This is a genomic window from Streptomyces sp. NBC_01176, from assembly GCF_045039825.1.
GTDB lineage: Bacteria > Actinomycetota > Actinomycetes > Streptomycetales > Streptomycetaceae > Streptomyces.
Window position 1 is genome coordinate 403,316 of record NZ_CP108601.1, and the last position, 99,085, is coordinate 502,400.

A 99,085-nucleotide genomic window follows, 5' to 3' on the forward strand; every position below is an offset into this window, starting at 1 on the left:
GTCAGGCACCTCACGCTGGTCCACGCGCAGCGCACCACCCGCCTCATCCACGAACACTGAGCGAATCAAAGCCATACGGCGGCCTCCAGCGGCAGAAACAGCAACACGAACGGCACCCCAGGCGAATTCCGGCTGCACACAGCGGCACGCTTTCACATGCCAATGAAACTATGGGATTGCAACGCGGCTACCAGGTCATGCGGGGCCCGAAAGTTCATCCGTCCGCCCGCGCGACTCCGGTCGTGTCAGCGGCGACATGCGCAGGCCAGGCCATTACCACCGCAGGCCTCCTGCAGGCTTTCTGCTTATACTCCGTGGACAGCTTGCGGTCATGCCCGCCTCACGGGCGTACTACGACCGCACGCGGGCCCGGTGAACCTCTCACCTGGAGGTTCTGGCCCGGCATGCCCGCGGTGTCACCGCGCACGTTCTCGCGGCGTTTTTCCGAAGAGACAGGCTATGCGCCGATGCAGTGAGCGTTGCGCGCTCACTGCATCGGCTTTGCCCGTGGCTACTGGAGTACGCAGCGCTGAGTGTCGATCAGACCGCCACCGACGTCGGTCTTGGTACCGCTCAGAACCTGCGGCTCGAATGTGTCACATTTGCTTTCCGTTCCGAGCGTACGTGGCTCTGGCTGGAAAGATACGAAGTTTACCTGTATGAGTCCTGATCGCGCAGGCCTGTCGCTCCGGTATCGGGATTCGTGCTGAATGCGTCGAGAATCGAATTTCTAACCTTGGCGTCCGTGCCGCCTCGACCTGCGGGACAAACCTGACGTCTAAAACCATAAGGAGATCTTCCCAGACCTGTTGCCGGACCGGTCCGGGGTAGGTGATGCGAGCGGAGCGAGTGGGCGCAGCGGGGGCATTCGCGGAAAAAATCTGCCACCCCGTATCGCTCGAATCCACCCACTCGCCACGGCAATAGGATATCAACAGCACGGTTCGAAATACATACGACAATCGATTGTGCCTGGGGGTAAATTTCATGAGCAGACCGGAAACTGAAGGCGACGGGCTGGCTTATTTTCCGGCGCACCATTCAGAACGCTATCGGCAAGGCCGGAAAGGATCCGAAGGCGCCCTGTGGAACCGACAGCTGCCACGGCAGGAGACAGTTCCGTATTCCGCACCGACCGCATCACGGGCTTGTCACTGCGTGGGCGCTACTGGGGAGAGTTGCTGTCCTGGGGCGGCGACTTGCGGGGGCGGCCGCGGGGTTTGGGGGCGGGCCAGTGCTCGGTGAGCACGGCGAGGAAGCCGTCAGGGTCGGCGTCCAGGGCGCGGAGGCAGGCGGTTATGAAGGCTTGCATCTCCTTGCCCCGGTCGGAGAGCGCGGTTGAAGCGCGCGCTTTGAGGTCCGCTGGCGGGCGCACGGTGAGACCCGGCTCTCTGTGTCTGCTGACCATACGAACACCCTCCCATAAATGGCTTGCCACTTTCACGGCACTTGCTAATTGAAAAGTGACCAGCCATTTATGGGATGTGGAGGAACTGCCTTTGAGGTTCAGTGGACGCAGCAACCCCGCCCGGTACCAGGCCACCCTCGTGTGCGCGGTGCTCCGCACAGGCGGCGGCCGTAGCGCCTCCGACACCGTCCTCGACCAGACCGCCATCACGGCGGGACTGCGTCCCCCGTCGCTCGCCACGTCACGAGAGGCGGTGCGGTCCGCCCTAGTGAAACCGCCGCCCACTTCGGCGACATCACCCAACTCACACACCACTCCACGCACCAACTACCCACCCCCGGATCGACCTCAGGCCATCGCGCTCCGGGTGTCCGCCAGTCGGCGGCGTGCCGCGCGGGCAGCGGGGAGGGCGGACAAGGCCGTCGCGCCCAGGACCGCGGCCGTGCCGAACAGGAGCAGCAGCGCGGGCGGCGGGCCCTGTGCGATGCCCGCACCGATACCGCTCGACCTGCCCTGTGCGTTGATCAACCAGTGGGCGAGCGGGGCGCCGAAGACCGTAGCCGTGAGGGCCGCGGCCAGGGTCGTGCAGCCGGTGGCCGTGAGGGTGACAGCGGTGATCTGACGAGGTGACAGGCCGATGGCCTTGAGGGCGAGCAGATCGCGTTCACCCTCGCGTACCGTGCCGCCGATGGCCGTGAGCAGTTCGACCAGACCGATCAGGGCGAGCACGGCGATGACGCCGACCGCTACTCCGCGCAGCGGCGAGAGCCCGTCCGCCGGATTGGGCACGGTGTGCACGTCCAGCCGGCCGTCTCCGGCGGCGGTCAGCCGGCGGGCGGCATGATCCGGGTCGGCGCCTGGGCGCAGCCGGACCTGGTACAGGGTGCCGGTCAGCCGCGGATCGTTCTCGCGCAGGGTGTCGAGGGACGTGGAGATGACCCGGCCGGCGTTCTCCGTCTCGATGCTGCGGCCCACGATGTGCAGGATCTGCGGCTGGTTGCCGACGGTCATCCGCACCCAGTCGCCGATGCGCACGTCGAGCAGGTCGAGCAGGCCCTGGCCGGCCACCGCCTCGTCGCTGGCGCGCGGGGGGCGGCCCTCGGCCAGGGCGTACGGGTAGGGGTCCCGGCGGGTGCCGAAGCCGCGCAGGGCGATCGTGGCCGTCTGCCCCGGGACCAGCGCGGCCACCTCGACGCCCGGGTACGCGGCGGCGACCTGTGGGTCACGGGCCAGCAGGGCGCGGGTCTCCCCGTCGTCCAGGCCCGCGTCGGCATGGACGGTGAGCGCGGCCGGGAGCCCCATCCGCCCGGGTTCGCTGTGGAAGCGGCTGATGGTGGTCCACGCGCTCATCGCCACGACGATGAGCAGCAGGGGCAGTGCCAGCCTGGCCACGGCGGTCAGTGAACGCGCGCGCCGGGCGAACGCCGCGTGCCAGCCCAGTACCAGCGCGGGCGGCACCCGCATGCCCAGCGCACGCCGGGCCGGCGCCGAGAGCCGCCCGCGCGGCGCGCGCTGGGCGGTGCCGCCGCCCCGGACCGACGGGAGCGGCGTCGGCACTGGAGGCACGCGCCCCGCTCGCCAGGCGGCCAGTGCGGTCGTCGCGGCGATGAACAGCACCGCGGCGGCCGGGATGGCGGCGAGTGCCACCGTGTGGCTGGGCAGGCCCTGCCAGAGGCCGATGGCGTCCCCGAGCCGGCCGGGAAGCCGGCTGCCCAGGGCCCGCGTCAGCGCGGCCGCGGTCACGGCACCCAGGAGCGCGTACGCGATGTGCTGGAGGAGGAAGACGCGGACCAGCTGGCCCGGGGTGAAGCCGATCGCCTTCAGGATCGAGATGTCCCGCAGATGGCCGCGGATCCGGGTGGTGATCGCCCCGTGGACGGCGAGTCCGGCGGCTATCAGGGCGCCCAGTCCGAACAGGCCGAGTACCTGGCCGAGCAGCCGGTTGTCGCCCTGCGCCTCGGCGCGCGCCTGCTGCCAGGTGGCGACCTCGCCGATCGCGCCGGCGCCCAGGACGGTCACGGCGCGCTGCACGGCGTAGTCCGTGTCGTCGGGGTTGGTCAGGCGCAGGCCGACGACCTGGCCGTTCGGGGCGCGTACGGCGGACGGCGGGGTCCAGACCAGGCCCGACTGCTCGTCCGGGTCGTAGCGCGGTTCGGCGCTGTCGGCGATGCCGAGCACGGTCACCGTGCGGCTGGTGCCGAGCAGGGTGAGCGTGTCGCCGGGCTCGGCGAGCAGGGCGCGGGCGAGATGGCTCTCCAGGACCACGCCGTCGGGGTTGGCCGGGTCGAGCCAGCGGCCGGAGACCAGGAGCGGGCGGCCGGCGGTGAGGTGCTGGGGGGTGGCGCGCAGTTCCACGGCGGTGCGGGTGCCGTGGGAGGTGACGGTCATGGCCTCGGTGGCGTACGGGCCCGCGACGGACTCCACGCCGCCCAGCCCGGCGAGCTTTCCCACCTGCGCGGACCTGGCGGTGTGCAGCCACACATGCGCGCCGCGGGTCTGCTCGAAGACGCGCTGCCAGGGGTTGGTCGCGTAACCGAACAGAGCTGTCGCCAGCAGCAGTGACAGCACGATCCCGGCCGTGGCGAGTCCCAGGAACAGCGCCTCACCGCGGTGTGTGCGCAGATCGGAGTGCGCCCAGCGCAACGTGGCCCGCATACGGCTCAGCCCCTCGCATGGACGTGGTGCGTCCGCATGTCAGTCCGTCAGTTCCAGCACGCCGGATATCCCGTTACCGCGGGAAGGCGTTGCGCCGAGTTCCGCGTCGTCGGCTATCTGGCCGTCGAAGAAGCTGATCACGCGGTCCGCGGCGCTGGCCAGCCGGGCGTCATGGGTGACCAGCAGGATCGTCTGGCCGCGGCCGTGGAAGCGGGACAGCAGCCGCACCACCTCACGGGTGCCCTTGCTGTCCAGGCTGCCCGCGGGTTCGTCGGCCAGCAGGAGCGGAGGGTGGTTCACCAGTGCCCGGGCCAGCGCTACCCGTTGCTGCTCGCCGCCGGACAGCTCGCCCGGCAGGCTGCGTTCCTTGCCGTTAAGGCCCAGTTCGGCCAAGAGTTTGACGCGTTCGGCGCGCGCCTGGCTCTGGGCCACCCCGGCGAGCAGAGCCGGCAGCTCCACGTTGTCGGCGACCGACAGGTTCGACACCAGGTTGAAGAACTGGAAGACGATCCCGATCCGCTTCCTGCGCTCGACGGCCCAGCGGGCCTCGCTCCAAGTGTCGGCGCATGTGCCGTCCAGCCAGACGCTGCCGGAGTCCGGCCGCTGCAGTCCGCCCAGCAGATGAAGCAGCGTCGACTTGCCGGCCCCGGACGGACCGGTGACGGCGACGAACTCGCCCGGCCGCAGGGCGAGGTCCACGCCGCGCACGGCCCGGGCCGGGGCGCCCTCGCCGTGGTGGGTCTTGACCAGGCCCTCGGCGCGCAGCACGGGAGCGGGACCCTGCGTCATTCCAGCTCCTCCAGTTCTTCCTGGCATCGTTCCAGCCAGTCGAGGTCGGCCTGCAGGTGCAGCATCGCGCCCTCGATCAGCAGATGTGCGATCGGGTTGTCGCGGTTCTCGGCGGCGGCCAGCTTCGACAGGCTGCGCATGGTGGTCAGGTACTGCCGCCGCTGTCGGTTGATCAGGGCGATCTGGTCGGCGAGTCCGGTCCGCGGAGCGAGCGCCAGCTTCATGAAGAACTCGTCCCGCACCCGGGGCTCGTCCTCGGGTTTCTCGAACCAGGCGCGGAGTTCGTCCTGCCCGGCTTCGGTGAGGTGGTAGACCTTCTTGTTGGGGCGGCTGGACTGCTCGACGTCCCGGCCCTCGATCAGTCCCTGCTTCTCCAGGCGGCCGAGCGTGACGTAGACCTGGCCGATGTTCGGCTGAGGGTACGCGGAGCCCAGCAGTTGCTCAAGGTCCTGCTTCATCTCGTAGCCGTGGGCCGGACCGCGCGCGAGGAGTGCCAGGAGGGGCAAGCGCACCTGTGCAGTCCTCCTGTCTACCGAATGTGCTCCACACCCTAGTATCGCTGATACCTAACCGGTATACATGGCCTTCGACTCGGAGTGAGGACGCTCCGCGCGGGTGCACAGGGAGGAACCTATGCGGTGGCTGCGTGCCGCGGGTAGGGGGTTCCTGGTTCTGGCGGTGGTCCTGACCGGATACGTGGCCTCCGGCGCGCACGCCGGCGAGGGTACCGGTGGGGGACGAGGCCCGCTGACCCTGGCCACCGCGGGGGACCTCACGGGCTATCTCGGCCCGCTCCTGGAGGGCTGGAACCGCACCCACCCCGGCGAGAAGGTCACCCTCGTCGAACTTCCCGACTCCGCCGACGAGACCCACGCGCAGATGGTCACCGACCTGCGCGGCGGCGACCGCGGCCGGTTCGACGTCCTCAACATCGACGTCGCGTGGACCTCTGAGTTCGCGGCGAGGGACTGGATCCGGCAGCTGCCCCGGGACCGCTTCCCGCTCGGCACGTTCCTGCCCGGGGTCGTCGACACGGCGACCTACGCGGGGCGGCTGTACTCCGTCCCCTACGTCACCAACGCCGGCATGCTCCTGTACCGCGCGGACATCCTCGCCAAGGAGGGCGTGCGCCCCCCGCGCACCTGGGCGGAGCTGGAACGCGACGCGAGAACCATCGCGCCGAAGTACGGACTCGGCGGCTACGCGGGCCAGTTCCTGCCCTACGAGGGGCTCACCGTCAACGCCGCCGAGGCCGTCTACTCGGCCGGCGGCACCATCCTCGGCGACGAGGGTGCCCGGGTCACCGTCGACTCCGCTGCGGCCCGCGAGGGCATCGGGTTCCTCGGTCGCGGGGTGCGGGAGGGCTGGATCCCCAAAGCCGCCCTGACCTACACGGAGGAGGAGTCCAAGCAGGCCTTTCAGGACGGCCACCTGCTCTTCCTTCGCAACTGGCCGTACGCGTATGTCGGCGCCTCGGCCAAGGGCTCGCCGGTCGCCGGCAAGGTCGGCGCGGTGCCGCTGCCCGGGCTCGACGGGCCGGGGACCAGTGTCCTCGGCGGCTCCAACCTGGCCGTCACCGCGCACGCGCGGCATCCCGACTCGGCCGCACGGCTGATCGCGTACCTCACCAGCGCGCCCGTGCAGCGCCAGGTCCTCACCCGCGGCGCGCTGCCGCCGGTGCGCGCCGGGCTGTACGACGATCCCGAGCTGATCCGGGAGTTCCCCTATCTGCCGACCCTGCGCGCCAGCGTGCAGACGGCCCGGCCGCGCCCCAAGAGCCCGCGCTACGACCAGGTCAGCCTGGTGGTGCAGGCTGTCGTGCACGACGCGATGACCGGGCACGAGACGCCCGCGGCGGCGGTGCGCCGGCTGGCTCGGGAGCTGGCCGCCCTCTCTGACCGCTAGATACCTGTTAAGTACTGCATAGCCTCTCCTGCGCCCTCAAGCGGCCTAAATATGCCCTTATAACTCCCAACTTGGCGGCAGTCTCTGTCTTGCTCATTGACACCACCTCGACATGCATACTTAACATGCATGCATAACAGCTGGACTCCGCAGCTGTCCTTCACAGAGACAGGTCAATGGGTTGAACAGGCACCCTTGGTGGCGTGACGCGGTGATCTACCAGGTGTACGTCCGCAGCTTTCTGGACAGCACCGGCGACGGCATCGGCGATCTGGCCGGCGTCCGGGCCGGGCTGCCGTACCTGAAGAAGCTCGGTGTCGACGGGATCTGGCTGAGCCCCTTCTACCCCTCCCCGCAGCACGACCACGGCTACGACGTGGCCGGCTACTGCGACGTGGACCCGATCTTCGGCGACCTGGCCGAGTTCGACCTGCTGACGGCGGCCGCCCGACGGCTCGGCATCAAGGTGCTGCTCGACATCGTCCCCAACCACTGCTCCAACGAACACCCCTGGTTCCAGCAGGCCCTCTCCGCCGCACCCGGCAGTCGGGCCCGCAGCCGCTTTCACTTCGCCGACGGCCGGGGCCCCGACGGCTCCGAGCCGCCGAACAACTGGCACTCCATGTTCGGCGGCCCCGCCTGGGCCCGGGTGGCCGAGCCGGACGGCCGGCCCGGCCAGTGGTACCTGCACATGTTCGCTCCCGAGCAGCCCGACTGGAACTGGCGCACCCCGGAGGTCGCCGCCGAGTTCGACCAGGTGCTCCGCTTCTGGCTCGACAGGGGCGTCGACGGCTTCCGTATCGACGTCGCCGCGGGCCTCTTCAAACACCCCGAGCTGCCGGACTCCCCGGACCCGGAGGCCGACGCCCGCACCCGCGACTCGGTCAACCCCCTCGCCTGGAACCAGCCCGAGGTGCACGACGTCTGGCGGCACTGGCGCGCGGTGTGCGAGGAGTACACGGCACGCGACGGCCGCGAGCGCCTCCTCGTCGGCGAGGTGTCGGTGCCGACCGCCCGCGAGCACGCTCTGTACGTCCGGCCGGACGAACTCCACCAGGCGTTCTTCTTCGACCTGCTGAGCGCGCCGTGGAACGCCGACGCCTTCCGCAAGGTCATCGGCGAGGCCATGCAGGACATCGCCGGCACCGGCTCCACGGTCACCTGGGTCCTCAACAACCACGACCAGGTCCGCACGGTCACCCGCTACGGCGAACCCACTCCCGAAGGCAGCGGACTCGGTGCCGCCCGGGCCCGCGCCGCGGCCCTGCTGATGCTGGCGCTGCCCGGAGCCGCCTACATCTACCAGGGCGAGGAACTGGGTCTGCCCGAGGTCGTGGACCTGCCCGACGACGTGCTGACCGACCCGATCTTCCGGCGCACCGGCAGCCGGGCCCGGATCCGCGACGGCTGCCGGGTCCCGCTCCCGTGGTCGGGGCAGGCCTCCCCGTTCGGCTTCAGCTCCGGTGCCGAAGGGGCGCGGCCCTGGCTGCCGCAGCCCGACTACTTCGCCGAGTACGCCACCGACCGTGCCCTGGCCGACACCCGCTCCTTCTGGCACCTGTACCGTGACGGCCTCCAACTGCGCTCCCAACTGCCCCAGTTGGGGGAGGGGCCGTTGGAGTGGCTGGACACCCCGCCCGGCGTGCTCGGCTTCGTCCGGGGCGACGGCCTGGTCTGCGCCGTCAACTTCGGTACGGCACCCACCCCCGCACCCGTCTCCGGCACCGCCCTGCTCGCCAGCGGCCCCTGCCCCGCCGGAGTACTGCCCGGCTCCACCGCTGCCTGGTGGATGAATTACGTCTGAACGCCCACATGTCCTGAAGAACCGTCATTTTTCTCGCTCCCCGAAGGAACATCAACGATGATGCGACGACGCACCACCCTGCTCACCGGATGCACCGCCTTCGTCCTCGCGCTCGGCGCCACCGCCTGCGGAGGCGGCAGCAGCCCGGTCTCGTCCGGCGGTGGCGGCAAGGCGCTCAGCGGCCAGACCGTCACCGTGGCCGGTGTCTGGTCCGGGGACGAGCTGAAGAGCTTCCAGAAGGTCCTCGACGCGTTCAGCGCGAAGACCGGCGCCAAGACCCAGTTCGTGTCCACCGGCGACAACGTCTCCACCGTCATCGGCAGCAAGATCGAGGGCGGCAACGCTCCCGACGTCGTCATGGTCCCGCAGGTCGGCGTGCTCCAGCAGTTCGCCAAGAGCGGCTGGCTGAAGCCGCTCTCCCAGGCCACCCAGCAGTCCGTGGACAGCAACTTCGCGCCGGTCTGGAAGAACTACGGCAGTGTTGGCGGCACCCTCTACGGCCTCTACTTCAAGGCCGCCGACAAGTCCACCGTCTGGTACAGCCCCGACGCCCTCGACCAGGCCGGCGTCAAGCCGCCCACGAGCTGGGCCGAGCTGCTGAAGGACGGGCACACCCTCTCCGACTCGGGGCTCGCGGCCTTCTCCATAGGCGGTGAGGACGGCTGGACCCTCACCGACTGGTTCGAGAACATCTACCTCTCCCAGGCCGGCCCCGAGAAGTACGACGCCCTTGCCGCCCACAAACTCAAGTGGACCGACACGTCCGTGGTCAAGGCGCTCGGCACGCTCGGCACCCTCTTCAAGGACAAGCAGCTGATCGCAGGCGGCCAGAAGGAGGCCCTCAACACCGACTTCCCGGGCTCCGTGCAGAAGGTCTTCGGGCCCAAGCCCGAGGCCGCAATGGTGTACGAGGGCGACTTCGTCGCCGGGGTCGCCCACGACCAGTTCAAGAAGACGATCGGCAAGGACGCGACATTCTTCCCCTTCCCGGCCGTCGACGGCGGGAAGCCGCCCGTGGTCAGCGGCGGTGACGCGGCGGTCGTCCTGAAGGCCAGCAAGAACGCCACGGCCGGCATGCAGCTGCTGGAGTACCTGGCCACGCCGGAGGCCGCGGCCGTGTGGGCGAAGGAGGGCGGCTTCCTGTCCCCGAACAAGAACCTGGACCCGTCCTCCTACAGCGACGATGTCACCCGCGCCATCGCCAAGTCCCTGGTCGGCGGCGGCGACTCGGTCCGCTTCGACATGTCCGACCAGGCACCCGCGGCCTTCGGCGGCACCAAGGGCGCCGGCGAGTGGAAGATCCTCCAGGACTTCCTCGCCGACCCGTCCGACCCGAAGGCGGGTGCCGCGCAGCTGGAGATCGCCGCGGCCAAGGCGTACAAGGGCTGACGGCCGTGACCGCGACTCTGGTGAAAAGCACCAGCCCGCCCCTTCTGTCCGGGCAGGCCGCAAGGGCCCGGCGGACCCGCCGCCGCGGCCGGATCATCGCCCTGCTCTTCGTCTTCCCGGCGCTGCTTCTGCTGGGCGCGCTGGTCGTCTACCCGGTGCTGTTCTCGATCGGACGCAGCTTTTTCGACGCGTCGGGTACCCGGTTCGTGGGCGGCGGCAACTACACCGAGATGTTCCGCGACCCGGCGACCCTCAAGGCCATCCGGAACACCGTGATCTGGGTGTTGGTGGCCCCCACCCTGCTCACCGGGCTCGGCCTGATCCTCGCCGTGCTGGTGGAGAAGGTGCGCTGGGCGACCGCCTTCAAGCTGCTGCTGTTCCTGCCGATGGCGGTGTCCTTCCTGGCCGCAGGCATCATCTTCCGGCTCGCCTACGACGAGGATCCGCACAAGGGCGTACTCAACGCGGCCGTGGTCACCGTGCACAACGCGTTCAAGGGCACCGCCGACTATCCCACCGCCCGGGCCCGCACCGGCCAGGACCTCACGGCCGGGAAGGACGGCTCGTACCGCACGGCCGTGAACCTCGGGCTGGGCAACACGGTGACGCTCGGGCTGGTCGGCGTCGCACCGAAGGACCTGCCGGGCGGTGCACGGGCCGCCTACCCGGCGGCACAACGCCGGGCCGCAGCCGGTGAACTGCGCGGGGTGGTCTACCTGGACTTCACCCCGGGCGGCGGCGGCAGTCCGGGCGTGGTCGACCGTACGGAGAGCGGGCTGCCGCGGATGAAGGTCGAGGCGGTGCGCGCCGACGGCAAGCCGGCCGCGAGCGCCACCACCGCGGCCGACGGCTCCTTCCGCTTCACGGGACTGGCGGCCGGCTCCTACGGGGTCGAACTGCCCGCCTCGAATTTCGCGCAGCCCTACCAGGGCGTCTCCTGGCTCGGACCCGCCCTCGTCACGCCCGCCATCATCGGGGCCTACCTGTGGATCTGGACCGGGTTCGCGATGGTGCTGATCGGAGCCGGCCTGGCGGCCCTGCCCCGGGACGCACTGGAGGCCGCCCGGATGGACGGCGCGAACGAGTGGCAGATCTTCCGGCGCATCACCGTTCCGCTGCTGGCGCCGGTGCTCACCGTGGTGTTCGTGACCCTCGTCATCAACGTGATGAAGGTCTTCGACCTCGTCTACATCATCGCGCCCGGGCCGGTACAGGAGGACGCGACCGTCCTCGCCACCCAGATGTGGCTGGTGTCCTTCGGCGGCGGCAACAACCAGGGGCTCGGCAGCGCGCTCGGCGTACTGCTCCTGGTCCTGGTCATCCCGGCCATGGCCTTCAATGTCCGGCGCTTCCGGAGGAGTCAGCGATGAACGCGATCAGGCGCGGCCTGGGCAACGCCGTGGTGCAGGCCTTCCTCGTGGTGATCGGGCTGGTCTGGCTCACCCCCCTTGCAGGGCTGCTGCTGTCCTCGCTGCGGTCCCCGCAGGACTCGGCGAGCAGCGGCTGGTGGACGGCGCTCGCCAGCCCCGGGCAGCTGTCCTTCGACAACTACTCGGCCCTGCTAAAGAACTCGGGCATGATCCAGGCATTCTGGAACACCGTACTGATCTCAGTACCGGCGACCACGCTCGTCGTCGTCGTGGCCGCACTGGCCGGCTACGCCTTCGCCTGGCTCGACTTCCCCGGTCGCGAACCCGTGTTCCTTGTCGTGGTCGCGCTGCTGGTGGTCCCCGTGCAGATCGGTCTGCTGCCGGTCGCCAAACTCTTCGGTGAACTGGGGCTGTTCGGCACGATTCCCGGCGTGGTGCTGTTCCATGTGGCCTACGGACTGCCGTTCGCGGTGTTCCTGCTGCGGAACTACTTCGCCGAGATGCCCAAGGAGATGCTGGAGGCCGCCCGGATGGACGGCGGCAGCGAGTGGCGGATCTTCACCCGGCTGGTGCTGCCGGTGGGGCGGCCGGCGATCGCCAGCCTCGCCATCTTCCAGTTCCTGTGGGTCTGGAACGACATGCTGGTGGCCCTGCTGTTCGCGGACAGCTCCTCGCAGCCGCTGACCGTCGAACTCCAGTCACAGATTCGTCAGTTCGGCAGCAACATCGACGTACTGGCACCGGGCGCGTTCCTGTCGCTGGTGGTCCCCGTGGCGGTGTTCTTCGCCTTCCAGCGGCACTTCGTGCAGGGCGTGATGGCGGGGTCGGTGAAATAGTCCGGGTCTGTGGGGCGTGTGCGTACGCCCCACAGACCCCAGGGCGTCCGGTGGCACGGGGAAATCCTGGCGAATGCCACGATCAAAGCCGTTGATGTACTCCGGGCCCCTACCATCCATGAACCGCTCTAAGGTGCAGCGGATGCCGAGTGCGGGGTCGGTACGCCCGGAGGAACTGCGCACCGTCACAGGCAAGAACGCCGGGACTCTGCTGCGTCGATTGATCTTCGAGGGAATTCTGGCTCAGGTGAGCTGATAGCGTCGTGCCCGGATCGTCGCCTTCAGCAATGAATGATGCATGTCCATACTGAGCCTCTTTCGGGCCTTCCCCCGGATCAGGCTGCCCCCAGCTTCATCGCCCTGCTGCGACAGGGACGACGGTGAACTGACACCACCCCCCCCAGGTAATCCCTTCATCATCCCTTCGACAGGGGGACACAGTCATGCCGGGCCCGGAGGCCGGCGGCCCTCTTGGGATGGGCCCCGCGGACGCAGCCTCGTCACCTCCAGTACCGTTGGTGGTACCGCACGCGGTACCGTTTCGCTATGCCTGCACTCAATGTTGAATTCACCGAAGCAGAGATGACGCGACTGCGCGAGAGGGCCACCCTGGCCGGCCGGAGCCTGAAGCAGCACGCGCACGATGTCATCGTGGAGGAGGCCGACCGGATCGCCTTTGTGGAGGGGGCGGTCGCGGAAGCGGCCCGGGTGCTGCCCGGAGTCGGGGCCCGCTTCCCCGCAGGACAGCGGTGAGCCCGGTCATCCGCGTCGACGTCGGCTGGGTTCTGCAGCTCCAGTCGGCGATCGCCCCTCTGAACGTACCGATCGCGGACTGGGGAGCCCTCGCCTTCATGGCCGACCGGCACAAGTTCGAACGGGAGCGGGGCGCCTTGTACTACGAGGAGACCGCCGCCAGAGCCGCGACCTTCCTGCACACCGCACTGCTGCTTCGCCCCTTCGGCGATTACAACCTGGTCATCGGCTGGGCTTGTACCAGTCAGTACATGAACATGTCCGGCGGCCCCCTCCAGGTCAAGGACGATGACCTGTTCGATCTTGCCCAGGCAGTCCGCGCGCAGGAAGCCGATCTGCGCGGCGTCGCGCAGCGTCTGGAGTCCTGGCGCGTTTCATGACACGCCGGTCAGCCCGCCTCCGACCCTGACGGCCCCTACGAGGACCGGTTGTCGGCAGATCGGTTCGAGAAGCCGCTTCGCATAGTGAATCAACTCTTTGACCTTCCGTTCCTCCGGGCAAGATCTCACGACAGCCGGCACCGATGTCCAGATGGCATCTCGTCTGCCCGAACCAGTGCTGGTCGGTATCGCAGCGCTCGCTGTCCGCAGCCGGTAGGCGGTCGCTGTGCGCGCGAAGCTCGACACGCTTGCATCACCGCGCTGAACTCAACGTGCTGGGGTTGACGGAGAATCCGCCGGCGGGGCCAGCCGGAAGAGATCGGCGTCAGCTGTTAGGGCCGAGCCAGGGGTGGAAGTCGGTGTCTACGTCGCCCGGGGCGCCTTCGGCCGGTGGTGACACTCCGCACGCAGGCACCGCCCCGCCCCGGCCCCTCCCCCGGCGACGTCGAACGGTTCGGCAGCCCCAGATAGCCGCCGCTGCCGTCTGTCCACAGCTATTCGACCAAGCGAGCGCCACCCGATCGCATCTCGGCTCCTCCCGCACGGCCGGCGGGCCAGCAGGACGCTCACCTGCTGTGGTCGGACTCGTCGGGCTCATGGTCGTGTGCGCCCACCAAGGCCGACCACGCCCCGCACGCAGCCGCCCAAGCAAATGGGGAGCAGCTCAGGCGCCACTCCACTGATGCGCGCGGCCGCTGAGCCACTCAATCCACCGCTAGTCGTTCAGCATGCTGTCGGGATCCTGGATGCCCGCGCCATCGAGGAACACCACCAGATCGTGATCGCTGTAGGCGGTGCCGAGGATCTCGTCCCGGCCCTGGGAGTGGACGGAGACCCTCCGGCCTGCAGTGCGGGAGGGCGGGTGTACGACGATCGGCGCGCTGCTCACGCTTCCAGCTTGCCCCAGGCAGGCTCGCCCTGCGAGCCCGCTGTGCCGGTCAGGGCTGCCGCTGAGAAAAACATCCAATACCACCAGCATTGCTTGTCCGAATAACCCTCTGCTTTCCTGACCGCCTTCCGGACAGTTCGCTTCATGAAAGTCCGAGACCAGGGCAGCGGCTCCCCTATTGCAGTCGACCGTCCCCGCCCGCGTCGTCCGGCCACAGTCGAACGACGGATGGCTCTCCCTCTCTCTCGTGCCAGTCTCGGTCGGTGTCGCCCCGGAACGGGTGGCCGCGGGCACCGGCGTGACTGGTGACCGCGATGCGCCTCGAAGGAGAGCCCGATGAACCTCAAGACCGTCTTTCGCCCCATTCACACGTCCGCCGCCGTGCTGGGCTCCGCCGCGGGCGTGGCCGCCCTCACACTGGCGGTGACGACTCCGGCAGGCGCGGCCCAGGCCGAGCACCATCCTGCGTCGAAGAAGCCCACCATCGTTCTGGTCCACGGTGCCTTCGCGGACTCCTCGAGCTGGAACGGCGTCATCGAGCGCCTGCAGCACGACGGCTATCCGGTGGTCGCTCCGGCCAACCCGCTGCGAGGCCTGGCGAGTGACGCCGACTACCTGGGCAGTTTCCTCAAGAGCGTCCACGGGCCGGTCGTACTGGTGGGCCACTCTTACGGCGGCGCCGTGATCACCCAGGCCGCTGCCGGTGACCCGGAGGTCAAGGCACTGGTCTACATCGCCGCCTTTGCCCCCCAGGTGGGCGAATCCGCGCTGGAGCTGTCCAACAAGTTCCCCGGCAGCACCCTCGGCGCGACTCTGAACTCGGTGTCCTTCCCCCTGTCCGGCGGTGGCACCGGCACCGACCTCTACATCAAGGCCGACAAGTTCCACGACCAGTTCGCCGCCGACGTCCCCACGTCGGTCACCGACCTGATGGCCGCCACCCAGCGGCCCGTCACCGCCTCCGCCCTCGATGAGAAGGCCACCGAGGCCGCCTGGAAGACCATCCCCTCCTGGGACCTGATCACCACTCAGGACAAAAACATCCCGCCGGCCTCTCAGCGCTTCATGGCCCAGCGCGCCCACGCCCACACCGTCGAGGTCAATGCCTCCCACGCCGTCGCCGTCTCACGGCCGACCGCGGTCACCCGCCTGATCGAACAGGCCTCCCACGTCACCACCCGCTGACACGTACCAGCCACCACGAGGTGACCGCGCGTCCCGGGTGGATGGGGCCTCCCCCAAGGCCGGGTAGTTAGCGTTTTCGCAGGTCACGCAAGCCAGTTGAAGGACTTCCGACGCAGAGCAACGGAGCTCGTTGGTATAGGCAGTCGACCAAGACAGCTTGTCCCGAAGGAGCTCCGTTGCCCCGTCATTGTGTCCTGCCGTCTCCGCTGACGGCCATCACCCGAACGGTCACCGTGGCCGGGGGCCGGTTCGCTCCAGGGCATCTGGGGGAACTGACGGCGGTCGTGCCGTTTGAGCTGGTGGATGCGGTCCTTGCGGAGACGAGGACGGTGCAGCAGCGGCTGCGTGATCTTCCGTCGCGGGTCGGGGTCTACTTCTTGCTGGCGATGTGCCTGTTCCCTGAGGTCGGCTATCGCCTCGTCTGGGACAAGCTGACCGCGGGTCTGTCCGGGATGCCAGTGGTCTGTCCGTCGGCGAAGGCGTTGCGTGACCTGCGCCGGCGGATCGGCAGCGCGCCGGTGCGGGCGTTGTTCGAGGTGCTGGCCGGGTTGCTGGCCCGGCCGACGACGCCAGGTGTGCGTTTCGGTTCGTACCGGACGGTGTCGTTCGACGGCTGCAGTTCGCTGAGGGTGCCCGATTCCGAGCGGAACCGGGCCTGGCTGGGCAGGACTTCGCATCATGGCTATCCGACGCTGGAGTTGATGACGCTGGTCGAGACCGGCACCCGGGCTCTGGTCGGCGCGGTGTTCGGCCCCACCGCCGAGGGCGAGACCAGCTACGCCAGCCGGCTCCTGCGTCTGTTGCGGCCGGACATGCTGGTGCTGTGGGACAAGGGATTCGACAGCAACGCCTTCCTCGCTCAGGTCACCGACACCGGCGCCCAGGTCCTGGGCCGGCTCCGCAGCAACCGGCGCACGCCGGTCCTCACCCACCTCGCTGACGGCTCCTATCTGTCGGTGATCGGCACCGTGAAAGTGCGGATCATTGACGCACAGATCGCCGTGACCTGCGCGGACGGCACGTCCTTCACCGGGTCCTACCGACTGGTTACCACCCTGACCGACGCCCGCCGTTACCCCGCCACCGCGCTGGTGGGTCTCTATCACCAGCGGTGGGAACACGAATCCGCGTACTACGCGCTCCGCCACACGATCATGAACGGCAGCAACCTCCGCTCGGGCGACCCGGCCGGCATCGAGCAGGAGATGTGGGCCTTGCTCACGCTCTACCAGGCCCTACGCACCGTGGTGGTCGGTGCCGCCGAGTCCCTCCCCGGCACCGACCCGGACCGCTGCTGTTTCAGCATCACGCTCCACACCGCCCGCGACCACCTCGTTACTGACCTCTTCGAGGTGTTGTCGGAGGGGGTGACGGGTGGTGATCCCTGCGGTAGGCCGGTGATATGCGGTATGCGCAGGGTGGCGGGTTGACCGCCGAGGGGCAGCAGGCTCGGGAGCGGGTCCGTTTCGAGGCTGGTGAGCGGTTCGTGCGGGGCGAGAAGAACGCGGTGATCGCGAAGGATCTGCGGGTCAGTGCGCGGTCGGTGGAGCGGTGGCGGCGCGTCTGGCGGGCGGGCGGTATGGAGGCTCTGGCGACGTCGGGGCCTGCGAAGGTGCCGAAGGTATCTGATGAGCGGTTCGCCGAACTGGAGCGGGAGTTGGCGCGGGGGCCGGCCGTGCATGGCTGGGAGGACCAGCACTGGACGCTGGGACGGATCCGGGCGTTGATCTGGTGGAAGTTCGGGGTGGACTGCTCGTCAGCGGCGGTGTGGCGGCTGCTGCACCGTCACGGCTGGTCCTGGCAGTCGCCTGCCCGGCGGGCTGTGGAGCGGGACGACGACGCGGTGGGGTTGTGGAAGAAGGACGTGTGGCCGCACGTGGAATGACTGCGGCGGCGCTCGGGGCGTACGTGGTGTTCGAGGACGAGGCAGGGTTCTCGATGACACCGTCCCTCGCCCGCACCTGGAGCCGGCGGGGGCACACGCCGGTGGTGCGGGTGCGAGGACGCTCTTGGCGCCGCTTCTCGATCGCGGCCCTGTGCTGCTATAAGCCCGGCGAGACATCGCGTCTGATCTTCCGGCCCTATCGTCACCGCAAGCATCCCGGTTCAGGGCGCAAGAGCTTCGCCTGGAGCGACTACCGCGACCTGGTCGTGCGTGCTCACCTGCAACTCGGCGCCCCGATCGTCTTGATCTGGGACAATCTCAACACCCACCGGGCCGCCGGAATGCGGCAGTACGCTGCCGAACACGACTGGCTCACCATCGTGCAACTTCCCTCCTATGCACCGGATCTGAACCCGGTGGAAGGCGTGTGGTCACTGCTGCGACGCGGTCCGTTGGCCAACGTCGCCTTCACGGACGACGCGCATCTCGAACGCGTCTTACGCCGCGGACTGCGTCGCATCCAGCGTCATCCCGAACTCATCGACGGGTGCCTCGCCGGCACCGGCTTCAGCCTCATCCACCACCTGTCCCTCCCCTCGTAGCGTGGAGTCCTTGATTGCAGGGGAAGTTGGGGTTCATGGGGTCCAAGCAACGGACGTACACGCCTGAGTTTCGTGAGGGTGCTGTACGCATTGTGATCGAGACGGGCAGGCCGATCCCGGAGGTCGCCGAGGAGCTCGGTGTGCATTCCGGCACGCTGCACAGCTGGGTGTCGCGGTGGCGGCGCAACGGGTCGGCGTCGTCCGACCAGCCTGCCGAGCACGCACCGGGCGGGCGGCTGCGCGAAGCCGAGCGGGCCGAGCTGGAGCGGCTGCGGCGGGATGCGGCGGAGAAGAACAAGCGGATCCGCGAGCTGGAGATGGAGCGTGATGTCCTCAAGCGATGCATGGTCCTCTGGGTGAAGTGACCGAAACGGACCCGGCCGCCCTGGCCGCGTTCATCGGTAACCAGAGGACCGAGCACCACGTCCCGCACCGCCTGGCCTGCCGGGTTCTGGGAGTGTCGGAGTCCTGGTTCTACAAGTGGCGCGGCAAGCCCACCACCGCTCGTGAAGTGCGGCGAGGACAGCTGGCCGACGCGATCCGGCAGATCTTCGAGAACTCCGGCGGCACCTACGGTTCTCCGAAGGTCTGGCTCCTCCTGATCCGCGCCGGCTGGCGCGTCTCGGTGAACACCGTCGCGCGTCTCATGGCCGAACTCGGCCTGGCCGGACGGAGGATCCGCCGACGGGGCGGGCTGACCCGCCCCGGGAAACGGCCCGCGTTCGCGGACTTTGTCCGCCGCGACTTCACCGCCGACGCTCCAGACCAGGTGTGGTGCGGCGACATGACAGAGATCGCCACCGGTGAGGGCAAGCTGTATCTGGCCACCGTCATCGACCTGTTCTCGCGCCGCCTGCTCGGTTACGCGATGGGTGCACGTCACGACGCAGAACTCGTCGTTGCGTCCTTGAACATGGCCGCGGCCACCCGTGGCGGCGACGTCAAGGGCGTCATCTTCCACAGCGACAGGGGCAGCGAATATGTGTCCCGGCGCTTCCGCTGGGCCTGCCGGCGTCTGGGCGTGACGCAGTCCATGGGCCGGGTCGGCTCGTGTTTCGACAACGCCGTCAGCGAGGCGTTCAACAGCGTACTCAAGGTCGAGTACGTCCACCGGCACACCTTCGCCACCCGCACCGAGGCCCGCCTGAGAATCGCGACCTGGATCACCGGCTTCTACAACACGCACCGACTGCACAGCGTGTGCGGTTACCGGAGTCCGATCGACTACGAACACGACCACCGAGCCAACTCCGCCTTGGAGCTGGCCGCTTAGAAGATCTCCACAGTCCGAGGGGATTGACACTTGAGGTAAACCTCCGTGGTGACCACGCTGGAGTGCCCCAGCAGGTCCCGCAGGATCAGCAGCGGATCGGCCTTCAGCAGGTAGAGCGCGAGCCCGGACGCATCTCCGGTCGCCGCGGCGAGCTGGGCGGCCTGCCGGTAGTGGCCCTCCACCAGCTTCTCCAGAGTCGCCATAGCGAAGGTGTGCCGGCACAGGTGCGGCGCGACGTCGGGAAACCGCGGCTCGAAGCGCACACGGATCCGGCGGGCCGTGCGGCGAAACAGCGTGCCCCAGTCCACAAACGGCCGCCCGTCGTAGCTCAGCGCCAGCAGCAGCGACCCGCCCTCCGAGCCGACCAGCCGCAGCCGCTCCTCCGGCCGAAGTGCCGCCCAGCGTGTGCGCCGGCCGTTGACCCGGCCGCCGTAGAAGTCCGCCTCCTCCACCACCAGCGGTCTCCTCGGCCGCCACGACCCTTGCGACATCTCCCTGTCCAGAGCGATGTAGGAGTGCACCGCCGCCAGCGAGGCGTAGTCGATCCACGTCGTGCGGAACTTCCGCCCCTTGGCCGCCAGCTCCGGGACCACCCACGGGATCGGCACCTCGGTCGGCTCAGCAGGCAGCGGCGGAACCTCATGAACCAGCAGGTGAGTGAACTCCCGGCTCCGCATCCCGGTGCCCAGCACCAGACCACCCATCGCCGCGTTCCGGCCCGGGAACCGGCCGCGGAACGTCGCGTCCTCCAGCCCATCCGGGCCCAGCCCGGCCAAGCCGTAGCGGAAAAGACCGGCGAAATCCGACTCCAGATACTGCACCTTCACGTGCGGCTTCGGCCGCCGCAGCCGGGCCTGGTTGTGCCGGGTCTCCACCAGACGGCCCTGCACCATCCGCTTGCCCGTGGCCACTGTGAACGGCACCGCCGCGGCCAGGCCCTCGCTCTCAGCCCAGTCGTAGAACCGGCTCAACGCCGTGACCTGCAACTCCCACGACGAGAACTCCAACCGCTCGTCCAACGGCCCCGACAACCGGCGGTCCGCGTACGTAGCGAGCGCGGCCACCAGCTCCTGCCGCGTACCGAACACCGCGACACTGTGCCGGCGCAGATGCGTAAGCCAGTCCCGGGCCGCCAACGCGTACGCCCGCCACGAATTCGGCGACGGCGCCCCGCTCGACGGCAGCGTACGAAGCCAGGCGTTCACCGCCCGCGTCGCCCGCGGACCACCCTCGTCCTCGAACAGGAAGTCGTCGTCGAACAGCACCGGCATCCGCTCAGGGATCAACGGCTCGCCATCGAGTCCCCAGGACTGCCAGCCCTCGGCAGAGAAGAAGTGCACCAACACGCGGCGGGACGGTACGTCCGCGACACGACCCTCATCAACTGCTAACCCCACGTCCAATCAACGGGAGTTGAGGAATGTGAGACACGCCAAGAAAGCAGCGACAAAGGTGATCCAGGCCTCCGGCATTGTCACCGCGGACACCGATCGGGACACTCTCCTCGGGACGATCGGCCGTCGGATCCTGACCGGCCTGCTCCCGCCCCGCCGGCAACGGGTCAGCACCCGCAAGGTCAAGTCACCGATGTCCCGCTACAGCGAGCGACGCGAAGACGGCCGCCCCGACACCAACCGCACCGTCACCCACCTCAACGTCACTGTCCTCGAACCCCTGGATCACTCACCCGCACTTCCCTCGGCCTCCCGGGACGACCGGCACGCCGCCCCAGCCGCGCGGCGCCGACACCGCATCCTGGCCCTGCTCCAGGAAGACCCCACGCGTCTTTGGCAGCCCCGTGACATCGCCGCCCACTTCGGCGATGTCACTCTGGAGACCATGTACAGACAACTGAATCGGTGGGCCGCCAGCGGCCTCATCCACAAACTCGGCCCCGGCCTCTACGCCGCAACACCGTGGTCTCCAGCCCCACTTGCGTGACCTGCGAACACGCTAACTACCCGGCCTTGGGGGAAGGCCCGATGCCCCAGTGAGGCGTGCCCCGGAGTGTGGACACAGGGGCTCATGCCGTGATTGAGAGTTTAGCTGCTCGCAGATGCTGCTGTTCGAACTCCGCCGGTGAGAGGTAGTTGAGGGCACTGTGGCGTCTGCGGGCGTTGTAGTAGGTCAGCCACTGGAAGATTTCCAGCCTCGCCTGACGCATCGTCGAGAACAGCCTCTGGTGCATCGTCTCCCTCTTGAGCCCTGCCAGAACGACTCGGCGAGGGCGTTGTCGTAACTCGAGCCGACCCGGCCCATGCTCCCTGCGGATCCCGAAACCGTCGCAGACCTGTGCGAACGCGGCAGCGGTGTACTGCGAGCCTCTGTCCGCATGAAAGATCACGCCGTCCACGTGGCCGCCGCGGACCGCCACCGCCATCTTGAGGGCGTCGATGACCAGCTCGGCCCGCATATGGGTGGCCATCGAGTAGCCGAGCACCCGGCGTGAGTAGATGTTCAGGACGCAGGCGAGATACAGCCACGACCCGCCGACCTGCACATACGTGATGTCACCGCACCACTTCTTCGTCCAGCTGCCTGGCGGAGAAGTCACGTTGGACGAGGTCCGGGGCAGGCGGTGCGAGGCGGTCCGGGACCGTGGTGCGTTTACGGCGCCGCAGATGGAGGTCCTCCAGGGCGTGCTTGCGCATGAGCCGCTCGACGCGCTTGCGGTTCACCGTGTGTCCGAAGCCCCGCAGCTCAGCATGGACACGCCGCACTCCGTACGTTCCCTTGTGGCCGGTGTGGATCTCGCGGATTTCCGCGGCCAGGGCATCGTCGGCGGCCTGCCGCACCTCGCGGGCCTTCGCGTCGGCGATCCACCGGTAGAAGCCCGAGTGCGAGACCTGAAGCACCCGGCATATCCGCTGCACGCCGAAGTCGGCCCGGTTGTCGGAGATGAAGCCCCAGCGGAGGGTCATGCCCTCATCTCCTTCGCGCAATACTGGGCCGCCCGGCGCAGGATCTCCCGCTCGAGTTCCCACTCCTTCTCCGCCCTGCGTAGCCGGCCGTTCTCCGCCCGCAGCCGGGCCAGTTCCTCATCCCTGCCCTCGGCGACCGGCTCGTCGCGGTTGCCGCGGCCCGCCTGCTCATCGGCCTGGCGCACCCAACTGCGCAGCGTCTCGCCGGTCACCCCAACATCCGCCGCCACCGCCGCATACGTGCGCTTCCCACCCGCCGCACGGTACAGCGCGACGGCATCGTTCCTGAACCCCGCCGGATACGGAGACTTCCGTCCCACCAGAACACCCTTCCTCGGATCTGCAAGATCCATTGTCAGAGTGTCCACACCACCGGGGTCGCCTCACCTTGGGCGCTGCCCGGCTCTATCGGACACAGGGATGGGCGTCGCTGCCCGACCGGGCACCGTCGGACCCGCACCTGCTGCCAGTGTCGCGCATCACACGTGTGAACCCGTCGGCGGGACACGCCCGGCCGCTGAAGTACTGGATCATGTCCTGTACATAGCCGAGGAGGTAGTGATGACGGAGACTGTTCCGGCGGTCAGCATGGCGACCGCCAACATGGGCGTCCTGATACCGCTGAGCGTTCACTTCGACGACCTGGACCCGATGGGGATGCTGCACAACACCCGTTACCAGGCGCTGGTCGAGCGGGCATGGGTCGCCTTCTGGCGGAAGCACGGCTTGATCAGCGAGAAAGGCCCTGAGGGAGACAGCTTCAACGTCGTCAAGGCGTTCACTATCACCTACAACCGTCCCATCGTGATGTTCGGCGAGTACGCCGTGCACCTGTGGATCGAACGCATGGGCGCCACGTCGGCGACCGCGGGCTACCGAGTGTGCTCCGCGGACGGCGAGACGACCTACGCGTACGGCAGCCGTACCGCCGTCCGTCTCGACCCCACCACGCTGTCGCCCACACCGTGGTCCGAGAAGGTCCGGAAGACCGCTCGCCTCCTGCAGGGGCCGCAGGACAGCCGCTGAGTGGATCTCCGCCGGGGAACGGCTCACGGCCCGGCGCCGCCCGTCCTCCGGCGGGCCGTGTCCCCGTGGCCGCGTGAGCCCGAAGAAGAACCGTCCGGGCCGGTGCGGGCGGGCGCGGGGAGCGGGTGCTGCTGGTCTGGGACGCGCCTCCGGTGGCCAGCCGGTGCAACACGACTGGTGGGGACCGACCGAGTAGGCGAACTGGGCATCGAGCGTGCCGTAGTTCAGGATGCTGCCGCCGTAACCGGTCCTGCCTAGCATGTGCTTGTCGGTGGTGGTCACGTAGTCCAGGTAGGCCAGCCGCGCGTTCGGGGCCCACCAGGCCGGCGTGGGGCTCTGTTCCCCGGCTGGGCTCATCTCGTGACCGGTCACCCAGGACGCGAGGCTGCCGCCCCAGCCTGAGTACGAGAAGATCGGCACCAGGCGGAGGCCCGCCGCGGCGGCGTTGGCCAGCTCCTGGTCCAGCTCCGAGAAGTCGAAGGTGCCCCGGGCCGGCTCGATGACGTCCCACGGCAGGTTGATCTCGGCGGTGTCGGAGCCCTTGTCCCGAAGCTCTGCGAAGTCCGCCTGGGACCACGGCGTGCCGTTGTCGTCCCAGAACAGCTGCGTGGCCCAGAGCGTCCCGGACGAGCCGGCGGCGGCCTGAGCTGCACGCACCGGTGACTGCTGCTGTGCTTTGGCACCCGCGGCCACAGCGCCGGAGGCCGACATCACGGCGAGCCTGTCGACCTCAGCTTGACGATGGGCCGCGTGGTGCTGCGTGCCATGAGGTGCCCCTTTTACGTGCACCCGAGTCGATTGACCCCGAGCATGTCATGAGAGATATACAACGGCATTCCGCCGACTCTGCATTCCCGGCGCTGGCGGACACCTCACCGCGCGACGAGCGCCGCCCTGTCCCGGGCGGCCCGCACCGCCGCCGAGAGGCTTGCGATGTCGTAGGCCCCGTGATGCCTGCGCCCGTTCACGAAGAAGGTCGGCGTCCCCGCCACCTGGCTGAGGTCCGCCGACTCCACGTCCTCGGCGATGCGCGCCAGGACCCTGGGATGCCGCAGGTCCCGCTCGAAGTGCTCCACGTCCAGGCCGATGTCCCCGGCGTACCCGCGCAGGTGATCAAGGCGCAGCGCGCCCTGGTGGCTCAGCAGAAGGTCGTGCATGTCCCAGTAGCGCCCCTGCGCACCCGCCGACTCCGCCCCCTGTGCCGCCAACTGCGCGTGCAGATGGATGTCCGTGAGCGGCAGATGCCGCCACACGTACCGCACGTCGCCGAAACCGCCGAGAAGCTCACGGACAACCGGCTCGGCCAGCCCGCAGTACGGGCACTCATAGTCGCCGTACTCCACGATCGTCACCGGCGCGTGCCGCGGTCCGCGTACGCGGTCCTTGTCGGGATCCACCGGAACCGCCAGATCGACAATCGTCTTCGCGTCGCCCAGTAGCGCCCGCTGCCGCAGCCCGCGCGGGAGCGCGGTGACGAGCCCGGTGACGAGCCGGCTGGTCAGGAGGGAGCAGACCAGCGCGCTCAGGATGCCAATCTTGGCATCCTGGAGCAGTTCGCCATCGAAGGCGAGGGTAGCGATGAGAAGGGAGACCGTGAAGCCCGTACCGGCGATGGCCCCGCCCGCCGTCACGGCGCCCCAGCCGACCGGCGGACGGATCCGGCCGCGGCTGGACGCGTACGTCAGCGCGGACGCCCCGACGATCCCCAGCGGCTTGCCGACGACGAACGCGACGAGGATGCCGAGAGTGACGGGCGAGGTGAACGCACGCCAGAGCTCGCCGGCGCTGAGCGGGATGCCGGCATTGGCCAGTGCGAACAGCGGCACGATGACATAGCTCGTCCATGGGTGGAACAGGCCCTGCAGCCGGTCGTTCGGGGATATCGCCGACACGATGCCGACCCGTACCGACCGCTCCAGCTCGGGCGTCGGCTGTTCACGGAACAGGCGGAACAGACCGGTGGCGTGTTCCAGGTCGGCGCGCGCCGCCGGGTAGGCGTACGTCAGCAGGCCCATGGCGAGACCGACGACCACCGGATCCACTCGCGACTCCAGCAGCGCGACCCATGTCACGAGCGCCAGCAACGCATACACGGCGCCCCTGCGCACACCGAGCCTCCGGATGAGCAGGACGACGCCAAGTACGCCCAGCGCGACCAGCAACGCCGGCACGACGACCCGTTCGCTGTAGGCGACCGTGATGACGCCGAGGGCGACGAAGTCGTCGACGACGGTGATCGTGAGCAGGAAGACCCGAAGTCCACCAGGCATGCGCCCGCCGACGACGGCCAGCACGCCGAGGGCCAGGGCGGTGTCTGTGGACATGGCCGCCCCCCAGCCGTGCACCGACGGCTGCCCCGCGTTGACGGCGAGGTAGACGGCGACGGGCACCAGCATGCCGCTGACCCCGGCGGCGAGCGGCAGGACGAGCCGGCGGCGGTCCCGCAACTCACCCATGTCGAACTCGCGGCGCGCCTCCAGCCCGACGATGAAGAAGAACAACGTCATCAGCCCGCTGTTGACCCACTCATGCAGGGAGAGCGACACACCGTGGACGCCGACCCCGACATAAAGGTGCATCTCCCAGAACGCCGTGTAGGTGTGCGCGGCGACATTGGCCCACACGATCGCGAAGAGCGCCGCGGCCGCCAGGATGGCCGCGCTCCCGGACTCGGTGCGCAGGAAGTCCCACAGCGGCGAGCGAGGGGCGCTGTACTGGCTCTGGACCGTGTAGGGGCCGGGGGAGCGGTCCATGCTCAACCGCCCGCCGGCTCACGCAGTCGGAGGGGCACTTCGCCGAGCGGTTTTCCGGCACCGCCGCCTTCTTCCAGTCGGTCAGCAGGTGTGAGGACCGTGTGCATTGCCACCTCGTGTCGAGCGTCGTGTGCGGACCTTTGCCGCTCGCGCAACAGCGGTGATCCGTTGTTCATTCCGGTGCTTGTCCGGGCCAGGGTGGGGATCCGCTCGGCACCGGCCTCGGTGGGCAGGGGGCCTCCTCCTGCCGGCCGGGCCGTCGCCTGCACGCACGAACCTCTGGCGTCCGCGACGCGGTCGTCGGGTGTTCCTCCTCGTCCGGTCGGGGCGCGGTGCGGCCTCGACGACAAGGGACGACACGAGCTCGGCTCCCCGGTGGGATGGTAAGCGGGCGGGCACGCCCCATTCCAGTATGGCCTCGGATTGGGCTTCCCGGGCGTCCGCGCTCACCGGCAGATCTCGGTCGTGCTCTCGTTCCATGGAGCGTCCTAGTACTCCAGCAGTGCTTCGCTATTCCTGCTGGTCAGAAGCCTGATTCTGAGTGTAGGGGCCTGATGCTCCGTCAGGGGACGGTTCGGCGATCTCTCATCCGAAGGGTGGGTTTGTGCTGGTCGGCTGTCCGGGGCGGGCCGGGTCCGAGCGTGATCGAGGATCTTGAAACGGGTCGGTGGGTAGCGGAGCTTGAAGAGCTCTTCCTGCGCGTGGGCGGTCGGTTCTCGCGCGTCGAGCCGCGGCGGCGGATGCGTGACTACGTGCGCGGCCTGCTCGGACCGGTGGGCCGCAAGAACGGCTGGCAGCTGGCGGAATTCGCCGGCCACGCCCTCCGGACGGACTGTAGCGACTGCACGAAGCGACGGTGGTCGGGCGGCCGACGGCGAAGGTGTGCCTCGACCGCTCTGCCGGTTTCCGCGCGGCCGGGTCAGTGTCCGTCCGGAACGGCACCGCCCGATGTGATGGGGGTGTACATGACCGACCGGTCCTGCTTGTGGCGCTGGACGAGGCCCTTCGCGACGAGCCCCTCCAGAGTGTTGCGCACGACCTGGGGGGTGGGGACCCGGTCGGGATGTGCCTCGATCAGCTCTTCGCGCAGCTCCTGCGCCAGGCGCGGCTTGTCGTGCTTCTTGAGCAGGTCCAGCAGAAGGTCTCCGAGGAGGGGGCGCCGCGCGGCACGTCCCCGGGGCGCCTTGTCCTTGCGCGATGACTCACGCCGGGCGGCCCTGACCGCACGCGGATGCCGCGGGGACTTCCCCTTCGCGTCTGTGCTCGGCGCCTTCTCCGGCTCCGTGGCCCGAGCCTGCTCCGGCACCGTGGTGGAGTGCTCCGCGAGGTTGAGGATGTCCAGGAGGAGTTTCTCTTCCTGGCGCAGAGCCTCGAGCTGACGTTGCAGTTCATTCTGCTGCCGGTGGTTGTCCTGTAGGTCGGACGCGGCCTGCTCCATGTATCGCGACCGAATCGTGGCGGCGGCTGACTTGGTGGGCACAGCCTTCACTCCCTCGCATGTGGATGACCTGGGCATCGTACTCAGGAATGCCCACATGTGACGAGTGAAGGGAGGATATGCGACTGCCACGGGTGACACGTGCCGGGGCCGGGGACCGGGCACACCTTGTCAGGCGGGCGGAAGGGGGATCCTGGCCAGGGTGTCCCAGTCCAGCATGGCGTGCTCGTCACCGGCGGGCACGAGCTCATAGGTGTGCTCCAGCCACCGGTGCACCTCGGTCAGGTCGGCCGCGAAGGTCGCCGCCTTTCCCTGCGGGCGCTCCAGCCTCAGGTACAGCAGGGGAGTGGCGGACTGTGCGCGCGAGGGCCAGGCCTTGAAGTCGCCGTCTCCGCTGAGGCCCTCGACGCCGGCGCTGAGGACATCGCGCCCCACCACCCAGGTGACGGGGGTGTCCGCGGACACATGAAGCTCAAGGCGCACAGCCAGTGGATCTTCGGCGCCGTACTGGAACGCACATTCGATTGTGCTGTCTTCTGGCGGCGCCGACAGGAAGTGGAGGCTGGTGCGCAACTCCGAGAGCGGCTGCCGCGTGTCGTTGCTTCGGTCGAGTTTGTCAGTCATGCGCCCGGTGCCCTTTGTGTCGGTGACTCCGGCCCCGCCGGGTCCGCCGGAGCCCACCGACGGCGGACCCGGCGGGGCCGGCATCTGCTGCGACGCAGAGACGGGAACCGTTCGGTGCTACTGGCTGGGAAGCGTCGCCTCGGGAGCCAGCAGAACGGCGATTCCGTTGGTGTGCGCGACAGCGTCACTGACCCGCGGGTTGAAGAAGGCCGCGACCGCAGCACGGTGGTGGGGGGTGACGACCAGCAGGTCCGCCTTGAAGTTCTCCGCCGCAGCGGAGATGACGGAGGGCACCAGGTTCGTCAGGCTGTGAGCCAGGTGCCCCTTTGCCTCCACGCCAAGGCCGCGGAGTGTGGCCAGAGCCTCTTCCACAATCGCCTCGCCCTGGTTTTCTTCCTCCAGCTTCACGACGGTGTCGCCGGCGACCATGGACGTCACGACGTGAAGCACGTGAACTGTGGCGTTTGCCAAGCGGGCCAACTCGCCAGCCATCAGGAGTGCCGTCTTGCGGGTGGCGCTGGGATCGATGGCCACCAGGATGCGTTCGAACACTGCGTTCTTCCTCTCTGTAACCGCTGCGGCCGGGGCTTGGCGGTGTGGTGACGTACAGCGGGGAGGACGGTTTAACCTCCACTGACAATATGACTGGTCATCTTAAAAGTCAACGTCAGCTGTGCAGTCCCGGCGCAGCCGGGTCAGGGCAGCAACGGCGGCCCGACGATCTGGATGCCGTGTGCGGCGGCGAGCCGGGCCAGTTCCTCCGGGTCGGGGCCCGGACCGGCCTCCACGGGCACGGTGTCGTCGAACGGCACACCCACGTCCGCCACGAACGCGTCGAAACCTCCGCCCGGAGTGTGCAGTGTCAGAAAGCGCGCCGTCGGGGAGGTCACGACGAAGCCGTGCGCCAGGCCGCGTGGCAGCAGCGCGAGCCCGCCCGCCCCCACGCTGCGTAGCTCGTCGCCGACCTCCACCCGCAGAGTGCCGTCCAGGATGAGAAAAGTTTCCTCGTCGGACTCGTGCAGGTGAAGCGGCGACATATAGCCGCGTTCACCGGTGTGGTCCAGCAGTGCGTAGGAGCCCGCGGTGTCGGCGGCCCGCGCCCGCATTCGTACGAGACCGCCGAGGAACCGCAACGCCTGCTGGGTGTCGGGGTCCGTCAGGACGGGGGATGTGATGTTGCCGGGCAGGGAAGTCACCGCTCTCCTCGCTTCCGCTCGGTTCGGGTGGCATTCGAGCAGAGAGCGGAGCAAGCCGTCCAAGACGGATGTGTCATCGCCTCATGCCGAATCGGCATGAGGCGACTCGTGCGTGCGCTTCAAGATCACGGCGGCGGTACCCATCGGACCGGACGGAAATCTGCAGTTCATGGAATTTTGACAATCTCAAGCAGACCGGCCATATTGATGGTATGCCTCAGGTGAGTGTCAGGGGAAAGCTGGTCGAACACGCGGAGACCGTGTTCCGTCGTCAGGGCTTCAATGGCGCCAGCGTCGCGGACATCACCAATGCGGCGGGTGTACCGAAGGGCTCCTTCTACAACCACTTCAAGAGCAAGCAGGAACTCGCCGCCGAGATCGTCCGCCGCTACAGCCGCGGGACGGATCTGAGCATGCTCGGCGCCGAGGGTCTCTCGGCGACGGAGCGGTTGCGTGCACACTTCGCCGCCCAGGACTCGCGTACCAACTCCACCGGCGTCGAGTACGGATGCCTGCTGATGACCATGGCGAGTGAGGGACCTACGGTCGGCTACGAGGTCGGGACGGTCGTTCGCCGCAGTATCGCCGCGTGGGTCGGCGTACTGACCCCGGTGATCGAGGAGGGGCAGCGGTTGGGTGAGATCACGTCACAGGAGCCTGCGAGTGACCTCGCTGCTTTCCTGATCGATGCTTTCGAGGGTGCGGGGATGCGCGGCAAGGCGACACAGGACGCGGCCGCGGCAATGCGCTCCCTGAACCTGGCCCTCAACGCCATCAAGGCTCGATAGCGGCATTTTTCCGGTGAGTGGAGCGATCGTCTCACTGTCCGTCCCCCGTTCTCACTCAACGTGTCGCCTTACCGTGCTCCTGTGGTACGGCGTGTTTCGTCCTGCGATGCTGGTTCCGCGCGATGGGGCGGTCACCCGGTGGTCCCCGCCCGAGGAGCGCACCGGTGCCCTCTTGACCGTCAGGGGCGCAGAGCCTCGAGGGCGATGCTCATCTCCTCGGCCATGTGCGCGTGATCGGCCGCGGTCCTGGCCCGTAGCGTGACGCCTTCGAAGAGGTCGAGCAGGAAGGCGGCCATGGCGGCGGCAGACCAGGCAGTGGTGATCTCGCCGGACGCCTGACCGTCCGCGATCGTGGCGGTCATCGCATCGGTCCAGCTGTCCAGGGCCTCACGGACCGCCTCACGGACTTTCTCGCCGGCATTGGCGCCATCACTGGCGAACGTGCCGAGCAGACATCCGAACTCGATTCCGGAGCTGCGGATACGCTCGACCTGTTCGGTCAGGTGTCTCCTCAGGCGTTCCACAGCGGGGCCTTGGCCCTCCAGGACCGAGTAGTCGGTGGCACGCGCGTAGCGCAGGACGATCACCACGGCGAGGTCCTGCTTGCTGCGGAAGTGGTTGTAGAAAGATCCCTTCGGCACGCCTGCCGCCTCGGTGACGTCCTGGATGCTCGCACCACTGAACCCCTTGCGGCGGAAGACGTCCTCGGCGTTGTCGACCAGTCGTTCCCGGACACTGATCTGTGGCATGTTCTCCGCTCCTCGGCGGTAAGTGGCGGTACGGCTGGCGCGTCCGCGAAGTAGTGGACTGCGCGGCGGTTGCGGCCGGCCGGGCGACGACAGTGCCGTGAGGCGCCGCAGGAGCGCGCGCCCCTGCGGCGACCTGCTCCCGTTTCACCGGTTACCGCTCCGACGACAGGCGCGACACTGGCCGTCCTCATGGCGGTCACGGTGTGGCCGCTGTCGGTGAGCGTGACAAAGCTGTCTACCTGAGAGGTGTGCTCCGCGTCCCTGAGGCCGAAGGGCACTCCGCCGGTGCCGCGGTGAGCCGGTGCGGCGCAGGCGGCGATGGCGCTGCTCTTGATTGCACTGCCGCTCCATGCTGATTGCATACTTCGCTGCGGGTCACGGCCGTGCTCGGCTGCAGCCGACTGTGCGGCGTATCGCCGCCAGGAGGTTCGGCCGGCTGCGGCCGGAGTAGCGGAGAGTAGTGGGGCGAGACACGTCGACGTGCGACGGGACATATCTCCTCCCCTCTCTTCGTCGTCTTGGGCTGCGCTCTCTGCCCCAGACGGCCTCGCGATCTGCGCCTGGTCGCTTCCGCCATGAATGTGTCCGGTCGTCTTGGGAAAGTCAAGTCACACCTCTGCCTACGACGAGCTGCCCTTCCGCGCGACTGTCGGCCTGCGGTCAGGAGTGTGGCCACAAAGATTCCACTACCGCTCGCTATGCTGGGATCGATGGCCGGTGGGACACACACGGACTATGCGCTTCCGGCACACATTCGCCTTCCCTCACGGAGTTGCTCATGACCACGTATCGCGCAGTCGAGGTCGCTCCGGACGGGAGCCTTCGTCTTACTGAGAGGGAGTTGGTTCCGCCGGGTCCGGGGCAGGTGCGTATCCGGGTGGAGGCGTGCGGCATCTGCCACAGTGACTCGATCGTCGTGCATCCGCATGACGAAGGGGAGACCGGCCGGGTTCCCGGACATGAGGCCGTCGGCCGCGTCGACGCTCTCGGTGAAGGCGTCACGGGGTGGAGTGTGGGCGACCGGGTGGGTGTGGGCTTCCTCGGCGGGCACTGCGGAGTGTGCGCGGCATGCCGACTGGGTGACTTCGTCGGCTGCACCGACCAGCCGTACACGGGTGTGCATGTCGACGGTGGCTACGCCGAGTACATGTACGCCCGGCAGACCGGCCTGGTGGCCGTGCCGGAGGAGATGAGCGCCACCCAGGTGGCGCCGCTGTTGTGCGCCGGGTTCACCGTGTACAACGCCCTGGTCGACAACCTGCGGCAGCCGGGCGGCCTGGTGGCCGGTGACCTGGTGGCCGTGCAGGGCATCGGCGGCCTGGGGCACCTGGCCCTGCAGTACGCGCGTGCGCTGGCGCTGCGCGTGGTCGCGATCGCGCGCGGGGCCGACAAGGAGGAACTGGCCCTCGGACTGGGCGCGCACCACTACCTCGACAGCAAGGCCACGGACGCCGCCGAGCAGCTGACCAAACTCGGGGGTGCCCGGATGGTGCTGGGCACGGCGGCGGGCGGGGACGTGAGCCCGCTGCTGGGTGGCCTTGCCCGCCGGGGCCGGCTGGTCCTGGTGGGGGTGTCGCCGGAGCCGGTCCGTGTCGCGCCGCGTCAACTGATCTTCGACGCGGTGCAGGTGTCCGGCTCCCTCACCGGAACCTCGGCGGAGAACGAGCAGAACCTGGCCTTTGCCCAGGCGCATGACGTGGCGCCGATGGTGGAGCAGGCGTCGCTGACCGACGTGCAGGCGGCCTACGACCGGATGCTGCGCGGTGAGGCACGGTTCCGCGTGGTCATCGGCATCTGACGGCGGCGTAGGTATTTCGTCCCGCCGCAGTCTGACCGGTACCCTGGAACGGGCGCCGTCTTTCATAAACGCGAGTCCTTGTATGTCTGCTTATGGGGCCGACGCGGCCGAGACCCGTTACGTCGAGGGCCCGCTGGGGGAGAGTTTCGCCTACCGCAGGTTCGGCCGGGTAGGCAGCCGGCCGCTGGTGATGCACATGCGGTTTCGCGGCACCGTAGACCATTGGGACCCGGCCTTCCTGGAGCCGCTGGCCGCCGAACGCGACGTCATCGTCTTCGACAACCGGGGTATCAACCTGTCCACCGGCAACTCGCCGGCCTCCATCGAGGACATGGTGGAGGGCTCCCTGGCCTTCATCCACGCGCTCGGCCTGACGGACATCGTGTGCTGGGCTGGTCCATGGGCGGCATCGTCGCCCAGGGTGTCGCGCTGGCCGCCTCCGACATCGTCCGCTGAGCACCAGCGCGCACATGCCGTTGTCGGCCCTGTCACGGGGTGAATCCACGCCGGTGAATCGCGAACGCGGGCGAACCTTTTCCCGGTTACGTCCATCACGGAGAGGAGAGCGTGGCCGATGAGTGAGACCTCTGAGGAGCGGGTGTTGGCAGGTCACACCGTCCTGGTGGCCGGGGCCACCGGCGGGATCGGCGAAGGAGTGACACGGGCCCTGCTCCGTCAGGGTGCGAGGGCGGTGGCCGCGGGCCGCGACGAGGAGCGGCTGTCCCGCCTCGCCGCATACGTCGGGGACACCGGTCCTGGCACCCTGGTGACCGAGGTGATGGACGTCGGTGACGCCGACGGCTCGGGCGTGCGGGACCGGCTGGCGGTCTTCGGGGCCCTGGACGGCGTCGTGATCACGATCGGCGACTGGGGGAGCCCGGAACGCACGGGGATTCTGGACACGTCGTCGGAGGAGTGGGAGCGGATGATCGCCGCCAACCTGACGAGTCACTTCCACACGCTGCGCACCCTTACCCCGTTGCTGAAGAAGGACGGAGCCCTGGTGCATCTCAGTGGCTTCAGCGCCGAGATCCCCTATCCGTTCGCCGCGCTCGTCGGAGCCACCAACGCGGCGAAGAAGTCCCTCGTGCGCTCCCTCACGGCCGAGCTGGACGGCTCGGGCCCGAAGATCTACGAACTCGTCATCGGTCCCATTCGCACGCGCCCGCGGGCAGCCATCGGAGCGGACAACCCAGGCTGGTTCAGTGCCGAGGATCTCGGTCGGCATGCGACCCGTCTGATTGCCGGTGACGGACCGTACGCCGAAGCACCGCTCCAGTACCTGATCACCCGCGCGCAGGGAGTACGGACCTCGCCGCCGCAGTGACCTCCGCGACGGCCCTGGCGTGTGCGCCACCGCGCGTGGGCAGTGGCGCACACGCAGGTGACGCATCGGGTGTGCCGCGTCAGGCCGGATGGGCCGAGGTTGCACCGGCGGACTCGTCGGGTTCGAGGCACGGCCATATGAGCTGCGCACACGCGGGGCGTGGCCTTCTAAGGCACGACCAACACGAAGTGGACGACGTTGTCGCCGTCCTTCGCGACGTCCAGGGCTTCCGTCGGCTCGACGTGTGCGCTGAGCGAGTTGCAGATGGCCGTCATACGGCGGTTGTCACACGTCGTCACGACCATCGCTTGCCGGACTCCGAACTGCGGCCCCTGTGACAGCGCCCAGCGCGCCAACGCTGTACCGAGGCCCACGTCCTGCCAGCCGTCCTCCACGAGTAGGGCGAGCTCACCGCGGCCGTCGATGCCATCGTGCAGCAGGTGGGTGGTGGCGACGACCACGTCGGGACGGTTCACGGGGTTCGTCACCCATCCCACACCCCGTCGGGTCAGGTGGGCCCACTCGTGCTCGCGCAGGGCGAAACGCCCGGTCTGGTAGCGGCTGAAGAGCGTCTGCGGGGAACAACGGCCGTGCATGGCGTTGACCGCCGCGAGATCCGCCGCCTCGGCTCGCCGGGTGACGGTCATCCGGCCCGAACGGGTGCGGATCCGGTGGTCCGCGGATCCGGCCGTACCGGCAGAAGGGGCTGTCAGCGCATCAGGTGTCATGGTGAGGTCTTATTTCGGGCGCAGGGGCAGACAAGCGCGAGATCCGCTCTGTCGTGGATGTGGCCGGCACGTCGGTTCGGCTTGTGACAGTCGAGCGAACGGGCAGAGCGACCGGGTGAGGATGCGGCGGTCCGCGCCGTGGTAGAGGCATGTGGGGATAGTTAATCGCGGAGAAAGGCTGACCGCTTCCGTCGAACGACTGACGGCGGCCGAAGAATGACCGACGCGTCGGCCGGTGTCACCCCGGCGGGCCTCCGTGAGCGGCTATCGAGGTAACACCGGAGACCACACGTTGGTCCACGGCCACGTGTGTGAGTGAAGTGTGCCCTATCGGGCACCGTTGGCTTCCGGCACCGGTCACGGCATGACGACGGCCGTAGTGTCGTGGTCAGTCGACCGGTCTTATGGGACGGGGCCGGTGTGCCACCTCTTGCGTGCACCCTACGAACCGGGATTTCTCCATGTCGAACACGGCAACCGCCTCCACACATGCCCCTGTGCGTGCCGAACAGCAGAGCCCTGGGTACTGGAAGGTCACCTTCGACAATCCTCCCCTCAACCTCTACGAGCCCGAGGTGGAGTCCGCCCTCGCGAAGATCGTCGACCAGCTGGAGACGGACCCCGACGTCAAGGTGGTCGTCTTCGACAGCGCCGTTCCTGACTTCTTCATGGCACACCTGAACCTGGGCAGGGCCGCGGAGTTCGGGGAGGGCATGCCAGCCTGGTTCGACATCATAGGCCGTCTCGGCAACGCCCGCTTCATCACGGTGGGTTCTCTGCGAGGCCGTGCGCGTGGCATCGGCAACGAGTTCCTGACCACGCTCGACGTGCGGTTCGCCAGCCAGGAGAAGGCTGTGCTCAGCCAGCTGGAGATCGGTACGGGGATCATCCCCGGCTGCGGTGGCATCCAGCGCCTGGTGCAGCTCACCGGGCGGTCACGGGCCCTGGAGATCATCACCTCCGGTGAGGACTACGACGCCGACACGGCCGCACTGTACGGCTGGGTCAACCGAGCCATCCCTGACGCCGAACTGGACGCGGTCGTCGACCGTTTCGCGCGGCGGATCGACTCCTTCGACACCGACGCCCTGCGCGCGGTCAAGGAGATCATCAACGCGGAGGCCCCGCTGCACAGCCCCGACGAGCTGGCGGCCACCCACCAGCGATTCGCCGGGCTGCTCGCCCGGGACTTCGTCCAGCAGAGCCTGCAGCTGTCGGCGAAGGCGAGCCCGGAGGTCATCTACGACCTGGAACTGAACATGGGCGAGCGCCTCGGTCCCCGCGACTAGTCCAGGCGCCTACTCCGCTACGCCGCAAGGCCGCGCACCGTAGGGCCGCATGCCCTGGGGCGGCACGCGGAGCCCCGACAACCAGCAGGCACGCACAGGGCCGCCCGGACGTCGGTGCGCGGCCCGCATGCTCCCGCATGGCCTCCCTGTTCCGCTCATCAGTACTGAAAGGCGCTTACCGTGGCCACCGAATCCACCGACAGCCAGATCACGACGCCCAACCTCCATGTCGAGGCCGCCGACGGCGTCAACTACCGCTACCGCCGCTTCGGCCGCCCCAACGCGAGCGATCTGCCGGTGGTCTGCCTGGTGCACTTCCGAGCCAACCTCGACAACTGGGATCCCGAACTCGTCGACGCCCTCGCCGCCGAGCGGGAGGTCATCCTGGTGGATCTCGCCGGTGTCGGCGGTTCCACCGGGACCACTCCGAACACCGTCGAGGAGATGGCGCACAACGCGATCGCCTTCCTCGACGCCATCGAGCTGCGCCGCTTCGACCTGCTCGGCTTCTCCCTCGGCGGTTTCATCGCCCAGGAGATCACCCTCTTCCGCCCGTGGCAGGTACGCCGACTGGTCCTGGCCGGTACGGCGCCCCGGGGCGGCCGGGACATCCATCAGTACACGGCGGGCGCCATTCGTGAGGCCGCCTTCGACGACGCCCCCTCCGCCGGGAATCTGCTCACCCTCTTCTTCGAGAAGAGCACGTCCAGCCAGGCCAAGGGCGTGGAGTTCCTCAAGCGCCTGGGTCTGCGCACCGCCGAGCGGGACACCCCGACCGACCTGGCCGTCCGTGACGCACAGCTGACCGCCATCTCCGCGTGGGGTGTGAGGGACGACTCGCGCCTGCAGCGTCTGCAGTCCATTCAGCAGCCGGTTCTGTCGGCCAACGGCGACAACGACGAGATGGTCCCCACCAAGAACACCTACCTGCTGGCCGAACACCTGCCCAACGCGAAGCTGAGCATCTACCCGGACGCCGGTCACGGATTCCTCTTCCAGTACCCGGCCCAGTTCGCCGAAGAGGTGAACGCCTTCCTCGGCAGCTGACGGCCCTCGCTCAGCGAGCGATCCAGGCCCGCGCTCGCCCCGCGACCCATCTGTATCGCACGTAGTCAAGATCGGGAACACCTTCATGCGCAGCCACCATCACGCCCGTCTCAGCAGTGGCATCGCCACTGGCCCCGGCGAACACACGACGTCCTCCGCCGTCACGTTCGTGCCGTCGGCCATAGCGAGCAGGAGGGCCAGCTGACCATGGGCGGACACTACGACGTCGTCGTCCTGGGGGCCGGTCCGGGCGGATACACGGCCGCGGTCCGGTCGGCCCAACTGGGGCTGCGCACCGCGGTCGTGGAGGAACGCTACTGGGGCGGGGTGTGCCTGAACGTGGGCTGCATCCCGGCGAAGGCGCTCCTGCGCAACGCCGAACTCGCGCACATCTTCACGCGGGAGGCCAAGACCTTCGGCATCGAGGTCGACGGCAAGGTTCGGTTCGACTACGGCGAGGCGTTCCGGCGGAGCCGGCGGGTCGCCGACGGCCGGGCCAAGGGCGTCAATTTCCTCATGCGGAAGAACAAGATCACGCAGTACGACGGTCGCGGTCACTTCACCGACGCCCACACTCTGAGGGTGACGAGTGCCGACGGCAGCGCGGAGACGGTGACCTTCGACCACTGCATCATCGCCACCGGCGCCAACGCGAAGCTGCTGCCCGGCACCCGGCTGAGCGAGCGGGTGGTGACCTTCGAGGAGCAGATCCTCGCCGAGGAACTGCCGGACAGCGTCATCATCGCGGGTGCCGGCGCGATCGGCGTCGAGTTCGCGTACGTGCTGCACAACTACGGCGTCCGCGTGACCATGGTGGAGTTCGCGGATCGGCCGGCCCCGCTGGAGGACGAGGAGATCTCCGCGGAGCTGGCGCGGTGGTACCGGCGGCTCGGCATCGAGGTGCTGACCTCCACCCGGGTGGACGCCGTCTCGGAGGAGGCTGACAAAGTACGGGTCACGGTCTCCCGCGGCGGGCAGCAGCAGGGTCTGGAAGCCGCCAAGGTGCTCCAGGCCCTCGGCTTCCAGCCGAACGTGCGCGGCCTCGGCCTGGAGAACACAGGGGTACGGCTCACCGAGCGGGGCGCCATCGACGTGGACGGCAGGCTGCGTACCAATGTCCCCCACATTTTCGCGATCGGCGATGTCACGGCCAAGCTGATGCTGGCGCATGCCGCCGAGTCGATGGGCATCGTGGCGGCGGAGACCATCGGCGGGGCGGAGACGATGGAACTCGACTACGTCATGATCCCGCGTGCCACGTTCTGCAAGCCCCAGATCGCGAGCTTCGGGTGGACGGAGGCGCAGGCGCGCGAGCGCGGCTTCGACGTGCGGGTGGCGAAGTTCCCGTTCACAGCGAACGGCAAGGCGCAGGGGCTGGGTGACCCGACGGGCTTCGTGAAAATCATCAGTGATGGAAGGTACGACGAGCTGCTGGGGGCGCATCTCATCGGCGGGGAAGTGGCTGAGCTGCTACCGGAGCTGACGCTGGCTCAGCAGTGGGACTTGACCGTCCATGAGCTCGCACGCAACGTGCACGCGCACCCGACGCTCGGCGAGTCGGTCAAGGAGGCCGTCCACGGCCTGGCCGGCCACACGATTAACATGTGACGCCGTGACCGGCCGGGAGGTGATCCCGCCGGAAGGTCAGATGCAGGATCCGGAGACGGGCGCTGCGTCGGCGAAGGGACCAAAGGCCAGCTCACGCAGCAGCGTGACCAGAAGCCGGTGCTCCTCGGGCTTCAAGGCCACCAGTAGTTCCTGCTCGGTGAGCGAGACGTCCTTCGCTGCGCGGTCCGCCAGGTCCCGGCCGCTCTCGGTCGCCTCACACACACGTGTGCGCCGGTCGCTCGCGGAAGGGCGCCGGACGACAAGACCGGCGCCCTCCAGGCGGTCGAGCACCGCTGTGAGCGTGGTCTTGTCCAGCCCGAGGTCCTTGCCGAGGGCGAGCTGACTGGTGGGCGTGCCCGGCGGCCGCGTGAGACAGCTGCCGGCGCGGCGACTCACGGTCCCCGCAGGGGATTGTCGAAGCTGAACGGCGGAGCCGACCCCCTGCCCGACAGCGCCGACGCGAGCAGGGCCCGCACATCCGCCAGCTCTCCCGCTGTCTCCGGACCGGCGGCACCCTCGACCCATTCGAGTGTGCCGTCGCTCCACTCGACCACCACATCGAAGCGGTGATGCCCGAGGCCGGGAACCGCCAGCAGGGCCGCACAGATCGCGCCCGCGTCCGCCGTCGCACGAGCGAGCACGGCGGACCGGTACGTCGACCGGATGAACCTCCGCATAAACATATGGGTCCCCTCCGCACGACGATCGTTGACGTGTGATGGACTGCCCCAGGATGAGGGGCACTTATGGATCATTTGTGGGGGCCTTGCCCGATGGGGCAGTAACGGGTCACCGGACTGCCCGTTGGATACGTGCGCGTCGTGTGTCAAAGGCCGCGACGTTATGGTCGATCCCGATCGCACCGCGCACCCGCCAGGAGGCGAAATGAGTACTTTCCCCGTGCGGCGTCTGGACGTGGCCGTGCCGTCCGTGTCCGACTTCCGGCAGAGCTACGAGGCCTCCGTACCGCGAGTTCCGAGCGCATGTACCGCCACGATCCGCGGACCATGCTCTACGCGCCGTTGCGGACCGTGATCTGGCAGGACGAGGCCGGAGCGGCCTGGTTCAGCGTGGACCAGCCCAGCACTCACTTCGCCGGGCTCGGCATCCCGGAGGTGACCGAGGTCGGTGTCGAACTCGACCGGAAGGTCGCCGCCCTCCTCGACTTCCTCGGTACCGCCGTACCGGACGAACTGCTGCAGAGCTGACCCGGCCCGGAGCCGGCGGAACACCCGCCTCGGACTCTGTCTCGCACACTTCCAGTCGTTCGGGCCGTGAACACGTATCTGTTCCGCCCGCCTGGGTATGCAGTCCACCGATCTCGGCCGCGTATATATCTGTTTCCGCGTCGCGCCGACAGACCGCGACGGCACGGTGCCCCGCCGCGGCCCCCGGCGCGTACCGGCCCGCTTCTTCTCCCATGTGATCGCACACGACACCTCTCACGCTGTCGTCATCTGCGGCGATCCAACCCCCGAAGGGAGCCCTCGTGGCCACTCTCACCGTCTGGAAGTTTTCCACGCCCGACGGCGCCGACCGCGTCGAGGAGACCCTGCTGCCCCAGCAGAAGCAGGGGCTCATCCAGGTCCACGACGCGGCGGTCGTCACCTGGCCGGAGGGTCGCAAGCACTCCAGGACCAATCAGCTGTACAACCTCACCGCCGCGGGCGTGCTGTCCGGCACCTTCTGGGGCATGCTGTTCGGCCTGATCTTCTTCGTGCCGCTGTTCGGCGTCGCAGGAGACGCTCTCAGCGGTGCGCTGGGCGGCTCGCTGGCCGACGTCGGCATCGACGACGACTTCATCGAGAGCGTCCGGGGTGAGGTCAAGCAGGGCACGTCCGCTCTGTTCCTGCTCGCCTCCGACACGATCGTGGACCGCGTCCACGAGGCGTTCCCCCACGGCACCGCCCAGCTGATCCGCAGCAACCTCTCCCAGCAGGACGAGGCCAAGCTGCGCGAGGTCTTCGAGGCGTAGCACGCGCCCGAGAGGCCGGGGAGCCTGTCTGCCCGGCCTCTCGCTGCGTTGGGAAGATGGCCGTGTACATGTAGCCTTCGTGAGCAGTCGGCGACGTCAACTACGTTGCCGCAGCGCCAGTTCATCTGTGAGACCGATCTTCTGCACATCTCTGGGGACCTCCCCTCGTAGCCGACCTGAGCGGCGTTCACCCCGGGGCTCAGGAGGCCAGGAAGCGGTTCACTTCGTGGGCGAAGTGGTCGGGGTGCTGGAAGAGGAAGCCGTGTCCGGCGTCGCTGTAGAGGATCACCTTGGCGTCGGGGAGCTTCTGCGACATGGCGTAGGTGCCGTAAGCGTGGATCATGACGTCGTGGGCGCCGTTGGCGACCAGGACCGGCAGGGTCAGTTCCTCCTGCCGGTGCCAGTAGCCCTTGAAGGAGCTGATGGCACCGGGCTGGCCGCGCACCGCCTCGGGGCCGAGGTCTTCTCTTGGTGACCGAGGGCTTCCGCCGGCGGGGGAGAAGTGGGACGTCCTCAGCAGGGGCCCCGATCGGCTTCACCGTACGGCGTGCTCCCAAGCGCGTGCGGCGGCCTGCTTGGCGCTTCCCCTGTGCGCCGGCCCGTGCCCGGGCAGGATGACGTCGGCGTCGATCCCCTCCAGGATGTCCAGGGAACACAGGGCCGCAGACCGGTCGGTGTCGAACATGGCCGGAAGCAGCTGAGGGCCGTTGATCCGGGAGGTCGGATGGGCGGTGACCAGGGCGTCACCGCTGATCAGAATTCCGCTGCCGGCCAGCAGGTAGGCGCAGTGCCCTGCCGTGTGCCCCGGTGTGTGTACCGGCACCAGCGCGCCCGGCAGATCCAGCGGACCCGGTGCGGGAAACGGCGCGGGCTCGGTGACCGTTATATGTGCGGTGCCACCGGCCCGGATGGCGTGGACGGCCCACGGCAACACACCCGGGCGCCAGGCATGCGTCAGCACCTGCCTGACAGAGACCTGGTGCAGGTACTCCCGCCGCGCGTGGGGGACCTCCTCCTCGTGCATCAGGACCGGTGTGCCGTACGCGAGCCGCAGGCGCTCCGCGGCACCGATGTGGTCGTTGTGGGCGTGCGTCACCAGGATCGCGCGCACGGATTCCGGCTTCAGACCCAGCGCGTCCAGGGAGGCCATCAGCAGGTCGTGGTCGTTCGGATATCCGCTGTCCACCAGTATGGCGTCGGCACCGTCCTTGACGATCACCCAATTGGTGTTGCTGCCCGACACCAGATGGACGTCGTCGCCGATGTGGACGATGTCGTCAGCGCGCAGTTGCCTGCTCATGAGCGTTCACCTCTCAGACCGTCGCGAGGTACTGGTGGACCGAACGGACGGCGCTGGCGCCGTCACCGACTGCGGCGGCGACCCGCTTCATCGAAGCCAGACGCACGTCACCGGCGGCGAACACGCCGGGCACGCTGGTCTCGTACGGCAGCGGCTCGCGCTCCAGTTCCTTCCAGCGTGGCCCGAGGTCCTCCGGCGACAACTGCCGGTCGGTCGGCACGAACCCGTCCGCGTCCAGGGCCACTCCGCCGAGCCATGTCGTCGCCGGCCGGGCTCCGATGAAACAGAACAGGCCCGCGCAGGCGACATGTTGAGCCTCGGTGCCCTCGGCGCGGCTGGTCAGGGACACACCTTCCAGGTGAGGCCTGCCGTGCAGCGCCGTCACCTCGGTGCCGGTGAGCACGGTGATCCGCGGGTCGTTCAGAATGCGTTCCACGAGGTACGAGGACATGCGAGCACCGAGATCGGTTCCCCGTACCACCAGTGTGACCTCGGAGGCGTACTTGGCCAGGTGCAGAGCGGCTTGTCCCGCGGAGTTGGCGCCGCCGACCACCGCGACCGGCCGGCCGGCTACCGCCTGGGCCTCCAGGTCAGTGGCCGCGTAATAGATGCCGCACCCGGTCAGCTCCGTCCAGCCGTCGAGGGGGAGCGCCCGGTATTCCGCTCCGGTGGCGACGATCACCGCCCGCGTCTGGATGCGCGTTCCGTCCATCAGGGTCACGACGTGGTGGTGGCCCTCGGTGCTCAGCCTGACGACACCGCACGGACTGGCGAGGTGCACACCGAACTTCAGTGCCTGTACGGCGGCACGCGCGGTCAGATCGCCTCCGCTGAGCCCGAAGGGGAAGCCGAGGTAGTTCTCGATACGTGCGCTCGTGGCGGCCTGGCCGCCGACGGCCACCCCGTCCAGCAGCACCGTCTCCAGACCCTCCGAGGCGCCGTACACCGCTGCCGCCAGCCCCGCCGGACCGGCGCCCACGACGGTGAGGTCGGCCGAGCCGCGTCCGGTCCGGCGGTAGGCGAGGTTGAGCCGCTGGCTCAGCACGCCCGGCGTCACACGTGGCGTCGCCTCGCGCGACGACAGTGCCGCGGGCAGGTCCTCTTCGGTGAGACCGGACGACCGCATCGCGTCCGCGCCCTGCGGGGAGCCGCTGTCGAGCCACCGGTGCGGCACACCCTGGCGGTCCAGGAAGGTGCGCATGGCCAGTCCCGCGGCCGACCCCGCGTCGCCGACGATCCGCAGCGTCTGCTCGGTCGCCTGGCGCAGCAGCCGGCGCCGGGCGAGGATCGCGCGCAGGAGCAGGTCGGAGAGCTCGGTCTCCTGGGCCATCAGCCGGCGGAAGGCGGCCGGTTCGACACGGTGGATCGTGCCACCGGTCGCGACGCGTACGGTCAGCCCGCGCCGCTGCCCGGTGAGCAGGTTGAGTTCGCCCGCGAACTGGCCGGGACCGTGCGTCATGAAGAGGTGCCCGTCACCGCCATCGGAGGACGGTATGACCGCCTCCAGCGTCGCTGTTTCGCACAGGAAGAGGTCGACCGAATCGTCCTCGACTCGGTAGAGGACGTCTCCTGCCCGAACCTCCTCGCAGCTTGCGTACTGGGCGGCCCGGGCGAGCTGACCGTCGTCCAGCCGCACTTCGGCGGCGGAGGCGAGATCGTCAGGACGATCACCGATCTCGGGGAATGAAGTTGCCATGCCCAAAGAATGCCACCGGGGCACACCCCCGGGCCACGGATCGCCCTCCCGACGTGGGCGCGGCGGCGCACACGTGCGCGCGAGGGCAGTTTCCGTGCACGAACGGCTCCATGTCTCAGGAGTATCTTCGGTGGTGCCCCGGGCAGCGGGGTGTGTATGTCCGAGGAGTGTGTTCCGTATGTCCACCCGACCCGTGGTGTGGGGCCTACACCACATCAAGATTCCCGTGTCCGATCTGGAGCGGAGCATGGCCTGGTACCGCTCCGTCCTCGGCGCACGTCGCCTCGCGGAGTTCGACCACGTCACCCAGGACGGGGAGTTGTTCGCCGTCATCCTCGACGTCCCGGGTGTGGACGTGCCCGTGGAACTGCGTGTCGACCCGGCGACCGCCGGACGGCTGGCCGGCTTCGACCCGCTGACCTTCACGGTGACGGGCCGGGCGGAACTCGACGGCTGGATCGGTCACCTCGACGCGCTCGGCGTGCCCCACTCACCGGTCATCGTCGCCCTGGTCGGCTATCTCCTGGTGGTTCCCGACCCCGACGGTGTCCGGCTGCGGTTCTACACCGACGAGCCCCACGGGCTGGGCGCCGAACACGTGGACTTCACGTCTCCCTGGCTGCGCCCCGACACCGTGCCCGCCTCGGACGCCTGAACCGGCGGCTACCGGGGAAGTGCCGTCGATCACCGCGGGGACGCCGTGATCTGAGGCGTCCCTCGGAGTGTGGACACAGGGGCTCATGCCGTGATTGAGAGTTTAGCTGCTCGCAGATGCTGCTGTTCGAACTCCGCCGGTGAGAGGTAGTTGAGGGCACTGTGGCGTCTGCGGGCGTTGTAGTAGGTCAGCCACTGGAAGATTTCCAGCCTCGTCTGACGCATCGTCGAGAACAGCCTCTGGTGCATCGTCTCCCTCTTGAGCCCTGCCAGAACGACTCGGCGAGGGCGTTGTCGTAACTCGAGCCGACCCGGCCCATGCTCCCTGCGGATCCCGAAACCGTCGCAGACCTGTGCGAACGCGGCAGCGGTGTACTGCGAGCCTCTGTCCGCATGAAAGATCACGCCGTCCACGTGGCCGCCGCGGACCGCCACCGCCATCTTGAGGGCGTCTCTCGCCGCCTGGACCGCCTATGTAGCCTGCCGGTCACAGCGCCCCACCCACCGCGATGCCCGCGGCTCCCGTGGGCGCAAGCCCTGTGGTGCGCTGCGCGTGTCCTGGACGGGCAGTCACAATGCGCCCGGCACGTGCCTGCTCACTGTGGCCGTCGACTTCTGTCCTTCCGGGGAGCACCGTGTCCTGGCGCAAGTCCCCTACCGCGAAGCCGCCAAGCGGTTTGGCGTCTGGCTGGCCGAGACCGCTCCTGCCGTGGCTGCCGCGGCCGGACCCGACCGCCTGGACGGCCTCCCGACCCACTTCCGGCCCGTCATCCCTGACACCAGCAGCGAGGGCCAGGCGCTGTTCTCAAGCAACAGCACCAGATCCGACACCAATGCCACCCCGCCCCGCGCCACTTCACAGCCCACCCGGACGCCCACGAACCCCGCTGCTTCCTCAGCCTTCGACGGTGTGTCGGGCAGCTGCGGAGCGGACGCGGGCGGCGTCAGCGGGGCGGACGCCCTGGCTGACGGGATCGATGCCGATCAGTTCGCGGTGCAGGCGGCGGATCCGCATCGCCAGATCGAGACCGAGGCGGGGGCGTTTCTCGCGGACCTCGGCGACCGTGCGGGCGTTGACGCCCAGTCGCAGGGCGAGTGCGGCGGCAGGCCATCCGGCACGCGCCAGGTCGGCCAGCAGCCGAGACGATTCAGCGGAGCCAGTCAGGCCCGGGGCGCCGGGTTCGCCACGCGGGGGGAGCGGGATACCGAGTACGGCGTCGGCGGTCGTACGAGCGATGTCCCGGGCCACCTCGCTTTGCTCCGGGACGCGGAGCACACGGCGGACCAGGGTCACGGACAGGCCGGCTCGGTCGGCGATGTCCTGCGCGGACATGCCCTGCTCACGCAGACGGACAGCCCACCGGGCAGCGGCATGCGGCGGGACGCGGGCGGGCAGACCACGCAGACGGTCCTGCTTTCGCTGTCGGCGCGCCCTCAGCGCCGCGTGGCGGCACTCGGCGCGGGTGCAGCCGTAGTCGGCACAGGATGCCTGACCGTGACGGACAGCTGACTGCTGCGGCCGACGCTGCACCAGCGGCGCGGCAGGGACGACGACGGAAGCGGAGTGTTCTTCAGAGGGCGGCATGGTAATTCCTGCTGCGAGTTCGTAGTGCCGAGCTACCGTACGCTCCCTCGTGGACACAGGGCCCCACGCCTGGAATCCGCCGACTCGGCTCTCCGGCGGGAACGCGGTTCCACTCACTGCTGGAGCCAGCGGTCGAGAGTACGCCATCGCATTGTTGCCGGGTCTGACGGTTCTGGCCGGTTCATCACTGTTCGGGGGTGAGGGATCGGGCCGCGTCGCATTCGATGCAGGCTGCTGCGCGGGGTTGGCGGAGCGCGGCAAGGGCCTCCTCCCGGGTGAGTGTCCGGTCGCTGGGGGTGCAGCCGACGACGTGGAGGAGGGTGGCGCCCGGGTGTTTGGGGCGGTGGGGCAGGTACTGGAGGGTCCATGCGGGCGGGCGTTCCTGGGACGCGGCGTCGCCCGACAGACGGCGGGTCGGGACATGCTCGTAGGAGACACCAGGTACTGGGCGGGCGTGAGCGGGAAGCACCCAGACTTGCTGCTCGGCAGGTTCGGCAGAGCCGTTTGCGCCGTCCTGCCACACCAGAATTCCTACCTGGTAGAGCCAGCCGTCCTTTACCTGCCGGCGGGCGTGCAGCCGTCCGCGGACTTCCTGGCCGTCGGGGAGCACGACAAAGATCGATGGCGCCCTGTGGGCGGCACTTCCCTTGTCCGCAATGATCGCTCTTCTGCCTTTTCACCTGATTGCTGGTCCCAGATCCTTGGGCCGGTCACCGTCGTCTCTCGCTCTGTCTTCCTTGATCCATTGCACAGGACAACGTCCTACATAAGATAAGCGGCCTCTTCTCTGATCTGCGCCGGCAAGGAGCGTGTGAGACCCCCCGGTTCCTGCGACGGCAAGGAGCACGGCCGGAGCCGTCCCTGGACAGCTACGTCCCCATGCCGGCGCGGCGAGACGGTGACGACTCTTCTTCACTGGCTGTCCATTCCGGCGGTCTGGGTGTTAGGGGTGTGCCCCTGAGGTTCCGACTTGTATGGCTGTAGCGGAGCGCGGTCGAGTTGGCCGCTCGTAGCGTCTCCGTAGGACGCCGGATCGGATGGCTCGTGAGGTTCCTGCCGCCTTCCGAGGCTGGCTCTCCGGGGGTGTGCCACCGACCCGGCGTCCGTCTGCGGCCTGACTCAACAGAGGCGTGTCCCGGCCCGTTTGGTTCCGGAAGTCGGAGTGTCGGCCGTGGACGTCCCTGTCGGTCACGCACCTGTTGGGAGCACCGTCCCGTGGTACTGCACCTGGTGCATGACTGATCAGCAGGCGCGATGGGGCTCTGCCGTCCGCTTCACCAGCACTCGCCTGTAGCAGTACCAGGCCGCCTCCAGTGTCCTTGAACGCCGTGACGAACGGGGAATGGGTGCGCCGGCCGAACTCCTCGTGCAGTTGCGCGCCGACCGGCGTGCGGAGCGGTTGGTGCCGGCCTTCGAGCGGGAGTGGGCGGCCGCGCTCGAGGAATCCCGCCCGACGACCAGACCTCCTGAGGCCGGCCGTCACACAGATGCCATGTTCAGCGCGGTGCAGTCTTATTGCCGGTGTACCGCTCCGACCCCAATGGTCCATCCTGCTCCAGGACCTGAATCGTGAGCTCACGCGTAATTGACCGCCCGCGTAGGTGCTGCTTCCTCTTCTTCCACTCCCCCCGGCAGGATGCCGGCAAATGGTGGACGATAAGGGGGGAGGCCGCTCCTTACCCGGCCTCCGGCCCGGGCGTCGAGGGACCGGTGGCTTTGATCCTCGGTTCCTCCGCCGGGTACGGCCTGGGGCGACGATCGCCGGGCTCAGGGGGGCCGGAGTCGCTATCGCTGCGGGTTGATGAGAAGCAGTGCGATGTCGTCGTTTTGTGGCGTGGTCTGCTGGGCGTGACGAACGAGGGTGTCGGCGAGGGCATCCATGGTGTCGTTTTGTGTTCTGGATAGCTGGATGGCGAGTTCGGCGGTTGTTTCTTCGATGTCGGCGCCTGGTGTTTCGACAAGTCCATCGGTGTACAGGGCGAGCACGGAGCCAGGCGGCAAGGGGACCTCGGTGGCCGGGTAGTGGCAGACGGGGTCGATGCCGAGAAGGAGACCTGGTGACAGGTTCAGGACCTCGGTTTGTCCGTCGGGGTGGCGCAGGAGGGGTGCCGGGTGGCCGGCAGTGGCCAGCTGGACGCGGTGGTGTGCCAGGTCGAGGTGGGCGTAGAGGCAGCTGGTGAACAGGCCGGGGTCGAGGTCGGTGAGCAGGCGGTTGACGCAGGCGAGGACGTCGCCGGGGGGTGCGCCGGCGGCGGCATGGACGGCGGTGCGGACCTGTCCCATGAGGGCGGCTGCGTCTGCGTTGTGGCCTTGGACGTCGCCGATCGTCGCGGCGACGGTGGTGGGGCCGAGGCGGATGAGGTCATAGAAGTCGCCGCCGATATCGATGCCGCGGGTGGACGGCAGGTAGCGGGCGGCCACGTCCAGTCCGGAGACGCGGGGAAGAGCTCGGGGCAGCAGGGCGGTCTGCAAGCGGTGGACAAGCTGGTGCTCGTCGTCGTAGAGACAGGCACGGTCCAGCGCCTGGGCAAGCAACCCGGCGGTCGAGGTGAGGATGGCACGCTCCTCCGGGGTGAAGCGGTGAGGTTGATCATAGGAGAGCGTCCAGCAGCCGACAGGACGGCCGGAGACGATGAGAGGCAGGAAGGCCCAGGCGGATTTGTTCGTCAGCCGGCGAATGTCAGGGTAGGCCTGCTCCATTTCGGCCACGGAACAGAAGAAGCTGGGCACGCCGCCGGTCAGGGCCAGCCCGGACGGAGTGGGTGGGCCCGAAAGGGCGGCGCCGTCGAAGCGATTGATGATCTCAGTGGTGTAGCCGCGGTACCCGATGACCCGCAGTCGGTCGTTCGCTGTGACAAAGAGGACCAGGCCCTGGGCATTGAATGCGTCCAGGAGCTGGTCTGCGACCTGGTCGACCACGTCCTGCACGCCGACGGCTTCGGTGAGCGCGGCAGCCAAGTGCAGCAGATGGTAGAGGCCGACGATCCGACCCGGCCGTGCGGGCGGAGATACGTGTGGCCCTGGATCCTCGCTGTCGGGGGCCGGCATGATGCGGATGCTGACACCGGAGACGTCCGGGTAGAGGTGGAAGCACAGCCGTCGGTCCGGTGGGCACAGGACGGTGAATGATGTGGGCTGACCGCCGACCACCGCGGCCCGGTAGCTGTCCTCGAAGAGCGGGTTGTTCAACCATGGCAGTGCGTCGCTGAGCCTGGCCCCCAGCATGCCGGAGCAGTCGGTCCCGACAAGCTCGGCAGTCGCGGAGCTGATGTAGGTGATGTGCCCCGCCGAGTCCAGCCCGCAACAGCCCTCGGGCAGCCTTTCGGCGAAGTCGGCTGCAGCCTGGCCCTCGGCTGGCGCGGTGAAACGAGTCAGGGGCCAGGGCACCGTCCGCGGCTCGGGCCCGGGCACCACAGGCCGGCCACGGTCGGATTCCCGCTGCAGGAGAAAACCGAGACGGTCGCACCAGACCTGCACCGCCTCGCGCACCGGCAATGCCAGCTGCCGCGGCGGACCGGGCCACAACAGCACCAGCCCGCCCCACGTGGTCGTGCCCCCGGTGATCGGAGCGGCGACCGCTGCGAAGGGGTACGGCAGCACCAGCGCGGCCCTCGGGTATCGGAGAGCCATCTCCTCCTGGCTGCCGACCCACACCAGGCACCGCTCACGGACGGCATCCGACACTGGGAGCGGGGTATCCAGCCCCACCCGCGCCCAAGGAACGACGATCTCTCGCGAAACTCCGCTCATCACCGCCAGATGGAGCACGCTCTCGTCCTGAGACAGCAGGTAGACATGGCCGATGGAGGCTCCGGTCTCCAGAATGATCTGGGACAGAAAGGGGTCCAGCAGCTCCAGCCCAGAGCCAAGCACTGGGGTGACACCATTGCCATCATCCATCCCTCCATCCTCCCTCCCAAAGCGGGACCGTAGACGTTCGGTGGAACTCTCGATCGTGAACGAGATGCCAGCCTCGACGTCGAGGTAGTCGCCGTCCGTGTCGCGCCAGGGACCGCAACTCTGAATCCCGGTCACCGGCAGACCCGCTTCCAGGAGGCACTCGGCGACAGCAGCGGCGTAGTGGCCCGCCCGCCTCGCGAGCTCAGCTGACATCTGGGGGCTCGGTTCGCTGGCCACGGAACTCTCTCTCCGCTGTCGGGATCGGACGGTGACGTCGCCATAGATCGTGCCGGGCCGGATCGGCGTCCGGCGCAGCGGGCGCCCGGCAGCCCGTCCCGGCTCGCGTCCACGGGGTACGACGGCCGGTGAGGGTACCGACCCGAACTCGGAGCGGCTCGCACTGCTCCCTGTGTTGCGCCGCGGCGGTGCCGGGGGAGCGGCCGTGGTTGTTCGAGCTCGATTACCTTCTCACGAGCCATGCGGAAATCTATGTTGGCTGGAGTAGACATTGGGCGGTGGCCTGGTTATGGTTTCTCTCGTAGCCAGGAAGACAGCAGGGCCCGGCAGACACGAACTGCCAGGTAGCAGCATGTAGTTGCAGTGCGCAGGACGGTGCGGTGGTGGAGTTTCGGAGCCAGGGTTGTTGCAGGACGGCGACGGGGCTGACGACCGGACCGGGTGGCCTGCAGTGATCAGGGGCCGCCGTGAGCAGGACCGCAGTGGCACCACCCGTAAGTGCAGTTTGTGGTACCCAGCAGTGGAGTCAGTGAGCGGTACCTCGGTGAAGGCGTCGGCTGCGGGCGCGCGCACCGGGAGGTTCGGCAGTGGGGTTCTAAGCCAGAGCAGATGCAGGACGGGCGACGGGGCTGGCTGCCGAAGAGTGGCGCTGTGACAGGCCACTGTGCGGTTCGCATCACCAGCAGTACGCAGTTCCCGTTTGGTAAGTGATTGATCCCAGAGGGATGGAACGGAGGGACCGAGCGCCATCAGGATCGCCCGGGCGTGAGTAGTGAGCCCGGGTACCGCAGGACATCGATAGTGAGGTGGTCTCCGGTCGAGCAACCGCGATCCCCGCATTCCCCGCCCTCTCCCGGGCGGGCGTGCGGAAACAGAAGGCCGGCGCGATATCAGGGCCGGCAGATGGTGTAGCAGTTCCTTCGGGGCCCTGGCGCAACGAGCGCCGGGGCCCCTCCACGCGTTCCACAGAGAGGTGCGATGACAGCAGACGACTCGTACGGCCGTCTCGACGACGACGACTACCCCGCTTACACGATGGGCCGGGCCGCCGAGATGCTCGGCACCACCCAGGGCTTCCTCCGCGCCATCGGCGAAGCCCGCCTCATCACCCCGCTGCGCTCCGCCGGCGGACACCGCCGCTACTCCCGCTACCAACTGCGCATCGCCGCCCGCGCCCGCGAACTCGTCGACCAGGGCACACCGATCGAGGCCGCCTGCCGCATCGTCATCCTCGAAGACCAGCTCGAGGAAGCCCAGCGCATCAACGCCGAACACTGCCGCGCCGCCGAATTGTCGAACCCAACAGCCGCGGCTTGAGATAGGGCGCGCCTGCCTGTCCTCGGCGGTCCTGCGCGCCTGGTCCAAGTCGTGACGTGTACCCGTTTCCTCTGGTGACGGGGTGTTGTGAGCCTGTAGCGTCTGGGTCAGCTGTCGTGGTTCGGAAGTTCCCTTTACCCCCGCCTTTGGGGTGGGTGTTTTTTGCTGTGCTGTGCCGCAGGAACCAGGGCGATCACCTCCGCCTTCCACATGGAGTGGGAGGCGTTCATCGACTGGAAGGCATACGACATGGCTACGGGAACTGTGAAGTGGTTCAACGCGGAGAAGGGCTTCGGCTTCATCGCCCAGGACGGCGGCGGCCCGGATGTCTTCGCGCACTACTCCGCGATCAACTCCTCGGGCTTCCGTGAGCTCCAGGAGGGACAGGTCGTGACGTTCGACGTCACCCAGGGCCAGAAGGGCCCGCAGGCCGAGAACATCAACCCGGCCTGACCCTCGCCGCAGCCGGCGGGATCTGAGGCGTACCGAAGCAGGGCTGCGCAGCTGCTGCTGCGCAGTCCTGAACTGTGTCGAGACTGTAGTCCGGCCAACGCACCCCGCGATGGGGCGAACAGCACTCAGAGGGCGGTACGTGACCTGATGTTCGGTTCGGTATCGCCTGATCGTGTGACTGTGGGAACTCCCAGCCGGTCGACGGTCTTGGCCGTGCTGGAGTGACGGGGTGAGCGACCGCAAGCCCTACAAGAGTGACTTATCCGACGAACGCTGGGCGCTGATCGAGCCGGTGACCACTGCATGGAAGGCGAAGCACCTGTCCGTCAGCGGCCACCAGGGCAGCTACGGGATGCGAGAGATCGTCAACGCGCTCCTGTACCAGTCCCGGACCGGCTGCCAATGGGACTACCTGCCCCACGACCTGCCACCGCCCGGCGCGGTGAAGTACTACTTCTACAAATGGCGCGACGACGGCACCGACGCGGTCATCCATGACCTGCGGCGCTGGCAGGTGCGTGAGAGCCGGGGACGATTAGCCGAACCGAGCCTGGTGGTGCTCGACACCCAGAGTCTGCATGCCGCCGCGGGGGTACCCGCGGCCACGACCGGGCGGGACGCGGCCAAGAAGGTGCCGGGCCGCAAGCGGGGGCTGGCCGTTGACGTGCTGGGCCTGGTGATCGCCGTGGTGGTGCTGGCCGCTTCCGTGCACGACAACGCCTTCGGTACCGCGTTGCTGGACAAGGTCGCCGCGGGGACCTCCACGGTGACGAAGGCGCTGGTGGACCAGGGGTTCAAGAAGACCGTGGTCGGCCACGGCGCCGGCCTGGGCATCGCGGTTGAGGTCGTCGAGCGCAACCCGGCCGACCACGGCTTCGTCCCGCAGCCGATCCGCTGGAGAGTCGAGCAGACCAACGGGATCTTGATGCTGCACCGCAGGGCGGTCCGCGACTACGAACACCGCCCGGCCAGCTCCGAGTCCCGGGTGTACTGGGCGATAAGCGATGTGATGACCCGTCGACTGACCGGCACCTCCACCCCGTCCTGGCGCGGCGCGTGAGCGGCGACCCACAGCAGACCCTCGGCGCCCTGCTTGCACGTCTGGAGGTCCGCGAGCGGCAGATCGCTGTGGAAGCGGAGGCCGCTCACGAGTAGACCGCGCTACTGGACGGACTCGCCCAGGCCGCCGAGCACATCACGATCACTCGCAAGACGCTCCTGGAACTGCCCGACGAAAACGCCCTTGGCACCGGCCACACCGACTCCGGCCCTGCCCGACGGCCCCGCCTACCAGCAGATCATGGGCGTGTTCGCCGAAGCCGACGCTCCGCTACGGGCGAGTAACGTGTGCGAGGCGATGGACCTGGACCTCGCGCCGAACAACATCAACAACGTCCGCATCAAACTGAAGCGCCTGACCGGGCGCGGAATCCTCGATGAGACCGAGCCGGAACTGTTCGCCAGGCCGCGACCGTAACCGCCCGGCAAACCCACCACCGGCCCCCTCACGTCGTTCTGCCAGCCCGCCGAGGAAACCCGTTGCGAGTGAGCCGCATCGGATGTCTGATTGATCGGCCACCGATCACGGGATGGAACATGAGTATGTCGCTGCCTGCCCCCTCGTTACACACTGCTCGCCTGCGACTGCGTGCCTTCGAAGACGCGGACGCGAACGACCTGTTCGTGCTGCAGAGCAACGCCTACGTGTTGCGCTACTGGGACGATCCACCGTGGACCGAACGCGCGCGCGCCGAGAAGTTCATCACCCGCTGCCGAGAGATGGAAAAGGAAGGCACCGGGGCGCGGCTGGCCGTGGATCGTGTCTCCGACGGGGCGTTCATCGGCTGGTGCACCCTGAACAGGTGGAATCCGGAGTTCCGCAGCGCGTCGCTGGGCTACTGCTTCGACGATGCAGTGTGGGGCCACGGTTGCTGACCTTGGCGTTATAGCGTCTGGTCTCGTCAGACCTGGTGACAGGGCCCGTCTTGGCTGGTAGCCCGGAAGTATGCGGTATCCGGACGGGGGCGGGCTGACCGCCGAGCAACGCAAGCGCCGCGAAGAGGTACGCATGCGGGCCGCTGACCTCTTCGAGGAGGACGTAAAAGTCCCGTGCATCGCCCAGGAGTTACGGGTGAGTGAGAAGTCGGTCTACCGGTGGCGCCGTGCCTGGGCGTTGGGCGGGCGGGAAGCGCTGCGTTCCCAGGGGCCCCCGGGCTACGACTGCCGACTCGGCCCCGAACTGCAGGCCAAGCTCGCCGCCTGGCTGGAAGAAGGGCCGGCCGCGCACGGCTGGAGTGAGGACCAGGTGTGGACCGCCGCACGGGTGCGCACGCTGATCGGGCGGAAGTTCCACCTCTCCTACAGCGTCTCCGGAGTGGCCCGGCTGCTGCACCGCATGGACTTCAGCGTGCAGATGCCCGCCCGGCCCGCCGCCGAACGCAACGAGGACGCGATCACCGCATGGCGGGAGGCGACCTGGCAGGAGGTAAAACCCTCCGGGCGGCGACCGGCGCGTTCATCTGCTTCGAGGACGAAGCGGGCGTAACCGGCCGGCCGCCCAAGGGCCGCACCCGGGGCCGACGCGGCATCACCCCGAGGGTCAAAGTGCCCGGTCGCAGCCGGGGACGGCTCTCGGTGGCCGGTCTGCTGTGCTACCGGGCCGCCTTGCCCGCCCGGCTGTGCTACCGGCTGCGCCGGCACACCGGCCGCAAGGGCGAGCGCCGCTCGCTCGGCGAGAGCGACTACATTCACCTGCTCGACGGCGCCCACCACCTGCTCAAGGCCCCGCTGATCGTGGTGTGGGACCGGCTGAGCACCCACACCTCCAAGACGATGCAGGCGCTCGTGGCCGGCCGGGACTGGCTGACAGTGGTCCTGCTGCCCGGGTATGCGCCTGAGCTCAACCCCGTCGAGGGCCTGTGGGCGCATATCAAGCGGAGCCTGGCCAACCTGGCCGCCCGCACCCTCAACGAGCTGGAGACTCTGCTCCGCAGGCGACTCAAGGCACTGCAGTACCTGCACAGCATCCTCGACGGGTTCCTCGCCGGTGATGGCGATTCTTGAAAACGGCCAGCGATACTCCTCGCCTCACTTCCTTGACGCTTGAACGGTGTGAGGAGTGTGGGGAGCGAGGAGTGACGGCAGGGTGGGAGGGACGTACTGGCACTCTTGCCCTATGGCAATCGCGGGTTCTCGCACGAAGACGACGGACACATGGCTCATGCCTGCTGATGAGGTGCTTCTGGGGCAACGGATTGCTGAGGTGCTTCCCTCATCCGGATGGCATTGCAGTCACCCGGGGCTTGGTTTGCACCAAGTGCACTTGCATTCCTCGATCGAGTCCGCGCTGGGCTGCGGTAGCACACAAGCGTTTCTCGGCCTCCCGGCAGGCGCCTCCCTGCCAGTAACGATCATTCCGGCTCTCGGCGTCAGCGCGCCGTGCGGACCGCCGATAGCGGCAGTTGTCCAGCTGCTTTGTTCACGTCTCAGGACGGACGGACGGGGCGAGTTCTTCGAGAGCGGGAGGCTCGCAGTGCGGTGGTTCGAGCCCGAAGTCGGACCGGAAATGCATCAGACGCTCGCCGAACAGACACGGCTGGTCTGGACGGCGTTGCGAGCCGCGACCCGGCCGGCAGTGCTCGAGACAGCTGATGGTCGCCGCACTATGGGAACGAGAATCGGGCCCGATGCCCGTGACAAGGTGATCCGCCAGCAGGTGCCGCTGGCGAGACCAGGCATCCAGCGGTTTCGGCTGGTGAACTGATGGCGAGGGCCCGGCGGCCGGAGGCCGCCGGGCCCTGATGATCAGTGACGGTCAGGCAGGCTCGTTCAGGGGAGCCTTCGCAATGGTGTGATGTCAGGGACTCGGTTGGAGATGGTCGGGCGGGCTGCTTCGGGGGTGGCCAGCAAGGCCACGATGGTGATCGGTTGATCGCAGTGCGGGCAGTTGCGCAGGGCAGCGGGTGCGAGAGGGTCTTGTCCGGTCTTGGCTGGCGGTGCGGGAAGCTTGCGCGGCTGTTCGCTCAAGCGTCGGGCGCGTTGTTCATCTCGTTGGTGGTTGCGTTGTTTCTCCGCATCGCTGCGACAGGTTGGCGAGCAATACACCTGGCGCAGGCGGGGGTTGGCCATGAACTCTCCGTCGCAGACGGGACAGAGATGCGGTTCCGGGGCGGCCGGGCCGGGGCGATGGGCCCGTGCCTTGCAGCGGGGAGAGCGTAGATCTTCCGAGGGTTTGGAGTGAACTGCTGTTCACAGACTGGGCAGTTGACCGGGACGGGAGACGGAAGTGAGGCGCCTTCGATTTCATGAGACACGGGCATTGACTCCCTTGCGCAGGGTCTCGGCCTGGTTCTGGTGGCCGCGGAGCCGATAGGAAGGGCCGTCGATGCCCGCGACGGCGGCCCGGTGCAGGAGCCGGTCGAGCATCGCGGCCGCGACGGTGGCATCCCCGAAGGCGCCGACCCAGTCGGCGATACCGACATTGGTCGTCAAGATCGTGGACGATTTCAGATACCGCTGGTTGATCACCTGGAACAGTGCGGACGCACCGTCCTCGGGCAGCGGCAGATAGCCGAGCTCGTCGATGATCAGCAGCTTCGGGCCGGCGAAGAACCGCATGCAGGTCTTCCAGCGGCCCTCGAGAGCGGCCTTGTGACACCTGGCCGCGAGCTCGGCAGCGGTGGTGAAGTAGACCCGGTGCCCAGCATCGACAGCGGCCCGCCCCAGCGCGACGGACAGCATGGTCTTGCCGACGCCCGGCGGCCCGACGAACAGCACGTTGGAGGCGTCGTCGAGGAACCGCAGGGTGGCCAGATCGCGGATGAGTTTCTCATCGACACCCGGCTGGGCGGCGAAGTCAAAGTCGTTGAGCGTCCATGGCTCGGGCAGGCAGGCAAACCGTTCCCGAGCCGCAAGCCGGCGACCCTCGGTGGCCTCGACCTCGATCTCCAGCAGCCGCTCCAGCGCGGCGGTCAGGGACATCCGCTCGGTGCGGGCCTGGTCCAGCACCCGGTTCAGGGCCTCGGCGGCGTCGTTGAGTTTGAGATAGGACAGATGGCCTCGCAGCTGCTGGAAGCGGCGTGCTTCGCTCATCTGCATCGGTGACGTACTCACTCCGGACTCTCCTCCTTCGATGAGGGGGCACTCCGCAGCCGGTCGGCCACGGCGGCATAGGTGGACAGGTCGATCACGACCCGTTCTGCCGGATTCCCGGCGGCCGGCTGGCCGCGCAGATGCTCGGCCTCAGCAAGGGCAGCGGCCGACGGCGGCCTGCGGACCTTGGTCTTGCAAGGGGCCCGGTCGGTGAACGAGGCCAGCACCGCTCGCTCCAGTGCGATGACATGCCCGTCGTCACGGACGGTCTGACCGGACCCGCGCGGAGCACGCCGGTGCTGGGCGATCACCGCCCGGCCCGTGGTCGCGATACGCAAGGAGTCCTCACCGAGCCGGTGGCGGACATGGACCTGGACGCCGGGAAGCCCGGGCGGCACCGAGTAGAAGTTGCCCTCGAAGGACACAAGGCTCTGCGGACTGACCGTTCTCTCCACCTCCAGCTCGGCAGGGAACGGCCGCACCGGGATGTCCAACATCGGTTCTGCGTCAGCGAGTTCGGTGACCGTGACGGAGATTCCGTCGACCTTCCGGCGCCGCTCGTCCATCCGTGAGGCGAGTTTGTCGACCCCGGACTGGGCCTGCGGAACACTCAGCCCGTCAGGGACTGTGCGCCACCACCGCTGGGCGGCCGAGTGGTTGGCCTTCTCCACCACGCCCTTGCGGTTGCCGCGACGCGGTGGGCAGATGTCCACCCCGACCCCGTAGTACTTGGCGACCGCCGCGAAGGACGCTGTGACCTGCCCGCTGGACGGATAACAGACGGTCGCCATGCGATCGAATCGCCACCTGCGGGCGGTCCCGCCGAGCTTGCGCACCACATCGTCCAGGGCCTGAACCAGGTGCGGGAAGTCCTCCGACTCCGCCAGCACTGCCCGCCACCGGCCCGAATGCGCGAGCGCCCCGACCAGCAGGTGAGCGTAGCTGCCGACGCCCCACGACTCGGGCGGATCCGGCAACTCCAGCCAGCCGAACTGGATCTCCTCGCCCGGCGGGTGGGCGATCACCGCGACGTTGCGGCCGGTGGTGGCATGACAGGGCTCGCAGTGCGGACGGACCTGATAGCGGCGAAGCGCGCGTGTGAACGTCGAGTACGCACCCTCATAGCCGAGCGCGGTCACCTCGTCGAACAGAGCGGACGCCCACAGGTGTGGATCGTCGGCCAGCCGCTGACGGCAGTACGGAAGGAACGGCACGAACGCATCCGGCGCCTGACGGCGCTGCCCCGGAACCCGCTCGTTGTTCAGATACTCCCGGATCGTCTTGCGGTCCCGGCCCAAGTGCCGGGCGATCGCTGAGATCGTCCATCCCTGACGACGCAGTGCGTGAGCATCCACGTCTTCCTCCCGCGTGAGCATCCAGGCCCCCGAACAGGCCGAACTTGCGCACGCAGGCTCTCCACGGCACACCGACACCAATTCGACACGCCGTGCAAGATCACACAAAGGGTGGGGAGATCAACTGAGCAGGTTTGGCGAACCGGAGAGCGCAGGGTGGGGCGATTCAAATATCGCCATCACCGGGACAGGCCTCGCTCTCGACAGACCGAACTGACCCTAAAACGCCGAAGTCAGTATCCGCTTGTTGAGGTCGTTGATCTCCTCGGTCAGGTGCTGGATGCGGCGGGCCAGCAGTCTCAAAGTGTGCCGCGCGGCCCCTGCCGGCCCGGAGACTTCCGACTCCGCGAGTAGAGCGCACCGTTGGAATAGTTTCGGGTTACTCAGCCCTGCCAGAGACTCGCGAAGTTCGGCATCGGCGCAGACCAGAACGTTCTTGAACTGGTTGATGGCCTGAGTCCTGGACTTGATCGCGGACCCCTTCGCCAGCTTGAACAGCCGCAGCATCTCCACCGGGCCGTCGCTCGTCTTCGCTGCGGCGGTGGCGCGACCGGACAACACGGCGCAGGCGGCGGCTTCGGCATCGATGGCGTCGGTCTTGCCGTGGCGCCGTCGGGCGGCCTTGTCGGGCTGGTTGACCTCGGTCACCTCGATGCCCTCGGCCTGCAGGTGCCGCGTCAGGGCTGCGCCGTAGGATCCGGTGCACTCGACCCCGGCCCGCCGCAGCATCCCGAACGAGCATGCCCAGGACAGAAGTTGACGATATCCCTCGGCGGTCGCCGGGAAGCTGCGGCCGTCCAGGGCGGCGCCGAGCGTGGTGATGACGGCCGCAGCGTGGACGTCTTTGTGGGTGTCAACGCCGAGCAGGATGTCCTCCTCGGCCTCGGCTGGGACGTGACATGGGGTCGTGGGCTGCGCGATGCTGGGCAAGGTCGCTGGTCTCCTGATCGCCTCGGGTGCCGGTGGCCGTCGCCGGGCCGGGGCGGTCAAGACTGTGACGGTGCCTGTCGCGAAGGCCCCTATCGGGACACGTCCCCTGCCCGGCGGCAGCGAGTACCGCTCCAGGCTGTGGCCGACGGATCAACGCCAAGGCAACAACGCCAGTCGAAACACGGGTCAGGCCACCGCCCGGAACGGCACTCGATCATCCTCACAGTCGAAACATGATCCTGTGCGGCCGCAGCTCTGCCGAAGCCCCAACTCCCGGATTCGGGCGCGGAATTGGGCCGATGTGTACTCGCTGCCGCGATCGCTGTGGATCACACAGTCGGGCTCCAGCCCGCCCCGGCCGTGGGCCATGTCGAGAGCGTCGATGACGAGTTCGGCGCGGTGATGGTCGGCCATGGCATAGCCGACGACCTCGCGGGTGGCCAGGTCCAGCCAGCAGGCGAGGTAGAGCCAGCCCTCGGCGGTGGACAGGTAGGTGATGTCGCCCACCAGCTTGGTCCCGGGGCGCTTGGCATGGAAATCGCGGCCGATCAGGTCCGGGGCCGGCGTCGCCTTCTTGCCCGGCCGGGTCAACGAACGCCGTCTGCGGGTGACGCCCCGGATGTCGCGCTCACGCATCACGCGGGCGATGCGCTTGCGGTTCACCCGCCGACTCAGGCGGCGCAGTTCGGCGTGGATGCGCGGGACACCGTAGGTGTGCCGGGAAGCTGCACCACGGTGATATCGTGCGCGAGCGCGTCGTCAGCCGCCTGGCGCTTGCAGCGGGCGGCCTCGCCCTCGTGTCAGGCGTAGTACGAGGAGCGGGCGACCTTCAGCACCCGGCACAGCAGGACGATCGGGTAGTTCGCCTTCTCCGCACGGATCAACCGGTACAACTCAGCTCACCGGACTCGCCCTCTCCCCGGTCCGCCTTCGCCCGGCGGTACCAGCCGCGCAGGGACTCGGAGCTGATGCCGAGTTCCCGGCAACGGCGGTGACCGTTCTGCCTGAGGAATCGACGAGCGCGATCGCGTCCCGCTTGAACTCCTCGGTGTACCGCTTCGTATACTCGCTTCCCACCTGGTGCTACTTCCTCTGGAACTTCAAGATCCCAGTCTCCAGGTGTCCACGATCAAGGGGAAGCTTCAGTTGAGGAGTTGGCTCGTCCGTGGACAGTGGCGGCTGAGGGCCGGCGGGTGCGTGTTCGGGGTGGAGTACGCAAACGTGCGCCGGGTGCGGGTGCCCGATATCGGCTGGTGTTCGTGGACCGGCTGGTGGTGACGCTGATCCACCTGCGGCATGACTTGCCGCATGCAGTCCTGGGTGTGTTGTTCGGTGTCCGGTCATCGAGACCCGCCTTGTCGTCTCTTGCGCGGCATTGTTTAGGGTCGCCCCATGAATCAAACAGATGACCAGTTGATGGCGGTTGTGTCGGCTTATGCCACCACATTCGAGACCCTTGCCGCTGCCACCACGGGGCGCACAGGCAGAGGTCCCCAGGGTGCCGTACTCGCGATCTCCGGTGCACCGATTGCGGCGCTGAACGCGATTATCAGTCCGTGTCCAGAGCCGAATGCCGAGGAGATCACGGCGCTGGCGGCCGAGGGGAGCCCGTGGGATTTTCCCTGGAGCATCCACGTCCGGGGGGTTCCGGGTCCGCTGGTTGCCGATGCGGCAGCGCGGCACGGGCTGACGCATTTCGAGCGGGAGCCGCTCATGATCCGGTATTCTGACCAGGGACTGCCGGCGGAGCCGGTCGTTGACGGCCTGCGCGTACGGGCTGTGCCGGGCGACGAGCTGGACCTGTACGCCAGGACAGTGGCGGAGGGCTTCGAAGCGCCGCGCGAAATGTTCCAGGTGATGGCCGATCCTTCCCTGGCGAAGATCAACGCGCTGACGTTCTACCTTGCGGAGCTGAACGGCGTGCCCGTGGGAACGGGCATGACGGCTATCTCAGGTGACCTGACAGGTATTTTCAACATCACCACGCTGCCGGGCTACAGGCGGCGTGGTTACGGGCGGGCCGTCACGCTGGAGATGGTCCGTGCCGGTTTTGCCGCAGGCGCCAGCACGGCCTACCTCTGCGCGTCGGAGATGGGCGAGCCGGTGTATCGGTCGGTCGGCTTCCGCACCGAGGAGTACCTGACGGTGATCACCGCTCCGTCATAGCTCCTCCCGACTGGGCAGCGACCCTGCCTCCTGCGACCCGGACAGCCTCTCACTCATCCCCAGGAGCTGTCCTCGCCTTGGCCGCAGGCCGCCGGTAGCCCGGCTCGTCGGCCAAGCGCAGGATGTGCAGGGCCTTGGCGATCCGCCCGTAGTGCGCGATCACATGCCCCAGCGGCGTCGGCCGCCCATCCCGGGACAGCATGCGGATGACGTCAGAGGCCGTAGTTGGCGGTGCGGTCGATCCGCCACATCTTCTGGGCCGGAAGGTCTGCCAGCTGCGGCGCGTAGGTGTACCCGGCCAGCGTCAGCAGGCCGAAGACGATGTCGCTGTAGCTCGCGGTGTCGGTGACGATCATCTCCGGGCGGCGGCGGCCGCCGCGGTCATAGAGCACGTCCAGCACGTACAGCGAGTCGCGCGGGTGCCCGCTAGGACATTCCCGCCCGGCCCGGCGGCCTGGTCGTTTTAGGACCTGCCGGAAATTAACGTGTTGCTTCGCGTGGTTCGGATCGTTGATCTGGAATGGGTGTGTCTGGTGTAGTTCGTGATCAACTGGCCGTGAAGTTCGAGGTGTTGTTTCCGCATCTGGACGAGCGGCAGCGGCGGCTGTTGATGGGGGCCGAGGCCCGGGTCGTGGGGCACGGAGGTGTTCGGGCGGTTGCGCGGGCGGCGGGGTGAGCGAGGCGACGGCGTGACGGGCACGGCGGTTCGGGTCGCACCGGGTCAGGGCCGGTCGAAGGGCTGAACGGCGAAGCGGGTGCCCTGACCGGAGTTGGTGGGCGTCGCGGTGAGGAAGCCCGGCTCGGTCTGCGCCAGGGGCGCCAGCAGCGCCTTGACCCAGTCAGCGGGCGCTGGAGTTCGACGCGGAGGGCGTTGAAGTCGGCGAGGTGCACCGGGCGCGGGATGGTGCTGTAGCGGTGGTGCCACAGCCGCGCGCGGATCAGTCCTTGAGCAGGATGGTGATGGCGTCGGTGACGTCGTTGACGGCGTGGTGCGCGGCGGGAAGTCCGTCTGGCCAGGGGGGCACGGCGGGCCGTCGGTGGTCTCCAGCCGTACGTCGCCGCCTACAGCGTGCCAGGCGTCGGTGCTGTTGATCGGACCTGGCCCGGCGGTCGGCCTGATGCGGCGAGCAGGGGTGAGTAGATCGAGGGCGGATCGCGGGGTGAGGCGGTGGCGGCGGCGTAGGCGGCGCGTTCCTCGGGTGTCCAGTCCGGTTTGGGTTGCAGCAGGTCGTAGTCGGGGGCGAGGCGGTTGACGACGCGACCCCACCAGTGGGTTGAGGCCGGTAAGCAGGATGCTGGTCGGCATGACTGGGCGGTACGGGCAGATGCCACCCCTCTCCCTGCGGTAACGGAGGCCGGGCACGCCGATAATCCAATCCTGGGGACTCGAGAATTCGTCGTAGTCGTTCAGCCGGGGGAGGAGGAACTCGGCCCAGTAGTAGGTCACATATGGCTCACTGGCGAGCCGGAGGACAAGCTGGTCCTCTGCGGCCACCGCCGCCGCACCGGCGGTGGGACGGTGTGAGGTGTGCACTCGATCCGTCGGGACGGTGTTGCGGGGCCGGTCTCCCTCGGCGGCATCTCGCCCGTGGCTGCCGGGCCGGACTGCCCGGACAGGAGGGAGACACGTGCTACATCCTCGGCAGCCTGCACACGGGGGAGTTCTCCCTGCTGGTGGTCAGTTACCACATGGCGCACAACAACTGAGTGTCTCGTAGGGCAAGACAATGGTGCACGTCACCGCAACTGATGTGCACCAATGTCATACCGGACGTCTGTGGGACGTGTGCCCGGGTTGATTGTGCGAGGGAGAGGTATGCCTCCCATTGCCCGCTGGTGTCGGCTTGTGGCCGCTGACAGATTCCTCTGTCAGATCACCGGTGAACAGGGTCCCCCGGCGGCTGGCAGTTGACGGGGTCGCAGCTGCTTGCGCGCAGTATGGGCGCGGGCGGCGTGGGGTGGGTGCCCCGCGTCTGCACCGTGAACGACGGGTTGGTGGGGGTGCCCGTGGCGCGGAGCAGGGTGGCGGGGGAGTCCGTCGACACGTCGGTGCCGCCGGCGAAGAAGCTCTGGTGCGGGTGAGTGTTCCGGACACCGTAGAGCTCCGCCAGGATGTTGTGCGCCGGGACCTCGAAGGTCTGGCAGGTACCCCTGGCCACCGTGGCGCTACGGCCCTGCGGCTGGTAGTCCTCGTCGTACCACTTGAGGTAGGAGGCGTAGTTCCCGTTCGAGCACAGTTCGATGTGACCCGTACGGATAGTCGCCGAGGCACTTCCGGAAGTGGCAACCACCGCGGCCAAGGCGAGCCCCGCTCCGGCCGCGCCCAGCACCGTTCGTCGTGCACTGTTCCACAACGTCATGTGATCTCCCATTTCTGTCGCGGCGTCGAGATACGACGCCCATAACCGATCGTCCCGCTCGTAGAACCCGGTGCAGGCCGATCGCGATGTTGAGCGTAGCCGACTTCCGGCAAACGTATGTCGATCCGTGTGGGCATCAACTACTGAGGTTTTCAAGGCGGGGTCGGGTCTGTGCGGGTGAGTCCGGTGGCGGTGAGGCAGCTGTCGATGAGATGAGGCCGGAGCTGGATTGCGCGTAACTTCCGTCGCAGCACGCGGCCGAGGTCGTCGGGTGTGTTGAAAGCGCTGTTGGCCATTGCTCTGCGTACGAGTGACCAAACGGCGGACTGCCACCGGCCGAGGAAGCACACACTCCCCGCCGACCAACTGCCATTCAGAAGCACCTCGACCAGCGCGAGATACCCCGGCCGAAGTCCTGGCGAAGCCTGGGCAGCTGCGTTGAAGTCGTCTAGGCCGTGTATCGAAAGTGCTTCTCGGGGGCGTACCCGCCTTGCGGTGTCAGACAGGAAGAGCCCAAGTCTCTTGGGGTCAGGCTGCCGCTGTGGCGGCAGACCGCCGTTCCGGCCGCGCGATGAGCTGCCAGGCACCGAGGCCGCCCAGGAGGTAGGCAACGCCGACCGCGAGGAAGGAGAGAGCGGCTCCGTGGTTCCAGTCGGTGATGGAGTTCAGGATGACGCCCATGACGGCGATCCCGACCAGTGAACCGATCTGACGGTTGGCGTTGAGGACCGATCCGGCCACGTTCGCGTGCTCCGGGCCGGCAGCATCGACGAGCGCCGCCGTCATGCCGGGCGAGATGATGCCTGCGCCGATGTTCGCCACACCCACGGCAACGGCCACCACCCAGTAGGGGGTGCTCTGGGAGATGGTGACCATCGTCAGAGAGGCGACTCCGGCCAGCAGCAGGAATGTCGTCAGGAGGATGCCGTTGGAGAATCGGGCGGAGATCCGGGAGTAGACGATGTTGGCGACAGGGAAGAAGATCGTCATGGGGAGCAGCTCAAGGCCCGCCTCGAACGGGGACGCCCCGCGGGCGTGCTGGAGGTAGAGGCCGAGCATGAAGGTCGACCCGAACAGGGCGAAGTTGAAGAGGAAGCCGACGATGTTGGCGCCGGCGAAACCTGAGTGGCGGAAGAGGAGCCACGGCATCACGAGGTTGGCCGCGCGCCGCTCGCGGACCACGAGGGTGGCGGCGGCCACGACGGTGACCGCGTAGGCAGCGACTACCGGCCGCGCCGCCCAGCCCAGTTGGGGGCCTTCGATCAGGACGAAGCTGATGGCTGCGAGGAGGAGGATCCAGGTGATGTGCCCGGCAACGGCCAGTCGCGTGGCCTGGGTCCCGACCGGCGCGATGTAGCGGTAGGTCATGTACATACCGATCAGACCGATCGGCAGGTTCAGCAGGAAGATCGACTCCCAGCCGAACGCGCTCACCATCAGACCACCGACGGTGGGGCCCAGCCCGGACGAGGTGGCGACGATCGCCGACCACAAACCCAACATCTTCGTACGCTGGCGTTTCTCCGGGAAGGAGAAGACCAGCAGTGACAGGGAGCTGGGCATGAAAAGAGCTGCGCCGACGCCCTGGGCGAGGCGTGCCGCGATCAGTGTTTCGGGGTTGGGCGCCAGGGCGCACGCAAGTGAGGCGAGGGCGAAGACGCCCATCCCCCACAGGTAGATCTTCTTCGCACCGATCCGGTTAGCCAGGCCGCCGGCGAGCATCAAGAGCGAGGCGAAGGTCAGAACGTACCCGTCGATGATCCAGGTCAGCTGCGTCAGTGTGGTCCTGAGCTCCTGCTGGATGGTGGCGCCGGCGACGTTGACCACGGTGACGTCCAGGGTCGCCATGACGAATCCCGTGGCCAGCGCCGTGATTTTCAAGCCGCTTGGTACCTCGCGCTTCTTCGGCGCAGGCGTCTGTGTCACTCCTGCGTGGACTGAAGTCATTTGTTTTCTCCTGCAACGGTCGAGGCGGCGCTGCATCCGCGTTGGGGCGCGATCGCCCAACTGCGGTGCCCATGGGCTTGCTCGGGTCTTCCGGTGCGTGCCGGACCACTGAACTGCATATGTTGATGGCTGTCAAACATTGATGCCCATCAACGTATTGTGGGCATCGTAGTATGGTGGAGAGGAGTGAAAGGGGTGAGCGGTCGTGACCGCACGGACCACTACGGAACGCATAACGGACCATCCCGGCGCGGAGGTCATCACCCTGCAAGGAGTGCTGGACGCGCTCGTGGATCCGGTCCGCCGGAGCATCGTGCGCCAACTGGCCCAGGCGCCTGACGACATGGCCTGCGGGACCTTCGATATCTCGGTGTCACGCTCCACGGGCACCCATCACTTCAAGGTCCTGCGTCAGGCCGGCGTCATCCGCCAGTACTACGTGGGCACCTCACGCATGAACGAACTTCGCGCCGACGACCTCGCGCGTCTCTTCCCCGGCCTGCTCACAGCAGTCGTCAGCGCGTCGTCGGCCACGGAAGGCTGACTGGGGCCCGGGCCTCCATGAGCCCGTCGCTTCTTTACCCCGTGCTGAGTTGCAAGTTTGAAGACAACGTTCACAGCCACTCGTTGATGGCCGCGACGAGGACGGTCGCCTCGTAGCGGACGGCGAGCTTGTCGTATCGCGTAGCGACGGCGCGGTGTCGCTTGAGGCGGTTGATTCCGCACTCGACGGCGTGCCGCTCGCGGTAGTCGATCGGATCGAAGCGTGGCGGTCGGCCGCCGCGCGAGCCGAGCTTCTGGCGGTTGCGTGCCTGGTCGGCCTTGTCCGGAATGGTGCACCGGATTCCGCGGCGGTGTCAATCCCCTCGGACTGTGGAGATCTTCTAAGCGGCCAGCTCCAAGGCGGAGTTGGCTCGGTGGTCGTGTTCGTAGTCGATCGGACTCCGGTAACCGCACACGCTGTGCAGTCGGTGCGTGTTGTAGAAGCCGGTGATCCAGGTCGCGATTCTCAGGCGGGCCTCGGTGCGGGTGGCGAAGGTGTGCCGGTGGACGTACTCGACCTTGAGTACGCTGTTGAACGCCTCGCTGACGGCGTTGTCGAAACACGAGCCGACCCGGCCCATGGACTGCGTCACGCCCAGACGCCGGCAGGCCCAGCGGAAGCGCCGGGACACATATTCGCTGCCCCTGTCGCTGTGGAAGATGACGCCCTTGACGTCGCCGCCACGGGTGGCCGCGGCCATGTTCAAGGACGCAACGACGAGTTCTGCGTCGTGACGTGCACCCATCGCGTAACCGAGCAGGCGGCGCGAGAACAGGTCGATGACGGTGGCCAGATACAGCTTGCCCTCACCGGTGGCGATCTCTGTCATGTCGCCGCACCACACCTGGTCTGGAGCGTCGGCGGTGAAGTCGCGGCGGACAAAGTCCGCGAACGCGGGCCGTTTCCCGGGGCGGGTCAGCCCGCCCCGTCGGCGGATCCTCCGTCCGGCCAGGCCGAGTTCGGCCATGAGACGCGCGACGGTGTTCACCGAGACGCGCCAGCCGGCGCGGATCAGGAGGAGCCAGACCTTCGGAGAACCGTAGGTGCCGCCGGAGTTCTCGAAGATCTGCCGGATCGCGTCGGCCAGCTGTCCTCGCCGCACTTCACGAGCGGTGGTGGGCTTGCCGCGCCACTTGTAGAACCAGGACTCCGACACTCCCAGAACCCGGCAGGCCAGGCGGTGCGGGACGTGGTGCTCGGTCCTCTGGTTACCGATGAACGCGGCCAGGGCGGCCGGGTCCGTTTCGGTCACTTCACCCAGAGGACCATGCATCGCTTGAGGACATCACGCTCCATCTCCAGCTCGCGGATCCGCTTGTTCTTCTCCGCCGCATCCCGCCGCAGCCGCTCCAGCTCGGCCCGCTCGGCTTCGCGCAGCCGCCCGCCCGGTGCGTGCTCGGCAGGCTGGTCGGACGACGCCGACCCGTTGCGCCGCCACCGCGACACCCAGCTGTGCAGCGTGCCGGAATGCACACCGAGCTCCTCGGCGACCTCCGGGATCGGCCTGCCCGTCTCGATCACAATGCGTACAGCACCCTCACGAAACTCAGGCGTGTACGTCCGTTGCTTGGACCCCATGAACCCCAACTTCCCCTGCAATCAAGGACTCCACGCTACGAGGGGAGGGACAGCCGGGGCCTCCCCCGGAGTGGTGGACACGCTGATACTGGATCTGCTTGATCCGGAGGAAGCGAGAAGACCGCCGATGGCGATGAAGGACTATTCGGACGAGTTCAAGGCCGATGCCGTGGCCCTGTACGAGTCCACACCCGGGGCGACCTACAAGAGCATCGCCGCCGACCTGGGCATCAACCGGGCGACCCTGCGCGAGTGGGTGCTGCGGGACCGCGAACGCCGCGGTGTCACCGCCACGGCTGCAAAGCCGGCCGTCCAACCGGGGGCGGCGGTGCCGTCCGACGCTCCGGACGAGCGAATCCGGCAGTTGGAGGCCCGGGTGGCCGAGCTCGAGGCAAGTGAGCGCAAGCTCGCGACCGAGCGGGACATCCTCCGCAAGGCGGCCAAGTATTTCGCCGGAGAGACGAACTGGTGATCAGCCGCTTCCAGTTCGTCGACGACCACCGGGACACCTACGAGGTGAAGCGGCTCTGCCACGTCCTGGACGTGAACCGGTCCAGCTACTACAAGTGGCTCGCCGGCGCCGAGGCCCGGGCCGCCCGGCAGCACAAGGACCGGATCCTGGCCGAGGAGATCCGCGAGATCCACGGCGAGTCCGGCGGCGCCTACGGCTCCCCGCGAGTGACCGCCGAGCTCCGCGAGAAAGGACGGCGGGTCAACGAAAAGCGGGTCGCCCGGATCATGCGGACGTTCTCGATCACCGGCATCCGCCTGCGCAGACGCGTGCGCACCACCGTCCCGGACCCGGCAGCCTCACCGGTTGCGGACCTCTTCCAGCGGGACTTCACCGCCGCCGATCCGGGACGGAAGTACATGGGCGACATCACGTATCTCCCGCTCGCCGGCGGGGAGTTCCTCTATCTCGCGACCGTGCTGGACTGCTTCAGCCGCAAGGTCGTCGGCTGGTCCATGGCCGACCACATGCGCACCGGCCTGGTCGCCGACGCGCTGCGGATGGCAGCCGCGACCCGCGGCCGTCTGGACGGCGCCGTGTTCCACTCCGACCACGGGGCCCAAGGTGGATTCAACTGGTCGTCGCAACACCCTGATCTCGGAGGTGTGCGACGTGGCCACGGCGGACTGGAGTTTGAAGACCAGCGATGTTGCGGAGGGGCGGCGTCGGCAGTGGCGCGCTGATCGTGCGTTGCGGCCGGCGATGCGCTCGCCGGGGCGGCCTGATCCGTCTCGGGTCGTGCAGCGCCAGTTCTGGCGACTGATCGCCACGGGGGTCACGACGGCGGAGGCGTCGCTGGCGGTCGGCGTGTCGTGGCCGGTGGGTGCGAGGTGGTTTCGTCACGCTGGCGGCATGCCTCCGATCTCGTTGGCCGAGCCCTCGGGCCGGTACCTCACGTTCGAGGAGCGCGAGGAGATCGCGATCCTGAGAGCGATGAGCAAGGGTGTGCGCGAGATCGCCCGCGCTCTGGGGCGTGACCCCGGGACAATCTCTCGCGAACTGCGCCGCAACGCCGCCACGCGCGGCGGCAAGCAGGAGTACCGCGCGACGGTCGCCCAGTGGAAGGCTCAGCAGGCGGCCAAGCGCACGAAGAGCGCGAAGCTCCTGGGCAATGACCGGTTGCGTGGGTACGTTCAGGAGCGGTTGTCGGGGAACGTTCTCCGGCCTGACGGGATGGTCGTCGCGGGACCGCAGACGCCTCCGTGGAAGGGGCTGAACAAGCCGTACCGGCAAGACAGGCGGTGGGCGACAGCATGGAGCCCGGAACAGATCTCGCACCGGTTGAAGGCCGACTTCCCCGAGGATGAGTCCATGCGCATCAGCCACGAGGCGATCTACCAGTCGCTGTTCATCGAGGGCCGTGGTGCGCTCAAGCGTGAGCTGGTCGCCTGCCTGCGCACCGGGCGGGCGCTTCGGGAGCCTCGGTCGAGGTCACGGAACAAGCCGCAGGGGCATGTCACCGCGGATGTCGTCCTGAGTGAACGTCCTGCAGAGGCCGCGGACCGCGCGGTCCCGGGGCATTGGGAAGGCGATCTGATCATCGGGACGGGCCGGTCCGCGATCGGCACGCTCGTCGAGCGCAGCAGCCGATCTACACTCTTGGTGCATCTGCCGAGGATGGAGGGCTGGGGCGAGGTGCCGCCGGTGAAGAACGGCCCGGCGTTGGGCGGTTACGGCGCCGTCGCGATGAACACTGCCCTGACGGTGTCGATGACGAAGCTGCCCGAGCAACTCCGCAAGACCCTGACCTGGGACCGCGGGAAGGAACTCTCCGGGCATGCCCAGTTCGCGCTCGAGACCGGGACGAAGGTGTTCTTCGCCGATCCGCACTCGCCCTGGCAGCGACCCACAAACGAGAACACGAACGGGCTGCTGCGTCAGTACTTCCCGAAGGGCACCGACCTGTCCCGGTGGTCCGCCGAGGACCTCGCAGCCGTCGCCCTGGCTATCAATAACCGACCCCGCAAGATCCTCGGCTGGAAGACCCCGGCCGAGGTCTTCGAGGAACAGCTACGCTCACTACAACAACCCGGTGTTGCAACGACCGGTTGAACTCGCCGAATATGTGTCCCGGCGCTTCCGCTGGGCCTGCCGGCGTCTGGGCGTGACGCAGTCCATGGGCCGGGTCGGCTCGTGTTTCGACAACGCCGTCAGCGAGGCGTTCAACAGCGTACTCAAGGTCGAGTACGTCCACCGGCACACCTTCGCCACCCGCACCGAGGCCCGCCTGAGAATCGCGACCTGGATCACCGGCTTCTACAACACGCACCGACTGCACAGCGTGTGCGGTTACCGGAGTCCGATCGACTACGAACACGACCACCGAGCCAACTCCGCCTTGGAGCTGGCCGCTTAGAAGATCTCCACAGTCCGAGGGGATTGACAATTGAGTAGGGAACACCAACCGTAGAGGGCCATGGCCACCAGGTAGGCCGCGCCGACCAGGGTGGGCAGTAGCTGGACGTGCCACTTCCATCGAGGAGTGGTGAGTCTGGTCGCGGCGGCCACGCAGTCCTGGGCCTGCTGCAGCAGGCTTGGAATGCTGAGAACTGCCGAGTGATCGAATACGCCGCCACCTGACACTGACGGCCACCGAACCAGTAGAATGATCACCGCTCCGCCAGCAGGCGGCTTTGCTGACACACGCAGCAGCCCCGTCGCCTGTACGAGCCCCAAGCTAGGACCGGAGTGGAGCACCAGGGAGTGTGGCGGAACGGGCAGACGCGCCGGATTCAAGACCCGGCGCCCTTACGGGCGTGAGGGTTCGACTCCCTCCACTCCTACCAGCACCAAAAGCACACGGGGACGGTCGCGATACGCGTGCCGCTGACGCAAGGACGAGGCGGGTACTCGTTCGGTTGATGCTCCGCGCGGGCGAGGGCTGTGCCACCGGATTGGATGGTTCCCCGACCGCCGACGATCGGGGAACACACCTTATGCAGCGCAGCATGCGAGAAAAGTGTTACCAGAGCTCTCGCCAAGGCATCTGATAGATCTACCCCCCCCGTTACCGTCTTCGTGCCTCCGCAATGGGGCCTCTGGCCTTCGGGTCCGGCATGACTTCCCCCTCCTGTTGTTGATGATCCGGGGGGGGTGTCACCGGGCCCGGAGGCATCGAACGGACCGCTGATGAGGGGCTTGAGCACCGGCTTCACCCGAGCCGGAAGAGCTCTCCGTAACGTGGGTGTGGCAGCTCGGTGCCGAGGCAAGGCCGGACGAAAAGCGTGACCGGAGGGGCCTGCACGTGATCGACACCGGCGGCATCGACGTCTTCCTCGGCCTGGACGTCGGCAAGGGCGAACACCACGCTACCGCCGTCACTCCGGCCGGGAAGAAGGCGTTCGACAAGCGCCTGCCCAACACCGAACCCCAAGCTCCGCGAACTGTTCGCCAAGCTCCAGGCCAAGCACGGAACGGTGCTGGTCGTGGTCGACCAGCCGGCCTCGATCGGGGCCCTGCCACTCGCCGTTGCGCGGGACATGGGCTGCCCGGTCGCCTACCTGCCCGGGCTGACGATGCGCCGGATCGCCGACCTCTACCCGGGCGAGGCGAAGACGGATGCGAGGGATGCGTTCATCATTGCTGACGCGGCCCGCGCGATGCCTCACACGCTGCGGGCGATCGACGGCGAGGACGAGACGATCGCCGAGCTGGAGATGATCGTCGGCTTCGACGACGACCTGGCCGGCGAGGCCACCAGGTTCGCCAACCGGCTTCACGGCCTCCTGACCCAGATCCACCTGTCGCTGGAGCGCGTGCTGGGGCCGCGGTTGCAGCACCCGGCCGTCCTCACGCTGCTGGAACGGTTCGGATCACCGGCCCAGATCCGCAAGGCAGGACGGCGCCGCCTAGTCACGCTATTACGACCGAAGGCCCCGGGGATGGCCGGGCGGCTGGTCGAGGACATCTGGGGTCAAGGGAGGCTGACCTTTCGACAGAATCGTTGCCCGAGGCGGGCGCATCCCCGCACACGCGGGTAACAGCGGGAGGCCGACATCCCTCCGTCGGCATTGTAGATAGCCGCCACACCCCACCGGGCGAGAGGTCCACGACCCACCGCGTCCTGTTGATCAGTACGCCGAAACCGGCGCGAAGGTGCCGTGTTGCCTGTCAGGCTGATCCCTCGCATCACCGGGGACGTACGGACGGAACGCACCATGGCACGCAGCCCGCTCACCGCCGCTCAGCAGCGGCGGGTGCAGTGGAAGACCATCGACCGGGCGCTGGCCCCCTTCTCCACCGATTCGCTAACGGTGCTCCTCCAGGCCGCGCTGGCGTCTCCGGGCTGTTCCCGCGTTCACGACCACCTCCTGCTGCTGTGGACCCGCACCCTGCGAACTCCCACGCGTACCGGTGCTGCTGCGGCCGCGGCGGACCTGCCGGGGCTGGTCGAGGCCGCCGGGCGGGCTGCGCCGGGGCGCGGCGTGGTGACCGACCGGGTTCCCAGTGATGTACGGGGCAGGGTCCGGTTCGCCACGTCGGCGGGGGAGCGGATGCTGGTCCATCCCGGGCAGCTCGCGCACCCCTCCTGGTCCTGCGCAGCTTGCAGCTGACCGCGCTGGCTGTCGATGAACCGGCGCGCGCAGCGGTCGGGTTCGGACTGAGCGACGTTCTCGAGCTCGCGCTGCGCCTGAGCGATCACACCCTCACCGCGGTGTCCCCGGCGTGGCCGGTTGCCGCGCCGGACGAGGATCCGAAGGTGGTGTGCGCGCTCACCGAGGACGAGGTCGGCGCCGCCCGGCTGCTGGCCGGCGCGGACCTGGACGCCGTCACCGCCGTGTGCGGGCAGCCGGCGGACGCCGCGCGGGCGGTGGATTGGCTGACCGAGCCGATCGAGGGCCTTCCGCTGCGCTACCACCCGCAGGCGCCGCGACGTCGCACCCTCCTGTCCACGGGCGCCTGCTCCCCGCACGCGCGGGGATGGTCCCGCGGCGACGCGGACCGCGACGGCGCAGGCATCCTGCTCCCCGCACGCGCGGGGATGGTCCCTCGGCCTGGACCGGCGATCATCCGGACACCCGGGCCTGCTCCCCGCACGCGCGGGGATGGTCCCCCGTCCACGGCGAACGCACTCACGGACGATCCCTGCTCCCTGCACGCGCGGGGATGGTCCCATCCGCCCCGGGAGATGCCATCATCACATCAGCTGCTCCCCGCACGCGGGGGGATGGTCCCTACAAGCCGGTCTTCAGCGACCCGCAAGGCATCTGCTCCCCGCACGCGCGGGGATGGTCCCTACCGCGAGTTCAGCCACGAGCACTTCGACGGCTGCTCCCCGCACGCGCGGGGATGGTCCCAAGGTCCGCACGCGAGCGGCCAGGACGTCTGCTCCCCGCACGCGCGGGGATGGTCCCTGGTCTTGCTTCATCTGCGCGCCGGCCCGGGTCTGCTCCCCGCACGCGCGGGGATGGTCCCGGCCTGTACGTAGCAGGGACGTCGCTGTGAGGCTGCTCCCCGCACGCGCGGGGATGGTCCCAAGCCGTTCCTCGGCGGCGACGGCTTCGTCAACTGCTCCCCGCACGCGCGGGGATGGGCTCGGAGCAATCAGACAATGAATCGTTGTTTCATTGTCACCGTGCGGTAGGGTGTCGGTATGCCACGTGATCTCCGTCAGCAGGCCCGTGACCGTCTGTCCGCATTGGCCCCCGCCCCTGGTGACGACACGACTCCCGCGCGTCGTGTCGAGCAGGACGCGTCGCTGGTGGGGCGGCTGTTGGCAGCCGCTGGTGAGCAGAACGATTCCGGGCGGGATCCGGGCGTGGGGCCGGACGATGTGGGTGCCGCTCTGGGCCTGTTCGAGGACATGCGCGAGGAGTTGGACCGGCTGGAGACGCAGGTGGTCATGGAGGCGCGGCGGCGGGGGATGGACTGGCGGCAGATCGCCGCCCATCGGGGCCTGAACTCCTCGCAGGCGGCCTCGCAGCGTTACCAGCGGCTGATGACACGGCTGGAAGAGATCCGTCAGGGTGTCCGGTGAGCGAGAACGAACCGCAGATGACGGACCAGCCACCGCAGTTGTTCAACGCGATCGACTCCCTGCTCGCCGCCGTCGACGAGGGCACCGTGCTGCCAGCCCCGGCCGAGCGGGTGCGGCTGCGTGAGGCGGCCGGCCTCACGCAGGCTGCCGTCGCCCAGGCCTTGGGTGTACGGGTGCCGAGCATCACGGCGTGGGAGGCCGGGCGTGCCGAGCCCAGGGGGGAGCGGCTGGAGGCCTACCGCCGGCTCCTCGAAGGCCTCGCCCACCGCTACCCCGCACCGGCCCCGGGCCGCGAAGACGCCGGCCCGGCGCCGACTTTGCGACCCCCTGCAGCCACACCGCCGGGGACGGCTGCGCACCACACACCACCCCAGGATCCCGAAACCCTCTCCGCCCCGGCCCCGGTGCCGACCGCGGTGCCGCAGCCGGAGGTAGCGAAGACACCCGCCGGCCCGTCCGCGCCCGACGCGGAGCCCGTCGTGTCGGTCGAGGCGCCCGCCGCGCCGGTCGCGGAGGTGCGTCCCGCCCGCCCGGCGACGTCGCGGCGCCCGGCCGCGAAGAAGGCGACAACGTCTCCGGCTGATCCGCGGTTCCCGCACGGCCCGCTGGCCGTCCTGGACGGGGACGGTTCCGCGTACGGCGTCGACGGCATCGTGCTGGACTGCCCGGCGTCCACGGTGCCGGAGTTGGTGGAGTGGACGCTCAGGGAATCCGGCCTGGGTGCGGCGAAGCTGAGCCGGTACGGCAAGGACTCCGACCCGCTCATCGTCCTCACTGCCGCGGCCGCCGTGAGGCTCGGGCTGCCGGAGCGTCTGGAGGGCCACGAGCAGCGCCGATCCCTGCGCCTGCCGGAGGACCACCCGGTCGTCAAGCAGGTACTCAAGGCCCGGTGGCAGCTGACGCAGCGTGGTTTCGGTCCGTGGGCGCGGATCTACCGCAAGGCGCAGGGCCGTGAGCGGCAGTGCGTGCAGCTGGCGATCCTGTCCTGGGACGCGCTCGATGAGCGGTCCTGGCCCGGCGTCTCCGAGATGGAGCCGGCCGACATCGCCCGCGTCCTCGGCGTCTACGCGACCCGGGTCATCATCCCGCGCGGCTCCACGGCAGTCTCCGGCCTGGAACTGATGACCGCGCTGCGCCCGCCGACGAAGGCGGTGCAGGATGCGGAGACCGGGAACTGGGTGTCCGGCCACAACGCGGGCTCGCTGGGGACGGAGCCGGTCGACCCGGCACCGCCGGAGGCCACCGCGGAGCACCCCGTCGTGGTGAACTCCGGCTGGAGTGGCGGTTTCCTCAACGAGGAGGCGTACCAGTGGGTGCGACCGGTGGACTTGCTCAGCGATGAGGAGTGCCTGCTGCCCTTCGCGGTCGGCCTCGACCTGAACACCGCCTTCCTCGCGGCAGCGGCCCGGCTCACGGTCGGCCTGTCCGCGCCCGACCACTTCCACGCCCCGACGTTCAGCCCGAAGATCCCTGGCTCGTGGCTGGTGGACCTGTCCCATGTGGAGGTGGACCCCCGTCTGCCGTCGCCGTTCACCCCGGACGGCAGCCGCCCGACCGGGCCGGCCTGGTACCAGACGCATACCGTCGCTTACGCGCAGGAACTCGGCTACAACGTCAAGCCGTTGGAGGCGTATCTGCGGCGGGAGACGGGTGCGTATCTGGATCCGTGGCACGACCGCCTCAAGGCGGCGTACGTCGACACCCTCGCCGATCTCGGTGTCACCCGGGACCTGGACGACCGCCAGTTCCTGACGGCGATGGAGCAGCACAAGCAGACCGACCCCGCCATGACGGCGGTCCTGGCCGCGATCAAGGCGACGGTGAAGGGTGGTGTCGGCAAGCTCCGCGAGCGCCCGCAGGGCAAGTCCTACACCGAGGGCGAGCCGTGGCCGGCCATGCAGCGCCCGACCTGGCGCCCCGACATCCGGGCTGCGGTCATTTCCAAGGCGCGGGTGAATATGCACCGCAAGTTGCTGAACATGTCCCGGATGACGGGCCTGTTCCCGCTGGCCGTGCTGTCCGACTGCGTCGTCTACCCCTCGCCGGGGGAGAGTCCGCTGGACTTCCTGCCCTACGCGGCGTCTGGGAAGCCGCAGCCGGGCGGTTTCCGTCTCGGGCCGACGCCGGGGCTGGCGAAGCTGGAGGGCGTGCAGTCGATGCTGTGGGCGGTCGATTTGATGGAGCAGGGCTTCAACCCGGCCCGTCACATCAAGGGCGGCGACGCCGTCCTGGACGAAGGGGAGTAGCACGGTGGGGGAGATCGAGGACGCCATCGAGCGGGCCGACCGGGAGAGCTTCACCAAGGAGCCGCCGAAGACCCTCAAGCGCCGGATCGGCTACCTGATCAAGCAGCTCGGCAGCGCCAAGGCCGTTGCGCAAGAGATCGGCGTCACCGCCGACTCCGTCAACCGCTACCGCCGCGGCGCCCGCAAACACCCTCCCGCCGACGTCGCCGCGAAGATCGATGACGCGGTGCGGGCCCGCTGGCAGCCGCTGGTGCGCAAGCGCCGGCACCGCCAGGCCGCCGCCACGGGCGGCATCACGGTCGAGACCCGCGCCCGGTTCGGCTACACCGCTGCGGTCGGCAGCACCGACGACGGACGGTTCCGGCGACTCACTGTGCACCTCCCCCCGGAGTACGCGCAGCGCCTGTTCGACGCCCGCGACACGGGGGCCAGCGACCAGGAGATGCGCGGAATCATCGCCGAGGGATTCAAGGAAATCTATTTCCAGGACGGTGGAGTCCGCGCGATGGGGCTTTCCGACGTCGAAATCAACGACATCGATTACCTGGATCTCGACTACTGAAGAGAGAGGTAGGGGGGCCCACGATGATGGTCACGTGAGCCGAGGCACGATAGGCGTCACAAATGCGAGCCTATTGTCACCAACCCCCGGGAGACTCGTTTGGCCAGCGTCCTCGGCCCGGGGCAGCCCACGTGGCGCCCGACTGCATGATCGGATCGGCTGGCATGAGGGCCGGGCAAGGCAGAGCTGACTGCGATCGGCTGGTGAGCTGCTGCGGTGGCCCAGACGACCTCGCGGCTCGGCCAGGTGCCCGGAAGCGGGGCCAGTGGAGAGGGAGGGCGGCGCATGGAGTCGGTCGGTGTTCTGACGGCTGCGTACGGGGCTTTTGCGGGCGTGGTGACCTCGCTCAGCGATGAGGAGTCCTGGTTGCCGAGTGGGTGCACGGGGTGGGCCGTGCGGGATCTCGTCTTCCACTGCCTGGCCGACGCACAGCGGGGGTTGGTGGCTCTGCACACGCCGGCTGCCGGGCCTGCGGACCGCGATGCCGCCACCTACTGGGCGAGCTGGCGGCCGGGCACGGTGGGTGCGGCGAACGGGCGACGCTATACCCGGGTGGGCGCCAGTATGTTCCTGGAGTTCGAGCAGTTGCGAGGGCTGTACCTGGAGACTGCGGCGGCCACTGTCACAGCGGCTGAGCGCAGCGATCCCCAGCAGTTCGTCAGCACGCAGGGGCATGTGCTCATCGCTGGCGACCTGATGGCGACCCTCGCTGTTGAGGCCACAGTTCATCATCTTGACCTCGTGGCACACCTTCCGGCAGCTGTACGGCCGCCGGAGGGTGCCGGGATGGCGTGTGTACGGGCCACCCTTGACGGACTGCTCGGCCATCCGGTGCCCGTGGATTGGAGCGACGAGCACTACGCGCGGGCCGCCACCGGCCGCCTGCCGCTGACCGCCGCCGAGAGACACGGACTCGGCACCGACGCGGATCGTTTCCCGCTTTTTGGATAGCCCACGGCGGCACGGGAGGGTGACAACAAGACTGCAAAGCCGAGGCCAATGACTGGCTCTCTTCGCGAGTTTCGGGTTCTGGCACAGATCTTGGGGAGCGGTCGCGGAGGGTGAGGTTGGCGTTCGATTTACTCAGAGCGCGATCGGCCGGTACTTCAGAGCCTCATCGACAATCTGCTCCGCAGACGGGCCCTGAGTGATGTCCGAGGGATGGAAGACCAGGTCACTCACCCGGGGATGCGACACGTTCGCCTCCAGGAGCCGCAGATAGTAGTCGCTCTCCGCAGAGGCAGTCAGGAGTCTGCGAACGATCTCAACGAGCTCGTCCCGGGTGATGTCGGCAACCACGGGGCGAGCCAGCCGGGCCGCCTCCCTCGCGAACTGCTCCAGGCTCCTGCTTCCGTCGTACTCAGCGAAGTCGAGAGCCACGTAGTCGTGCCCGGTCATCGCGTTGAACGCCTCGATCGCCTCGACCGCCACTTCCGGGCGGGCGACCAGCAACTCAGCGATCCGCTCGACCTCAGCGCACAGCTCGTTCAGTTGCTGCTGGCTCACGGGCGGGGGCAACAACTCCGGTCTCAGGTCCACAGCGGCATTATGTCCGTCGGTGCCGACACGCCCCAGCCCTCTGGGTGTTGTCCGTTCTCGGTCTTGGCGAAGGGTTCGGAGGGCTTGGAGTGCTACTGGAGCAGGATCATCTTGCGGAGTAGTTCGAAGCCGGCGCGACCGTAGAGCTGCCGCTTGATCTTCTTGATGCGGTTGACGGCGCCCTCGATGCTGCCAGAGCTCCAGTCCAGAGTGAGTCCGGCTGTCACGGCGTCGAGGTCTCGGAGCAGATGGAGTGCGAAGCCTGTGAGGCCGGGTAGCTGGCTGGCATCGACGGTGTCGATCCAGGCAGGGAGCGTGCTGCCAAGGCGGTCGGTAAGTATCTCGCCGAAGTCGCGGACGTGTCCGGCGGCCTTGTCCAGCTCGGGGCAGCGGGCGAGGACCTCCTTCAGGCCGGCCCGGTCTTCCTCGGTCAGGGCCGTGGGGTGCCGGGTGAGCCAGCCGGTCACCTGCCGCACTGATCACCTTCACCGACGACACCACCCTCGACGCCTCGTCCCGTGTGTCCGCGGCCCGGGAGCTGGCACTTCTTCACAAGCACCTCTGACTCCGGCCGGCCCGGCCGGCCCGACCGGGCCGACCTCCGCGGACGGCGGGACGGGAGTCGAAGGCGGCGACAACAGCGCAACAAGCTGCGGGTCGCCCCCTACGAAGTCTGTACGGAGAAGGGGCGCCGAACCCATTGGGGTTCGGCGCCCCTCTTGGTCAGCCGCAGGTCACCCGGTGGCTGACCGCTCGGTGTCCTGGGTGGCGGCCCAGGTGGCGAGCAGGCGCAGCCCCTCCTCGGAGGAGGAGCCGGGCTCGGCGGTGTAGACGGTGAGGGTCAGGCCGGGGGCGGCCATGTCCAGGCCCTCGAAAGCCAGGGAGAGGTCGCCGACGGCGTGGTGGTGGAAGTGCTTGGTGCCAGTGCTGTGGTGGCGCACGTTGTGCGCGCCCCACCGGGTACGGAACTCGTCGCTGCGGGTGGACAGCTCCCCGACCAGGTCGTGGAGGTCCTTGTCGTGGGGGTTGCGGCCGGCCTCCGTCCGCACGATGGCGACGGTGATGTCGGCGAAAGAGTCCCAGTCCGGGTAGAAACGGCGGGCGGCGGGGTCCAGGAAGGTGAAGCGGGCCAGGTTCTGCTGGTTACCCGGTGTCGCGTAGAGATCGGTGTAGAAGGCGCGGAACATTGGGTTGGCGGCGAGGACGTCCATCCGGCCGTTGCGGACGAACGCCGGTCCGGCGGTGACCGCGTCCAGCGTCCACTGCAAACTGCGGTGCGGTGTCCACCGCCGGGCGGTACGCCGACGGGGCCGGGTGAGGGCGTCGGATCCGTCGGCGGCCTGGGCGAGGTTCACCAGGTGGGCGCGCTCGGCGTCATCGAGCAACAGCGCGCGGGCGAGGGCTTCGAGGACGCCCGGGGAGACTCCGGCGAGGTCGCCACGCTCCAGTTTCGAGTAGTACTCCACGCTCATGTCCGCAAGGGCGGCGACCTCGCTGCGACGCAGCCCCGGCACCCGGCGGCGGGATCCGGAGGGCAGCCCGGCCTGGTCGGGGGTGATCTTGGCGCGCCGCGAGGTGAGGAACTCGCGGACCTCCTCACGGTTGTCCATGCCTTCGACGGTACGTCCCGCGCAGGGCCGAAGGGATGCACTGCCAGTACACCCTTCGTCAGCAACTCGTTCCGCGCCTGAAGAGGGCGTTACCTGGAACGCGTGGTGCTTCCCGTCCCGCCCACCAGGCGGAGCCCCGGGGGCTCCGCACCCGGCCGGGCGGCCCGCCGCCCGCACCTCCTTACCCAGAAACGCAAAGGAACCCCTCTCATGCGCGGCGCAGTGATCCACGCCTCCGGCGACATCCGCTTCGAGACCCTCGAGGACCCGAAAATCCTCAAGCCCACCGACGCGATCATCCGCACGGCCGTCACCTGCGTGTGCGGCTCCGACCTGTGGCCCTACCGCGGCGCCGAGCCGATCGGCGACCCGCACCCGATGGGCCACGAGTACGTCGGCTTCGTCGAGGAGATCGGCTCCGAGGTCACCTCGGTCCGGCCGGGCCAGTTCGTCGTCGGCTCCTTCGCGACCTCGGACAACACGTGCGCGAACTGCCGCAACGGCTTCCAGTCGAACTGCCTGCACCGCGAGTTCATGTCGACCTGTCAGGCCGAGTATGTCCGCATCCCCAACGCACAGGGCACCCTGGTCGCCACCGACGAGGCGCCGGACGAAAAGTTCTGGCCCGGGCTGCTGGCCGTCTCCGACGTGATGGGCACCGGCTGGTGGGCCGCGGACGCCGCCGAGGTCAAGCCCGGCTCGACCGCCGTGGTCGTCGGTGACGGCGCGGTCGGGCTGTCCGCCGTGATTGCGGCCAAGGAGATGGGTGCTGAGCGGATCATCGCTATGTCCCGGCACGAGAGCCGGCAGAAGCTCGCCCGCGAGTTCGGCGCCACCGACATCGTCACCGAGCGCGGCGATGACGGCGTGGAGAAGATCAAGGAGCTGACCGGTGGGAGCGGCGCCGACAGCGTCCTGGAGTGCGTCGGCACCCAGGAGTCCATGAGCCAGGCCCTGCACTCCGCCCGTCCCGGTGGCAACGTCGGCTTCGTCGGCGTCCCTCACGAGGTCACCGTCGGGGGTCAAGAGCTGTTCTTCTCCCACGTCGGCCTGCGCGGCGGACCCGCCCCCGTACGCCGCTACCTGCCCGACCTCATCGACCGCGTGCTCACGGGTGCGATTGACCCGGGCAAGGTCTTCGACCTCACCCTCCCCCTGGACCAGGTCGCCGAGGGCTACAAGGCGATGGACGAGCGGCGCGCCATTAAGACGCTCCTGACCCCCTGACGCCGCCCCGCCACATACTCATACGAGGAGTCTCCGTGCAGATCACCCGCAGCTCGAACGACACCGCCAAGGGTCCGGCCGACTGGTTCACCGGCGACGTCTACGTCGACGTCATGCCGCTGCCCTACTTCGAGGTCGAGGTCCCCATACACCGCCCAGACCAGCCGGGCGAAGGCCTGCACGTCTTCACGGGTCGCGCCGACAGCCCAGTCACCGCCGTGCGGCTCGCCCATGAGGCCTACGAGGCGGCGCGGGCCGCACGGGCCGCCGGGCTGGAGATCCCTCACGGGCATCCGGACGGCTGGGGTGCCTGCGGCTACCGCCCTGGCTGGGAGCCCGACTGGACGGCCGCGACCGCCGGCCGCTGGGACAGCCCCTACCGCTGCACCAAGCCGCGCAGCTTCGCGCTGTAGCTCCACCCCGGGACCCGACCTGTGTCAGCGCCGCGGCGACCGGTGGAAGTCATCCGGCCCGGCGACCGCGTCCTGTTCGAAGCCGACGAGGAGCACTGGCACGGTGCCGCGCCGAACCGGCTGATGGTCCACCTGGCCATCAACGAGGGCGACGACGACCACGACGTCGTGCACTCGCTGAACCCCGTCACCGACGAGGAGTACGCCACCACTCCGGCCACCGGCTGAACCCGGCCAACACCGTCCCTCACCCGGGAACCGTCCCGCTACCTGAGGCGGGCCCGATGGGGACCGCCTCGCCCAATTCATAAAGGAGAACCACCGTGACCACCTTCGCTCTCGTCGGCGCTGGCCCCGGCCTGGGCTTGGCTGCCGCCCGCCGCTTCGGCAAAGCGGGCCACCACGTTGCCCTCCTCTCGCGCAGCATCCAGCACCAGGACAACCTGGTGTACGAGCTGGCGCAGGAGGACATCCACGCGCGCGGCTTCACCGCCGACGTCCTCGACCCCGACTCCCTCACCACAGCCCTGCAAGAGGCCACAGACACGATGGGACCAGTCGAGATCCTGCAGTACAGCCCCGTACCGCGGGCCGACTTCATGAAACCGGTCCTGGAAACCACCGCCGCCGACCTGGACGACCCGCTGGCCTTCTCCGTCAAAGGTCCGCTCACCTGCGTGAACGCGGTCCTGCCCGGCATGCGGGAGCTGGGGACGGGCACGCTGCTGTTCGTCAACGGCGGCAGCGCGGTGCGCCCGAAGGACACCGTGACCGGCACCTCCATCGCGTTCGCCGGCGAGAGCGCATACGCGCAGATGCTCCACACCGCGCTAGCGCCGGAGAACATCCACGTCGCGCAGCTCATCGTGCCCGGGGCGATCAGCCCCGACTCCGCGACCTCCAGCCCCGAGACGCTGGCCGAGCTGCTGTACGGCCTGCACACCGACCGTGACGGCTTCCGCCACTACGCCGAGCCCATGCCCGACCCGCAGGACGGCACCCCATGACCACCCTCACCCTCCGCCGGGGCCTGACCACCACTGCCACCGTCGGCGTGCTGCTGGCGGCAACCGCCTGCTCCGACAACTCGTCCACCGAGCAGGCCCCCACCACCTCAGCCTCGGCCCCGGCCTCCACACCGGCCTCGGCGTCCGCGAGTCCGACCGGATCAGACAGGAGCACTCCGATGCGCGTCACCATCGACGGCCAAGAGGTGGAGGCGACCCTGAACGACAGCCCTGCCGCCCGCGACCTGGCCTCCCTGCTCCCGCTCACCCTGGACCTGGAGGACTTCCACGGGACCGAGCGGATTGCCGACCCGCCCAGGAAGCTGACCACCGAGAACGCGCCCGAACCGCAGGCGCCAAGGACCGGGGACCTCACCTACTACGCCCCCTGGGGCAACCTCGCCATCTTCTACAAGGACGGCCCCTCCGCCTCCTCCGACCTCCTGGTCCTCGGCCACCTCGACGCCGACGCCGACCAACTCGCCGGGGCCGACCGGATCACCATCGAGGCCGCCTCCTGACCTCCCCCAGCACCGCCCCTCCTCGTACGGGAAGAAGTTTTCGCATGCCCTCCGCCACCGGGTCCGCCCCCGGCAAGCTGCCCTTCGTCGTCTGGGTGCTCGCCGCCGGCACGTTCCTGATGGGCACCACCGAGTTCGTCATCGCCGGACTGCTGCCCGAAATGGCCGCCGACCTGAACGTCAGCGTGTCCCACGCTGGCCTCCTGATCACCGCGTTCGCCATCGGGATGATCGTCGGCGGGCCCACCATGGCCATGGCCACACTGCGCCTGCCCCAGCGCCACACCCTCATCGGCGCCCTGACCGTCTTCGCCCTCGGCCACGCCGTCGCCGCACTCAGCACCTCCTTCACCGTCGTGCTCACCGCCCGGGTCGTGACCGCCCTGGCCACCGGAGCGTTCTGGGCCGTCGGCTTCGTCATCGCCACCACCGCGGCAGGCCCGGCCCAGTCCACCCGGGCGGTCGGCGCCATGATGGGCGGCCTCACCCTGGCCAACGTCATCGGCGTGCCGATCGGCTCGTTCGTCGGCCACTACACCGGCTGGCGCGGCCCCTTCTGGGCACTCGCCGTCCTCGCCGCCCTGGCCGCCGCGTTCGTCGGCCAGTTCATCCCCCGTACCGAGCAGCAGGCCGAAGTCTCCGTGCGCGCCGAGGTCCGCGCCCTGAAGCAGGGGCGGCTGTGGCTGGCCCTCGGCGCGGCCGTGCTGATCATGGGCGGGGTCCTGGCGACGTACACCTACATCACGCCGCTGCTGACCGACCGTGCGGGCATCCCGGCCGGCGCCGTCCCGCTGGTGCTGATCGCTTTCGGCATCGGGGCGCTGGGCGGCACCGCGATCGGCGGCCGTCTCGGTGACCACCGCCCGATGGTCACCACGATCACCGCATCGGCAGCCACCTCCCTCATCCTGCTGGCCCTGATCCCCGCCTCGAACAGCCCGGTGGCCGCCGTGATCCTGGTCTTCGGCATGGCCCTGGCCGGGTTCACCGTCAACCCGGTCGTCACCTCCCTCGCCGTCCGCTTCGCAGGCGACGCCCCCACCCTCACCTCGGCGCTGACCACCTCCGGCTACAACACCGGCATCGCCGCCGGATCCCTCGTCGCGGGCCGGGCCCTGGACTCCTCCCTCGGCCTGACCGGTCCGGCCTTGGTCGGCGCGGTCTTCGCCGCGCTCACCCTGCTGCCCCTGATCGCCCTCGCGCTGCGCGGCACCATCGGCCCCTCCCGGGTCGTCGCCCACCACACCACCGACACGGCCGCCGAACCGGAGACGGCCGACGCCACCGCCACGACCGCACGCTGAACTCCACGCTCGTACAACCTTGTTGGGAGCCACCGCCATGAACCCCACCTACGACTTCACCGGTAAGGTCGCCTTCGTCACCGGCGCCTCCTCCGGCATGGGCCTGGCCACCGCCCGCGCCTTCGCCGAAGCAGGCGCGGCCGTCGGCCTCGCCGACATCAACGAGGACGCCGTCAACGCCGCCACCAAGCAGCTCGCCGACGACGGGCATCAGGTCCTCGCGCTGGTCTGCGACGTTACCGACGAGGCCCAGGTCGCCGCCGCCATCGACCGCACCGTCGAAGCCTTCGGACGGCTCGACATGGCCTACAACAACGCCGGGATCATGCCCCCGCCCACCGACGCCGCCGACGAGAGCGCCGACCAGTTCGACCGCGTCCAAGACATCAACCTGCGCGGCATCTGGGCGAGCACCAAGCACGAACTGCGCCACATGCGCACCCAGGGCAGCGGCGCGATCGTCAACTGCTCCTCCCTCGGCGGCCTCGTCGGCAACCCCGGCCGCGCCGCCTACCACGCCTCCAAGCACGGCGTCATCGGCCTGACCAAGAGCGTCGCCCTCGAATACGGCTCGCGCGGTGTGCGGATCAACGCGGTGTGTCCCGGCACGATCAGCACTCCGATGGTCGACGCCATGGTCGAAGGCGGCGAACTCGACCGCGACCAGGCCGAAGGAGGACAGGCCATCGACCGGCTCGGCACCGCCGACGAGATCGCTCAGGCCGTCCTGTGGCTGTGCAGCGACGGCGCCAGCTACGTCACCGCCATCGCCTTGCCCGTCGACGGCGGCTACACCGCGCAATAGCTCGCCCCCGACCGCCCCCGCCCACCGGCTCGCCGGCGTGACCGCAGGACTCGGCACGCCGAGGACGCTGAGCTGAACGGGGAGGAGGAAGACCGCCCCGGACACGCCGACCGGGGAGGTCACCGTCGAGATCAGCAGTGTGGGCCGCGAACCCGGCCCAGATCGTCCACTCCACCGCTGCTCCTTGCTTGCCCGGCCAGTGTTGGTGGAGTAGCCGGCGGAACCGCACCGTGGCGACGAGCTGTCCACGAATCGCGGGTGCAGCGGCCGTGCAGCCGCCCGCATCCAGCGCGGCCCGCATCCAGCGCGGCCGCAGCGATCCTGCCGACGTGCGGCATACCGGTCATCGGGGCAGATTGGCGGTTCGTTCGGGGTGGGCATCGGCTCGGGCAGCGTCCAGATCACCCCGGATCCCTTCCACCCGACGCTGCGCCGTCTCCCGCCGCCGAACAAGGGGAGGCGCTGTGTCGTCCGGCTTGTCTTCTGGTCGGCAGAAGTCGCAGGTCTTGATGTATTCGGTGTCGCGGATGGCGACGTGGAACTGGGCTGCGGAGATCGGCGAGGCCTTCCGGTTGGCCTTGGTGCAGCTATCGACGTGGAGGACAGCGGGCTGGGGGTCTTTGGGGTGGCGCTTGCTCTCCAGCATGTAGCCGTCTCCCGCCCCGGTGGGGCCGTTGGGAGGCGGTTCGGCAGGCCGGACCGGCGACAGTGACCGTCGGGCCTGCGGCTGTTGTGGCTGGCGGAGCGGTCGGCCGGCCGCGTGGAGGGCGCGCTGTACTTCGTCGCGCTGCAGGCGGAGGTAGGTGCGGAGGGTGTCGGTGTCGGCGAGCTGCCTGTCGAGGTGGGCGAGGATCGCGCGGAGGCGGGCGGGATCAGGCGGCAGATCGGACATGTGTTCGATTATATTCGAGCGGCCGCCGTCCGCAGCCGTGGAGATCCGCCGAAGACTGGTGACGGGGCACCCGTCCGGGCTCGTGGCATACCGGCGCGGGATGGTGAGGGTCCGACAATCGGGGAGTGTTCTATTCTTTGTTCGAGGTGGTGAGTGTTCGCTGCCCGGATGAGGACACAGCGATGACGACGGCAGCGCCCCGGGTTTCGGAGCCGGATCCCAGCACGATGCACTGCGCGGGCAGTCAGGTCGGCCTGTGTGCGGGATGTCAGCGGCAGACGTGGCGCTACGGGCCCGGCGGGCTCCCGCTGTGCAGTTGGTGCATGACTGATCAGCAGGCGCGATGGGGCTCTGCCGTCCGTTTCACCAGCACTCGCCCGTAGCCGCACCAGGCCGCCTCCAGCGTCCCTGAACGCCGTGACGAACGGGGAACATCCGAGGCTGTACGCGGGTTACACCAGGCGTGGTTGTGAAGGTGACAGTGTCCCCGGGCCTCACCTCTAGCCCATGGGGACGATCGTTCGGCTGAAGCCTCATGGAGCCTTTCGCCGCGTAGGCGACCGCCCTTCACAGTCACGCATGTAGCCCCGGCCGGGACCGACACCGGACCGGGGCTACATGCGTACCGGCCCATGGGCATGCCAGCGGGGCGGGGCTGGTGCGGAAAAGCACCGGCACGCGGGCCGGTTGGTTGCGCGGACTCTGCGCAGCCGGTGGGTACGCGCAGCGGGCCCGCGCAACACTCTCCGGGACTGCGCAGGGTTCCGCCGCCGCGGTCCGCGCCGAACGCGGCGGCAGGCCTTGCTTGTTCATGGTGTGGGCTTTGGTGTGGCCTCACCACAGCCCACACCAGCGTCGCCCCGACCATGGCTGGGCTACGGCGCAGACCACCCCAGCTGACTGCGCGGGGTCTGCGCAATGGGTGTGCCCCGGCTGCGCACCGCTGTGACCTGGGGTGGTCGGGTGCGCAGCCGGGGCGGAGGACGTGACAGCCCGAGGGGTGCGGACGGCAGTCCTGGCTCCCTTTTTCCGCGTGGCTGCGGTGGAGGGGCTTGTGACGCTGTGCGGTCGTCAGCGCTGGGGGCGCTTCGCCTGGCTTGCGCTACCGCCCTTGTGACCGGCTGCGCGGGCCTCTTCACTGCTGAAGTGCTGGGCTGCGCCCTTCTCCTGGGCCGTGTCGCCCTTGCGCGCGGCGGCAGCGCGCCGCTCTTCGGGGGTCATGTCCGCAAGGTTCTTCTTGTCCGCGCGGTCGCTCTGGTTCTCGGCCATGGTGACGTCTCCTGTGGGAAGAGAAACTGGGGGTGACATGAGAGTCACACACCGTGGACAGGCCCGCACCTTGGATCATTACCGTGGGTAGCGGCTCTGGGGGATGCCGCGTCGGTGCTCTCCGACGCTCACGGGGCTGATTGCGCAGAGCCTGCACAATCAGCCCGAGGGCTGCGCCTCGGCGCGCGGCTGCGCAGCGCGGTGACCTGCTGTGGTCGGGTCTGTGGTTGGGGCGATGGTCAGGTGCAGTGGTGCTGGCGGTTGCGCACACCACACCGCCCTTGGTGACGCGTTGCCGTCGCGGTGTTGCCCGCGCACGGGAGTGAGGTCTGTACTGGTACCTGGTGGCGTCCTGGAGAGTACGGGCGCCCCCGTGATCATCGGCTCGTCCGGCGCTCACTGCGCAGCGGTGGTGTTCACCACCGACCTGGTCGCGGTCGGGGTGGTGTGGCCTGGTAGGGAGTTGACCATTCCCCCTACCGTCTCCCCTACCGTTCCCCCTGCCAACTCCCCTACCGGCACGTGGAGTGGCCTCGCCGGAGTTCGTGCAGGTCAGACCCCTTGGCCAGGCCCGACCATGCGTCCCGACAACCCTCTGTCCTCTCCTTATGCCCTCCTGCTTTATAGGGGTGTGGCGTCAGTGGCAGGTGGCAGGGTGGTGCGGCGTCGAGTCGAGAGGGTTGGGCGGGTGCGCGTGGGGTGCGCGGCCCGGCGCGGCCGGTCCGCGGTTTCGGGCGCCTGTCGGCGCCAGGGGCGGTGAGACAGGGGCTGGGAGGGGTGTGGGTGTGGGTGGTTCGTTGACGTATCCGTACGGGTCGACGAGCGCGGTGCGCGGTCACGTGCTCGCCGCGCTCGGTGTGCTGAAAGTAGCGAGCGCGGACCAGATGCGCAGGCTGACCTGTCCGGGACACAAGGACAGCAAGGGCGTACGCAACGCCTGCCTCGACCTTGCCAAGCACGGACTGACCCTCTCCGAGGGCAGCGCCCGTGACGGACAGAAGCTGTGGGGCCTGACCCTGCTCGGTCTCACCGCCGCGGCCGAGGTCCTCGGACGCCCGGCGGCGGACATGGGTGGCAACGCACGCGGTGCGGCGCGTTCGGGTGCCCCGCACGCGATGGCCGTCAATGAGACCGTCATCGCGCTCACCGGCACCCAACCGGTCCCCACACGCCCCGTCGCCCGCAGCACGCCAACCACCGCCCCCGGGACGCCTATCGCGACCGCTGCGCCCGCTGTTCCGGCGGGGTTCGGGTCGGTGGGGTCGTGGGCGACGGAGGTGGTGCACAACCTGCCCGGTACGAGCCGTACGCGTCCTTCGGTCCGCGCTGACGCGGTCCTGCGGGCCCCGGCGGCCGGCCTGCCCGTACTGCTGGTGGAGGTCGATCGGTGCACGGAGGCGGACGAGGTGCTGGCGGGGAAGTTCGCCCGCTACCACCAGTACTTCCGCGTGAAGGTCAAAGACCCCGCGATCCCCGTAGCCCACGCGGTGCATGCGAGTCTGAGCGTCCCGTTGTGGCAGAGCCTCTACGCGCCGACGGGCCGGGACGGGTATCCGCCGATTGCCGTGGTGTTCGAGCCGGGTACCCGGCTGGGGGAGCAGGCGCTGAAGAACCGGATGAACCGGGTGCTGGATCTGACCCGCGAACACTGGTCGGGCAAGTATCAGAAGCTCGGCGGCTTCGGTGGCGAGCCGGACGGCTTCGTGGACTTCACCGACGCCATCCCGGTTCTCTTCACCACCCTGGACCGCATCCAGGAATCCGGGCCGCTCGCACCGGTGTGGTGGCGCTGCGGACACCGCCGCTGGGAAACCCTCACGGACGCCCTGGACAACCCCCGGGACCGCAGAGCCTGGCGCCGGCGCGAGGACGAACGCAACGCAGCCCGGGAACGGAAGGAGGGACCAGCTGCCGCCGGGGACTGGCATCAGCGGCCCATCCCTGCGCAGCCCGAACCCGCCTTCCCGCCGCCCCCGCCCTGCGGGACCTGCGGCGGCCCGCTCAAGAACCTTGGCGGCGAAGACCCTTCCGCCCCGCCACCGGACGGACGCACCTGCGAGGCCTGCCGCATCACCGAAGCTGCGCAGCCGCCCACCGGACTACTCAAAGCCCTCTTCGGCCGCCAGGACAAACAACCCCGCAACGAGCCCCCAGCATGGCTGTGACGGCCGACAGGACAAGCGGCAAGCGGGTCCGTGCACAGTGGGCGTCCGACCGCGCGTCGCGCATCGACGGCTCATGCCGCGTGCCACCATTCGGTGGGCGCCCTGTCTAACCCAGGGCGCTCCTGACCGTGCGCAGCTGCTTCGCCCCCCGCCGACGGCTGCGCACGGTATCCCCGCTCACCAACCCCGGTGCTCTCAGTCGCAGTTGAGCCCGAGGGCGGCGAGCTGACGGCTCTGCCTGGGCGTGCCGTGGGGTGCACCGTCTCGACAAGGCCCTGCACGGCCGCGTTCACGCGCCGGTCCCGAGGACGCCCGGCGCGCAAATTGCGCCACCTCGTACGGCAGTTGAAGACCACCCACGCGGTCGTTAGCCTGCTCGGCCGTCCTGTCCGGCGCCAGGGCCCGGACCTGCCCGCCTCGTGGTGGGAAGCGCTGACCGGGACGCTGGAAGAGGTGTCGGCGATCGGCCCTTGCCGTATCGCTGTACGCGAGCGGTACACGGCCGGATCGTCCCCGAGTTCCTCGGCATCGGGGCCCCTGCCGTGACCTCCTGGAGCACCGCGCACGGTGACCTGCACTGGGCAGACCTGGCCGCGCTCCTACGGATACTCGGCTGGTAAGGCTGGGGCCTCGCCCCGCTACTGCGCACTACTTGTAGGTAGTCGTGCAGGTCTGGTACTTGTCACCGCCCTTCCAGTAGGTCGTGCAGACCTTGACCTTGTTGTTGCTCTGTTTGCTGGGCCACCTGTTGTTGTTCCACTTGCTGTTGCCCCACGGGTTGTTGTTCCACTTGTTGTTGCCCCACGGGTTGTTGCCCCACGGGCTGTTGTCCCACTGGTTCGGCGTTGTCACGGGTGGCTGTGTTATCACGATCACCGGTGGGGGCTGTGCTGGCGGGGGCTGTGCTGGCGGGGGCTGTGTCGGTGGGGGCTGTGTTGGCGGGGGCTGCGTCGTCCCTCCCGGGTCCTGCTTGACGATGTCGCCTGCCGGTAGCGTCTTGGCGATCACCGGGGGCTTGACGATGTCGCCTCTCGGTAGCGGCTGGGGATCGTCCTGTGGCAGTCCAACTGCCGCGGTTTGCGCTGCCTGAGTCTGTGGAGGCGTTGCAGCGTGGGCAACAGGCGTCACCGCGAGAAGCCCTCCGGCGAGCAAGACCGGACTGCTGAGAGCGATGAGCCGTCTCCTGGCCGGAGAAACTCGATGTTTTGCGGTCACGAGATATCACCTCGGAAGAATGGGGGGATATGTGCCTCTCATTCCGATTTAGTCGACGTAGCACCACAAGTCAAACGGAGTGTCAGTAGTCTGAGAGCCAGTCAGGACTTAGGCGCTGTTTCTCGGATCTCCCTCCGTGAACGGGGTGTTGGGGGCAGGCTGGCTCCATGGGACGCGGAGACCTGACGAATGCGGAGTGGGACCGGCTGGAGTCGTTCTTACCTCGCGGTGGTGCGCGTGGGGGCCGGTGGAGTGATCACCGGCGGGTGATCAACGGGGTGCTGTACCGGGTCCGCACGGGGGTGCAGTGGCGGGATCTGCCCGAGCGGTTCGGACCGTGGGAGACGGTCTACAAACGTCATCGCCGCTGGTCGGCGGACGGGACCTGGCACATGCTGCTGTCGAAGGTGCAGGCCGCAGAGGACGCCGCGGGCCACATCGACTGGGACGTGTCCGTCGACTCCACGGCGGTGCGAGCTCACCAGCACGCCGCCGGCGCGCGGAAGGCACCGCCCACCGCGGCTGCTCAAAGGGGGCCCTTCCGCGGACGAATCAGGGCGATCCGGTGCTTCGGAAACTGGCCGTCCGGCTGGAGGAGGTGGTCAGGTCGGCGAGTGCCTGGGACGTTCCCGGGGCGGCTTCACCACCAAGATCCACCTCGCAGCGGACGGGCGATGCCGACCGCTCACCGTTCTCCTGACACCTGGACACTTCGGTGACGGCCCCCAACTGCAGCCCGTCCTGGAGCAGGTGTCGGTACCCCGCAGCGGGGTCGGCCGGCCTCGCAGCCGGCCCGACCATGTCCTGGCCGACAAGGCCTACACATCCCGCGAGAACCGCCGCTACCTGCGACGACGCGGCATCTCGCACACCATCCCCGAACGACTCGACCAGCGCAGACACCGACGCAACCGCGGTTCCCAAGGCGGTCGGCCCACCGGATTCGACCGCGAACAATACAAGAAACGCAACACCGTTGAGCGAGCCATCAACCGTCTCAAGGGCTTCCGCGCGGTCGCCACACGCTACGAGAAACGGGCCTACACCTACCTCGGCACCGTCACCGTCGCAGCACTCATCATCTGGCTCCGCACATGATCCGAGAAACAGCGCCTAGACCGTGTCCTATGTATTGAGACGGGCGAGGCTTTTACGGCAGCAGACGGCTGCCGAGAGGCCGAGAAAGGTCAGGTAGTTGCGAGGGCGACGTTCGTAGCGTCAATTGAGTCGGCGGTAGCCGGTGCGCAAGTCTCGGGGGTGGGCAGTGAGCGGCCTCGGCAAGCAGCTCCCGCCCCTGTCCGCGGGGCGGACCGGATTTCACGGCCCTTGTGCGGGCCCCTCACGCCCGTACGGACGACGGTAACGACACGGCGTCACCAACGCCCGCCACGGCCGCTCACGAGCCTGTACAGCGGCCCGAACGGGCCACGCGGGTTGAGCCATGGACCGCCGCTCCTGGTACATGCCGAAGGAGTCCGCCGACGCCCAGGCCGCCGCCCCGGAAGACCTGCACTGGTCCACCCGGCAGTCCAAGCACGCCCTCATGGTGACGCTGGTCGATGCCGCCCTTGCGTACATGGACGAGATCCAGGAGCGTGGGAGTAGTCGCACCTTTCGCACCCCGTGCGACATCGGTACCTCGACGGCTCGGTAAGGATCCAAGTCACAGGTAATACCAGCCGAAAGAGCGCTCCCACCTGTGTTTCACATCCAGTGAACCCAGGCCCAGCGGCATAGCCCCGCATCAAGCACCGTAGGCGACACGGGCGCTCGCCAGGCCCCACACGACCGCCATAGAGATTCTCTATGCCGCCCATTCCAGACCGAGTTGGGCGAGTGCGGTGAGCTTGTCGGGGGTGAGCTTTGCCCGCCTGCTCTTGCTGTTGGACAGGAACACGCCCAGTTTCACGGGGTACTCCTGGCCGTCGATCACGATGGTCTCTACGTGGCTCCTGGGGACGGTCACCGAGCCCGTGCGGGTCTGGTACTGCGTGAGGGCTGCTACGCCCTTCTCGAAGGCGCTCACGGCTGCCGTGGGCGCCTTCACGGCCGCTTCCGGCTCCGGGGCCAGCGGCGTGATGCCGGGCCGTTCCAGGCGCTCGCGCTGCCCGTCCGTCAGGGCTGCCCAGACTGCAGGCTTGCGTTGCCGGACCAGCCACTTCCCGATGTCCATGCCGTGGACCGTGAACCCTGGCAGGACCTCCGTCTGACCGGCCTCGCCGCCTTCGTCGGCCAGCAGTTCGCGCAGCGCGGCGTAGTGGCGTTGCCAGTCCGCCGGCCACGCCGGGTTCCAGTCCTCATCGACCGCCAGGAGCGCGGCCTCCCACTCCGGGTGCCCGTCGAGAGCGCCAGGGCGTCGCAGGTTGGACAGCCACTGTCCTACCGGCTTGTCCAGCGCGGTGGCGGAGCGGGGTGCGCAGAGCGTCCAGTGCTGCTCGTAGTAGACCCGGGCCGCGGCGAGGTTCTCCTGGAAGCGCTCATCGGCGACCGACCAGACCATGCCCAGCTGTTCCAGCCGCGCGGCGCGCTTGCCGGTCATCTGCCCGGCCCCGAACGCGCGTCGCTGCTCTGCCACCCAGGTCCCCAGCGGGAACGCGCCCTCCCGGTGCTCGTACGGCACCCGGGCGTGAAGCTCACGCTGCGTGAACTTTTTGAGCGATGTCCAGCCGCGGGCCCAGTCTTGGCGTTCGGTGTCGATCACGTTGAAGGAAACCCAGTCCGCGACCATGACCGGGTCCCTGGGGGCCGCGAAACGCAGCAGCAGACGGGATTCTTCTTCGCCTTCCTCGGGCGGGGGCCCGATGTACTCGGACGGCTGTGCGACGTCTTTCTGCGGCTCCTGCGGAATAGCCAGCAATTCGACAGCTTCTTCATCATGAGCCCGGAGTCCTTCGAGGACTTTCACCAGAGGCCGATACGATCCCGAGGTGAACATGTCCTCCGGCTTTTCTCCCGGCTGGAGAAAGACGGGCACGATCAAAGAAGCGAGCTTCCCCTGTCCCGGCTTTTGGCGCAGCGCCCGGCCGATGGCCTGGACGATGTCGTGCGGCGCCCCCTTGGGATCCAGCAGGGCAACCGAATCCACCGCCCGGATGTCCACCCCCTCACCCAAGACCCGGCAGTTCGAGAGCACGGCCCGCTGCGCCGTGGTCCCGAACGAGCCCAGGACCTCGCGCCGATGCTGTGGGGCGTGTTCGCCGCACAGCCAGTCCGCCCACACCCGCGCCGGATACGTCTCGGGCCGGTCGGCATGCAGCTTCGCCGCAACACGCTCCAGGCCCTCCGCGTACGCCTGCGCCTCTATCGTCCGGTGGTGAAAGGTGATGCACGTCTGCAATCCATGCTGCGCCATCGTGTGTAGCAGCGCGGCCTGCAGGGCACCGATCCGCTGCCCGCGGACCTCCTCCGTATGCCGCTCCTCGCCCATCAGCCGCTCCGGGGTGACGACCGGGTCCTGCAGCTCCAGGACGATGATCTGATACCGCGCCAGCAACCCACGCGAGACGGCCGATGCGAGCGACAGCTTGTAGAGCACCGGCCCGAACACGGCCTCGTCATCCATCGACGCCGCCATCTCCCTCGGCAGCGCCTCACGCACCCCCTCCGCAACCTCCCAACCCGGCCGCTCCTGCCAGATCCGCGGCGTCGCCGTCAGATACAACCGCCGGCGCGCCGGGATGACGGTCTGGTCGTGGATGTCCGCCCACGCCTTACCCATCGACCCGGACGTCCGGTGCGCCTCATCGACCACCGCGATGTCAACGGGGGCAAGTTGCTGCCCGTAGGCGCCCTCGAACGCCTCCGCCAGGACACCCAAGCTGGCGTACGTCCCGAACATGATCACGGGCCCCGTACCGTGCCACAGTGCCAGCTGCACAGGGTTCGTGGTCGCACGGACCTTCAGGTTCCACAGCTCCGGATCGTCGGTGAGACTGCACACCGCGACCGCCGGCCCCGAGTGCCCGACCTCACGCCACGCCTTCACGGTCTGTGTGAGGAGGTCGAGCGTCGGCACCAGGACGAGGATGCGGCCCTTGGGGGCAAGCCGCTTCGCTGCCGCGGCGGCGATGATGGTCTTCCCCGTCCCGCAGGCCGCGTGGACTTGTCCGCGAAGGCCGTTGGAGGGGATGCCGCCGGATGGGATGTCGAGACCGCGCACGATGGCACTGACAGCCTCGACCTGATGGTCACGCAGTTTCACGGCCATTCCCGTGTTCTCCTTTTCGCGGAATGCGGCGCGTCATCGGAAAGGGGGCGTTCCTCAGGCCTGGGTCTCGTGCCCGTCGTTGGACTGGGCGTGGGGGATGTTGTCCTGGAGTGCCGCGGCCGTTGTGAGGAGGCGTTCCCAGGTGCGGGGGGTGCCTTCGTGCTGTGCGGCGAGCTCGGCGGCGATGCGGCTCTTGGGGGCGCTGGCCGCGGCGGCGAGGGCGTCGGTGGCTGTCTGAAGGCGTGGGTCGCCGTCGTAGGGGTGGGCTTTACGGGGGCCCTGGTGTTCGCCGGCGCGGCGGCCGCCGCCCTTGCCCCGGCCGGGTGGGTTGTCGCGGCGTTCGTTGACCTCGCGTCGGGGCCACAGCCGAGTGCCGTAGACGGTGGTGCCGCCGGAGAGGTGGCCCTGGGCGGCGTAGGCGCGGACGGTGCCGGGGTTGATGCCGAGCTCCGCGGCCGCTTCCTTGTCGGTTAGGAGGTCGTCGGGGTGTTCGCCGGCGGGCAGCGAGGGGACGGGCTTGCCTGCGAGATAGGCCTCGGTCTGGGCGAGGTCGTAGAGCAGGGAGCGGCTGTCGGGGAGCAGACCGGGGACGTGGCTGCGGAAGTCGGGGGCGTCACGGCGGCGCCAGGTGGCCAGGGGAACTCCGGCCCGGCGGGCGATGTCGGCTTCGTTGATGACCGGCCGGTTGCGGGGGATCATGGGACCGTCTCCTCGATGGCTGCTGCGCCGCGGTTGCGGCCTTGTATGGTTGGCGTGCAGGGCCGGTTCCTTTCCGGGTCTGATGTTGTGTAGAAGCCGGCGGTGTGCCGGGTCGCTCTTCGAGTGACCCTCCGTCGGCTTCGCTCGTTCCCGGGGGTGATCCACCCAATGATAGACATTTTCAACGTTACAGCATTCTAGCCCACCCGAGGGTGATCCGCCAAGCCCCCCGTGCCAGGGTCACCGTCCGCTGAGCTGCCGAGCAAGCCACGCGTCCGCCGCGCGCCCGCTGCGGAGCCGTACGACACGGACACCCAGAGCGGCCGTCTCGGCGACCTGCTGGGCATACCGGGGGCGGTTGTTGCGGTACTTGCGGACGGCGGTGCGCAGCAGGGAGCGCCGGCCGAAGAACGCACGCTTCCACGTGAGCCGCTTCGCCTGCGCGCTCGAGTCCAGACCGGCGAGCTGGCGCAGGCTTCGGTGCACGATCCGGCACACGACCAGAGACAGCGGGAGGTCGAGCCAGACCAGCACGTCGGCCCGGTGCCAGACCACATCCGCGAGTTTGGAGTAGTTTCCCTCTACCACCCACGATTCCCCGCGAGTGATCCTGTCGACCTCGTCACGGAATTCATCGAGCGGGAGAGTCCCGTTCTCGGTGAACAGGATCTCGTCAAGGTCCGTATGGGGGAGGCCCAGGGAAGCGGACAGCTTTCGCGAGATCGTCGACTTCCCGCTCGCAGGGGGACCGAACAGAGCCAACTTTTTCACCAAGGATTCCTATCTGCTCATCCGATGCCGCAACAGCAGCGAATTATCCTTGATTTCGAAGACTTTTTCCTCTCGTTTCACCGAATCCGAATTCTTCGATGCACGCCCCTCGCGGGCTCCCGGCGCCACCCCGCCGTGCAGGCCCGACGCGGCCGGCCGACGGGTGCACGGGGCGCGCCAGGCGCGGCGAGGCCGGGGCGTCGCCGTGATGCTTCCAGAGGTCGATCCCGCCCGGCCGCCGACCGCGACCAGGAGTTCCCAGGCAATCTGGCTGCCGGGGCGTCAACGGTGCGCGGACAGCGGTGAGTTGGGCGCGCCTCCGCAGCAGTAGGCGGCGGAGAGCCCGGCGGCTCTTGAGCCGCGCCTGACGGCCCGGCCTGGCCCCGCCTGACGGTGGGGCCCGCGCAGCGCCGTGCCTGTAGGGCGTGGTGGTGGCCGGACGGTGACGGGATGAAAGGGCGCCGGGGCATACCGGGGCGCGGCGCGGGGAGAGCGGCTCGGGTGTGCTGGGGCGCGCGTGGAGTGTCTTCCTGGGGGCTGGGGCCGGTGGTGTCCCGCCGGGGCTGGGGCGGTCCGCTGCGCTCCCCGCCCCAGCCGGGGCGTGCCCGGTCCGCTCCGCGGCCCGGGGCGCGCGCTCCGCGCGCTCACGCCCCTGAGGGGGCTGGGGCTGTCGTGTCCGGTCGGGCCTCTCCGCTGCGCTCCGGGCCGCTCCTGTCGGTCGTCCGGGCCGGGCAGCCGCTCCGCGCCAGCCCTCGGCGCTCCGCGCCGCCGGACTTCTCGGCCGGGCGCTGTGCGCCCTCGCGTTGGCCGTCCGGTCCGGTGCCGTCGCAAGCGACGTCCCCTCTCCGCTGCGCTGCGCCGGACGTAGTCCCCCCGGACGCTCCGCGCCAGGGGGAGGCGGGACACCACCGGCCCCAGCCCCCAGCCCGTTAAACGATCATGTAAAAGCGCCCCTGAGCAGGCATTTTCCATAGACGAGTGGTCCTAATTGCTGTAATGTTGTTCTTGTCGGAAGGGGCGGCACACCCCGACCGGCCACAACGTCAACCAAGCGAAGGGAAGGCCCACCGTGGCCCGTCCACTGCTCCCGCAGCACCTCGAAGACCGCCGCATGAACCTGCGCGTCCTCGACTCCCTGCCCGCAAAGGGCTACCCGGGATACGTCAACCGCACCGGCCGCCTGCGGACCGTCACTCACCTCTACGACCGCACCACGGTCCTCGGACACGTCTCGATCTCGCCGGACGAGGCGTACGCCCTCACCAACAAGGCCGCACCCCACGCCCTGTACGAAATCATGGTGATCTCTGCCGGGACCACGCACCGGCCGGGACTGCACGACCACTCCCCGGAGTTCGGCAAGGCGTTCGGCGTCATGGCCGACAGCTTCGCGGACCACTGCCGCGCCTACGACCTCACCCCGGTCGTGTCGTGGAGCTACGACCCCAAGACGCTGGACCGCGAGTCCATCCAGGGCGAAAAGCGGTTCCACGCCCACCTCGTGGGCCGCACCAAGAGCGAGCGCGCCACCGTCGCGGAAGAGGCCGTGAGGGCCGGACAGCTCTCCACCACCCGAGCACGCCGCATCGTGGAAGAGGCATCCATCCTCGGCTCACTCCTCAGCGCCGATTGCGTGGACCCGGATGCGCTCCGCGTCCTCGTGCCCGTCCCGGCGCTCTCCACGCCCACGGCGACCGTGACCGCCCAGTTCCTCCTGCCGAACGGCTGGGAAAGCCTCACGGCCCCCGGACTGCATGACGATCTGGTCTACGTCCACCGCAAACTGCGGCGGACGTACGACGAGATCATCCGCACCTGCACCACCGGCACCACCGGCCTGTGGGAAAGGCCCGTGGTCCGGGAATTCGACGCGGACGAAATCGGCGTCCCCCTCCGCACGGAGACCCGCGCCACCCTCGCCCACTACCTCCGGGCCCTCCGCCCGGAGATCCTGACGGACCGCAAGGGCTCCAACCGGTCCCGTGGTACCCACGTCTACCCGCTCGCCGATCTGGCCTACGCCGTCACCATCGCCGAGCAGAACGACAAGGTTTACCTGCACCTGCGCACCAACCTGTTTTCCGACCTCGGAGGAGCCGGAATCAGCATCATCGACGGAGCCATCGTGAAGACGAAGAAGGGGGTAGGAACGCTCCGCGCCGACGAAATCGCGGCCCGGAACGCATTCCAGGCCGAATACCTCGGCCAGATCTACCGGCACCCGCTAGCCTCCCGAGTGTTCTTCCCGAGGATCTAACCGGAACAGCGGGAGGGGAGTACTCCCCTCCCGCTGGGGGTTTGGGTGGTGCGGCTGGGACCCAAACGCTACACAGCTAGATATTGTGATGCATCACCGCATTGTGTGTTCGCTTGCCGGGTGATGCATCGACGTATTCCGCCCACCACGGTTGCAGAGTTGGCGTGTATGCTGGCGGGGTATTGGTTAACGCGAGCGGCCGGATTCGAGGATGAGGGAGGGGTTCGGGTGGAGCGCAGCGGAACCCGTCACTGCGGTGGTGCCGACACTCCGTCAGGCCGACGGTCCATCACCTTCGTTGCCGGGGTGGTAGCTGGGATTCCCAGTCGCTACACAGGCCCGCGCGTGATGCATCTCCCCTTACTGCCAGCTCTGGCGACCGCGC

The 99,085-nt window shown here is 68.5% G+C and carries 89 protein-coding genes, 1 tRNA gene, 14 pseudogenes and 1 CRISPR repeat array (1 of these 105 only partly in view); of the genes and pseudogenes, 60 read left to right on the forward strand and 44 right to left on the reverse strand.

The window, feature by feature from the left end; all coding sequences use genetic code 11:
* The 5 genes from OG199_RS45080 to OG199_RS45100 form a co-directional block, all read right to left on the reverse strand.
* On the reverse strand, positions 1–75 hold the start of the coding sequence (locus tag OG199_RS45080; protein ID WP_331728360.1) for an alcohol dehydrogenase catalytic domain-containing protein. 954 nt of this gene lie to the left of the window's left edge; only the first 75 of its 1,029 coding nucleotides appear in the window; it begins with the start codon at positions 73–75; its stop codon lies off the left edge, out of view.
* A 1,090-nt stretch (positions 76–1,165) separates the two neighbouring features.
* The gene (locus OG199_RS45085; protein ID WP_405834996.1) at positions 1,166–1,312 is read right to left on the reverse strand and encodes a hypothetical protein; all 147 of its coding nucleotides are present in this window, start codon (positions 1,310–1,312) and stop codon (positions 1,166–1,168) included.
* Between the two features lie 444 nt (positions 1,313–1,756).
* Positions 1,757–4,063: an ABC transporter permease gene (locus tag OG199_RS45090; protein WP_331728364.1), complete on the reverse strand. Its 2,307-nt coding sequence runs from the start codon at positions 4,061–4,063 to the stop codon at positions 1,757–1,759.
* Positions 4,064–4,102: 39 nt separating this feature from the next.
* Positions 4,103–4,852, reverse strand: coding sequence for an ABC transporter ATP-binding protein (locus OG199_RS45095; RefSeq protein WP_331728366.1), 750 nt, complete (start codon positions 4,850–4,852; stop codon positions 4,103–4,105).
* Positions 4,849–5,364 carry a PadR family transcriptional regulator gene (locus tag OG199_RS45100; RefSeq protein ID WP_331728368.1) on the reverse strand — a complete coding sequence of 172 codons (516 nt, stop codon included), beginning with the start codon at positions 5,362–5,364 and terminating at the stop codon, positions 4,849–4,851. Before OG199_RS45100 ends, OG199_RS45095 begins: the two co-directional genes overlap by 4 nt.
* Positions 5,365–5,485: 121 nt before the next feature.
* On the opposite strand from OG199_RS45100, the gene OG199_RS45105 reads away from it, so the two are divergent.
* The 7 genes from OG199_RS45105 to OG199_RS45135 all read left to right on the forward strand — a co-directional run bounded on the left by OG199_RS45105 (position 5,486) and on the right by OG199_RS45135 (position 13,289).
* Positions 5,486–6,757, forward strand: coding sequence for an ABC transporter substrate-binding protein (locus OG199_RS45105; protein ID WP_331728370.1), 1,272 nt, complete (start codon positions 5,486–5,488; stop codon positions 6,755–6,757).
* 181 nt (positions 6,758–6,938) lie between these two features.
* Positions 6,939–8,561 carry an alpha-amylase family glycosyl hydrolase gene (locus tag OG199_RS45110; protein WP_331728371.1) on the forward strand — a complete coding sequence of 541 codons (1,623 nt, stop codon included), beginning with the start codon at positions 6,939–6,941 and terminating at the stop codon, positions 8,559–8,561.
* Positions 8,562–8,618: 57 nt separating this feature from the next.
* Positions 8,619–9,950 (forward strand): ABC transporter substrate-binding protein, encoded by a 1,332-nt coding sequence (locus tag OG199_RS45115; protein ID WP_331728373.1) that lies wholly within the window; start codon positions 8,619–8,621, stop codon positions 9,948–9,950.
* Positions 9,951–9,955: 5 nt separating this feature from the next.
* Complete coding sequence (locus OG199_RS45120; RefSeq protein ID WP_331728376.1) at positions 9,956–11,320, forward strand: ABC transporter permease subunit; 1,365 nt, start codon at positions 9,956–9,958, stop codon at positions 11,318–11,320.
* Complete coding sequence (locus tag OG199_RS45125) at positions 11,317–12,156, forward strand: carbohydrate ABC transporter permease (RefSeq protein ID WP_331728378.1); 840 nt, start codon at positions 11,317–11,319, stop codon at positions 12,154–12,156. The genes OG199_RS45120 and OG199_RS45125 overlap by 4 nt, the downstream gene beginning before the upstream one ends.
* 546 nt (positions 12,157–12,702) lie before the next feature.
* Positions 12,703–12,909, forward strand: a complete 207-nt coding sequence (locus OG199_RS45130; protein WP_266944314.1) for a hypothetical protein — start codon at positions 12,703–12,705, stop codon at positions 12,907–12,909.
* Complete coding sequence (locus OG199_RS45135; RefSeq protein ID WP_331728386.1) at positions 12,906–13,289, forward strand: hypothetical protein; 384 nt, start codon at positions 12,906–12,908, stop codon at positions 13,287–13,289. Before OG199_RS45130 ends, OG199_RS45135 begins: the two co-directional genes overlap by 4 nt.
* A gap of 715 nt (positions 13,290–14,004) precedes the next feature.
* On the opposite strand, the gene OG199_RS45140 is transcribed toward OG199_RS45135, so the two are convergent.
* Complete coding sequence (locus tag OG199_RS45140; RefSeq protein ID WP_405834998.1) at positions 14,005–14,178, reverse strand: hypothetical protein; 174 nt, start codon at positions 14,176–14,178, stop codon at positions 14,005–14,007.
* Positions 14,179–14,514: 336 nt separating this feature from the next.
* Here OG199_RS45140 and OG199_RS45145 point away from each other — a divergent pair, with 336 nt between their 5' ends.
* From OG199_RS45145 to OG199_RS45170, 6 genes and pseudogenes are all read left to right on the forward strand, one after another.
* On the forward strand, positions 14,515–15,363 hold the full coding sequence (locus OG199_RS45145; RefSeq protein ID WP_331728391.1) for an alpha/beta hydrolase: 849 nt from the start codon (positions 14,515–14,517) through the stop codon (positions 15,361–15,363).
* A gap of 194 nt (positions 15,364–15,557) precedes the next feature.
* Positions 15,558–16,703 (forward strand): annotated as a pseudogene (locus OG199_RS45150) (IS4 family transposase); the annotation flags it as partial.
* 62 nt (positions 16,704–16,765) lie between these two features.
* Positions 16,766–17,248, forward strand: a complete 483-nt coding sequence (locus OG199_RS45155) for a winged helix-turn-helix domain-containing protein (RefSeq protein ID WP_326647320.1) — start codon at positions 16,766–16,768, stop codon at positions 17,246–17,248.
* Positions 17,245–17,850, forward strand: a complete 606-nt coding sequence (locus OG199_RS45160) for an IS630 family transposase (RefSeq protein ID WP_331728603.1) — start codon at positions 17,245–17,247, stop codon at positions 17,848–17,850. The genes OG199_RS45155 and OG199_RS45160 overlap by 4 nt, the downstream gene beginning before the upstream one ends.
* A gap of 35 nt (positions 17,851–17,885) precedes the next feature.
* Positions 17,886–18,215, forward strand: coding sequence for a transposase (locus OG199_RS45165; RefSeq protein WP_331728398.1), 330 nt, complete (start codon positions 17,886–17,888; stop codon positions 18,213–18,215).
* Positions 18,212–19,123, forward strand: coding sequence for an IS3 family transposase (locus OG199_RS45170; RefSeq protein WP_405835001.1), 912 nt, complete (start codon positions 18,212–18,214; stop codon positions 19,121–19,123). The genes OG199_RS45165 and OG199_RS45170 overlap by 4 nt, the downstream gene beginning before the upstream one ends.
* On the opposite strand, the gene OG199_RS45175 is transcribed toward OG199_RS45170, so the two are convergent.
* Entirely contained in the window at positions 19,120–20,469 is a 1,350-nt protein-coding gene (locus OG199_RS45175; protein WP_331728402.1) for a site-specific integrase, read from the reverse strand. The genes OG199_RS45170 and OG199_RS45175 overlap by 4 nt on opposite strands.
* Positions 20,470–20,575: 106 nt before the next feature.
* On the opposite strand from OG199_RS45175, the gene OG199_RS45180 reads away from it, so the two are divergent.
* Positions 20,576–21,064 carry a hypothetical protein gene (locus OG199_RS45180; protein ID WP_331728404.1) on the forward strand — a complete coding sequence of 163 codons (489 nt, stop codon included), beginning with the start codon at positions 20,576–20,578 and terminating at the stop codon, positions 21,062–21,064.
* Between the two features lie 82 nt (positions 21,065–21,146).
* On the opposite strand, the pseudogene OG199_RS45185 reads toward OG199_RS45180, so the two are convergent.
* A pseudogene (locus tag OG199_RS45185) lies at positions 21,147–22,364 on the reverse strand (IS3 family transposase).
* A gap of 241 nt (positions 22,365–22,605) precedes the next feature.
* Here OG199_RS45185 and OG199_RS45190 point away from each other — a divergent pair.
* The gene (locus OG199_RS45190) at positions 22,606–23,070 is read left to right on the forward strand and encodes a thioesterase family protein (RefSeq protein ID WP_266704103.1); all 465 of its coding nucleotides are present in this window, start codon (positions 22,606–22,608) and stop codon (positions 23,068–23,070) included.
* Positions 23,071–23,942: 872 nt separating this feature from the next.
* Here the strand turns inward: OG199_RS45190 and OG199_RS45195 are convergent.
* Complete coding sequence (locus tag OG199_RS45195) at positions 23,943–25,823, reverse strand: Na+/H+ antiporter NhaA (RefSeq protein WP_331728410.1); 1,881 nt, start codon at positions 25,821–25,823, stop codon at positions 23,943–23,945.
* 695 nt (positions 25,824–26,518) lie between these two features.
* Here OG199_RS45195 and OG199_RS45200 point away from each other — a divergent pair.
* Positions 26,519–26,638, forward strand: a pseudogene (locus OG199_RS45200) (IS701 family transposase); the annotation flags it as partial.
* Between the two features lie 104 nt (positions 26,639–26,742).
* Here the strand turns inward: OG199_RS45200 and OG199_RS45205 are convergent.
* The 4 genes from OG199_RS45205 to OG199_RS45220 all read right to left on the reverse strand — a co-directional run bounded on the left by OG199_RS45205 (position 26,743) and on the right by OG199_RS45220 (position 29,081).
* Positions 26,743–27,303 carry a BlaI/MecI/CopY family transcriptional regulator gene (locus OG199_RS45205; protein ID WP_331728413.1) on the reverse strand — a complete coding sequence of 187 codons (561 nt, stop codon included), beginning with the start codon at positions 27,301–27,303 and terminating at the stop codon, positions 26,743–26,745.
* Between the two features lie 129 nt (positions 27,304–27,432).
* Positions 27,433–27,885: an SsgA family sporulation/cell division regulator gene (locus OG199_RS45210; RefSeq protein WP_331728416.1), complete on the reverse strand. Its 453-nt coding sequence runs from the start codon at positions 27,883–27,885 to the stop codon at positions 27,433–27,435.
* Positions 27,886–28,002: 117 nt separating this feature from the next.
* The gene (locus OG199_RS45215; RefSeq protein ID WP_331728418.1) at positions 28,003–28,437 is read right to left on the reverse strand and encodes a universal stress protein; all 435 of its coding nucleotides are present in this window, start codon (positions 28,435–28,437) and stop codon (positions 28,003–28,005) included.
* Between the two features lie 143 nt (positions 28,438–28,580).
* A complete protein-coding gene (locus OG199_RS45220; RefSeq protein ID WP_331728421.1) occupies positions 28,581–29,081 on the reverse strand; it encodes a cupin domain-containing protein in 501 nt (166 codons plus the stop codon).
* Between the two features lie 212 nt (positions 29,082–29,293).
* Here OG199_RS45220 and OG199_RS45225 point away from each other — a divergent pair, with 212 nt between their 5' ends.
* Positions 29,294–29,869 carry a TetR/AcrR family transcriptional regulator gene (locus OG199_RS45225; RefSeq protein ID WP_331728423.1) on the forward strand — a complete coding sequence of 192 codons (576 nt, stop codon included), beginning with the start codon at positions 29,294–29,296 and terminating at the stop codon, positions 29,867–29,869.
* A 179-nt stretch (positions 29,870–30,048) separates the two neighbouring features.
* On the opposite strand, the gene OG199_RS45230 is transcribed toward OG199_RS45225, so the two are convergent.
* Positions 30,049–30,618: a TetR/AcrR family transcriptional regulator gene (locus OG199_RS45230; protein WP_266944407.1), complete on the reverse strand. Its 570-nt coding sequence runs from the start codon at positions 30,616–30,618 to the stop codon at positions 30,049–30,051.
* A 778-nt stretch (positions 30,619–31,396) separates the two neighbouring features.
* Between OG199_RS45230 and OG199_RS45235 the strand changes: the two genes are divergently transcribed.
* The 3 genes from OG199_RS45235 to OG199_RS45245 all read left to right on the forward strand — a co-directional run bounded on the left by OG199_RS45235 (position 31,397) and on the right by OG199_RS45245 (position 33,743).
* On the forward strand, positions 31,397–32,416 hold the full coding sequence (locus OG199_RS45235; protein ID WP_331728429.1) for an alcohol dehydrogenase catalytic domain-containing protein: 1,020 nt from the start codon (positions 31,397–31,399) through the stop codon (positions 32,414–32,416).
* Positions 32,417–32,498: 82 nt separating this feature from the next.
* Positions 32,499–32,915, forward strand: a complete 417-nt coding sequence (locus OG199_RS45240; RefSeq protein ID WP_331728431.1) for an alpha/beta hydrolase — start codon at positions 32,499–32,501, stop codon at positions 32,913–32,915.
* A 75-nt stretch (positions 32,916–32,990) separates the two neighbouring features.
* Positions 32,991–33,743: an SDR family oxidoreductase gene (locus OG199_RS45245; RefSeq protein WP_331728434.1), complete on the forward strand. Its 753-nt coding sequence runs from the start codon at positions 32,991–32,993 to the stop codon at positions 33,741–33,743.
* Positions 33,744–33,910: 167 nt separating this feature from the next.
* Here the strand turns inward: OG199_RS45245 and OG199_RS45250 are convergent, their stop codons facing one another.
* Complete coding sequence (locus OG199_RS45250) at positions 33,911–34,471, reverse strand: GCN5 family acetyltransferase (protein WP_331728436.1); 561 nt, start codon at positions 34,469–34,471, stop codon at positions 33,911–33,913.
* A 461-nt stretch (positions 34,472–34,932) separates the two neighbouring features.
* Here OG199_RS45250 and OG199_RS45255 point away from each other — a divergent pair, with 461 nt between their 5' ends.
* The 3 genes from OG199_RS45255 to lpdA all read left to right on the forward strand — a co-directional run bounded on the left by OG199_RS45255 (position 34,933) and on the right by lpdA (position 38,415).
* Positions 34,933–35,760, forward strand: a complete 828-nt coding sequence (locus OG199_RS45255; RefSeq protein ID WP_331728438.1) for an enoyl-CoA hydratase/isomerase family protein — start codon at positions 34,933–34,935, stop codon at positions 35,758–35,760.
* A 180-nt stretch (positions 35,761–35,940) separates the two neighbouring features.
* Positions 35,941–36,807 (forward strand): alpha/beta hydrolase, encoded by an 867-nt coding sequence (locus OG199_RS45260; RefSeq protein WP_331728441.1) that lies wholly within the window; start codon positions 35,941–35,943, stop codon positions 36,805–36,807.
* A 207-nt stretch (positions 36,808–37,014) separates the two neighbouring features.
* Positions 37,015–38,415, forward strand: a complete 1,401-nt coding sequence (gene lpdA, locus OG199_RS45265) for a dihydrolipoyl dehydrogenase (RefSeq protein WP_331728445.1) — start codon at positions 37,015–37,017, stop codon at positions 38,413–38,415.
* Between the two features lie 36 nt (positions 38,416–38,451).
* On the opposite strand, the gene OG199_RS45270 is transcribed toward lpdA, so the two are convergent.
* Together OG199_RS45270 and OG199_RS45275 are read right to left on the reverse strand one after the other, a co-directional pair.
* Positions 38,452–38,811 carry a MarR family transcriptional regulator gene (locus OG199_RS45270; RefSeq protein WP_331728447.1) on the reverse strand — a complete coding sequence of 120 codons (360 nt, stop codon included), beginning with the start codon at positions 38,809–38,811 and terminating at the stop codon, positions 38,452–38,454.
* On the reverse strand, positions 38,808–39,092 hold the full coding sequence (locus OG199_RS45275) for a hypothetical protein (protein ID WP_405835009.1): 285 nt from the start codon (positions 39,090–39,092) through the stop codon (positions 38,808–38,810). Before OG199_RS45275 ends, OG199_RS45270 begins: the two co-directional genes overlap by 4 nt.
* Positions 39,093–39,422: 330 nt before the next feature.
* Here OG199_RS45275 and OG199_RS45280 point away from each other — a divergent pair, with 330 nt between their 5' ends.
* Together OG199_RS45280 and OG199_RS45285 are read left to right on the forward strand one after the other, a co-directional pair.
* Positions 39,423–39,623 (forward strand): hypothetical protein, encoded by a 201-nt coding sequence (locus OG199_RS45280; RefSeq protein WP_405835010.1) that lies wholly within the window; start codon positions 39,423–39,425, stop codon positions 39,621–39,623.
* A gap of 281 nt (positions 39,624–39,904) precedes the next feature.
* A complete protein-coding gene (locus tag OG199_RS45285; RefSeq protein WP_331728454.1) occupies positions 39,905–40,390 on the forward strand; it encodes a DUF1269 domain-containing protein in 486 nt (161 codons plus the stop codon).
* 199 nt (positions 40,391–40,589) lie between these two features.
* Here OG199_RS45285 and OG199_RS45290 read toward each other — a convergent pair.
* From OG199_RS45290 to OG199_RS45300, 3 genes and pseudogenes are all read right to left on the reverse strand, one after another.
* Positions 40,590–40,850 (reverse strand): annotated as a pseudogene (locus tag OG199_RS45290) (alpha/beta fold hydrolase); the annotation flags it as partial.
* A 75-nt stretch (positions 40,851–40,925) separates the two neighbouring features.
* Entirely contained in the window at positions 40,926–41,690 is a 765-nt protein-coding gene (locus OG199_RS45295) for an MBL fold metallo-hydrolase (protein ID WP_331728456.1), read from the reverse strand.
* Positions 41,691–41,703: 13 nt separating this feature from the next.
* Positions 41,704–43,386: an FAD-dependent oxidoreductase gene (locus tag OG199_RS45300; RefSeq protein WP_331728459.1), complete on the reverse strand. Its 1,683-nt coding sequence runs from the start codon at positions 43,384–43,386 to the stop codon at positions 41,704–41,706.
* A gap of 178 nt (positions 43,387–43,564) precedes the next feature.
* Between OG199_RS45300 and OG199_RS45305 the strand changes: the two genes are divergently transcribed.
* Entirely contained in the window at positions 43,565–44,041 is a 477-nt protein-coding gene (locus OG199_RS45305; protein WP_331728462.1) for a VOC family protein, read from the forward strand.
* Positions 44,042–44,124: 83 nt separating this feature from the next.
* Here the strand turns inward: OG199_RS45305 and OG199_RS45310 are convergent.
* From OG199_RS45310 to OG199_RS45325, 4 genes and pseudogenes are all read right to left on the reverse strand, one after another.
* Positions 44,125–44,493 (reverse strand): annotated as a pseudogene (locus tag OG199_RS45310) (transposase); the annotation flags it as partial.
* A gap of 442 nt (positions 44,494–44,935) precedes the next feature.
* Positions 44,936–45,373, reverse strand: a complete 438-nt coding sequence (locus tag OG199_RS45315; protein ID WP_405835013.1) for a hypothetical protein — start codon at positions 45,371–45,373, stop codon at positions 44,936–44,938.
* A 436-nt stretch (positions 45,374–45,809) separates the two neighbouring features.
* A complete protein-coding gene (locus tag OG199_RS45320; protein WP_331728468.1) occupies positions 45,810–46,235 on the reverse strand; it encodes a DUF6233 domain-containing protein in 426 nt (141 codons plus the stop codon).
* Between the two features lie 1,175 nt (positions 46,236–47,410).
* Positions 47,411–49,525 carry a SpoIIE family protein phosphatase gene (locus tag OG199_RS45325; protein WP_405835047.1) on the reverse strand — a complete coding sequence of 705 codons (2,115 nt, stop codon included), beginning with the start codon at positions 49,523–49,525 and terminating at the stop codon, positions 47,411–47,413.
* A 1,215-nt stretch (positions 49,526–50,740) separates the two neighbouring features.
* Here OG199_RS45325 and OG199_RS45330 point away from each other — a divergent pair.
* From OG199_RS45330 to OG199_RS45365, 8 genes and pseudogenes are all read left to right on the forward strand, one after another.
* Entirely contained in the window at positions 50,741–51,079 is a 339-nt protein-coding gene (locus OG199_RS45330) for a MerR family transcriptional regulator (RefSeq protein WP_331728476.1), read from the forward strand.
* A 249-nt stretch (positions 51,080–51,328) separates the two neighbouring features.
* Positions 51,329–51,532, forward strand: coding sequence for a cold-shock protein (locus tag OG199_RS45335; protein WP_008735947.1), 204 nt, complete (start codon positions 51,329–51,331; stop codon positions 51,530–51,532).
* A 229-nt stretch (positions 51,533–51,761) separates the two neighbouring features.
* Positions 51,762–52,592 carry an IS5 family transposase gene (locus OG199_RS45340; protein ID WP_331728478.1) on the forward strand — a complete coding sequence of 277 codons (831 nt, stop codon included), beginning with the start codon at positions 51,762–51,764 and terminating at the stop codon, positions 52,590–52,592.
* A gap of 183 nt (positions 52,593–52,775) precedes the next feature.
* A complete protein-coding gene (locus OG199_RS45345) occupies positions 52,776–53,009 on the forward strand; it encodes a hypothetical protein (protein WP_331728481.1) in 234 nt (77 codons plus the stop codon).
* Positions 53,010–53,134: 125 nt separating this feature from the next.
* A pseudogene (locus OG199_RS45350) lies at positions 53,135–53,461 on the forward strand (GNAT family N-acetyltransferase); the annotation flags it as partial.
* Between the two features lie 76 nt (positions 53,462–53,537).
* Complete coding sequence (locus OG199_RS45355; RefSeq protein WP_331728483.1) at positions 53,538–54,077, forward strand: winged helix-turn-helix domain-containing protein; 540 nt, start codon at positions 53,538–53,540, stop codon at positions 54,075–54,077.
* Positions 53,993–54,595 (forward strand): transposase, encoded by a 603-nt coding sequence (locus tag OG199_RS45360; RefSeq protein WP_331728486.1) that lies wholly within the window; start codon positions 53,993–53,995, stop codon positions 54,593–54,595. The genes OG199_RS45355 and OG199_RS45360 overlap by 85 nt, the downstream gene beginning before the upstream one ends.
* 469 nt (positions 54,596–55,064) lie before the next feature.
* Positions 55,065–55,295, forward strand: a complete 231-nt coding sequence (locus tag OG199_RS45365; RefSeq protein ID WP_405835016.1) for a hypothetical protein — start codon at positions 55,065–55,067, stop codon at positions 55,293–55,295.
* 539 nt (positions 55,296–55,834) lie between these two features.
* Here OG199_RS45365 and istB read toward each other — a convergent pair.
* From istB to OG199_RS45385, 4 genes and pseudogenes are all read right to left on the reverse strand, one after another.
* Positions 55,835–56,629 (reverse strand): IS21-like element helper ATPase IstB, encoded by a 795-nt coding sequence (gene istB, locus OG199_RS45370; protein WP_331728671.1) that lies wholly within the window; start codon positions 56,627–56,629, stop codon positions 55,835–55,837.
* A gap of 11 nt (positions 56,630–56,640) precedes the next feature.
* The gene (locus tag OG199_RS45375; RefSeq protein ID WP_405835018.1) at positions 56,641–57,999 is read right to left on the reverse strand and encodes a Mu transposase domain-containing protein; all 1,359 of its coding nucleotides are present in this window, start codon (positions 57,997–57,999) and stop codon (positions 56,641–56,643) included.
* A 198-nt stretch (positions 58,000–58,197) separates the two neighbouring features.
* Entirely contained in the window at positions 58,198–58,908 is a 711-nt protein-coding gene (locus tag OG199_RS45380; protein ID WP_331728490.1) for a transposase, read from the reverse strand.
* Between the two features lie 186 nt (positions 58,909–59,094).
* Positions 59,095–59,622 (reverse strand): annotated as a pseudogene (locus OG199_RS45385) (IS3 family transposase); the annotation flags it as partial.
* Between the two features lie 431 nt (positions 59,623–60,053).
* On the opposite strand from OG199_RS45385, the pseudogene OG199_RS45390 reads away from it, so the two are divergent.
* Together OG199_RS45390 and OG199_RS45395 are read left to right on the forward strand one after the other, a co-directional pair.
* Positions 60,054–60,254: pseudogene (locus OG199_RS45390) on the forward strand (transposase family protein); the annotation flags it as partial.
* Between the two features lie 46 nt (positions 60,255–60,300).
* Positions 60,301–61,074 carry a GNAT family N-acetyltransferase gene (locus OG199_RS45395; RefSeq protein WP_331728492.1) on the forward strand — a complete coding sequence of 258 codons (774 nt, stop codon included), beginning with the start codon at positions 60,301–60,303 and terminating at the stop codon, positions 61,072–61,074.
* An 88-nt stretch (positions 61,075–61,162) separates the two neighbouring features.
* Here OG199_RS45395 and OG199_RS45400 read toward each other — a convergent pair.
* Positions 61,163–61,537: pseudogene (locus tag OG199_RS45400) on the reverse strand (Tn3 family transposase); the annotation flags it as partial.
* A gap of 57 nt (positions 61,538–61,594) precedes the next feature.
* Between OG199_RS45400 and OG199_RS45405 the strand changes: the two are divergent.
* A pseudogene (locus tag OG199_RS45405) lies at positions 61,595–61,747 on the forward strand (ISAzo13 family transposase); the annotation flags it as partial.
* A gap of 1,201 nt (positions 61,748–62,948) precedes the next feature.
* On the opposite strand, the gene OG199_RS45410 reads toward OG199_RS45405, so the two are convergent.
* Positions 62,949–63,434 carry a hypothetical protein gene (locus OG199_RS45410; RefSeq protein ID WP_266944377.1) on the reverse strand — a complete coding sequence of 162 codons (486 nt, stop codon included), beginning with the start codon at positions 63,432–63,434 and terminating at the stop codon, positions 62,949–62,951.
* Between the two features lie 528 nt (positions 63,435–63,962).
* Positions 63,963–65,315, reverse strand: coding sequence for an MFS transporter (locus OG199_RS45415; protein ID WP_405835021.1), 1,353 nt, complete (start codon positions 65,313–65,315; stop codon positions 63,963–63,965).
* 271 nt (positions 65,316–65,586) lie between these two features.
* Between OG199_RS45415 and OG199_RS45420 the strand changes: the two genes are divergently transcribed.
* Positions 65,587–65,925, forward strand: a complete 339-nt coding sequence (locus OG199_RS45420) for a helix-turn-helix transcriptional regulator (RefSeq protein WP_331728499.1) — start codon at positions 65,587–65,589, stop codon at positions 65,923–65,925.
* 70 nt (positions 65,926–65,995) lie between these two features.
* Here OG199_RS45420 and OG199_RS45425 read toward each other — a convergent pair.
* From OG199_RS45425 to OG199_RS45435, 3 genes and pseudogenes are all read right to left on the reverse strand, one after another.
* Positions 65,996–66,235: pseudogene (locus OG199_RS45425) on the reverse strand (IS5/IS1182 family transposase); the annotation flags it as partial.
* 30 nt (positions 66,236–66,265) lie between these two features.
* Positions 66,266–67,177, reverse strand: coding sequence for an IS3 family transposase (locus tag OG199_RS45430; protein WP_405835001.1), 912 nt, complete (start codon positions 67,175–67,177; stop codon positions 66,266–66,268).
* The gene (locus OG199_RS45435; RefSeq protein ID WP_331728398.1) at positions 67,174–67,503 is read right to left on the reverse strand and encodes a transposase; all 330 of its coding nucleotides are present in this window, start codon (positions 67,501–67,503) and stop codon (positions 67,174–67,176) included. Before OG199_RS45435 ends, OG199_RS45430 begins: the two co-directional genes overlap by 4 nt.
* Positions 67,504–67,576: 73 nt before the next feature.
* Here OG199_RS45435 and OG199_RS45440 point away from each other — a divergent pair, with 73 nt between their 5' ends.
* The 11 genes and pseudogenes from OG199_RS45440 (at position 67,577) to OG199_RS45490 (ending at position 77,750) form a co-directional block, all read left to right on the forward strand.
* Positions 67,577–67,975: a transposase gene (locus OG199_RS45440; protein ID WP_405835023.1), complete on the forward strand. Its 399-nt coding sequence runs from the start codon at positions 67,577–67,579 to the stop codon at positions 67,973–67,975.
* The gene (locus OG199_RS45445) at positions 67,972–68,697 is read left to right on the forward strand and encodes an IS3 family transposase (protein ID WP_405835025.1); all 726 of its coding nucleotides are present in this window, start codon (positions 67,972–67,974) and stop codon (positions 68,695–68,697) included. Before OG199_RS45440 ends, OG199_RS45445 begins: the two co-directional genes overlap by 4 nt.
* Positions 68,698–68,866: 169 nt before the next feature.
* Complete coding sequence (locus tag OG199_RS45450; protein ID WP_331728576.1) at positions 68,867–70,066, forward strand: IS30 family transposase; 1,200 nt, start codon at positions 68,867–68,869, stop codon at positions 70,064–70,066.
* Positions 70,047–70,370: an integrase core domain-containing protein gene (locus tag OG199_RS45455; RefSeq protein ID WP_331728501.1), complete on the forward strand. Its 324-nt coding sequence runs from the start codon at positions 70,047–70,049 to the stop codon at positions 70,368–70,370. The genes OG199_RS45450 and OG199_RS45455 overlap by 20 nt, the downstream gene beginning before the upstream one ends.
* A 343-nt stretch (positions 70,371–70,713) precedes the next feature.
* A tRNA-Leu gene (locus OG199_RS45460) sits at positions 70,714–70,800 on the forward strand.
* A 458-nt stretch (positions 70,801–71,258) separates the two neighbouring features.
* Positions 71,259–71,922, forward strand: a pseudogene (locus OG199_RS45465) (IS110 family transposase); the annotation flags it as partial.
* Between the two features lie 249 nt (positions 71,923–72,171).
* Positions 72,172–72,567 carry a hypothetical protein gene (locus OG199_RS45470; protein ID WP_331728505.1) on the forward strand — a complete coding sequence of 132 codons (396 nt, stop codon included), beginning with the start codon at positions 72,172–72,174 and terminating at the stop codon, positions 72,565–72,567.
* Between the two features lie 346 nt (positions 72,568–72,913).
* Positions 72,914–73,551: direct repeats of the CRISPR family, unit length 29 nt; unit sequence CTGCTCCCCGCACGCGCGGGGATGGTCCC.
* 56 nt (positions 73,552–73,607) lie between these two features.
* On the forward strand, positions 73,608–73,991 hold the full coding sequence (locus OG199_RS45475) for a hypothetical protein (RefSeq protein ID WP_331728507.1): 384 nt from the start codon (positions 73,608–73,610) through the stop codon (positions 73,989–73,991).
* A gap of 17 nt (positions 73,992–74,008) precedes the next feature.
* Positions 74,009–76,237 carry a telomere-associated protein Tap gene (tap, locus tag OG199_RS45480; RefSeq protein WP_331728509.1) on the forward strand — a complete coding sequence of 743 codons (2,229 nt, stop codon included), beginning with the start codon at positions 74,009–74,011 and terminating at the stop codon, positions 76,235–76,237.
* A gap of 4 nt (positions 76,238–76,241) precedes the next feature.
* On the forward strand, positions 76,242–76,799 hold the full coding sequence (tpg, locus tag OG199_RS45485; RefSeq protein WP_329293285.1) for a telomere-protecting terminal protein Tpg: 558 nt from the start codon (positions 76,242–76,244) through the stop codon (positions 76,797–76,799).
* A 285-nt stretch (positions 76,800–77,084) separates the two neighbouring features.
* Positions 77,085–77,750, forward strand: coding sequence for a maleylpyruvate isomerase N-terminal domain-containing protein (locus OG199_RS45490; RefSeq protein WP_331728514.1), 666 nt, complete (start codon positions 77,085–77,087; stop codon positions 77,748–77,750).
* Positions 77,751–77,882: 132 nt separating this feature from the next.
* Here the strand turns inward: OG199_RS45490 and OG199_RS45495 are convergent, their stop codons facing one another.
* The 3 genes from OG199_RS45495 to OG199_RS45505 all read right to left on the reverse strand — a co-directional run bounded on the left by OG199_RS45495 (position 77,883) and on the right by OG199_RS45505 (position 79,948).
* Positions 77,883–78,338: a hypothetical protein gene (locus tag OG199_RS45495; protein WP_168532007.1), complete on the reverse strand. Its 456-nt coding sequence runs from the start codon at positions 78,336–78,338 to the stop codon at positions 77,883–77,885.
* Between the two features lie 92 nt (positions 78,339–78,430).
* Positions 78,431–78,814, reverse strand: a complete 384-nt coding sequence (locus OG199_RS45500; protein ID WP_405835029.1) for a transposase — start codon at positions 78,812–78,814, stop codon at positions 78,431–78,433.
* A 258-nt stretch (positions 78,815–79,072) separates the two neighbouring features.
* Positions 79,073–79,948, reverse strand: coding sequence for a helix-turn-helix transcriptional regulator (locus OG199_RS45505; RefSeq protein WP_331728521.1), 876 nt, complete (start codon positions 79,946–79,948; stop codon positions 79,073–79,075).
* A 210-nt stretch (positions 79,949–80,158) separates the two neighbouring features.
* On the opposite strand from OG199_RS45505, the gene OG199_RS45510 reads away from it, so the two are divergent.
* The 7 genes and pseudogenes from OG199_RS45510 (at position 80,159) to OG199_RS45540 (ending at position 85,225) form a co-directional block, all read left to right on the forward strand.
* On the forward strand, positions 80,159–81,175 hold the full coding sequence (locus tag OG199_RS45510; protein WP_331728524.1) for a zinc-dependent alcohol dehydrogenase family protein: 1,017 nt from the start codon (positions 80,159–80,161) through the stop codon (positions 81,173–81,175).
* A gap of 35 nt (positions 81,176–81,210) precedes the next feature.
* The gene (locus OG199_RS45515; RefSeq protein ID WP_329293295.1) at positions 81,211–81,588 is read left to right on the forward strand and encodes a hypothetical protein; all 378 of its coding nucleotides are present in this window, start codon (positions 81,211–81,213) and stop codon (positions 81,586–81,588) included.
* A gap of 4 nt (positions 81,589–81,592) precedes the next feature.
* Positions 81,593–81,816 (forward strand): annotated as a pseudogene (locus OG199_RS45520) (cupin domain-containing protein); the annotation flags it as partial.
* 95 nt (positions 81,817–81,911) lie between these two features.
* A complete protein-coding gene (locus OG199_RS45525; protein ID WP_329293297.1) occupies positions 81,912–82,595 on the forward strand; it encodes an SDR family NAD(P)-dependent oxidoreductase in 684 nt (227 codons plus the stop codon).
* The gene (locus tag OG199_RS45530) at positions 82,592–83,116 is read left to right on the forward strand and encodes a cyclophilin-like fold protein (protein WP_331728530.1); all 525 of its coding nucleotides are present in this window, start codon (positions 82,592–82,594) and stop codon (positions 83,114–83,116) included. Before OG199_RS45525 ends, OG199_RS45530 begins: the two co-directional genes overlap by 4 nt.
* A 44-nt stretch (positions 83,117–83,160) precedes the next feature.
* Positions 83,161–84,420: an MFS transporter gene (locus tag OG199_RS45535; protein WP_331728533.1), complete on the forward strand. Its 1,260-nt coding sequence runs from the start codon at positions 83,161–83,163 to the stop codon at positions 84,418–84,420.
* A gap of 37 nt (positions 84,421–84,457) precedes the next feature.
* Positions 84,458–85,225, forward strand: coding sequence for an SDR family NAD(P)-dependent oxidoreductase (locus OG199_RS45540; RefSeq protein ID WP_168532012.1), 768 nt, complete (start codon positions 84,458–84,460; stop codon positions 85,223–85,225).
* A gap of 343 nt (positions 85,226–85,568) precedes the next feature.
* Here OG199_RS45540 and OG199_RS45545 read toward each other — a convergent pair whose 3' ends face one another.
* Positions 85,569–86,117, reverse strand: coding sequence for a DUF6233 domain-containing protein (locus OG199_RS45545; RefSeq protein ID WP_331728538.1), 549 nt, complete (start codon positions 86,115–86,117; stop codon positions 85,569–85,571).
* Positions 86,118–87,188: 1,071 nt separating this feature from the next.
* Positions 87,189–87,386 (reverse strand): hypothetical protein, encoded by a 198-nt coding sequence (locus OG199_RS45550; RefSeq protein WP_329293335.1) that lies wholly within the window; start codon positions 87,384–87,386, stop codon positions 87,189–87,191.
* A gap of 785 nt (positions 87,387–88,171) precedes the next feature.
* Between OG199_RS45550 and OG199_RS45555 the strand changes: the two genes are divergently transcribed.
* Positions 88,172–89,551: a replication-relaxation family protein gene (locus OG199_RS45555; RefSeq protein WP_405835034.1), complete on the forward strand. Its 1,380-nt coding sequence runs from the start codon at positions 88,172–88,174 to the stop codon at positions 89,549–89,551.
* Between the two features lie 648 nt (positions 89,552–90,199).
* On the opposite strand, the gene OG199_RS45560 is transcribed toward OG199_RS45555, so the two are convergent.
* Complete coding sequence (locus OG199_RS45560; protein ID WP_331728549.1) at positions 90,200–90,403, reverse strand: hypothetical protein; 204 nt, start codon at positions 90,401–90,403, stop codon at positions 90,200–90,202.
* Between the two features lie 530 nt (positions 90,404–90,933).
* Between OG199_RS45560 and OG199_RS45565 the strand changes: the two genes are divergently transcribed.
* A protein-coding gene (locus OG199_RS45565) for an IS5 family transposase (RefSeq protein WP_405835036.1) occupies positions 90,934–91,864 on the forward strand; the annotation gives its coding sequence in 2 pieces (ribosomal slippage) (positions 90,934–91,298 and positions 91,297–91,864; 933 coding nt in all).
* Positions 91,865–91,891: 27 nt separating this feature from the next.
* Here OG199_RS45565 and OG199_RS45570 read toward each other — a convergent pair.
* Positions 91,892–92,008: pseudogene (locus OG199_RS45570) on the reverse strand (IS5/IS1182 family transposase); the annotation flags it as partial.
* A 199-nt stretch (positions 92,009–92,207) separates the two neighbouring features.
* On the opposite strand from OG199_RS45570, the gene OG199_RS45575 reads away from it, so the two are divergent.
* Positions 92,208–92,420, forward strand: coding sequence for a hypothetical protein (locus tag OG199_RS45575; protein ID WP_331728552.1), 213 nt, complete (start codon positions 92,208–92,210; stop codon positions 92,418–92,420).
* 150 nt (positions 92,421–92,570) lie between these two features.
* On the opposite strand, the gene OG199_RS45580 is transcribed toward OG199_RS45575, so the two are convergent.
* The 3 genes from OG199_RS45580 to OG199_RS45590 all read right to left on the reverse strand — a co-directional run bounded on the left by OG199_RS45580 (position 92,571) and on the right by OG199_RS45590 (position 96,443).
* Positions 92,571–94,973 (reverse strand): Helicase associated domain protein, encoded by a 2,403-nt coding sequence (locus tag OG199_RS45580; protein ID WP_331728555.1) that lies wholly within the window; start codon positions 94,971–94,973, stop codon positions 92,571–92,573.
* A 54-nt stretch (positions 94,974–95,027) separates the two neighbouring features.
* The gene (locus OG199_RS45585; RefSeq protein WP_331727657.1) at positions 95,028–95,672 is read right to left on the reverse strand and encodes a helix-turn-helix domain-containing protein; all 645 of its coding nucleotides are present in this window, start codon (positions 95,670–95,672) and stop codon (positions 95,028–95,030) included.
* A gap of 240 nt (positions 95,673–95,912) precedes the next feature.
* Entirely contained in the window at positions 95,913–96,443 is a 531-nt protein-coding gene (locus tag OG199_RS45590) for an adenylate kinase (RefSeq protein ID WP_331728558.1), read from the reverse strand.
* A gap of 1,069 nt (positions 96,444–97,512) precedes the next feature.
* On the opposite strand from OG199_RS45590, the gene OG199_RS45595 reads away from it, so the two are divergent.
* A complete protein-coding gene (locus OG199_RS45595) occupies positions 97,513–98,700 on the forward strand; it encodes a hypothetical protein (RefSeq protein ID WP_331727656.1) in 1,188 nt (395 codons plus the stop codon).
* Positions 98,701–99,085: the final 385 nt, after the last annotated feature.

What these genes read in the sequence shown, in the direction of transcription:
- OG199_RS45450 (WP_331728576.1), top strand. Translation starts at nt 68,867, where the DNA reads ATGCCTCCGATCTCGTTGGCCGAGCCCTCGGGCCGGTACCTCACGTTC.
- OG199_RS45540 (WP_168532012.1), top strand. Translation starts at nt 84,458, where the DNA reads ATGAACCCCACCTACGACTTCACCGGTAAGGTCGCCTTCGTCACCGGC.
- OG199_RS45395 (WP_331728492.1), top strand. Translation starts at nt 60,301, where the DNA reads ATGAATCAAACAGATGACCAGTTGATGGCGGTTGTGTCGGCTTATGCC.
- OG199_RS45300 (WP_331728459.1), bottom strand. Translation starts at nt 43,386, where the DNA reads ATGGCAACTTCATTCCCCGAGATCGGTGATCGTCCTGACGATCTCGCC.
- OG199_RS45210 (WP_331728416.1), bottom strand. Translation starts at nt 27,885, where the DNA reads ATGACTGACAAACTCGACCGAAGCAACGACACGCGGCAGCCGCTCTCG.
- OG199_RS45435 (WP_331728398.1), bottom strand. Translation starts at nt 67,503, where the DNA reads ATGGGGTCCAAGCAACGGACGTACACGCCTGAGTTTCGTGAGGGTGCT.
- OG199_RS45530 (WP_331728530.1), top strand. Translation starts at nt 82,592, where the DNA reads ATGACCACCCTCACCCTCCGCCGGGGCCTGACCACCACTGCCACCGTC.
- OG199_RS45155 (WP_326647320.1), top strand. Translation starts at nt 16,766, where the DNA reads ATGCGGTATGCGCAGGGTGGCGGGTTGACCGCCGAGGGGCAGCAGGCT.
- OG199_RS45535 (WP_331728533.1), top strand. Translation starts at nt 83,161, where the DNA reads ATGCCCTCCGCCACCGGGTCCGCCCCCGGCAAGCTGCCCTTCGTCGTC.
- OG199_RS45165 (WP_331728398.1), top strand. Translation starts at nt 17,886, where the DNA reads ATGGGGTCCAAGCAACGGACGTACACGCCTGAGTTTCGTGAGGGTGCT.
- tap (WP_331728509.1), top strand. Translation starts at nt 74,009, where the DNA reads ATGACGGACCAGCCACCGCAGTTGTTCAACGCGATCGACTCCCTGCTC.
- OG199_RS45280 (WP_405835010.1), top strand. Translation starts at nt 39,423, where the DNA reads ATGCTCTACGCGCCGTTGCGGACCGTGATCTGGCAGGACGAGGCCGGA.
- OG199_RS45295 (WP_331728456.1), bottom strand. Translation starts at nt 41,690, where the DNA reads ATGAGCAGGCAACTGCGCGCTGACGACATCGTCCACATCGGCGACGAC.
- OG199_RS45130 (WP_266944314.1), top strand. Translation starts at nt 12,703, where the DNA reads ATGCCTGCACTCAATGTTGAATTCACCGAAGCAGAGATGACGCGACTG.
- OG199_RS45330 (WP_331728476.1), top strand. Translation starts at nt 50,741, where the DNA reads ATGACAGCAGACGACTCGTACGGCCGTCTCGACGACGACGACTACCCC.
- OG199_RS45505 (WP_331728521.1), bottom strand. Translation starts at nt 79,948, where the DNA reads ATGGACAACCGTGAGGAGGTCCGCGAGTTCCTCACCTCGCGGCGCGCC.
- OG199_RS45360 (WP_331728486.1), top strand. Translation starts at nt 53,993, where the DNA reads ATGGCGGGAGGCGACCTGGCAGGAGGTAAAACCCTCCGGGCGGCGACC.
- OG199_RS45275 (WP_405835009.1), bottom strand. Translation starts at nt 39,092, where the DNA reads ATGCGGAGGTTCATCCGGTCGACGTACCGGTCCGCCGTGCTCGCTCGT.
- OG199_RS45315 (WP_405835013.1), bottom strand. Translation starts at nt 45,373, where the DNA reads ATGTCCGCGCAGGACATCGCCGACCGAGCCGGCCTGTCCGTGACCCTG.
- OG199_RS45115 (WP_331728373.1), top strand. Translation starts at nt 8,619, where the DNA reads ATGATGCGACGACGCACCACCCTGCTCACCGGATGCACCGCCTTCGTC.
- OG199_RS45095 (WP_331728366.1), bottom strand. Translation starts at nt 4,852, where the DNA reads ATGACGCAGGGTCCCGCTCCCGTGCTGCGCGCCGAGGGCCTGGTCAAG.
- OG199_RS45245 (WP_331728434.1), top strand. Translation starts at nt 32,991, where the DNA reads ATGAGTGAGACCTCTGAGGAGCGGGTGTTGGCAGGTCACACCGTCCTG.
- OG199_RS45475 (WP_331728507.1), top strand. Translation starts at nt 73,608, where the DNA reads ATGCCACGTGATCTCCGTCAGCAGGCCCGTGACCGTCTGTCCGCATTG.
- OG199_RS45375 (WP_405835018.1), bottom strand. Translation starts at nt 57,999, where the DNA reads ATGCTCACGCGGGAGGAAGACGTGGATGCTCACGCACTGCGTCGTCAG.
- OG199_RS45225 (WP_331728423.1), top strand. Translation starts at nt 29,294, where the DNA reads ATGCCTCAGGTGAGTGTCAGGGGAAAGCTGGTCGAACACGCGGAGACC.
- OG199_RS45355 (WP_331728483.1), top strand. Translation starts at nt 53,538, where the DNA reads ATGCGGTATCCGGACGGGGGCGGGCTGACCGCCGAGCAACGCAAGCGC.
- OG199_RS45085 (WP_405834996.1), bottom strand. Translation starts at nt 1,312, where the DNA reads ATGCAAGCCTTCATAACCGCCTGCCTCCGCGCCCTGGACGCCGACCCT.
- istB (WP_331728671.1), bottom strand. Translation starts at nt 56,629, where the DNA reads ATGCAGATGAGCGAAGCACGCCGCTTCCAGCAGCTGCGAGGCCATCTG.
- OG199_RS45510 (WP_331728524.1), top strand. Translation starts at nt 80,159, where the DNA reads ATGCGCGGCGCAGTGATCCACGCCTCCGGCGACATCCGCTTCGAGACC.
- OG199_RS45575 (WP_331728552.1), top strand. Translation starts at nt 92,208, where the DNA reads ATGGACCGCCGCTCCTGGTACATGCCGAAGGAGTCCGCCGACGCCCAG.
- OG199_RS45255 (WP_331728438.1), top strand. Translation starts at nt 34,933, where the DNA reads ATGTCGAACACGGCAACCGCCTCCACACATGCCCCTGTGCGTGCCGAA.
- OG199_RS45545 (WP_331728538.1), bottom strand. Translation starts at nt 86,117, where the DNA reads ATGTCCGATCTGCCGCCTGATCCCGCCCGCCTCCGCGCGATCCTCGCC.
- OG199_RS45410 (WP_266944377.1), bottom strand. Translation starts at nt 63,434, where the DNA reads ATGACGTTGTGGAACAGTGCACGACGAACGGTGCTGGGCGCGGCCGGA.
- OG199_RS45190 (WP_266704103.1), top strand. Translation starts at nt 22,606, where the DNA reads ATGACGGAGACTGTTCCGGCGGTCAGCATGGCGACCGCCAACATGGGC.
- OG199_RS45250 (WP_331728436.1), bottom strand. Translation starts at nt 34,471, where the DNA reads ATGACACCTGATGCGCTGACAGCCCCTTCTGCCGGTACGGCCGGATCC.
- OG199_RS45235 (WP_331728429.1), top strand. Translation starts at nt 31,397, where the DNA reads ATGACCACGTATCGCGCAGTCGAGGTCGCTCCGGACGGGAGCCTTCGT.
- OG199_RS45470 (WP_331728505.1), top strand. Translation starts at nt 72,172, where the DNA reads ATGGCACGCAGCCCGCTCACCGCCGCTCAGCAGCGGCGGGTGCAGTGG.
- OG199_RS45490 (WP_331728514.1), top strand. Translation starts at nt 77,085, where the DNA reads ATGGAGTCGGTCGGTGTTCTGACGGCTGCGTACGGGGCTTTTGCGGGC.
- lpdA (WP_331728445.1), top strand. Translation starts at nt 37,015, where the DNA reads ATGGGCGGACACTACGACGTCGTCGTCCTGGGGGCCGGTCCGGGCGGA.
- OG199_RS45585 (WP_331727657.1), bottom strand. Translation starts at nt 95,672, where the DNA reads ATGATCCCCCGCAACCGGCCGGTCATCAACGAAGCCGACATCGCCCGC.
- OG199_RS45090 (WP_331728364.1), bottom strand. Translation starts at nt 4,063, where the DNA reads ATGCGGGCCACGTTGCGCTGGGCGCACTCCGATCTGCGCACACACCGC.
- OG199_RS45105 (WP_331728370.1), top strand. Translation starts at nt 5,486, where the DNA reads ATGCGGTGGCTGCGTGCCGCGGGTAGGGGGTTCCTGGTTCTGGCGGTG.
- OG199_RS45240 (WP_331728431.1), top strand. Translation starts at nt 32,499, where the DNA reads ATGTCTGCTTATGGGGCCGACGCGGCCGAGACCCGTTACGTCGAGGGC.
- OG199_RS45550 (WP_329293335.1), bottom strand. Translation starts at nt 87,386, where the DNA reads ATGGCCGAGAACCAGAGCGACCGCGCGGACAAGAAGAACCTTGCGGAC.
- OG199_RS45160 (WP_331728603.1), top strand. Translation starts at nt 17,245, where the DNA reads ATGACTGCGGCGGCGCTCGGGGCGTACGTGGTGTTCGAGGACGAGGCA.
- OG199_RS45195 (WP_331728410.1), bottom strand. Translation starts at nt 25,823, where the DNA reads ATGGACCGCTCCCCCGGCCCCTACACGGTCCAGAGCCAGTACAGCGCC.
- OG199_RS45325 (WP_405835047.1), bottom strand. Translation starts at nt 49,525, where the DNA reads ATGGATGATGGCAATGGTGTCACCCCAGTGCTTGGCTCTGGGCTGGAG.
- OG199_RS45125 (WP_331728378.1), top strand. Translation starts at nt 11,317, where the DNA reads ATGAACGCGATCAGGCGCGGCCTGGGCAACGCCGTGGTGCAGGCCTTC.
- OG199_RS45580 (WP_331728555.1), bottom strand. Translation starts at nt 94,973, where the DNA reads ATGGCCGTGAAACTGCGTGACCATCAGGTCGAGGCTGTCAGTGCCATC.
- OG199_RS45305 (WP_331728462.1), top strand. Translation starts at nt 43,565, where the DNA reads ATGTCCACCCGACCCGTGGTGTGGGGCCTACACCACATCAAGATTCCC.
- OG199_RS45230 (WP_266944407.1), bottom strand. Translation starts at nt 30,618, where the DNA reads ATGCCACAGATCAGTGTCCGGGAACGACTGGTCGACAACGCCGAGGAC.
- OG199_RS45335 (WP_008735947.1), top strand. Translation starts at nt 51,329, where the DNA reads ATGGCTACGGGAACTGTGAAGTGGTTCAACGCGGAGAAGGGCTTCGGC.
- OG199_RS45145 (WP_331728391.1), top strand. Translation starts at nt 14,515, where the DNA reads ATGAACCTCAAGACCGTCTTTCGCCCCATTCACACGTCCGCCGCCGTG.